Annotated in this window: 96 protein-coding genes and 2 pseudogenes (1 of these 98 running past the window's edge); 48 read left to right on the top strand and 50 right to left on the bottom strand. The window is 73.0% G+C overall.

Annotated elements, in window-relative coordinates; genetic code table 11:
* From ACZ516_RS33080 to ACZ516_RS33025, 12 genes are all read right to left on the bottom strand, one after another.
* A protein-coding gene (locus tag ACZ516_RS33080) for a glycosyltransferase family 9 protein (RefSeq protein ID WP_469013368.1) crosses the window boundary here: on the bottom strand, positions 1–464 show its start. Its footprint begins 562 nt before the window's first position; the window shows 464 of its 1,026 coding nt (coding positions 1–464); its start codon is at positions 462–464; the stop codon falls past the left edge of the window.
* The gene (gene rfaE2 / locus ACZ516_RS33075) at positions 461–1,846 is read right to left on the bottom strand and encodes a D-glycero-beta-D-manno-heptose 1-phosphate adenylyltransferase (RefSeq protein ID WP_469013365.1); all 1,386 of its coding nucleotides are present in this window, start codon (positions 1,844–1,846) and stop codon (positions 461–463) included. The genes ACZ516_RS33080 and rfaE2 overlap by 4 nt, the downstream gene beginning before the upstream one ends.
* Positions 1,843–2,493, bottom strand: a complete 651-nt coding sequence (locus tag ACZ516_RS33070; RefSeq protein WP_469013363.1) for a D-sedoheptulose-7-phosphate isomerase — start codon at positions 2,491–2,493, stop codon at positions 1,843–1,845. Before ACZ516_RS33070 ends, rfaE2 begins: the two co-directional genes overlap by 4 nt.
* A gap of 82 nt (positions 2,494–2,575) precedes the next feature.
* Positions 2,576–3,859: a glycosyltransferase gene (locus ACZ516_RS33065; RefSeq protein WP_469013360.1), complete on the bottom strand. Its 1,284-nt coding sequence runs from the start codon at positions 3,857–3,859 to the stop codon at positions 2,576–2,578.
* Positions 3,856–4,821 (bottom strand): glycosyltransferase, encoded by a 966-nt coding sequence (locus ACZ516_RS33060; RefSeq protein WP_469013358.1) that lies wholly within the window; start codon positions 4,819–4,821, stop codon positions 3,856–3,858. The genes ACZ516_RS33065 and ACZ516_RS33060 overlap by 4 nt, the downstream gene beginning before the upstream one ends.
* Positions 4,818–5,930, bottom strand: a complete 1,113-nt coding sequence (locus ACZ516_RS33055) for a glycosyltransferase family 9 protein (RefSeq protein WP_469013356.1) — start codon at positions 5,928–5,930, stop codon at positions 4,818–4,820. The genes ACZ516_RS33060 and ACZ516_RS33055 overlap by 4 nt, the downstream gene beginning before the upstream one ends.
* A complete protein-coding gene (locus ACZ516_RS33050; protein ID WP_469013354.1) occupies positions 5,927–6,607 on the bottom strand; it encodes an HAD-IIIA family hydrolase in 681 nt (226 codons plus the stop codon). Before ACZ516_RS33050 ends, ACZ516_RS33055 begins: the two co-directional genes overlap by 4 nt.
* Positions 6,604–7,704 carry a glycosyltransferase family 2 protein gene (locus tag ACZ516_RS33045; RefSeq protein ID WP_469013351.1) on the bottom strand — a complete coding sequence of 367 codons (1,101 nt, stop codon included), beginning with the start codon at positions 7,702–7,704 and terminating at the stop codon, positions 6,604–6,606. The genes ACZ516_RS33050 and ACZ516_RS33045 overlap by 4 nt, the downstream gene beginning before the upstream one ends.
* Positions 7,701–9,371, bottom strand: coding sequence for a carbamoyltransferase family protein (locus tag ACZ516_RS33040; RefSeq protein WP_469013348.1), 1,671 nt, complete (start codon positions 9,369–9,371; stop codon positions 7,701–7,703). The genes ACZ516_RS33045 and ACZ516_RS33040 overlap by 4 nt, the downstream gene beginning before the upstream one ends.
* Before the next feature lie 104 nt (positions 9,372–9,475).
* Positions 9,476–10,438, bottom strand: coding sequence for an NAD-dependent epimerase/dehydratase family protein (locus tag ACZ516_RS33035; RefSeq protein ID WP_358586633.1), 963 nt, complete (start codon positions 10,436–10,438; stop codon positions 9,476–9,478).
* 267 nt (positions 10,439–10,705) lie between these two features.
* The gene (locus tag ACZ516_RS33030; RefSeq protein ID WP_358586635.1) at positions 10,706–11,122 is read right to left on the bottom strand and encodes a CBS domain-containing protein; all 417 of its coding nucleotides are present in this window, start codon (positions 11,120–11,122) and stop codon (positions 10,706–10,708) included.
* Positions 11,123–11,203: 81 nt separating this feature from the next.
* The gene (locus ACZ516_RS33025) at positions 11,204–11,566 is read right to left on the bottom strand and encodes a DUF6479 family protein (RefSeq protein WP_361087657.1); all 363 of its coding nucleotides are present in this window, start codon (positions 11,564–11,566) and stop codon (positions 11,204–11,206) included.
* Positions 11,567–11,886: 320 nt separating this feature from the next.
* Between ACZ516_RS33025 and ACZ516_RS33020 the strand changes: the two genes are divergently transcribed.
* On the top strand, positions 11,887–12,669 hold the full coding sequence (locus ACZ516_RS33020) for a polysaccharide deacetylase family protein (RefSeq protein ID WP_469013404.1): 783 nt from the start codon (positions 11,887–11,889) through the stop codon (positions 12,667–12,669).
* A 14-nt stretch (positions 12,670–12,683) separates the two neighbouring features.
* On the opposite strand, the gene ACZ516_RS33015 is transcribed toward ACZ516_RS33020, so the two are convergent.
* A complete protein-coding gene (locus ACZ516_RS33015; RefSeq protein ID WP_469013345.1) occupies positions 12,684–13,241 on the bottom strand; it encodes a helix-turn-helix domain-containing protein in 558 nt (185 codons plus the stop codon).
* Between the two features lie 97 nt (positions 13,242–13,338).
* On the opposite strand from ACZ516_RS33015, the gene ACZ516_RS33010 reads away from it, so the two are divergent.
* Positions 13,339–14,745, top strand: a complete 1,407-nt coding sequence (locus ACZ516_RS33010) for an MFS transporter (protein WP_469013344.1) — start codon at positions 13,339–13,341, stop codon at positions 14,743–14,745.
* Positions 14,746–14,777: 32 nt separating this feature from the next.
* Entirely contained in the window at positions 14,778–15,224 is a 447-nt protein-coding gene (locus tag ACZ516_RS33005; RefSeq protein WP_469013342.1) for an SRPBCC family protein, read from the top strand.
* Here the strand turns inward: ACZ516_RS33005 and ACZ516_RS33000 are convergent.
* From ACZ516_RS33000 to ACZ516_RS32990, 3 genes and pseudogenes are all read right to left on the bottom strand, one after another.
* A complete protein-coding gene (locus ACZ516_RS33000) occupies positions 15,221–16,372 on the bottom strand; it encodes an XdhC family protein (protein ID WP_469013339.1) in 1,152 nt (383 codons plus the stop codon). The genes ACZ516_RS33005 and ACZ516_RS33000 overlap by 4 nt on opposite strands.
* Before the next feature lie 35 nt (positions 16,373–16,407).
* The gene (locus tag ACZ516_RS32995) at positions 16,408–17,865 is read right to left on the bottom strand and encodes an NCS2 family permease (protein WP_358911101.1); all 1,458 of its coding nucleotides are present in this window, start codon (positions 17,863–17,865) and stop codon (positions 16,408–16,410) included.
* Positions 17,866–18,030: 165 nt separating this feature from the next.
* Positions 18,031–18,243: pseudogene (locus ACZ516_RS32990) on the bottom strand (hypothetical protein); the annotation flags it as partial.
* A gap of 504 nt (positions 18,244–18,747) precedes the next feature.
* On the opposite strand from ACZ516_RS32990, the gene ACZ516_RS32985 reads away from it, so the two are divergent.
* Both ACZ516_RS32985 and ACZ516_RS32980 read left to right on the top strand, forming a co-directional pair.
* Positions 18,748–20,463 (top strand): PucR family transcriptional regulator, encoded by a 1,716-nt coding sequence (locus ACZ516_RS32985; RefSeq protein ID WP_361077273.1) that lies wholly within the window; start codon positions 18,748–18,750, stop codon positions 20,461–20,463.
* Positions 20,464–20,638: 175 nt separating this feature from the next.
* Entirely contained in the window at positions 20,639–21,400 is a 762-nt protein-coding gene (locus tag ACZ516_RS32980; RefSeq protein ID WP_358701381.1) for a hypothetical protein, read from the top strand.
* 600 nt (positions 21,401–22,000) lie between these two features.
* Here the strand turns inward: ACZ516_RS32980 and ACZ516_RS32975 are convergent.
* A complete protein-coding gene (locus tag ACZ516_RS32975) occupies positions 22,001–22,741 on the bottom strand; it encodes a GntR family transcriptional regulator (RefSeq protein ID WP_361077267.1) in 741 nt (246 codons plus the stop codon).
* Positions 22,742–22,827: 86 nt separating this feature from the next.
* Between ACZ516_RS32975 and ACZ516_RS32970 the strand changes: the two genes are divergently transcribed.
* Both ACZ516_RS32970 and ACZ516_RS32965 read left to right on the top strand, forming a co-directional pair.
* Positions 22,828–23,700 (top strand): (2Fe-2S)-binding protein, encoded by an 873-nt coding sequence (locus ACZ516_RS32970; RefSeq protein WP_469013336.1) that lies wholly within the window; start codon positions 22,828–22,830, stop codon positions 23,698–23,700.
* A gap of 188 nt (positions 23,701–23,888) precedes the next feature.
* Positions 23,889–24,953 carry a DUF2637 domain-containing protein gene (locus ACZ516_RS32965; protein WP_361077262.1) on the top strand — a complete coding sequence of 355 codons (1,065 nt, stop codon included), beginning with the start codon at positions 23,889–23,891 and terminating at the stop codon, positions 24,951–24,953.
* Between the two features lie 45 nt (positions 24,954–24,998).
* On the opposite strand, the gene ACZ516_RS32960 is transcribed toward ACZ516_RS32965, so the two are convergent.
* Positions 24,999–25,484: an ATP-binding protein gene (locus ACZ516_RS32960; protein ID WP_467466931.1), complete on the bottom strand. Its 486-nt coding sequence runs from the start codon at positions 25,482–25,484 to the stop codon at positions 24,999–25,001.
* A gap of 176 nt (positions 25,485–25,660) precedes the next feature.
* Here ACZ516_RS32960 and ACZ516_RS32955 point away from each other — a divergent pair, with 176 nt between their 5' ends.
* Positions 25,661–28,744 carry an alpha-mannosidase gene (locus ACZ516_RS32955; RefSeq protein WP_469013335.1) on the top strand — a complete coding sequence of 1,028 codons (3,084 nt, stop codon included), beginning with the start codon at positions 25,661–25,663 and terminating at the stop codon, positions 28,742–28,744.
* A gap of 33 nt (positions 28,745–28,777) precedes the next feature.
* Here ACZ516_RS32955 and ACZ516_RS32950 read toward each other — a convergent pair whose 3' ends face one another.
* Both ACZ516_RS32950 and ACZ516_RS32945 read right to left on the bottom strand, forming a co-directional pair.
* Positions 28,778–30,520 (bottom strand): pyruvate dehydrogenase, encoded by a 1,743-nt coding sequence (locus ACZ516_RS32950; protein WP_469013333.1) that lies wholly within the window; start codon positions 30,518–30,520, stop codon positions 28,778–28,780.
* Positions 30,521–30,659: 139 nt separating this feature from the next.
* Positions 30,660–32,093 carry a protein phosphatase 2C domain-containing protein gene (locus tag ACZ516_RS32945; protein ID WP_469013331.1) on the bottom strand — a complete coding sequence of 478 codons (1,434 nt, stop codon included), beginning with the start codon at positions 32,091–32,093 and terminating at the stop codon, positions 30,660–30,662.
* A 370-nt stretch (positions 32,094–32,463) separates the two neighbouring features.
* On the opposite strand from ACZ516_RS32945, the gene ACZ516_RS32940 reads away from it, so the two are divergent.
* A complete protein-coding gene (locus ACZ516_RS32940; RefSeq protein ID WP_361077253.1) occupies positions 32,464–33,468 on the top strand; it encodes a winged helix-turn-helix transcriptional regulator in 1,005 nt (334 codons plus the stop codon).
* Between the two features lie 41 nt (positions 33,469–33,509).
* A complete protein-coding gene (locus ACZ516_RS32935; RefSeq protein ID WP_358590227.1) occupies positions 33,510–33,992 on the top strand; it encodes a DUF456 domain-containing protein in 483 nt (160 codons plus the stop codon).
* A 125-nt stretch (positions 33,993–34,117) separates the two neighbouring features.
* Here ACZ516_RS32935 and ACZ516_RS32930 read toward each other — a convergent pair whose 3' ends face one another.
* From ACZ516_RS32930 to ACZ516_RS32915, 4 genes are all read right to left on the bottom strand, one after another.
* Positions 34,118–35,461: a glycoside hydrolase family 43 protein gene (locus tag ACZ516_RS32930; protein WP_469013403.1), complete on the bottom strand. Its 1,344-nt coding sequence runs from the start codon at positions 35,459–35,461 to the stop codon at positions 34,118–34,120.
* Positions 35,462–35,876: 415 nt separating this feature from the next.
* The gene (locus ACZ516_RS32925) at positions 35,877–37,307 is read right to left on the bottom strand and encodes a DNA-3-methyladenine glycosylase 2 family protein (protein WP_469013401.1); all 1,431 of its coding nucleotides are present in this window, start codon (positions 37,305–37,307) and stop codon (positions 35,877–35,879) included.
* 590 nt (positions 37,308–37,897) lie between these two features.
* Positions 37,898–39,034, bottom strand: a complete 1,137-nt coding sequence (rsgA, locus tag ACZ516_RS32920; protein WP_469013398.1) for a ribosome small subunit-dependent GTPase A — start codon at positions 39,032–39,034, stop codon at positions 37,898–37,900.
* A 277-nt stretch (positions 39,035–39,311) separates the two neighbouring features.
* A complete protein-coding gene (locus ACZ516_RS32915) occupies positions 39,312–39,512 on the bottom strand; it encodes a hypothetical protein (protein WP_467466934.1) in 201 nt (66 codons plus the stop codon).
* A 43-nt stretch (positions 39,513–39,555) separates the two neighbouring features.
* Between ACZ516_RS32915 and ACZ516_RS32910 the strand changes: the two genes are divergently transcribed.
* A complete protein-coding gene (locus ACZ516_RS32910) occupies positions 39,556–40,782 on the top strand; it encodes a cytochrome P450 (protein WP_469013329.1) in 1,227 nt (408 codons plus the stop codon).
* 11 nt (positions 40,783–40,793) lie between these two features.
* The gene (locus ACZ516_RS32905; protein ID WP_361077247.1) at positions 40,794–41,018 is read left to right on the top strand and encodes a ferredoxin; all 225 of its coding nucleotides are present in this window, start codon (positions 40,794–40,796) and stop codon (positions 41,016–41,018) included.
* A 33-nt stretch (positions 41,019–41,051) separates the two neighbouring features.
* Here ACZ516_RS32905 and ACZ516_RS32900 read toward each other — a convergent pair whose 3' ends face one another.
* Together ACZ516_RS32900 and ACZ516_RS32895 are read right to left on the bottom strand one after the other, a co-directional pair.
* On the bottom strand, positions 41,052–43,619 hold the full coding sequence (locus tag ACZ516_RS32900; RefSeq protein WP_469013326.1) for a polysaccharide lyase family 8 super-sandwich domain-containing protein: 2,568 nt from the start codon (positions 43,617–43,619) through the stop codon (positions 41,052–41,054).
* Between the two features lie 244 nt (positions 43,620–43,863).
* Entirely contained in the window at positions 43,864–44,556 is a 693-nt protein-coding gene (locus ACZ516_RS32895; RefSeq protein WP_469013325.1) for a pyridoxamine 5'-phosphate oxidase family protein, read from the bottom strand.
* A gap of 185 nt (positions 44,557–44,741) precedes the next feature.
* On the opposite strand from ACZ516_RS32895, the gene ACZ516_RS32890 reads away from it, so the two are divergent.
* The 3 genes from ACZ516_RS32890 to ACZ516_RS32880 all read left to right on the top strand — a co-directional run bounded on the left by ACZ516_RS32890 (position 44,742) and on the right by ACZ516_RS32880 (position 49,144).
* A complete protein-coding gene (locus ACZ516_RS32890; protein ID WP_469013323.1) occupies positions 44,742–47,633 on the top strand; it encodes a glycoside hydrolase family 2 TIM barrel-domain containing protein in 2,892 nt (963 codons plus the stop codon).
* 258 nt (positions 47,634–47,891) lie between these two features.
* Positions 47,892–48,629, top strand: a complete 738-nt coding sequence (locus tag ACZ516_RS32885; RefSeq protein WP_467466937.1) for a hypothetical protein — start codon at positions 47,892–47,894, stop codon at positions 48,627–48,629.
* An 83-nt stretch (positions 48,630–48,712) separates the two neighbouring features.
* Positions 48,713–49,144, top strand: a complete 432-nt coding sequence (locus tag ACZ516_RS32880) for a VOC family protein (RefSeq protein ID WP_361077235.1) — start codon at positions 48,713–48,715, stop codon at positions 49,142–49,144.
* Here ACZ516_RS32880 and ACZ516_RS32875 read toward each other — a convergent pair.
* The gene (locus tag ACZ516_RS32875; RefSeq protein ID WP_469013321.1) at positions 49,127–49,852 is read right to left on the bottom strand and encodes a DUF6597 domain-containing transcriptional factor; all 726 of its coding nucleotides are present in this window, start codon (positions 49,850–49,852) and stop codon (positions 49,127–49,129) included. The two genes, ACZ516_RS32880 and ACZ516_RS32875, sit on opposite strands and share 18 nt — an antisense overlap.
* Before the next feature lie 9 nt (positions 49,853–49,861).
* On the bottom strand, positions 49,862–50,800 hold the full coding sequence (locus tag ACZ516_RS32870) for an AraC family transcriptional regulator (RefSeq protein ID WP_361077229.1): 939 nt from the start codon (positions 50,798–50,800) through the stop codon (positions 49,862–49,864).
* An 80-nt stretch (positions 50,801–50,880) separates the two neighbouring features.
* On the opposite strand from ACZ516_RS32870, the gene ACZ516_RS32865 reads away from it, so the two are divergent.
* Positions 50,881–51,720, top strand: coding sequence for an NmrA family NAD(P)-binding protein (locus tag ACZ516_RS32865; protein ID WP_469013318.1), 840 nt, complete (start codon positions 50,881–50,883; stop codon positions 51,718–51,720).
* 83 nt (positions 51,721–51,803) lie between these two features.
* Here the strand turns inward: ACZ516_RS32865 and ACZ516_RS32860 are convergent, their stop codons facing one another.
* A complete protein-coding gene (locus ACZ516_RS32860; RefSeq protein ID WP_358583522.1) occupies positions 51,804–52,940 on the bottom strand; it encodes a YihY/virulence factor BrkB family protein in 1,137 nt (378 codons plus the stop codon).
* A 17-nt stretch (positions 52,941–52,957) separates the two neighbouring features.
* On the opposite strand from ACZ516_RS32860, the gene ACZ516_RS32855 reads away from it, so the two are divergent.
* From ACZ516_RS32855 to ACZ516_RS32785, 15 genes are all read left to right on the top strand, one after another.
* On the top strand, positions 52,958–54,592 hold the full coding sequence (locus ACZ516_RS32855; protein WP_358911073.1) for an acyl-CoA dehydrogenase family protein: 1,635 nt from the start codon (positions 52,958–52,960) through the stop codon (positions 54,590–54,592).
* Between the two features lie 313 nt (positions 54,593–54,905).
* Complete coding sequence (locus ACZ516_RS32850; RefSeq protein ID WP_358911071.1) at positions 54,906–55,493, top strand: GNAT family N-acetyltransferase; 588 nt, start codon at positions 54,906–54,908, stop codon at positions 55,491–55,493.
* Positions 55,494–55,605: 112 nt separating this feature from the next.
* Positions 55,606–55,689 (top strand): putative leader peptide, encoded by an 84-nt coding sequence (locus ACZ516_RS32845; protein ID WP_355806261.1) that lies wholly within the window; start codon positions 55,606–55,608, stop codon positions 55,687–55,689.
* Positions 55,690–55,829: 140 nt separating this feature from the next.
* On the top strand, positions 55,830–57,527 hold the full coding sequence (locus ACZ516_RS32840; RefSeq protein WP_469013315.1) for a nitrite/sulfite reductase: 1,698 nt from the start codon (positions 55,830–55,832) through the stop codon (positions 57,525–57,527).
* Positions 57,524–57,703 (top strand): hypothetical protein, encoded by a 180-nt coding sequence (locus ACZ516_RS32835; protein WP_358583515.1) that lies wholly within the window; start codon positions 57,524–57,526, stop codon positions 57,701–57,703. Before ACZ516_RS32840 ends, ACZ516_RS32835 begins: the two co-directional genes overlap by 4 nt.
* Positions 57,700–58,410, top strand: a complete 711-nt coding sequence (locus tag ACZ516_RS32830) for a phosphoadenylyl-sulfate reductase (protein ID WP_469013312.1) — start codon at positions 57,700–57,702, stop codon at positions 58,408–58,410. Before ACZ516_RS32835 ends, ACZ516_RS32830 begins: the two co-directional genes overlap by 4 nt.
* Positions 58,407–58,976 (top strand): adenylyl-sulfate kinase, encoded by a 570-nt coding sequence (cysC, locus tag ACZ516_RS32825; protein WP_361077217.1) that lies wholly within the window; start codon positions 58,407–58,409, stop codon positions 58,974–58,976. The genes ACZ516_RS32830 and cysC overlap by 4 nt, the downstream gene beginning before the upstream one ends.
* A complete protein-coding gene (gene cysD, locus ACZ516_RS32820; protein ID WP_358583510.1) occupies positions 58,973–59,911 on the top strand; it encodes a sulfate adenylyltransferase subunit CysD in 939 nt (312 codons plus the stop codon). Before cysC ends, cysD begins: the two co-directional genes overlap by 4 nt.
* A 2-nt stretch (positions 59,912–59,913) precedes the next feature.
* On the top strand, positions 59,914–61,266 hold the full coding sequence (locus ACZ516_RS32815) for a sulfate adenylyltransferase subunit 1 (RefSeq protein ID WP_469013309.1): 1,353 nt from the start codon (positions 59,914–59,916) through the stop codon (positions 61,264–61,266).
* A gap of 237 nt (positions 61,267–61,503) precedes the next feature.
* Positions 61,504–62,610: an ABC transporter substrate-binding protein gene (locus tag ACZ516_RS32810; RefSeq protein WP_361077210.1), complete on the top strand. Its 1,107-nt coding sequence runs from the start codon at positions 61,504–61,506 to the stop codon at positions 62,608–62,610.
* Between the two features lie 36 nt (positions 62,611–62,646).
* On the top strand, positions 62,647–63,438 hold the full coding sequence (locus ACZ516_RS32805; RefSeq protein ID WP_358583507.1) for an ABC transporter ATP-binding protein: 792 nt from the start codon (positions 62,647–62,649) through the stop codon (positions 63,436–63,438).
* Positions 63,425–64,384, top strand: a complete 960-nt coding sequence (locus tag ACZ516_RS32800) for an ABC transporter permease (RefSeq protein ID WP_358583506.1) — start codon at positions 63,425–63,427, stop codon at positions 64,382–64,384. Before ACZ516_RS32805 ends, ACZ516_RS32800 begins: the two co-directional genes overlap by 14 nt.
* Before the next feature lie 6 nt (positions 64,385–64,390).
* Complete coding sequence (locus ACZ516_RS32795) at positions 64,391–65,182, top strand: sirohydrochlorin chelatase (RefSeq protein ID WP_361077201.1); 792 nt, start codon at positions 64,391–64,393, stop codon at positions 65,180–65,182.
* 11 nt (positions 65,183–65,193) lie between these two features.
* Positions 65,194–66,051 (top strand): SCO6745 family protein, encoded by an 858-nt coding sequence (locus ACZ516_RS32790; protein ID WP_469013304.1) that lies wholly within the window; start codon positions 65,194–65,196, stop codon positions 66,049–66,051.
* A 113-nt stretch (positions 66,052–66,164) separates the two neighbouring features.
* On the top strand, positions 66,165–66,686 hold the full coding sequence (locus ACZ516_RS32785; protein WP_358696672.1) for a GNAT family N-acetyltransferase: 522 nt from the start codon (positions 66,165–66,167) through the stop codon (positions 66,684–66,686).
* Here the strand turns inward: ACZ516_RS32785 and ACZ516_RS32780 are convergent.
* From ACZ516_RS32780 to ACZ516_RS32760, 5 genes are all read right to left on the bottom strand, one after another.
* Positions 66,655–67,011 carry a nuclear transport factor 2 family protein gene (locus ACZ516_RS32780; RefSeq protein WP_467465272.1) on the bottom strand — a complete coding sequence of 119 codons (357 nt, stop codon included), beginning with the start codon at positions 67,009–67,011 and terminating at the stop codon, positions 66,655–66,657. The genes ACZ516_RS32785 and ACZ516_RS32780 overlap by 32 nt on opposite strands.
* Before the next feature lie 25 nt (positions 67,012–67,036).
* Positions 67,037–67,588: a DUF1697 domain-containing protein gene (locus ACZ516_RS32775; RefSeq protein WP_469013302.1), complete on the bottom strand. Its 552-nt coding sequence runs from the start codon at positions 67,586–67,588 to the stop codon at positions 67,037–67,039.
* A gap of 85 nt (positions 67,589–67,673) precedes the next feature.
* Positions 67,674–68,882: a S8 family peptidase gene (locus tag ACZ516_RS32770; RefSeq protein WP_358583497.1), complete on the bottom strand. Its 1,209-nt coding sequence runs from the start codon at positions 68,880–68,882 to the stop codon at positions 67,674–67,676.
* A 350-nt stretch (positions 68,883–69,232) separates the two neighbouring features.
* Positions 69,233–70,225, bottom strand: coding sequence for a CDP-alcohol phosphatidyltransferase family protein (locus ACZ516_RS32765; protein WP_469013298.1), 993 nt, complete (start codon positions 70,223–70,225; stop codon positions 69,233–69,235).
* Positions 70,226–70,425: 200 nt separating this feature from the next.
* Positions 70,426–70,848 (bottom strand): MarR family winged helix-turn-helix transcriptional regulator, encoded by a 423-nt coding sequence (locus ACZ516_RS32760; protein ID WP_358583526.1) that lies wholly within the window; start codon positions 70,846–70,848, stop codon positions 70,426–70,428.
* Between the two features lie 143 nt (positions 70,849–70,991).
* On the opposite strand from ACZ516_RS32760, the gene ACZ516_RS32755 reads away from it, so the two are divergent.
* Positions 70,992–72,047, top strand: coding sequence for an ABC-2 transporter permease (locus ACZ516_RS32755; RefSeq protein ID WP_361077191.1), 1,056 nt, complete (start codon positions 70,992–70,994; stop codon positions 72,045–72,047).
* A 96-nt stretch (positions 72,048–72,143) separates the two neighbouring features.
* On the opposite strand, the gene ACZ516_RS32750 is transcribed toward ACZ516_RS32755, so the two are convergent.
* The 3 genes from ACZ516_RS32750 to ACZ516_RS32740 are packed head-to-tail and all read right to left on the bottom strand — an operon-like array spanning position 72,144 to position 75,195.
* Entirely contained in the window at positions 72,144–73,439 is a 1,296-nt protein-coding gene (locus ACZ516_RS32750; RefSeq protein WP_469013295.1) for an ABC transporter substrate-binding protein, read from the bottom strand.
* Positions 73,439–74,275: a carbohydrate ABC transporter permease gene (locus ACZ516_RS32745; protein ID WP_469013294.1), complete on the bottom strand. Its 837-nt coding sequence runs from the start codon at positions 74,273–74,275 to the stop codon at positions 73,439–73,441. The genes ACZ516_RS32750 and ACZ516_RS32745 overlap by 1 nt, the downstream gene beginning before the upstream one ends.
* Positions 74,272–75,195: a carbohydrate ABC transporter permease gene (locus tag ACZ516_RS32740; protein WP_469013292.1), complete on the bottom strand. Its 924-nt coding sequence runs from the start codon at positions 75,193–75,195 to the stop codon at positions 74,272–74,274. Before ACZ516_RS32740 ends, ACZ516_RS32745 begins: the two co-directional genes overlap by 4 nt.
* Positions 75,196–75,363: 168 nt before the next feature.
* Between ACZ516_RS32740 and ACZ516_RS32735 the strand changes: the two genes are divergently transcribed.
* On the top strand, positions 75,364–76,227 hold the full coding sequence (locus ACZ516_RS32735; RefSeq protein ID WP_469013290.1) for a phosphotransferase enzyme family protein: 864 nt from the start codon (positions 75,364–75,366) through the stop codon (positions 76,225–76,227).
* Between the two features lie 305 nt (positions 76,228–76,532).
* On the opposite strand, the gene ACZ516_RS32730 is transcribed toward ACZ516_RS32735, so the two are convergent.
* Positions 76,533–77,768 (bottom strand): hypothetical protein, encoded by a 1,236-nt coding sequence (locus tag ACZ516_RS32730; RefSeq protein ID WP_469013289.1) that lies wholly within the window; start codon positions 77,766–77,768, stop codon positions 76,533–76,535.
* A gap of 690 nt (positions 77,769–78,458) precedes the next feature.
* Here ACZ516_RS32730 and ACZ516_RS32725 point away from each other — a divergent pair.
* Positions 78,459–78,803 carry a hypothetical protein gene (locus ACZ516_RS32725; protein ID WP_469013286.1) on the top strand — a complete coding sequence of 115 codons (345 nt, stop codon included), beginning with the start codon at positions 78,459–78,461 and terminating at the stop codon, positions 78,801–78,803.
* A 206-nt stretch (positions 78,804–79,009) separates the two neighbouring features.
* Here ACZ516_RS32725 and ACZ516_RS32720 read toward each other — a convergent pair whose 3' ends face one another.
* The 4 genes from ACZ516_RS32720 to ACZ516_RS32705 form a co-directional block, all read right to left on the bottom strand.
* Positions 79,010–79,768 carry an exonuclease domain-containing protein gene (locus ACZ516_RS32720; protein WP_469013283.1) on the bottom strand — a complete coding sequence of 253 codons (759 nt, stop codon included), beginning with the start codon at positions 79,766–79,768 and terminating at the stop codon, positions 79,010–79,012.
* A 213-nt stretch (positions 79,769–79,981) separates the two neighbouring features.
* Complete coding sequence (locus ACZ516_RS32715; RefSeq protein WP_358697169.1) at positions 79,982–81,223, bottom strand: SAV2148 family HEPN domain-containing protein; 1,242 nt, start codon at positions 81,221–81,223, stop codon at positions 79,982–79,984.
* Between the two features lie 104 nt (positions 81,224–81,327).
* Positions 81,328–82,647, bottom strand: a complete 1,320-nt coding sequence (locus ACZ516_RS32710) for a copper amine oxidase (protein ID WP_358911053.1) — start codon at positions 82,645–82,647, stop codon at positions 81,328–81,330.
* A 97-nt stretch (positions 82,648–82,744) separates the two neighbouring features.
* A complete protein-coding gene (locus ACZ516_RS32705; RefSeq protein ID WP_358697172.1) occupies positions 82,745–83,530 on the bottom strand; it encodes a Tat pathway signal sequence domain protein in 786 nt (261 codons plus the stop codon).
* A gap of 158 nt (positions 83,531–83,688) precedes the next feature.
* On the opposite strand from ACZ516_RS32705, the gene glgX reads away from it, so the two are divergent.
* Both glgX and treY read left to right on the top strand, forming a co-directional pair.
* Positions 83,689–85,797, top strand: a complete 2,109-nt coding sequence (glgX, locus tag ACZ516_RS32700; RefSeq protein WP_469013280.1) for a glycogen debranching protein GlgX — start codon at positions 83,689–83,691, stop codon at positions 85,795–85,797.
* Between the two features lie 301 nt (positions 85,798–86,098).
* Positions 86,099–88,522, top strand: a complete 2,424-nt coding sequence (gene treY / locus ACZ516_RS32695) for a malto-oligosyltrehalose synthase (protein WP_469013278.1) — start codon at positions 86,099–86,101, stop codon at positions 88,520–88,522.
* Between the two features lie 264 nt (positions 88,523–88,786).
* On the opposite strand, the gene ACZ516_RS32690 is transcribed toward treY, so the two are convergent.
* Complete coding sequence (locus tag ACZ516_RS32690; protein ID WP_361077167.1) at positions 88,787–89,338, bottom strand: DUF1707 and FHA domain-containing protein; 552 nt, start codon at positions 89,336–89,338, stop codon at positions 88,787–88,789.
* Positions 89,339–89,482: 144 nt separating this feature from the next.
* On the opposite strand from ACZ516_RS32690, the gene treZ reads away from it, so the two are divergent.
* Positions 89,483–91,228, top strand: a complete 1,746-nt coding sequence (gene treZ, locus ACZ516_RS32685; protein WP_469013276.1) for a malto-oligosyltrehalose trehalohydrolase — start codon at positions 89,483–89,485, stop codon at positions 91,226–91,228.
* 5 nt (positions 91,229–91,233) lie between these two features.
* On the opposite strand, the gene ACZ516_RS32680 is transcribed toward treZ, so the two are convergent.
* The 3 genes from ACZ516_RS32680 to cyc2 all read right to left on the bottom strand — a co-directional run bounded on the left by ACZ516_RS32680 (position 91,234) and on the right by cyc2 (position 95,546).
* Positions 91,234–92,412: a serine hydrolase domain-containing protein gene (locus ACZ516_RS32680; protein WP_469013274.1), complete on the bottom strand. Its 1,179-nt coding sequence runs from the start codon at positions 92,410–92,412 to the stop codon at positions 91,234–91,236.
* Positions 92,413–92,611: 199 nt separating this feature from the next.
* On the bottom strand, positions 92,612–93,280 hold the full coding sequence (locus ACZ516_RS32675; protein WP_469013271.1) for a PDZ domain-containing protein: 669 nt from the start codon (positions 93,278–93,280) through the stop codon (positions 92,612–92,614).
* 100 nt (positions 93,281–93,380) lie between these two features.
* Positions 93,381–95,546 (bottom strand): germacradienol/geosmin synthase Cyc2, encoded by a 2,166-nt coding sequence (gene cyc2, locus ACZ516_RS32670; RefSeq protein ID WP_469013269.1) that lies wholly within the window; start codon positions 95,544–95,546, stop codon positions 93,381–93,383.
* Positions 95,547–95,907: 361 nt separating this feature from the next.
* Here cyc2 and ACZ516_RS32665 point away from each other — a divergent pair.
* The 9 genes and pseudogenes from ACZ516_RS32665 to ACZ516_RS32625 all read left to right on the top strand — a co-directional run.
* Positions 95,908–96,675, top strand: a pseudogene (locus tag ACZ516_RS32665) (alpha/beta fold hydrolase); the annotation flags it as partial.
* A 386-nt stretch (positions 96,676–97,061) separates the two neighbouring features.
* On the top strand, positions 97,062–98,333 hold the full coding sequence (locus ACZ516_RS32660; protein ID WP_469013268.1) for a cytochrome P450: 1,272 nt from the start codon (positions 97,062–97,064) through the stop codon (positions 98,331–98,333).
* Positions 98,334–98,411: 78 nt separating this feature from the next.
* Complete coding sequence (locus ACZ516_RS32655; RefSeq protein ID WP_361077149.1) at positions 98,412–99,704, top strand: DUF1266 domain-containing protein; 1,293 nt, start codon at positions 98,412–98,414, stop codon at positions 99,702–99,704.
* Between the two features lie 197 nt (positions 99,705–99,901).
* Positions 99,902–100,942 (top strand): LacI family DNA-binding transcriptional regulator, encoded by a 1,041-nt coding sequence (locus ACZ516_RS32650; protein WP_358587195.1) that lies wholly within the window; start codon positions 99,902–99,904, stop codon positions 100,940–100,942.
* Positions 100,939–102,522 carry a sugar ABC transporter ATP-binding protein gene (locus tag ACZ516_RS32645; RefSeq protein WP_469013265.1) on the top strand — a complete coding sequence of 528 codons (1,584 nt, stop codon included), beginning with the start codon at positions 100,939–100,941 and terminating at the stop codon, positions 102,520–102,522. The genes ACZ516_RS32650 and ACZ516_RS32645 overlap by 4 nt, the downstream gene beginning before the upstream one ends.
* Entirely contained in the window at positions 102,512–104,458 is a 1,947-nt protein-coding gene (locus ACZ516_RS32640) for an ABC transporter permease/substrate-binding protein (protein ID WP_469013262.1), read from the top strand. Before ACZ516_RS32645 ends, ACZ516_RS32640 begins: the two co-directional genes overlap by 11 nt.
* Positions 104,459–104,511: 53 nt before the next feature.
* Complete coding sequence (locus tag ACZ516_RS32635) at positions 104,512–105,471, top strand: ribokinase (protein WP_358587203.1); 960 nt, start codon at positions 104,512–104,514, stop codon at positions 105,469–105,471.
* On the top strand, positions 105,468–105,857 hold the full coding sequence (gene rbsD, locus ACZ516_RS32630; protein WP_358587205.1) for a D-ribose pyranase: 390 nt from the start codon (positions 105,468–105,470) through the stop codon (positions 105,855–105,857). Before ACZ516_RS32635 ends, rbsD begins: the two co-directional genes overlap by 4 nt.
* A 210-nt stretch (positions 105,858–106,067) precedes the next feature.
* On the top strand, positions 106,068–107,372 hold the full coding sequence (locus tag ACZ516_RS32625; RefSeq protein WP_469013260.1) for a M28 family peptidase: 1,305 nt from the start codon (positions 106,068–106,070) through the stop codon (positions 107,370–107,372).
* Positions 107,373–107,427: 55 nt separating this feature from the next.
* On the opposite strand, the gene msrB is transcribed toward ACZ516_RS32625, so the two are convergent.
* From msrB to ACZ516_RS32605, 4 genes are all read right to left on the bottom strand, one after another.
* A complete protein-coding gene (gene msrB / locus ACZ516_RS32620) occupies positions 107,428–107,835 on the bottom strand; it encodes a peptide-methionine (R)-S-oxide reductase MsrB (RefSeq protein WP_358587209.1) in 408 nt (135 codons plus the stop codon).
* 21 nt (positions 107,836–107,856) lie between these two features.
* Positions 107,857–109,260, bottom strand: a complete 1,404-nt coding sequence (gene murC, locus ACZ516_RS32615) for a UDP-N-acetylmuramate--L-alanine ligase (protein WP_361077127.1) — start codon at positions 109,258–109,260, stop codon at positions 107,857–107,859.
* Positions 109,261–109,412: 152 nt separating this feature from the next.
* On the bottom strand, positions 109,413–109,886 hold the full coding sequence (locus tag ACZ516_RS32610; RefSeq protein WP_361077124.1) for an indole-3-glycerol phosphate synthase: 474 nt from the start codon (positions 109,884–109,886) through the stop codon (positions 109,413–109,415).
* 132 nt (positions 109,887–110,018) lie between these two features.
* Positions 110,019–110,828 carry a pyrimidine reductase family protein gene (locus tag ACZ516_RS32605; protein WP_469013257.1) on the bottom strand — a complete coding sequence of 270 codons (810 nt, stop codon included), beginning with the start codon at positions 110,826–110,828 and terminating at the stop codon, positions 110,019–110,021.
* 36 nt (positions 110,829–110,864) lie between these two features.
* Here ACZ516_RS32605 and zapE point away from each other — a divergent pair, with 36 nt between their 5' ends.
* Positions 110,865–111,953 carry a cell division protein ZapE gene (gene zapE, locus ACZ516_RS32600; RefSeq protein WP_358587217.1) on the top strand — a complete coding sequence of 363 codons (1,089 nt, stop codon included), beginning with the start codon at positions 110,865–110,867 and terminating at the stop codon, positions 111,951–111,953.
* Between the two features lie 61 nt (positions 111,954–112,014).
* A complete protein-coding gene (locus ACZ516_RS32595) occupies positions 112,015–113,376 on the top strand; it encodes an alkaline phosphatase PhoX (RefSeq protein WP_469013255.1) in 1,362 nt (453 codons plus the stop codon).
* Positions 113,377–113,489: the final 113 nt, after the last annotated feature.

Below are 113,489 nucleotides of genomic sequence, written 5' to 3'. Positions count from 1 at the left end.
ATGCGCAGGTCGTCCGGATCGGCGTGGACGCCGTACCAGGTCAGGAGCCGGCACCACCGCTCCCGTTCGTGCTCGGCGTCGCGCCAGGCGGGACCCTCGATGTCGGGGGTCCCGGGATGCGCGTACGCCAGGAGCCGCCGGGGTCGCAGCCGTTGGAGCAGGAGATGGCTCGGCGGGCCGTTGCCGTGCAGGTCCACGGCGAGGTCGGGCGGCGGCCCCGTCCAGGGGAGCACGGCGGGCACCCGGCGGCCGGGCGCCGAGGCGGGCAGCAACCGGTCCACCAGGCCGGTCGCGGCCGCGGCGGGGGCCAGGCGTTCGGGCGCGGCCAGCACGATCTCGTGGTCCGGCAGCCACCGCCGCAGGGCGCGCAGCGCGGGTACGGCGGTCAGCAGGTCGCCGAGCCCGAGCGCCCGCAGCACCAGCGCGCGCGGCCGGTGCGGGGTGCCGTCCGGCGGCCCGCTCACGTCGGTGTCCCGGCGGCCGCGGCCCGCCGGGTCAGCAGCGTGGTGGAGCGGCCGTCGAGGTAGGGCAGGACGACGGCCTGCCCGCCCCAGGCCCGCAGCGCCCGCGCCTCGGGCAGGTCCTGGACGGAGTAGTCGCCGCCCTTGACCCAGACGTCGGGCCGCAGCCTGTTCAGGAGTTCCTGCGGGGTGTCCTCCTCGAAGACGGCGACGGCGTCGACGCTGGCGAGCGCCCGCAGGACGCGGACGCGGTCCGCCTCCTGGTTGAGGGGGCGGCCGGGGCCCTTGCGGCGGGCCAGTGACGCGTCGGAGTTGAGGCACACGATCAGGCAGTCGCCGATGGCCCGGGCGCTGTCGAGGAGGCCGACGTGCCCGGCGTGCAGCAGGTCGAAGCAGCCACCGGTCGCGACCACCGTGCCGCCGCGCGCGCGGACCCGCTCGGCGAGCTCGAACGCGTCGGTGGCCGGTGTCTCCTCGGCGCCGGCGGCGGGCGTGACGCGCCACAGGCCGGGGTTGGTGGCGCCGCCCGCCGAGACGAACGCGGCGGCTTCGGCCACCGCCCGCTGGAGGGCCTCCTCGGGGAGCGCGCCGTCCGCGAGCGCCGCGGCCGTGGTGGCGGCGAAGCAGTCCCCCGCGCCGCAGGGGTCACCGCCCGCGCGGAACGGCGGGGGGACGAGCATCGGCGTGCCGGAGCCGGGCCTGGTCAGCAGGACACCGCGCTCGCCGAGGGTCACGGCGACGCCGCTCACCCGCCAGCGGTCGGCGAGTTCGGTGCCCCGTTCCGCATACGCGCGCAGGCTCTCGCCGCCGTCGGGGCACAGGGCGCGGGTCTCGGCCGCGTTCGGGGTGACCAGCCGGGCGCCCGGCACGGGGGTGTCGCCCTTGGGGTGCGGGTCCCACACGAGCGGGGTGCGCGGGGTGACGGCCGCGAGGTGGTCGCGTACGGCGCTGGCGGTGTGCCGTCCGTAGTCGGCGACGAGGACGGCGTGGGCCTGGGCCAGCGCGTCGCGCACCGCCGCGTCGGGTTCGCCCGGTGTGCCGCCGCCCCGGTCGATGCGCACGAGGGGGCGGCCGGCGGCCAGGACGCGGGTCTTGACCGGCAGGGTGCCGTTCAGCGGCAGCTCCACCAGCCGTACGCGGCCCGTCAGTTCGCGGCGGACGGCTTCGCTCGCGGGGTCGTCGCCGAGCGCGGTCACGAGGATCACTTCGCGGCCGCCGCGGGCCGCGAGCGCCGCGGCGAGGCCGGCGCCGCCGGGGTGGCGCCGGTCGACGGTGACGTCGACGACCGGGGCGGGCGCGTCGGGGGCGAGCCGGGTGGCGACTCCTTCGATGTCCTCGTCGAGCAGCACGTCCCCGACGACGACGAGCGGCTTCGGCCCGCTCACGGCGTGCTCCCGTGGACGGGGACCGCGGCGGGCGCGGCCCGGCCGACGGCGGCGGCGACGGGTGGTGCGGCGAGGGCCGCGTCGAAGGCCTCGCAGAGCAGGTGGACGGCGACCAGGTGGGCCTCCTGGACGGTGGCCGTGGTGTCGCCGTCGATGTACAGCGGCTCGTCGGCGGCCTCGCCGAGCGGGTTGGGGCCCGGCCCGGTGAGGGACCAGACGCGCAGGCCCGCGGCGCGGCCCGCGACCGCCGCGGTGATCAGGTTGGCGCTGCGGCCGGAGGTGGACAGCAGGAGGAGGATGTCGCCGGGCCTGCCGTGGGCGGTGACCTGGCGGGCGTACACGTGGTCGAAGCCGTAGTCGTTGCCGATGGCGGTCATGCTGGAGGTCTCCGCGTGCAGGGAGATCGCCGAGTACGCCGGCCGCTCGTGCCGGTAGCGGCCCACCAGTTCGGCGGTCAGGTGCTGCGCCTGGGCGGCGCTGCCGCCGTTGCCGGCGGCGAGGAGCCGGTTTCCGGAGGGCAGCGCGGCGGCGAGCCGCCCGCCCCACTCCGTGAGCCGGCCGAGGCTGTCCCGGCGCAACCGCCGAAGCGCCTGCTCCAGCGACCGGCAGTGCAGATGCGCGGCGTCGAGTGCGGGGGTTTCGTTCATGCTGCTCGGGCGCGCCGCGCCGAGGGGCGGCGGGCCCTGCCTCCTTCGGATGTCGGTGCTCCGCGGTGGGTCGGGGCGGGGCTCACACCACGCCGGCGCCGGTCGTGACGGGCTGGGGGTCCAGGACCTCGCAGTACGCCGCCTCGGTGGCCGCGGCGACCCGGTCCCAGCCGAACCGGCGCAGGGTGCGGCGGCGTCCCGCCTCGCCGCAGGCCTCCCGGGCGGCGGGGTCGGCGAGGAGGTCGGCGACGGCGCGGGCGAGGGCCTCGGGGTCGCGGGGCGGCACCAGGCGGCCGGTGGCCGGGTCGGCGACCGTGTCGAGCTGGCCGCCGACGGCGCTGGCGACGACGGGCCTGCCGCACGCCATGGCCTCCAGGGGGACGATGCCGAACGGCTCGTAGTCCGCCGGGCACACCACGATGTCGGCCGCGCGCAGCAGCGCCGGCACATCCGCGCTCGGCACACCGCCGGTGAAGCGGACCCGGTCGGCGACGCCCGCCTCCCGGGCGAGTGCGCGCAGCCGCCGGACCTCGGGGTCCTCGTCGAGGCGGTCGGCGGGGGGACCGCCGACGACGACCAGCTCCGTCTCGGGCAGTCGGGCGAGCGCGGCGATGGACACGGCCGCGCCCTTGCGCGGCACGAGGCGGCCGAGCTGGAGCAGTTGGTGCCGTTCGGTGCCGCGTTCGGCGACCGGGCCGCGCGGGGCGAACAGCTCGGTGTCGACACCGCAGGGCACGACGGTGGTCTTGGCGGCGGGGACGCCCATCCTGCCCAGTTCCACGACCTCGTCGCGGCAGGTGGCGATGATCCGGTCGCAGCCGGAGCCCACCTCGGTCTCCAGGGCGATCCGCCTCGGCGGGCTGGGGTCGGCGAGCTGCTGGTGGCGCCGCTTGACGGTGCCGAGCGCGTGGTACGTGTGCAGCAGCGGCAGGCCCAGCTCGCGGGTCGCCCACAGGGAGGCGAGCCCGGACATCCAGAAGTGCGAGTGCACCAGGTCGGGCGGCCGGTGGCGCCAGGTGCGGGCCAGATAGCGGCCGAAGTCGCCCATGTGGGGCAGCAGTTCGTCCTTGGGGATCTGCTCGGGCGGCCCGGCGGGTACGTGGTGCACGTGCACGCCCTCGCGCAGGGGCACCGTCTCGGGCAGTTCGCGGTCGTCGCGCCGGGTGTAGACGGTGACGTGGTGGCCGCGGTCTGCGAGGGCGCCCGCGAGCGCGGCGACGTGCACGTTCTGGCCGCCGGCGTCCACGCCGCCCAGGGTGGCGAGCGGGCTGGCGTGTTCGGAGACGAGGGCGACGGACAGCTTGTCGGGGCCGCTGGGCGCCGCGCCGAAGGCGGCGGGGTCGAAGGGGCCGAGGGACGAGGTCATGAGCACGCCTCCGTCATCACGCGCTCCCAGTCGGCCAGGAAGCGCTTCAGTCCGTACCGTTCGAGAGCGGCCTGGCGCGCGCGGGCGCCGTCCTCGGCCGCGGCCCGCGGGTCCTCCAGGTAGCGCCGCGCGGCCCGGGCCAGGACCTCGGGGCGGGTGGACAGGACGCCCGCGCCGGGCGGCACCGCCTCGATCGCCTCGGTGGTGGCGAGCGCCACGACGGGCATGCCCAGCTGCATGGCTTCGAGCAGGGACAGGCCGAGGGAGGTCCAGCGCACGGGGTGCAGGTACAGGCGGCGCTGCGCCAGCGCGCCGTGCAGTTCGCTCTGCGGCAGGTCGGCGGCACGGCACCGGTCCTCTGGGAGGCCGAGATGCGCGGCGAGCCCTTCGGTGCGCATGCCGAAGACGTCGAGCGGGGCCGCCTCGCTGAGGGCGGGGAGCAGGTCCGTGCCGGTGTACCGGCCGCGGCGCACCGGGTCGTTGACGACGACGGCGGCTCTGGCGAGGCGCCCGGTGTACTGGTGGCCGGGGTCGACGATGCCGTGTTCGATGACCTCGGTGCGGGTGTTGCCGCAGTCCCAGAACAGCCGGTTGAAGTGCGTGACGTGGACCAGCGTCAGGTCATCGCGGTCCGCGCAGGGGTGCCGGGTGTCGGGGACGTCGCCGTCCGGCGCGTTGTGCTCCAGGTAGACGGCGGGTACGTCCCGTCCGGGGCGCCGGCCGCCGAGCCAGCGTTCGGCCAGCTCCTGTTCGTGCGGGCGCTGGAGGACGACGAGGTCCACCTCCGCCTCCCGCAGCTCCTCGGGCGTCACTTCCCGTACGGAGGCGGGCCAGGAGAAGGTCCGGGCCCGGCCGAGCCCGTCGGGGCCGCGGTCCGGTGTCACGGGAACGAGGTAGGTGTGGGGGCCCTGGACGAACGCGGTCGTCCAGGAGCCGTGCACGTGCCACAGCAGGATGTTCATACGCTTGCTCCTCGTTCCGTTTCGGGCGTGCCGTCCGGTGCGGTGACCCGGGCGGGCGCCGCCCGCGCGCGGCGTGTCCGGTCGGCCGCGCCCTCGGCGAAGGACGCCACCGCGGCGAGCACCTCGCCGTCGTCGACCCGGTCGAGGCAGGGGTGGCCCGGCACCGGGCACTGCCGGGCCCGGCTGTCCGCGCACGCGGCGTGCTGGTCGCCGAGCACGACGTGGGGGACGCCGTACGGGCGCCAGCGCTCGGCCGGCACGACCGGCGCGAAGAGGCAGACCACGGGGGTGCCGACGGCGGCGGCGAGGTGCATGGGCCCGGTGTTGCCGGACACCACCGCCCTGGCCCTGGCCAGGACGCCCGCCAGGCGCCGCAGATCGGTGGCTCCGCCGAGGTCGAGGGCGTGCCGCCCGGCGACCCTGGCGGTCAGTTCGCGTTCGTCGGGGCCGCCGGTGACCACGACGCGGTGGCCTGCGGCGCTGAGGACCGCCGCGGCGCGCTCGGCGCGTTCGGGGCTCCAGGCGCGGGCGGGCACGGCGGCGCCGGGGTGGAGCACGACGTAGGGTTCGCCGCCGGTGAGGGGGGTGGTGTCCGGCGTCGCCTCCACGCGCAGGGCGCCGTCGTCGCCGGGCGGCAGGGCGAAGCCGCAGGCCTCGGCGAGGTCGAGGGCGGCCCGCGCCTCGTGGCGGTGGGGCAGCCGCTGGTGGCGCAGGTCGAGCAGGGAGCCGGGGTAGTCCTCGCTGTCGGCGGCGGTCCAGCCGACGCCGGCCAGCTTCAGCAGCAGCGCGGCGGGCAGCGGGCTCTGGTGGTAGGAGACCAGCACGAGGGCCCGGTCGAAGCGGCCCTGCGTCACCTCGTTGAGGAGCTGCCGCGTGGCCGTGTGCGACACGGGCGCCGCTTCGAGCCCCACCCACGGGGCGTCGTACACCAGCACGTCGTCCACGTCGGGCAGCAGCCTGCCCGCCTCGACGCCCTGGGGTCCGCACAGCAGCGCGGTGTACGACGAGCCGGCCGCGACGGCGCGCACGGCGGGGCCGGCGAGCAGGACGTCGCCCGCGCTGTCCAGACGTACGACGAGTGTGCGCGGCAGGGTTCGGAAACCGGTCATCGCTCCTCCACCTCCATGGGGCGGTGGCCGCCCTCGGGGTCGGGGCTCAGCAGCAGGCGTACGGCGGTGAGCAGGTCGGGGGCCACGGCGGGGGCGGCCTCGATCTCCTCGGCGCGCGTCACCGGGGTGGGCACGAGGATGCCGCGGGCCCCGGCGGCGCGGGCGGCGCCCATGTCGGCCCCGATGTCACCGATGACGGCGGCGCGGGCGGCGGGGACGCCGAGGCGCCCGCAGGCGGCGAGGACGAGGCCGGGCGCCGGTTTGCGGCAGCCGCAGCCGTCGCCGGGGCCGTGCGGGCAGATCGCCCACACGTGCAGCGGGCCGAGGAGTTCGTCCACGCGCCGCCGCACCGCCTCGACCTGGTCGCGGGTCAGCAGACCGCGGGCGACGCCCGACTGGTTGCTGACGACGCCGAGGGGGATGCCCGCGGCCCGTACGGCGGCGACGGCGTCCCGCGCGGTCGGCATGAGCCGTACGCGCGCGGGGTCGCCGTTGTAGGGCACGTCCTCGACGAGGGTGCCGTCGCGGTCGAAGAGGACCAGCGCGGGCAGGGCGCGGGCGGCGCCGCGTCGGGCCGGGCCCCGGGCGGGCGGGCCGTCGACGAGCCAGGGGCCGCGGCCGTCGTCGCGCCGGGCGGGGGCGGTCGGGGGCGGGGGTGCCACGAGGCGCCGGTTCATCGCCGGACCCGCTCTTCGTCGGTGGGCCGGGCGGGCGCGCGTGAGGGGCCGCCGGTGGTGCCCGTACGCGGGTCGAGGGGCGCGGCGTTCCGGTGCGCGGCCTGGCCGCGCAGCCAGTGCCAGACGGCGGCGGGCGGGATGAACGCGCTGGTCAGCGCCATGGTGAGGATCTCGTCCCGGGTGCGGGGGCCCGGCAGGATCCGCGCCAGGGCGAATTCGGCGGTGCCGGCCAGCCAGGCCGCCGCGCAGGCGCCGGCGGCCGCCGGTCTGCGCAGCGCGGCGCAGGCCAGGGCCCCGGCGGCCGCCGCGGTGACCGCGAGGTGGCCGGGCAGCCGCCCCCGTGGTGCGGCCGCCCTGGTCCACCAGTAGCGGCCGTGCAGCCGCGTCATGAGGACGTCGTCGGCGTTGCCGGCCTGGAGGCGCACGGAGGTCCAGCGGCCGGCCGGGCGCACCGGATGGGTCGTGGCGCGGGTGCCCTCGGCGATCGACCAGCCGGCGGCGAGGACCCGCAGGGCGAGGTCCGCGTCCTCCCGGAAGGCACGGCGGAAGCGCTCGTCGAAGCCGCCGACGGATTCCAGTGCCGCCCGGCGGTAGGCCATGTCAGCGGTGATCCAGCGGGCGGTGGCCAGTCCGGCGGTGTTGCGTTCCCAGTCCGTCGGCCTGCGGTCGGCGGGGAGCGGGACGTCGATGCGGGCGGTGACCGCGCCTTCCTCGGGGGTGGTGGCGGCCAGGTCGAGGGCGAGGTCGTCGCACCAGGTGGGGCCGGGCACCACGTCGTCGTCGAGGAAGACGATCCACGGCGCGCGGCCGGCGGCGCGCCAGCCGGTGTTGCGCGCGGCGGCGGGGCCGCGGGCCCCGCCGTCGACGACGAGGGTGACGGGGCGCAGGGCCGCCGGTATCCGGACGGGCAGCGGGGTCGTGCCGTCGGCGCCCGGGCGGTCGTCGACGAGGACCACGCGCAGCGGCCCGGGCCCCTCGGCTCCGGCCAGGGCGCGCAGGGTGGCGCCGAGGCTGGGCCTGCCGAGCGTCGGGATCACCACGGCGTACGCGCCCTCGGTGGCGACGACGTCACCGGTGTCCGTCGCGTGCCCGGTCATCGGCTCTCCCCTCCCTCGGGTGCCGGGGCGTCGAAGAGGTCGCGGCGCCGGATGGCGTAGGGGCCGATGGCGAGGAGGTCGACGGGCGAGGAGCCGAAGCACTCCAGGGCGTCGCGGGGGTCGTCCACCATGGGGCGGCCGGCCGTGTTGAGGCTGGTGTTGACCACGACGGGCAGGCCGGTGAGCTTCTCGAACTCGCCGAGCATGCGGGCCACGAGGGGTTCGCGCGCCGGGTCCACGGTCTGGATGCGGGCTGTCCCGTCGACGTGGACGACGGCCGGGATCCGCTCCCGCCAGGGCTCGGCCACGTCGTGCACGAAGAGCATGTACGGGCTGGGCAGCGGCCCGTCGAAGATCTCGCGGGCGCGGTCGGCGAGCACCATGGGGGCGACGGGCCGGAACTGTTCGCGGCCCTTGACGTCGTTGAGCCGTTCGAGGTTGCCGGCGTGGCCGGGGTGGGCCAGCAGCGAGCGGTGGCCGAGGGCCCGCGGCCCGTACTCGGAGCGGCCCTGGAACCAGGCGACGATCCGGTTCTCCGCCAGTGCCCGCGCGACGGTGGCGGCGATGTCCGGCGGGCGTTCGAAGGCCACGGCGGCGGTCTTGAGCCAGGCGCCGAGTTCGGCGTCGGACCAGTCGCGGCCCAGGTCGGCGCCGGTCATGGGGGCGATCTCGTCGCCCTGTCCGGCGGACAGCAGGAGCGCGCCGCCGAGGGCGGTGCCCGCGTCACCGGCCGCGGGCTGCACCCAGACGCGGGAGAAGGGGCCCTCGCGGGCTATTCGGGAGTTGGCGACGCAGTTCAGGGCGACCCCGCCGGCGAGGGTGAGGACGCTGTGGTGCGTCTTGCCGTGCAGCCAGCGCGCGAGGTCGAGCAGCGTCTCCTCCAGGACGGCCTGGGCGCTGGCCGCGACGTCGGCGTGGTCCTGGGTCCAGGGTTCGTCGGCGTGGCGCGGGGCGCACAGCTCGTGCCAGGGCACGGCGGTGGCGCGGAACCCGCCGTCGCCGGTCGGGTGCACGTGGCGGCGCAGTTCGGGCAGCATGCGCGGGGTGCCGTGGGAGGCGAGGGCCATCACCTTGAACTCGTCGCAGGAGCGGAGGAATCCGAGGTGCCCGGTCAGCTCCTCGTAGACCAGGCCGAGGGAGTGCGGCAGGTCCTGGGCGTACAGCGGTTCCAGCGTGTCGCGCACGCGCCGGGCGGCGAGGTGCGAGGCGCGCTCGCCGCGGCCGTCCAGGACCAGGACGGAGGAGTCCTCGGCGCCGGGCGCGGCGAAGGCGCTCGACGCGGCGTGCGCCATGTGGTGCGGCACGAAGCGGACGATGCCCGGGTCGAGGCCGGGCAGCGCGGCCTTGAGGAAGCCGGGCGCCTCACGGGCGTAGGTCTGCCGCAGGTGGTCCCAGGGGTCGTCGAGCCCCATGTCGGCCGCGGGCCGGGCGAGCGCGGGGTCGTAGGAGTAGGCGACGGCGTCGAGGTCCTGGGGCCGCAGGCCGGCCCTGCGCAGGCACCAGGCGGCGGCCTGCTCGGGCAGTTCCCAGGCGGAGAACGGCACGGGGCGTTTGCCGTGCTTGCGCCGCGAGAACCGCTCCTCCTCCGCGGCGGCGACGGTCCTGCCGTCGATCACGAGGGCGGCGGCGGGGTCATGGAAGAGTGCGTTGATTCCGAGGATGCGCATGAGGGATCCGAGGTTCTGTCGGCGGTACGGGGCACGGGGCCGGGGCGCTGGGTCCGGAGCTGTGCTCCGGTGGGTGCCCGGCGTTGGGCTCTCGCCGGTCCGGGTCAGGGGCGGGCCGTGGCGCGGAACCAGTCGATCGTGCGCCGCAGGCCTTCCTCGGCGTCCACGCGCGGTTCCCAGCCGAGCTTGTCGCGTGCCAGCGTGATGTCCGGGCAGCGCACGGCGGGGTCGTCCGTGGGCCGGTCGATGAAGCGGATCTGCGCGTCGGATCCGGTGAGGTCGATGATCAGGCGGGCCAGGTCGAGCATGGTGATCTCGCCGGGGTTGCCGATGTTGACCGGGCCGCGCATGCCGTGGGCGGCGGCGGCGAGGATGCCGCGCACGGTGTCGTCGACGTAGCACAGCGAGCGGGTCTGGTGGCCGTCACCGGTGACGGTCAGGGATTCGCCGTCCAGTGCCTGGCGGACGAAGGTCGGCACGGCCCGGCCGTCGTGGCCGCGCATGCGGGGGCCGTAGGTGTTGAACAGCCGCACGATGGCCGTGTCGGTGCCCTCCGCGTCTGCGTGAGCCGTGGTCAGGGCCTCGCCGAAGCGTTTCGCCTCGTCGTAGACGCTGCGCGGGCCCACCGGGTTCACATGGCCCCAGTACCGCTCGTCCTGCGGGTTCTGCTGCGGGTCGCCGTAGACCTCGGAGGTGGAGGCGAGCAGGAAGCGGGCGCCGTGGCGGTGGGCGAGCCGCAGCGCGTTGCGGGTGCCGAGGCTGCCCGTCTCCAGGGTGTGCAGGGGCAGCCGCAGATAGTCGGCCGGGGAGGCGGGGGACGCGAAGTGCAACACGAGGTCGGGCGGCCGGTCGACGTCCAGCCCCTCGGCGACGTTCGCGCGTATCAGCGTGAAGCCGGGGTGGTCGAGCAGCGGGGACACGTTCTCCGGGCGCCCGGTGCTGAAGTCGTCGACGCAGGTCACCGCCGTGCCCGCGGCCAGCAGGGCGGTGCACAGATGCGATCCGACGAAGCCGCCGCCGCCGGTGACGACGGCGTGCTCCCAGGTCCGTGCCGGCGCTGTGGTCATGCGGATCTCCTCCATACGCGGTGCCTTCGTACGCGGTGCCGCCGTACGGCGGCGGGCCCCGTCCAGTCTTCGAACAGCCTCTGTCAGATGGGCGGGGACGGCCCGGCGGTGTACGGCAGACGGGTGAGTACGCGCGGTGAGGAGGCCAAGGGCGCGGGCGCACGAGTGCGGGACCCGGCGGAAGTGTCCTCGCCAGGTCCCGGGGGGCCGCGTCCAGCGCGTCCGGCGTGCCGGCGGGCGGGGCGTGGCCCGCGTCGAAGGAGCCGGTCAGTCGGTGGAGAGCGCTTCGAGCAGGTCGCCCACCTGGGGGTCGGGGAGGCTGCGGGCGACGTCCGCCTGGGCGACGACGCCGACGAGGTCGTGGCCGTCGATGACGGGCAGCCTGCGGACCTTGTGCGCGGTCATCGTGCGCATGATCTCCCCGGCGTCGTCGTCCGCGCCGATGGTGACGGCTTCGCCCTGGGCCAGCTCGCCCGCCGTGGTCCGCTCGGGGTCCTTGCCCTTGCCGAGGACTTTGACGACGATGTCGCGGTCGGTGAGCATGCCCTTGAGCCTGTTGTCCGTGCCGCAGATCGGCAGGGCGCCCACGTCGAGTTCGGTCATCTTGCGGGCGGCCTGCAGGACGCTTTCGTCGGCGCCGACGCACTCCGCGCCCGCGGTCATGATGTCTCTGGCAGTAGTCATGTCACTCCATTCGTGTGGTGCGGCCGAATGCGGCCTGTCACGTTTGCGCGCGGAGGGTGAAGGGGCCCGGAATTACGGCGTTCAGCTGCCCAGGCCGCCGCTGCCGAAGCTGCCGCCGTCGCCTTTCCGGTGGTCCTTGGGGTCCTGCGAGGCACAGCGGTGCGTGCTCGACTGGCCGTACCCGCCTTTCAGCTCGTGCGGGTTGAGCCGGTGGCCGTCCTCGGACACCTCGTCCGGCTCCCGGTACTCCCGCTCTTCCCTGACGGGACCCCCATATGGCCGCTTCGGCTGCTCTTCCGGGCTCGGGGGCCTGGACTCGCGCCCGCGGACGCGCTGCCCCCAGAAAAAGGCGCCGAGAAGGACCGCGACCACGACGACACCGGCGATCCACATGAAGAGGTCGGCTGTGTGCGAAATGGCAAGTTCCCACTCCATGGATTCCATATGAGTGTTGTACCCGCCCGGCCGGAAAATTAGCGGAACGTTACGCCTGCCGATTCACTCGCGATTCACCCGAAAGGAAAACGGGACGGCGCCGCGGCGGCTTATGGAATACGCGCATCGGGACCCCGCACGCCCGCAACCGGGGGCGGGATCTTGTCGGCCCACACCGTCCTGGCCGCCACTATGAACACCCTGTATACATGTCACGTATACACACTCTGTATAGTCATCGCATGCCCGTCGAGAACACGCCCGTCGAGAACGCCCCCGCGACCCCGTCCACCCAGGACACGCGCGCGGTCGCCGCACCCCCCGCCGCCATGAAGATGGCCCGCGCGCCGAAAAGGTTGCCCCGCATCGCCGTCGCCCTCGCGGCGGGAGCGGCCCTCGTCCTCGCGGTGAGCGGATGCACCAAGCTCGACACCACCGCGCCGAGCGCCGTACGCAAGGAGGGCGCCGCCGCCAAGAAGGCGGACCAGGGCGCGTTCGGCGCGGTCGACTGCCGCAGGGCCAAGTGCGTGGCGCTGACCTTCGACGCGGGCCCCAGCGAGAACACCCCGCGGCTGCTGAAGATCCTCAAGGACGAGAAGGTCCCCGCCACCTTCTTCACGCTCGGCAAGAACCACATCGAGAAGTACCCCGAGCTGGTGAAGCGGATGGACGCGGAGGGCCACGAGGTCGCCAGCCACACCTGGTCGCACAAGATCCTCACGAAGATCGGGCCGGCCGAGGCGCGCCGCGAGCTGGAGCGCCCCAACAAGGCCATCGAGAGGCTCATAGGCAAGAAGCCGACGCTGATGCGCCCGCCGCAGGGCCGCACCAACGACGACATCACCGAGCTCTCCGAGGAGCTGGGCCTCGCGCAGGTCCTGTGGACCGTCACGGCCAAGGACTACACGACCGATGACTCCGCGCTGATACGCAAGCGGGTCATCGACCAGACCAAGCGGGACGGCATCATCCTGCTGCACGACATCTACCGGGGCACGGTGCCCGCCGTACCCGGCGTCATAGCGGAGCTGAAGAAGCGGGGCTACGTCTTCGTGACGGTCTCCCAGCTGCTCGCGCCGGGCAAGGCGGAGCCGGGCAAGATCTACCGGTAGAGCCTCTCCCGCTCCTACGTGCGGGCTCTGGCCTGTTGCCCCTGCGGCCCGAACAGGTGCAGGACCTCCACCGCGGCGTCCCCGGCGGGTCCGAACCAGTGGGGTTCGGTCGTGTCGAACTCGGCGACCTCGCCGGGGCCGAGTTCCAGGTCCCGCTCGCCGATGATCAGGCGGAGCCGGCCGGACAGGACGTACAGCCACTCGTAGCCGCCGTGGGTGACCAGCCTCGGTTCGCGCGGGGCCAGGATCTGCTTGAACACCTGGAGGCGGCCGGGGTACTCCGTCAGCGGCACGATCACCCCGCCGCCCTTGCGGCGTCGGGGGGTCAGGTGCACCCGCGGATCGCCGGTGGCGGGAGCCGCGATGAGCTGGTCGATGGCGACCCGGTGGGCCCGGGCCAGCGGGATCAGGAGATCGAGCGTGGGCCGGCGGATGCCGGACTCCAGCCGGGACAGCGTGCTGACCGAGATCCCGGTGGTCCCGGCCAGGGACTCCAGGGTGAGACCCCGGTCGCGGCGCAGGGCGCGTAGCCGCGGCCCGATGCCGTCGAGGATGGCGGGGATGTCGTCCATCGCCCCCATTTTGCGGCCTCCGCAAAAAGCGTCGGGGATCGGGGGGCGTCCGGCGGAGTGTGGGGGCACCGACCGCCCTCGACCGAAGGTGCCGCACATGACCCTGACCACACCCCCTGTCGACGCCGGGGCCGCCCCCGTTCTCGGGGTCCGCCGGCGCCGCGCCGTGCTGGCGATCTGCGCCCTGAGCATGTTCCTTGTCGGCCTGGACACGACCATCGTCAACGTGGGACTGCCCGCGATCGGCGCGGGTCTGGGAGCGGGCACCCGCCACCTGGAGTGGATCGTCGACGCCTACACCGTCGTCCTGGCCGGCCTGCTGATCACCTCCGGGGCGTTGGCCGACCGCTTCGGACGGCGCCGGGTGTTCCGGCTCGGCCTGACCGTCTTCGGCGCGGCCTCCCTGGCGTGCGCGCTCGCCCCGTCCGCCGGTGTCCTGATCGCGGCCCGCGCCGTCCAGGGCGTCGGGGCCTCGATGCTGAGCCCCGTGGCCCTGGCCATCGTGGTCAACACCATGACGGACGCGCGGGAACGCGCCCGTGCCATCGGCGTGTGGGCGTCGGTCTTCGGCCTGAGCATGGCCGCCGGGCCGGTCACCGGCGGCGCCCTCCTCACGGCCTTCGGCTGGCAGTCCCTGTTCTGGATCAACGTCCCGGTGATCGCCGCCGCGCTCGTCCTGAGCAAGGTGTTCGTCCCCGAGTCGCGGGCCCCGCGGCACCGCGTGCTCGACCTGCCCGGTCAGATCCTGCTCATGCTCGTCGTCGGCCTCACCGTCGCGCTCCTCATAGAGGGCCCGCACCTGGGCTGGGCCTCCCCGTCGGCCGGGGCCGGCTACCTGGTCGTCACCGTGGCGGCCCTCGCCTTCGTGGCCGTCGAACGCCGGCGCCGCGCACCGCTGATGGACCTCGCGCTGTTCCGCGCGCCCGCCTTCGGCGCGGCCGTCCTCGGCGCCGTGGCCGTCTTCACCGCGCTGAACGTCACCTTGCTGCTGAACACCTACTACTTGCAGCACACCCGGGGGCTCTCCGCGCTCCTGGCAGGCACCGCCACCCTCCCCATGGCGCTGGCGGCCACCGTGTGCGCGCCCGTGGCCGGAGCCATGGTCGCCCGCCGGGGAGCCCGCCGCCCGCTCGTGATCGCCGCCACGGCCCTGACCGCGGGCGCGGCGCCGCTCACCGGCCTCGGCGCCCACACGCCGTACCCCCTTCTGCTCGGCGCCTACCTGCTCATCGGCGTCGGTGTGGGGTTCGCCAACGCGCCGATCACCAACACGGCGGTGAGCGGTCTGCCGCGCGAGCGCGCCGGTGTCGCGGGCGCCATCACCTCCACGGCCCGCCAGCTCGGCGCGGCGATCGGCGTCGCGGTGGCCGGGGGCCTCGTCACCGGGCAGGGCCCCGGACAGCTCGCCCGGGCGTCCCACCCCGGCTGGCTCCTCGTCGCGCTCTGCGGGGCGGCGCTGTTCCTCGTGGCGTACACCGCCCGCCGAACCGGCGCGGACCGCTGAGGTGGGGGGCGGGTGGCTCTAGGCTCGACGGCGTGGCCCTCTTCCAGTTCGCCCGACGTACGCCGCTGTCTCCCGCCGATGCCTGGCACCGCCTGACCTCGTGGGAGCGGCACGGCGAGGTCGTCCCGCTCACCCGCGTGACGGTGCGCACGCCCCCGCCCACCGGCGTGGGCACCGTCTTCGTGGCCCGCAGCGCGCTCGGCCCCGTCGGCTTCGACGATCCGATGGAGGTGGTCGAGTGGCGTCCGCCCCGGGGCACCTCGCCGGGCCGGTGCCGGCTGGCGAAGCGGGGGACGTTCGTGACGGGCTGGGCGGAGTTCGAGGTGCGCGCCACGCCCACCGGCTCCACCGTGCTGTGGCGCGAGGAGCTGGCCGTACGGTGGCTGCCCGCGCTGTTCGACGGGGTGCTCGCCGCGACGGCCCGGCGGATGTTCGGCCGGGTGGTCGACCGGCTCACGGACCCCGGCGAGGCCGGTTAGCCGGGGCTTCGGCGCGTCTCCTCCTGCTCGTGGTGGATGGGGGTGTGCGCCCCGGTGAGCGGGGCCCCGCCGCCGCCCCGCCGGTGGGCGACGATCTCCGCGGCGATGGACAGGGCGGTCTCCTCGGGCGTACGGGCGCCGAGGTCGAGGCCGATGGGCGAGCGCAGCCTAGCCAGTTCCGGCTCGGTGACGCCGGTGGCGCGCAGGCGGGCGGCGCGGTCCTCGTGGGTGCGGCGGGAGCCCATCGCGCCGACGTAGGCGACGGGCAGCCGCAGCGCGAGGCGCAGCAGCGGCACGTCGAACTTGGGGTCGTGGGTGAGCACGCACAGCACGGTGCGGCTGTCGACGTCGGTCTTCTCCAGGTAGCGGTGCGGCCAGTCGACCACGATCTCGTCGGCGTCCGGGAAGCGCTCGGGCGTCGCGAAGACGGGCCGTGCGTCGCACAGGGTGACGTGGTGGCCGAGGAAGGCGCCGACCCGTGTCAGCGCGGCGGCGAAGTCGATCGCGCCGAACACGATCATGCGGGGTGGCGGTACGCCGGACTCCACGAGGACCGTCACCGGCCGGCCGCACCGCGATCCGTCCGCGCCGATCTCGACGGTCCCGGTGCGTCCGGCGTCGAGCAGGGCGCGGGCCTGCCCCGCCACCGCGCGGTCCAGCCGCGCCGATCCGCCGAGCCCGCCCTCGTACGCGTCCGGCGACGCGCTCGAAGGACGTACGAGCAGGGCGCGGCCCATCAGTTCGGCGGGCCCGGACACGACGCGGGCGACCGCCGCCGCCTCCCCCGAGGAGAAGGCGGCCAGGGCCGCCGCGATGACCGGCCGGCACGCGGAGTGCGCGCGGACCGGGGTGATGAGGATGTCGATGACGCCGCCGCAGGTCAGACCGGCGGCGAAGGCGTCCTGGTCGCTGTGGCCGAAGCGTTCGAGGACGCTTTCGCCGTCCTGGAGCGCCTGGACGCACAGCTCGTAGACGGCGCCCTCCACGCAGCCGCCGGAGACCGAGCCGATGACCGTGCCGGCCGCGTCGACCGCGAGGGCGGCGCCGGTCCGGCGGGGCGCGCTCCCGTCGACCGCCACCACGGTGGCGACGGCGAAGTCACGCCCCTGCTCGACCCACCGGTGCAGCTCGTCGGCGATGTCCAGCATGTCGGCCTCCTCGGGGGTGCGGGGAGGCGTCGGCGTCAGTGGACGCCCAGCCACCCTTCGATGGGGTTGAGGGCGAAGTACACCAGGAAGATCACCGTCAGACCCCACATGAAGGCGCCGATCTCGCGCGCCTTCCCCTGGGCGATCTTGATGGCCACCCAGGCGATGACGCCCGCCGCGACACCGGTGGTGATGGTGTACGTGAAGGGCATCAGGACGACGGTCAGGAAGACCGGGATGGCGGTCGCGCGGTCGGCCCAGTCGACGTGCCGCGCGTTCATCATCATCATCGCTCCGATGACGACGAGCGCGGCGGAGGCCACCTCCTGGGGCACGATCGCGGTCAGCGGGGTGAAGAAGAGACAGGCCGCGAAGAACAGTCCGGTGACGACGGAGGCGAGGCCGGTGCGGGCGCCCTCGCCGACGCCGGTCGCGGACTCGACGAAGACGGTCTGGCCGGAGCCGCCCGCCACGCCGCCGATGGCACCGCCGGCGCCGTCGATGAACAGCGCCTTGGACAGGCCGGGCATGCGGCCCTTCTCGTCGGCGAGGTTGGCCTCGGTGCCGACGCCGATGATGGTGGCCATCGCGTCGAAGAAGCCGGCGAGCACCAGCGTGAAGACGATCATGCCGACCGTCATCGCGCCGACCTGGCCCCAGCCGCCGAACTCGACCTCGCCGAAGAGGGAGAAGTCGGGGGTGGAGATCGCGCCGCCGTGCAGTTCGGGGGTTCCGTTCGCCCACTGGTCGGGGGCGATGACGTCGGCGGCGTTGAGGATGACGGCGACGACGGTGCCGGTGATGATGCCGATCAGGATCGCGCCGGGGATGTTGCGCGCCTGGAGCATGAAGATGAGCAGGAGGGTGCCCGCGAAGAGCAGGACGGGCCAGCCCGAGAGTTCGCCGGCCGGGCCGAGGGAGAGCGGGGTCGCCTTGCCCGGGTGGACGAAACCGCCCTTGACCAGGCCGATGATCGCGATGAACAGGCCGATGCCCATGGTGATGCCGTGCTTGAGGGCGAGCGGGATCGCGTTCATGATCATCTCGCGGAGCCCGGTGACCACCAGGAGCATGATCACCACGCCGTACATCACGCACATGCCCATGGCCTGCGGCCAGGTCATCTCGGGGGCGACCTGCGAGGAGATCACGCCGGACACGGAGAGCCCGGCGGCGAGGGCCAGCGGCACCTTGCCGACGAAGCCCATGAGGAGGGTGGTGAGGGCCGCCGCGAAGGCGGTGGCGGTGATCACGGCCTTGGTGGCCATGGTGTCCCCCGCCGCGTCCTTGCCGGACAGGATCACGGGGTTCAGCAGCAGGATGTACGCCATCGCCATGAAGGTGGTGACGCCGCCGCGCACTTCGCGCGCGACCGTGGATCCTCTCCGGGATATGTGGAAATACCGATCGAGCCAAGACCGGCCGGCCGGGACGCGAGAGCCGTTGCCCGCGTCCTCCGCGGTGGTCTTGGGCTCCACTGATGACTGGGTCATGGTGCCTAACTCCCAAGGTTCACAGGGGCACCCGCATGTTTGCGGGATTTGGGATGATGCGTTGGCTGCACGACCCGGGGGACGGCCCGAGACGAACGAAACGTGGTACCGGACCTCTGCCGACCCGAGTGAACGGGTCCGTCGCGGTCCGGTGCCGGGGGCGAGCTACACCGTGCCCGTGAGGTGCTCCGGGCGGACCGGTGTTCCGGTCGGCTCACGACCCGTCGCGTCCCGGACGGCCGCGCGGGCCGCCGGGGTGGACGACAGGGTCGGGGCCTCGCCGGCGCCGCGCGGCCCGTAGGGGGCGTGCGGGTCGGCGAGTTCGAGCACGTCGACCGGGATGGCCGGCGTGTCGAGGATCGTGGGGACGAGGTGGTCCCGCTCGCGCGGGTCGGCGAGGCGGCCGAAGGCCGGCGGGAACTCGGGGCGACGGTGGTCGGAGGCGGTCTCGACCAGCATGTCCGTGCCCCCCGCGGTCGGCACAGAGGTCAGGTGCGCTGCCTCGGCGGCGAGCGCCTCCTCCCCACTGGCGGGGCGAAGGAAGTCCATGAGGTCTCTTCTTCGGTCGGGGGTGGTGCACTGCGAGGGAGGCATTCCGTATCGGCCACTCGGGCCCTTCGCCCCCTCGACTGCTTGTTCATCTGCTGTTAACCGGAGTGGAGCCAGTACACCGCCCGCTCCTCCGGTCGGGTCAGTCACCGAAACCATGAAGGAGTTGGCTGGCCAACCCGCGCGTCTTGTAGATTCGTATGAAGAACGGGCCCCAGAAGCCTCTCGGGTTCCCCCGGAAAACCGCTGACGCCCGGCGCCACAGCGCCCCGGCCTCACCGGAGCCCACTTGCTTGTACACCACATTCGAGACAGATCGGCGGCGACGACACCATGCGGCTGCGCGCACTCCTTGACACCGACGCGCTGGGCCTGCGGCTGCTCGGCGGCGAGGACGAGCTGGACCGCACCGTGCGCGGTGTGATGACCACGGACCTGCGGGACCCCAGCCGCTACCTGGCGGGCGGCGAGCTGGTCCTCACCGGCCTCGCCTGGCGCCGCGACGCCGCGGACACCGAGCCCTTCGTCCGCGTCCTCGCGGGCGCCGGGGTGGCCGCGCTGGCCGCCGGCGAGGCCGAGCTGGGCGACATCCCCGCCGACCTCGTCGAGGCCTGCGCCCGCCACCGGCTGCCGCTCTTCGCGGTCAACGAGTCCGTGGCCTTCGCGACGATCACCGAACACGTCGTACGGCAGGTCTCCGGCGAGCGCGCCGGTGACCTGGCGGCCGTCGTGGACCGGCACCGGCGCCTGATGACGTCGGGCCCGGCCGGCGGCGGCCCCGACGTCGTCCTCGACCTGCTCGGCACCGACCTGGACCTGCGCGCCTGGGTGCTCTCCCCCGCGGGGCGCGCCATCGCCGGGTCGAGCACGGGCGGCACGGCGCTGCCGCCGGCCGTGTGCGCGCGCCTGGCGGGGGAGCACCTGGCCGCCACGCGCACCGGGCGGCGCGGGCCGCACCGCGTGTCCGTCGACGGGGTGACGTACTCCCTGTTCCCCGTGCGGGCCAGCGGCCGGGGAGCCGGCGGCGTGGCGCGCGACGTGCGCGAGACGGTGCTGTCCGACTGGGTGCTCGCCGTGGAGGCCGACGCCGGCGACTGGCCCGAGGAGCGGCTTGACCTGCTCCAGGGCGTCACGCAGCTGATCGCCGTGGAGCGGGACCGGCGCGACGCCGCCCGCACGGTGCGCCGCCGCCTCGCCCAGGAGGTCCTGGAACTGGTGCAGACCGGCGCGGCCCCCGCGGAGATCGCCGCGCGCCTGCGGGTCGCGGCGCCCGTACTGCTGCCGGGACTCGGCACGGCCCCGCACTGGCAGGTCGTGGTGGCCCGCGTGGAGTGGGAGGGCGGGGACATCGACGGCGGCCGGGTCGCCCAGTCGCTCCTGGAGGAGATCCTCGTCGACCCCGCCCCCGGTTCCCGGACCGACGCGAACAGGGGCGGCGCGTCCTCCTCGGCGCCGGAGCCGTTCGACCGGATCGCGGTCGCGCACACCGGGGACGAGGCCATCGCCCTGGTGCCGCTGCCGGCGGTCTCGACGGAGCACGACGGCACGGAGGCGGGCCTGCTCGCCGACGCCCTCCTGGAGTCGGTCCGCGCCCCGCTGTCGGCGGGCCTGGACGGCGACGGCCGCCTGACGCTCGGCGTCAGCGCGTCCGTGCACTCGGCGGAGGGACTGCGCGGCGCCCTGGAGGAGGCGCGGCACGCCCGCCGCGTCGCCGCCGCCCGCCCCGGCCGGGTCTGCGCGGCCGGTCACCAGGAGCTGGCCTCCCACGTCCTGCTGCTGCCCTTCGTGCCGGACGACGTGCGCCGGGCGTTCACCGCGCGGCTCCTGGACCCGCTGCGGGAGTACGACCAGCGGCACCGGGCGGAGCTGATCCCCACCCTGGAGGCCTTCCTCGACTGCGACGGCTCGTGGACGCGCTGCGCCGCGCGGCTGCACCTGCACGTCAACACGTTGCGCTACCGGGTGGGCCGGATCGAGCAGTTGACGAGCCGTGACCTGTCGCGGCTTGAGGACAAGCTCGATTTCTTCCTCGCGCTGCGGATGAGCTGAGAAAAGGGTGACCGGCCGCCCGCGGGCCGACGAGCGGCCGGTCCCTCGCCCGCCTCCCCCTTTGTGAATTCTTTCACCCGGCCCCTTGGCCGGACGCCGCCATCCATGCTGAGATTCGCCCACGACTCAACAGCTCAATGGTGTGCTCGGGGAGGGCAACGTGGCGCATACCGCCATGTCTGGTACCGGAACGATTGCAGGGGACGATCCACTCCAGACCGCGGTATGGCGGCTGCGCTCGCGCGGCTGCTGGACCGACGCGGCCGCGCTGCTGGCCTCGCGGGCCGGGGCGGCGCCGGCGCTCCAGCGGGCGGCGCTCCTCGTCGAGCGCTGCCTGTTCACGGGGGACGGCTGGGCCGAGGCCGAGGACGCCCTGCGGACCGCGGAGGCGCTGGCCGAGGACGACGACGACCGCGGGGGCGCGGCCTGCGAGCGGGGCCATCTCGCGTACGCGGCCACGGTGTTGGGCGTACGGGACCGGGCCGACGAGGCGCGTACGGCGCTCGGCAGGGCGGCGGCGCTGCTCGCCCCGGACGCGGCGGGGCGGCCGCTCCTCGACTACCGGCGGGGCCTGATCGCCGAGCACATCGCCGACTCGCCGCAGGCCGCGAGGGCGGCCTACCAGCGGGCGCACGCGGGGGCCACCGCGCGCGCCGACCCGCTCCTGCTCTCCTTCACCTGGCGGCACTTGGCCGGACTCGCCCTGCGGGACGGGGAGTTGGCGCAGGCGCGGCAGGGTTTCGCGGAGTCGCTGCGGTTGCGGGAGGAACTGGGGTACCTGGTCGGCACCGCTCCCGCGTTGGCGGCGCTGGCGGACGCGGAGCCGGAGCCGGAGGCCTCGCGGTTACGGGCGGAGGCCAAACGCCTCTTCCACCTCCTGGGGGGAGTCCCCACCTGGCTCTCCCCCCACCTGACCTCTCCACCCCCGACGCCCTGAGCCCGGGGGGCCCGGGGGGTCTCCCACCCACCCACCCGTCACCCGGCACCCCACCGCGAGGTACCCCCGGGAAGCGACGGCGCGCCCACCCACCTGCCCCCCGGCACCTCTCCCCGAGGCAATACGCCCCCCGGCGGCCCGCCACGGACAAACGGCCGGGTACGCCCACTCACTACGGCCCAACGGGCGTCTCCCACCCACCCACCCGTTGCTCGGGGTCCGGCTACCGGGTTGGAGACGCCCCGGGCAGGGGCACACCCCGGCACGGAACCGGGAGCAGAGGGGCAAGCACAGCCACCCCAGCAGCCCGACGCAGGGCAACGGGCGGGTGGGTGGGAAACGCCCCTGCGGAGGGGCACACGCCGGCACGGAACCGGAAGCAGAGGGGCAAACGCAGCCACCCCAGCAGCCCGACGCAGGGCAACGGGTGGGTGGGTGGGAGACCCCCGGCGAGGGGGCACACCGCAGTACGGAACCAGCGGCCGAAGGGCCAGCGCGGCCCCCGCAACCCGACCCCGAGCAACGGGCGGGTGGGTGGGAGACCCCCCGGCGAGGGGGCAACCGCGGCACGGCCTCAGAGACGGACCGGCAAGGAAACCGCTAGGCCCCCGAGCCAGACCCCGCGAAGTGCTCCGCCACCAACCCCGGAACCACCCCCAGCTCCCCCGCCACCAACGCCTCCAGCAAAGCCATGTGCTCCGCCGCGTCCGCCACCAACTCGGCCCGCCGGCCCAAGGACCGGCCACCGGCCACCGGCCACTGCGCCCGCCGGTGAAGGCCGTCCGCGACAAGGACCAGCTGCCGGTTGCCCGACAGGGACAGCATCGCGCCGTGAAAGGCCCGATCGGCCTCGGCGTAGCGCGCGACGTCGCCCTCGGCGGCCGCCGCGACGGTCGCCTCGGCCAGCGGCACCAGCTCGCCCCACCGTTCCGCCGGCACCGTCCGGGCCAGCCGCAGCACGACCGGCACCTCGATCAGCGCCCGCACCTCGGCCAGCTCCGCCCGCTCGCGGGCCCCTCGCTCCAGCACCCGGAAGCCCCGGTTGGGGACGACCTCGACGGCCCCTTCGGCCGCCAGCTGCTGCATCGCCTCGCGCACCGGCGTCGCGGAGACGCCGAAGCGTTCGCCGAGCACCGGCGCGGAGTACACCTCGCCGGGTGCCAGCTCACCGCCCACGAGCGCGGCCCGCAGCGCGTCGAGGATCTGTCCGCGTACGGACGTGCGCCCCACCGCCCGGCGCGCCGCCTGCTCCGGCACCCGCCCCCCGGCCTGCCCCACGACGTCCACCCGCGTCCGCCCCGCCCCGTCTCCGTGTGCTGTGAAAGGTACGAGAGGCACCATAGGCGGACACGCCCGCGGTTGAAACCTCGATCATGTTGGGTAAGGTAAGGCTTACCTGCAATCGATCGCGATTCGGTGGTCCCCGCATGTCCGTGCCCACTTTGGCCGCGCCCGCCCAGAGCGCCTTCGGCGCCGTCGCGGACTCCTACGCCCGCCTCGCCGAGGTGTTCCCCGGACTCCGCGTGACCGAGCTGGGCCCCGAGGAGCGGGCCCCGCACGGTGGCGGCTGGGTGAACGCCGCCCGGCTCGCCCAGGGCGGAGCCGACCTGGACGCGTTCGTCGCGTGGGACAACGCGCAGGTACTGAAGGACTACGGCACCCAGGCCCGCCCCGACGTGGTGGCCAGCTTCGGCCTGCACCGCTACGCCTGGCCGGCCACCCTGCTGTTCACCGTCCCGTGGTTCCTGCACCGCCGCGTCCCCCGCTTCCCGGTGGTGGACGTCTCCTTCCAGCGGAGCCTCGGCCGCCTGGCCGTGCGCACCGAGTCCTTCGCCTGCCTGCCGGACGACCCGGCCGCCGTACTGCCTGGCGCCCATGTCGTACCGGACGAGGAGGCGCTGCGCGCGCAGGTGCGGGCGTCGGTCGCCGAGCACCTGGGTCCGCTCCTGGAGGGCTTCGGCCCCCGGATGCGTCGCCGCTCCCGCGCCCTGTGGAGCCTCGCCACCGACGAGGTCGTCGAGGGGCTGTGGTACATCGCGCACCTCCTCGGCGAGGAGGGCCGCGCGATGACGGAGTTGGAACGGCTGCTGCCCGGCGCCACGAAGCCGTACGTCGGCACGGCCGGCTTCCGGGAGCTGACGGGGCCGAACGGGGAGAAGCTGCCCACCCGCGACCGCGCGAGCTGCTGCATGTTCTACACGCTGCGCCCCGACGACACCTGCGTCACCTGCCCGCGTACGTGCGACGCGGAGCGCATCGCACGGCTGAGCACCGACGCCGGCCCGGCCGCCTCCGCTTGAACCACCCTTTCGGACCCGTTTAATCGAACTCAACACCCATTCGTACGAAGTGAGTTCGAGTAAATCTGGGTTCTGCGTGCTCTCTGGCACCCCCTTGGCGTTCTCTTGCCCCGAAACCCCGGTGAGGGCCGTCCCCATCGGGTCACTATGGCGCCCGAAACGCCCTACCGCGACGCAAGGGACCCCAGATGAGACTGACCGCTATATCGCTGGATTGGCTGCTCCCCGGCGCCGTCCTGCTCCTGGGCATGCTGGTGGCGGTGGCGGTGCTCGCGCGCGGCAAGCGAGGCCACGACAAGGCGGCGAAGGCAGGCACGGGCGACGAATCGTGGGAACGCAGCGAGGAGCGCCGGCGGCGCAAGGAAGCGGTCTACGGCACCGCCTCCTACGTCCTGTTGTTCTGCTGTGCGGCGGTCGCCGCCGCACTCTCCTTCCACGGCCTGGTCGGCTTCGGGCGGCAGAACCTCAGCCTCTCCGGCGGCTGGGAGTACCTCGTGCCGTTCGGCCTGGACGGCGCGGCCATGTTCTGCTCCGTGCTCGCCGTGCGCGAGGCGAGCCACGGTGACGCGGCGCTCGGCTCGCGTCTGCTCGTGTGGACGTTCGCCGGGGCGGCGGCCTGGTTCAACTGGGTCCACGCGCCCCGGGGTCTCGGCCACGCCGGTGCCCCGCAGTTCTTCTCCGGCATGTCGCTCTCGGCGGCGGTCCTCTTCGACCGCGCGCTCAAGCAGACCCGCCGGGCGGCGCTGCGGGAGCAGGGCCTCGTACCGCGTCCGCTGCCGCAGATCCGCATCGTGCGGTGGCTGCGCGCGCCCCGGGAGACCTTCGGCGCCTGGTCGCTGATGCTCCTGGAAGGCGTCCGCACACTGGACGAGGCCGTCGAGGAGGTCCGGGAGGACCGTCGGGAGAAGGAGCAGACCCGGCTGCGCAGGCGCGACCAGGAGAAGCTGGAGCGGGCTCGGCTCAAGGCCATCAGCCGCGGCCACCGGGGTTACGGCCGGGGTGGCGGCCGGCAGGTCGACGTGCAGGCCGTGCCGGCGGCCCCGGGCTCCGCGCAGGTCGGCGCGGACCCTGCCATAGCAACGCAGGAGCAGCTGCCGCTACGCGCCCGCCCCTCCCTCCAGGCCGTCAGGAGCGACTCTGACCAGGCCGCTCCCGTCACCGTCGACCTCACCGCGGAGGACGACACGCAGACCCTGCCCCGGCTCGACTCGCTGGAGCAGAAGTTGAAGGACCTGGAGCAGCAGTTCGGCTGATCGCGCCGGGAGCCCCGGCTCGGGCCGGGCGGTGGCGGCAGGGTGTCACACCATGCCGCCGCCGTTCAGCTCGAACCACACCACCTTGCCGACGCCGTGCGCGCGCACGCCCCACGCGTCGGCCAGGGACTGCACCAGCACCAGGCCCCTGCCGCTCGTACCGTCGTCGGCGTCCGGTACGCGGGGCTCGGGGCGGCGCGCCACGAAGTCCCGCACCTCGACGCGCAGTCCGCGCGGCCCCAGGGTGGCGGTGACGATCGCGTCATGGTCGGTGTGCACCAGTGCGTTGGTGACGAGTTCGCTGGTGAGCAGCTCGGCGGTGTCGGCCCGCGCCGGCTGGCCCCAGCGCCGCAGGAACTCCCTCAGGGCGCCCCGGACCTCGGGCACCGCGGACAGATCCGCCCTCCCCAGTCTCCGTCTGAGCTGGGCGTGGTCCGGTCCGACCGGTGCCTCCTCGATCCTCTCGTCGCGTACGTTCGGCGAAGAGGCCCCGAATCCCCCGGGGCCGCCCCCACGTGACTGCCTCGTCATGACCCCCGCCCACCAAGCGATGACCTTGCCTCCCTGCTCGAACAACCTCACGGAATGCATTCCCCGCGCTACAGACGGCACTCCTGTCGAATCGTCAACCAACGGCGTGGGTGTGCCGGGGCGGGGAGGGGAAATGAAGCGGTGGACCCCGCCACCGAGCGTTCGGAGGAGCCCTGGTGCACGACGACAGACTGCTGGTGGAGGGCCGCCTGGAGCGGGCCCTGCGCCAGTTCATCCGCCCCGCCCAGTACACGCACAGGGTGCCGCTGACCCTCTCCGTCTGGCATGCGCCGGCCGTGCCCGGCTCCCCCGTTCATGGGGAGCCCGGAGACTGGGGCACGGTGCCCGTGTCGGCCGCGCTGGAAGCGTCGTACGCACCCTTCGCGACCGGCGCGGAATGGGGAAGTCCCTGGTCGACGAGTTGGTTCCGGCTTCAGGGTCGAGTGCCGCGGGAATGGCGCGGGCGCCGCGTCGAAGCGGTCGTGGACCCCGGATTCACCGGGGACGGCCCGGGATTCCAGGCCGAGGGCCTGGTGTACGACGCGACGGGTGTGCCGCTCAAGGGGGTCCACCCCCGCAATCGGCATATTCCGGTGGCCTCTCCCGCACAGGGCGGTGAGGCGGTGCATTTCCTGCTGGAAGCGGCGGCCAATCCGGCGGTCCTGCACGACTTTCTGCCGACACCCCTGGGCGACGTACTGACCGCGGGCTCTACCCCCATCTACCGATTCGCGTCTGCCGATCTCGCCGTACTGAACGAGGACGTATGGCAGTTGACGCTGGACATCGAGGTCCTGTCCGAGCTGATGGCCGAACTGGACGCCGGCCGTCCGCGTCGGCACGAGATCCTGCGGGCTCTGGAGGACATGCTCGACGCGCTCGATCTGCACGACGTGCCGGGCACGGCCGCGGCGGGGCGTGCGGCCCTCGCCGACGCCCTGGCCCGGCCCGCCCACGCGAGCGCGCACCGCGTGTCGGCGGCCGGGCACGCGCACATCGACTCGGCCTGGCTGTGGCCCCTGCGCGAGACGGTGCGCAAGGCCTCGCGCACCTTCGCCAACGTGACGGCGCTGGCGCGGGAGTACCCGGAGCTGGTCTTCGCCTGTTCGCAGGCGCAGCAGTACGCGTGGGTGAAGGAGCACCAGCCGCACATCTGGGAGCGGATCAAGAAGGCGGTGGCGGACGGCAACTGGGCGCCGGTGGGCTCGATGTGGGTGGAGTCGGACGCCAACATGCCGGGCGGCGAGGCGCTGGCGCGCCAGATCACGCACGGCATGCGTTTCTTCCGCGAGGAGCTGGGCGTTCGGACCCAGGAGATCTGGCTGCCCGACTCCTTCGGATACACCGCGGCCTTCCCGCAGTTGGCGAAGCTCGCGGGCGTCCGCTGGTTCCTGACGCAGAAGCTGAGCTGGAACCAGTCCAACAAGATGCCGCACCACACCTTCTGGTGGGAGGGCATCGACGGCACCCGCGTCTTCACCCACTTCCCGCCCGTGGACACCTACAACTCGCAGTTCCACGGCGCCGAACTCGCCCACGCCGAGCGGAACTTCGCCGACAAGGGCCGGGCGAGCCGCTCGCTGGTGCCGTTCGGCTGGGGTGACGGCGGGGGCGGGCCCACCCGCGAGATGATGGAGCGGGCCCGGCGCCTGAGGTCCCTGGAGGGTTCGCCCCGCGTCGAGATCGAGAAGCCGTCGGCGTTCTTCACGGCGGCCGAGGAGGAGTACGGCGCGCGGGCCCCGGTCTGGTCGGGCGAGCTGTACCTGGAACTGCACCGCGCGACGTACACCACGCAGGCGGCGACCAAGCGCGGCAACCGCCGCAGCGAACACGCGCTGCGCGAGGCGGAGTTGTGGTGCACAGCGGCCGCGGTGCGCGAGCCCTCCTACGCCTATCCGTACGACGCGCTGGACCGGCTGTGGAAGACGGTCCTGCTGCACCAGTTCCACGACATCCTGCCGGGTTCGTCGATCGCCTGGGTGCACCGCGAGGCGCGGGAGACCTACGCGCGGGTGCTGGCGGAGCTGGAGGCGATCACCGCGTCGGCCGTACGTCACCTCGGCGCGGGCGGCCGCGCGGTCCTGAACGCCTCGCCCTACCCCCGTAGCGAGGTCGTGGACGGCGGGGACGGCGCGCTGGTGCGGGTCGACGTCCCGGCGCTCGGCACCCGGAGCCTGGACACCGCACCGGTATCGGGCCCGGTCGCGGTCGCGCACACCAGCGGCGACGCCATCCTGCTGACCAACGAGCACCTGAGCGTGCGCGTCGACGCCGCCGGACTGCTGACCTCCGTACGGGACCTGGACGCGGCCCGCGAGGTGCTCGCGGCACCCGGCAATCTTTTGCAGCTGCACCCCGACCATCCCACGCACTATGACGCGTGGGACCTCGACCGGCACTACCGGCACCGGCACACCGATCTCACGGACGCCGAGTCCGTCGAGCTGGTCGAGGACGGGCCGCTGCGGGTCGCGGTGCGGGTGGTGCGCGCGTTCGGCCGCTCGCGGATCACGCAGGAGATCCGACTAGCGGCGGGCAGCAGGCGCGTGGACATCGTCACGGACGTCGACTGGCGGGAGTCGGAGAAGGTGCTCAAGGCGGCCTTCCCGCTGGACGTGCACGCCGAACGGTCCGCCGCCGAGATCCAGTTCGGCCATGTGCACCGGCCGACGCACGCCAACACCGCCTGGGACGCGGCGCGTTACGAGATCTGCGCGCACCGCTGGCTGCGGGTCGCCGAGGAGGGGTACGGGGTCGCGCTGCTCAACGACGCGACGTACGGCCATGACGTGACGCGCGCCGAGCACGGCGGCACGCTCGGCACCACCGTACGGCTGACCCTGCTGCGGGCCCCGCACAGCCCGGACCCGCTGACCGATCAGGGCGCGCACCGCTTCACGTACGCGCTGCTGCCCGGCGCGGGCACGGGGGACGCGGTGGCGGAGGGCCTCGCGCTCAACCTGCCGCTGCGGGTGGCCGACGCGCCCGCCCTGGCGCCGCTGGTGAGCGTGGACAACCCGGCGATCACGGTGGAGTCGGTGAAGCTCGCCGACGACCGGGGCGGCGATGTGATCGTTCGGCTCTACGAGTCGCGCGGCGGGCGGGCCGCGGGCACGCTCGGCACGTCGTTCCCGGTGGCGCGGGCCGAGGTGACCGACCTGCTGGAGCGGCCGCTGCACGAGGCCGACACGGGCGCAAGCGGCCTGGCCCTCGCGCTGCGGCCCTTCCAGATCGTCACCCTGCGGCTGCGGCCCGCCTGACCGGGGCGGCCGGCGGAGGTGCCGGGACCGGTGTCAGGGCCTCGGCACGTTCCGCAGGTTCGAGCGGGCCATCTGGAGCATCCGGCCCACCCCGCCGTCCAGCACGATCTTGCTCGCGGAGAGCGCGAAGCCGGTGACCATGTCCGAGCTGATCTTGGGCGGCATGGAGAGGGCGTTGGGGTCGGTGACGATGTCGACGAGCGCCGGGCCCTTGTGCGCGAAGGCCTCCTTGAGGGCGCCCGCGAGCTGCTTGGGCTTCTCCACGCGGATGCCGTGGGCCCCGGCGGCGCGGGCCACGGCGGCGAAGTCCGGGTTGTGGTTCGCCGTGCCGTAGTTCGGCAGTCCCGCGACCATCATCTCCAGCTCCACCATGCCCAGGGAGGAGTTGTTGAACAGGACGACCTTCACCGGCAGATCGTGCTGGACGAGGGTGAGGAAGTCGCCCATCAGCATGGAGAAGCCGCCGTCGCCGGACATCGAGACGACCTGCCGCTTGCGGTCCACGAACTGGGCGCCGATCGCCTGCGGCAGGGCGTTGGCCATCGAGCCGTGGCTGAAGGAGCCGATGATGCGGCGCCTGCCGTTGGGGGTGAGGTAGCGGGCAGCCCAGACGTTGCACATGCCGGTGTCGACGGTGAACACCGCGTCGTCGGCGGCCACTTCGTCCAGGACGGAGGCGACGTACTCGGGGTGGATCGGGACGTGCTTGTCGACCTTGCGGGTGTACGCCTTGACGACGCCTTCAAGGGCGTCGGCGTGCTTCTTCAGCATCTTGTCGAGGAACTTGCGGTTCGACTTGGCCGCGACGCGCGGGATGAGGCAGCGCAGGGTCTCGCGTACGTCGCCCCAGACCGCGAGATCCAGCTTCGAGCGGCGGCCGAGGTTCTCGGGGCGCACGTCGACCTGGGCGATCTGGACGTCGTCAGGCAGGAAGGCGTTGTACGGGAAGTCCGTGCCGAGCAGGATCAGCAGATCGCATTCATGGGTGGCCTCGTAGGCCGCGCCGTAGCCGAGCAGGCCGCTCATGCCGACGTCGAACGGATTGTCGTACTGGATCCACTCCTTGCCCCGCAGCGCGTGGCCCACCGGCGACTTGATCTTCTCGGCGAACTCCATCACCTCGGCGTGGGCGCCGGCCGTGCCGCTGCCGCAGAAGAGGGTGACCTTGCGCGCCTTGTCGATCATCTTGGCGAGCTTGTCGATCTCCTCGTCGCCGGGGCGCACCGTGGGCCGCGAGGTCACCAGGGCCGTCTCGGCGGCCTTCTCCGGCGCGGGCTCGGAGGCGATGTCGCCCGGCAGCGACACGACGCTGACCCCGGAGCGGCCCACCGCGTTCTGGATGGCGGTCTGCAGCAGCCGGGGCATCTGCTTCGGGCTGGAGATCAGCTCGCTGTAGTGACTGCACTCCTGGAACAGCCGGTCGGGGTGCGTCTCCTGGAAGAAGCCGAGGCCGATCTCGCTGGAGGGGATGTGCGAGGCGAGGGCGAGGACCGGGGCCATGGAGCGGTGGGCGTCGTACAGGCCGTTGATGAGGTGGAGGTTGCCCGGGCCGCAGGAGCCGGCGCAGGCGGCGAGCCGGCCGGTGATCTGGGCCTCCGCGCCGGCCGCGAAGGCGGCGGTCTCCTCGTGCCGGACCTGGACCCAGTCGATCTCCTTGGTACGGCGGATGGCGTCCACGACCGGGTTGAGACTGTCGCCGACGACGCCGTACAGGCGCTGGACACCCGCCCGGACGAGGATGTCGACGAACTGCTCGGCGACGTTCTGCTTGGCCATGCGGTACGCACCTCTTCACCCTTGGAACCTGTGGGCCCCTCGGAGCCCTTTGGGCCCCTTGTAACCCCTCGGTCCCCCCTTGAACCCTTTGGTCCGGGATCGGGGAACCCTTCGCTCCATGAATGCACGGGTACGGCGGTCATGCCTCCCAGAGCGCGGCGGCCGTCCGGTCGTCGGCGTACCCCTTGACCCTGACCTGTACGTCGGCCAGGAAGGCGGCGAGCCCCGGCGGGTCGCTCTTCTCCCAGCGGCGGGTGAGGTGTTCGGCCAGAGCGGGCTCGCCGCGCAGCGGTTCGGCGAGGCCCGCGCTGCACAGCAGGAGCGTGTCACCCGGCCGGGCGACCGAGGCCCGGAAGCGGAACGGTTCGTGGGGCCGCTCGGGCGCCGGTTCGTAGGGGCTGGGAGGTGTGGTGATGCCCAGGTCCATGGTGAGCCGGTCGCCCTCGGGGGTGTGCGGCGGCGGTGAACCGAAGCCGACCACGGCGTCCCCGACGGCTTCGGCGCCACGCGGCTCGATGTCCTGCCACTCGCCCTCGCGCAGCCGGAACAGGCCGCCCGCGCCGACGCCGAAGAAGACGCGCGTGCGGCACCGGGGGTCGGCCGGCAGCAGCAGGCAGCGCAGGGATGCGGCGTACTCGTCCGGCTGGAGGCCGAGGTCGGCGGCGCGGGCGCGGAGTCTGCCGAGGCTGCGGTCGGTCAGGCGGTGCAGGCCCGATTTCAGGTCGCCGCGCCGGGCGGCCCTGATGTCCTCGGCGAGCCGCTGGTGGCTGCGTCCGACGGCCCGGCCGATCCACGCGCAGGCCTCGGCGGCCGCGCGGTGCGCCCCCGGGGTCGCGCGGGCGCCGGTGGCCATCGCGACCAGCACCAGGGCGCTGTCGCCGGAGCCGAATCGGGCGGTCAGCAGGGAGTCGCGGCGGGGGTCGCCGCGGTAGCGGGCGGAGTCGCCGCGCACGGAGGCGGCGCGCAGGGTGACGGAGCCGTGGCGCGCGCCGTCGAGCACGGTGTCCGCGACGAGGCCGGCGAGGTCGTCGGGGTCGGCCATCGGCAGGGCGGTGGGCTCGGGCTCGTAGGTGGGGGGCCCGTCGCCGACGTGCGCCGGGCCGGCGGGGTCGGGGCGCTCGGCCTGATCCCGCAGAGTGCCCGGCCCGTCCGCGCCTCGGGCGCGCCCACCGGGCGGTGCGGGCTCCTCGGGGCCGTGCGAGCCGCCCGCACCGGGCGCGGGCCCCGCCACCGGCCCCGACCCGGACCCGAAGGTCACCGGCCCGCTGGGGCCGACGGGGGGCTCCCAGGGGGCGGGGGCGACGGGGGTGCGGGGGGTGTCGGGGGCGGGGGCGACGGGGGCGCGGGGCGTTTCGGGGGCGACCGGGGTGGGCGGCGTGTCAGAGGCCGGCCGGGTGTCGTCGCGGCCCCGTGGCGAGGGGAATCTCTCCTGCACGGTGTCCGCCGCCGAGGCGAACCTGTCGTCGAGGGTGTCCGGTGCGGGCGTCGGGCCCGTGTCCTGGGTGGTGTCGTCGTACAACTGCCCCCACCAGTCGTCGTCGCGACCGGTGCGCCTCTCCCCCTGCTGGCTCATGCCCCTATTTTCCACCGCGGAGGCCGCCCGAAAACGGTGCATCCGGAAATTCCGGCCAACCTGGCCACGGCGGGGCGGTGGAGGGGCCGCCGGGCGGTCCCACCCCCCACAGGGGGACCGCCCGGCGGCGTCTGTGTGGCGCGCGCGCCTCATGGGTGCGGGCCACGGCCTGGGTGACGGGGGTGGGTGCTGCCGGCCTGTAGGCCCGCGTGCCCAGTGACGTCGAGTTCAATCCGCGTACCGTCCCCTTCCCCGGGCCCTTGTCACCGGGCGGGGAGGTACGGGGATGATGTCCTCCGGCGGAATCGCGCCGTGGCTGTTTTCCGCCACGGCGCGATCGGAACGGAGCCTCGGGGAGGGATGTCGCCGCATGCTGGCAGCGATAGGGCTGGACGAGACGCACGAGTCGGCGTACCGGGCGCTGGTGTCGGTGGGCGCCGCCGATGTGCCGGGCCTCGCGCGCAGACTCGCCCTCGGCGAACCGGAGACGGAGCGGGCGCTGCGCCGCCTGGAGCGCCACGGTTTGGCCGCGCAGGCCTCCGGCAGGGCGGGCCGCTGGGTGGCCGCGCCGCCGGGTGCGGCGCTCGGCGCCCTGCTCACGCAGCAGCGGCAGGAGTTGGACAGGGCGGAGCTGGCGGCGAAGGTGCTCGCGGAGGAGTACCGCGCGCGGGCCGTCGAGCCCAGCGTCCACGATCTGCTCGAGGTGGTCACCGGCGCGGCCGCCGTCTCGCAGCGCTTCCTTCAGGTGCGGCTGGGGGCGAGCCGGGAGGTGTGCGCGCTGGTCAGCGGCGGTTCCGACGGAGCCGGCGGCATCGGGGGCGGCGCCGGGGAGCAGGCCGGGGGCCGGGGTGTCGCCCACCGTGTGGTGGTGGAGCGGGCCGTCCTGGACACGCCGCTGGGGCTCGGCGGGCTGTCGGCGGCGCTCGGCCGCGAGGAGCGGGTGCGGGTCGTGGACCGGGTCCCGACGAAGCTGCTGATCGCCGACGGTGCGCTGGCGATCGTGCCGTTGACCTCGCGGACCGCGGAGCCCGCCGCGCTGGTCGTGCACGCCAGTGGGCTGCTCGCCTCGCTGACGGGGCTCTTCGAGGCGGTCTGGCGGGAGGCGCTGCCGCTGCGTCTGGGCGAGGGCGCGGACACGGTCCGCGAGGACGCCCCTCAGGGGCCGGACGCCACGGACCTGGAGATCCTCTCGCTGCTCCTCGCGGGCCTGACGGACGCGAGCGTCGCCAAACAGCTCGACCTCGGGCTGCGCACGGTGCAGCGCCGGGTGAAGCGGCTGATGGAGCTGACCGGTGTGACGACGCGGCTCCAGCTGGGCTGGCACGCGTACGAGCGGGAGTGGGTCGCGCGGCGCGTCCGCGTCCCGCAGGTCTGATCTGACCTGCGGTTTCGCCGGATCTGCGGCACGCTGGACAGATGGGAGCGTGGGAACTCCTGCTGGTCGGTGTGGTGCTGCTGCTCGGCCTGTGCGGAGTGCTGGTGCCCGGGGTGCCGGGGCCGTGGCTGGTGTGGGCCGCGGTCCTGTGGTGGGCGCTGCAGGAGCCCAACGGCCTCGCCTGGGGCGTGCTCGTCGGCGCGTCCGTCGTCCTGCTCGCCGCGCAGGCCGTGCGCTGGCAACTGCCGCCCCGCCGGCTGCGCCAGGGCGGCGCCACGCGCCGGATGGCCGTCTTCGCCGGGGCGGGCGCGCTGCTCGGCTTCTGCGTGGTGCCGGTGCTCGGCGCCATCCCGGGCTTCGTCGGCGGGATCTACGCCGGGGAGCGGCTGCGGCTCGGCGGCCACGGCGAGGCGGCCGCGGCCACCCGCACGGCGATGCGGCTGGGCGGCACGAGCATCCTGACCGAACTCTTCGCCTGCCTGCTGATCTTCGGTGCGTGGCTGGGGGCGGTCTTCTGGGGTTAGGGCGACGGGGGTCGAACTGCTTACAGTTTCGCTTGAGTTGGAGCCTTGAGTTGGAACGGGCCCGGCGGCGGCTCGGAGAGGGCGGTACGTCACCGGATGTCCGGTCCGCCATCGACGCGTTGCGGTTACGCGGCGCGGGTGAACCGCCACCAGTTGACATTGAACAAGTAGCCGCTGCCGCCGCTGAACGTCAGGTAGAGGTCATGGGTTCCCGTCACGCCGCTGACTGGGCAGGTCACCGTGGTCCAGGACTGCCAGCCACCGGTGTTCGGCACACCGCACCGGCCCACGATCGACCCGCTCGGACTGTCCAGGCGCACTTCGAGGGTGCCGCCACTGGTGGCCGAGGCGACGCGTGCGGCGAAGGAGGAGGCGCCCGCCCCGAAGGCCGCTCCCTTGACCTTGGTGTAGTCGCCGTTCTCGATCCAGCCGACGTTCATTCCGCCGTCACTGGTCCATTCGGTCTCGATCCCGGAACCCCAGGCGATCGTCTCGGCCTCCTGGCGGACGTACGGATCGAGTGGACCGGCTTGCGGGGCACCCCTGCTCGTCATGTTGATCGTCGGAATGGTGCCGTCGGCGTTGTAGGAGAACTTCTCCACGGCCACCGAGCGGGTGAAACCGCCTCCGCCCGGGAGGGCGCCGTTGTGGTAGAAGAAGTACGAACTGCCCTTGAAGTCCACGATGCCCGGGTGGTTGGTGAAGCTGTTGCCCTGGGCGGGCATGACGGTGCCACGGTAGGTCCAGGGTCCGGTCGGGCCGGGTGCCGTGGAGTAGGCGATGAATTCCTGGCAGCACTTGGCCGCGTACACCAGGTAGTACAGACCGTTCCGCTTGTAGACCCACGGCCCTTCTTCGTACAGCGTGGGACGGTCGGGGTTGTCGGTGCGGGTGCCGAACCCTGAGGTGGTGAGCGGGATCTTGGTGGGGCTGCCCGAGTAGGAAATCATGTCGGCGTTCAGCTTGACGTACCACAGGTTGGGGTTGCCCCAGTAGAGGTAGGCCTGACCGTCGTCGTCGATGAAGACGGTCGGGTCGAACTCGGTGTTCTCCAGCAGCGGGTGGCCGAGGGCGTCCCGGAACGGTCCGGTGGGGCTGTCCGCCACCGCCACGCCGATGGCGAACGCGCCGGTCGCCCGGACCGTCACCGGCACGTACCAGTAGAACTTGCCGCCCCGTTCGACGGCCTGGCCCGCCCACGCGTTGGCGCCCGCCCAGCTGAAGGTGTTCAGGCCGAGCGGTGTGCCGTGGTCGGTCCAGTTGACCATGTCGGCGGAGGACCACACCCGCCAGTCCTTCATCACGAAGGAGTTGGCGGAGCCGTCCTCGTCGTGCCCGGTGTAGAGGTAGACCCGTCCGTTGTGCACCAGCGGGGACGGGTCGGCGGTGTAGACGTGCTGCACGATCGGGTTGTCGGCCCTGGCCGCCGTGGGATGCACCGCGGCAGGAAGGACGGCGAACGCCACCATGAGGATCAGCACCCAGGTTGCCCGGGCGAGTCTCGTACCGGTGGCGGGTGGTCTCACTGCGGTCGGGGGAGCCGTTGGCCTGTGGACGTCGGCACTGGACATGGTGCGGTCCTTCCTGGTGCTGCGGCCCGGGCCTGAGCAGCCGGTCGGATGCGGGGGCCCTTCCAAGTCGGGCATTCGGCGTGTGGGGAGCGTCTTACGGGGACGGATCATGCGGGTGCTGTCATGCCCCGCACGTACACCATGCGAAAACCGCTTCGTCCGGCTCGTGTTCGATACTTCGAACGGAAACCGAACCTTCGAACGCCATGGATGCTAGGAGTTACGAGCGGACAGCACAAGATCCCCGGAAGCCGCATCCCAACGTCACCGGACCACTTCCTCGGCGCCGTCGATCGTGTCTCCGGCGGGGCGTTCATCGGCTGGTGCGGCCTGAAAAGGTGGAATCCCCCGCATCCCGCCCTCCGAGGTGGTGCGTGGCGTAGGAGCGCCAGGGGCGCCAGTCATCGAGGGACGGTTCCGGCTCGCCGGGCAGGGGTACGTCGGGGTCGCCCAGCGCCCGCATTCTGATGAGGGCGGCGGTGCGCGCGTCGATGCCGGGCAGGGCGAGCAGCGCCGCCTCGGCGTCGTCCCGGTCGGCTCCCGCGTCCAGGCGCAGCGTGCCGTCCGCGAGCGCCGTCGCCAGCGCGCCGAGCGGGCCGGGTTCGGCGGCCAGGTCGGCGGGGGCGGGGAAGACGTGGGTGAGGCGTCCGCACGCGGCGTCCAGCGTCTTGCCGTACCGCTCCACGAGCCGCTCGGCGCCGGCCCGTCCCACGAGCGCGCGCACCGCGAACTCCTCCGGGTCGGCCGCGCCCGGCGAGCGCAGCCCGGGCCGGGCGGCGACGAGCGGGGCGAGGCGGGGGTCGCGGGCCAACCGGTCGTCCACGGCGTACGGGTCGGCGTCCAGGTCGAACAGGCGGCGCAGCCGCTGTACGGCGGTGGTGAGGTCGCGCAGGTCGGTGAGGTGCAGGCGGGCGTCGAGCCAGCCGCCGCGGTGTACGGCCCCCGCGCTCGCGCCACCCGTGCCGGCGGCCCGGGAGAAGGCCTCCTCGACGGCCACGACGGCCGTCCCGTGGGGCAGGCGGAGCGTACGCCGGTAGGTGCGGGTGCCGCGCTCGCCGGTGACCTCCTCGACGCCGGGGACCGCCTGGTCCGCGAGCAGGTCGAAGACCGGCGCCGCCTGGTAGGGGCCGCGGTGGGCGAGGCGCAGGGGGATGCCGGCGGCGGGGGTGGCCCGCGCCGTGCCGCGCTGCGGGGCGGCGGCCCGCAGGGCGGTCGGGGTGAGCGCGTACACGGCCTTGACGGTGTCGTTGAACTGCCGGACGCTCGCGAACCCGGCGGCGAACGCGATCTCCGTGACGGGCAGATCCGTGGTCTGCAGCAGGACGCGGGCGGTGTGCGCCCGCTGCGCGCGGGCCAGTGCGACGGGGCCCGCGCCCAGCTCGGCGGTGAGCTGGCGCTGCACCTGCCGGGCGCTGTAGCCGAGGCGCCCGGCGAGCCCGGGCACGCCCTCACGGTCGACGACGCCGTCACCGATCATGCGCATGGCGCGGCCCACGACGTCGGCGCGGACGTTCCACTCGGCCGAGCCCGGGGCGGCGTCCGGCCGGCAGCGGCGGCAGGCGCGGAAGCCGGAGGTCTGGGCGGCGGCGGCCGTCGGGTAGAAGCGGACGTTGCGCCGTTTGGGGGTGACGGCGGGGCAGCTGGGGCGGCAGTAGATGCCGGTCGTCTCGACGGCGAAGAAGAACGCGCCGTCGAAGCGGGCGTCCCTGCTGCGCACGGCCTCGTATCCCGTCTCCTCATCGATCACGCCTCCCAGTGTGGGACCTGGCGGCGCGGCAGGCTGGCGGGATTCGGACACGGAACTTCCGGGGGCCGGTTCCGGGTCGTATGCCCCTGGTCCGGGGGCCCGTACGCCCCCGGCGCGGACCTGGCGGGCTCCTGGCGAAGCGCGCCGGGCTGTGCGGACCGGACAGGCCCAAGGTGGGCCCCGGGCGACCCCGCCAGGCTGTGCGGACCCGACAGGCCAAGGCGGGGCCCCGGGCAACCCCACCAGGCCGTACGGACCCGACAGGCTCAAGGCAGGCCTGGAGCGACCCCGCCAGGCTGTACGGACCCCACAGCCCAAGGCGGGCCCCGGGCAACCCCGCCAGGCTGCACGGACCCGACAGCCCAAGGCAGGCCCCGGGCAACCCCGCCAGGCTGTGCGAACCCGACAGCCCAAGGCAGGCCCGGGCGAGCCCGCCGGGCCGTGCGGACCGGACAGGCCCGGGGCGGCCCCCCGAACCTGCCCCAGGCATCCCCCGCTAGGCCCCCCCGGCGCGAGCGCTCACGGCACCCACGCCGCGGCTCCCCGCGCCCCGACGGAGCCCGAACGGCACCGCCCCGGCGCGGCCGCTACCGGAGGCGCCCCCGCTTCACGTCCAGGGCCGCGCGGCCCTCCGCGTGCCGCAGCCGCCACACGCGGCGCAGCTCCGCGCGGGCCCGGACGTCCGTCTTGGCGACGATGCGCTGGTTCTCGCGGATCAGCTTGCGGTAGCTGTCGAGACGGCGTTCGGGAAGCGCGCCGTCCGCGACGGCGGCGAGCACCGCGCAGCCGGGCTCCGCGCCGTGGGCGCAGTCGTGGAACCGGCAGTTCTCCGCCAGCTCCTCGATCTCGGAGAAGACCTGCCCGACGCCCGTCTCGGCGTCCCACAGGCCGACGCCGCGCAGCCCCGGCGTGTCGATGAGGACCCCGCCGCCGGGCAGCGGCAGGAGGTTGCGGGTCGTCGTGGTGTGGCGGCCCTTCCCGTCGACGTCACGGATCGCCCGGACCGCCATGAGGTCGGCCCCGGCGAGCGCGTTGGCCAGCGTGGACTTGCCCGCGCCGGACTGGCCGAGCAGCACCGAGGTGCCCCCGGAGACGACCGCGGCGAGGATGTCGACGCCGACGCCGGTCGTGGCGCTGACCGTCAGCACCTGTACGCCGGGGGCGGCGGTCTCCACGTCCTCGACCAGGTGGGCGAGCGTGGCGTCGTCCGGCACGAGGTCCGTCTTGGTGAGCACGACGACCGGCTGCCCGCCCGACTCCCAGCCGAGGGCGAGGAACCGCTCGATGCGGCCGAGGTCCAGCTCGACGGAGAGCGGGACCGCGATGATCGAGTGGTCGACGTTGGCGGCGAGGATCTGTCCCTCGGACCGCTTGGACGAGGTGGAGCGCACGAAGGACGTACGCCGCGGCAGGTACGCGCGTACGTAGCGGGGGTCGCCGCCGTCCGGGTCGACGGCGGCCCAGTCACCGGTGCAGATGACCTTCAGCGGGTCGCGGGGCGTGACGAACTCGGTGTCGGCGCGCACGGTCCCGTCGGCGGTGACGATGTCGCACTGCCCGCGGTCCACGCGCACGACCCGGCCGGGCAGCAGCCCCTGGGCCGCGTAGGGCGCGAACTCGGCCTCCCAGCCCGCGTCCCAGCCGTAGGGGGCCAGGGGGTGGGCGGCGGAGGGCGGACCCGCGGGAGAGGGGGACGAACCCGTGGAGGACGGGGAGGAACCCAGCGCGGAGGAGAACGGCAGAGAGGAGAAAGACAAGGGGTGACCCTTCACAGGGGTGGCCCCGGCGCGCGCGGCAAGAGACGCGCGGCGAAATGACGGTCGGTCAGCCGGTGGCCACGGAGGTGGAGTTGACGTACTTCCTGATGTGGGCAACGCCCGTCTCGACGACAGCCATCGGTCACACCTCCTGGTTCTGTTGGGCCGATACCGGCGGCCGGAACTCCGGCCGCCGAGGAACGAGACGCAGCTTAGATCCCCCGCCTCTCGGGGCGCCAATTATTTAATGGCCGGGGCCAAACCCGTCGCCCCGGTCCTGCCGCGCGGCCCGCCACTCGGGGGCGAGCACCGCCCAGATCTCGGTGTCCTGCCTGACGCCCCGGTAGAGGTCGTCCTCCCGGAAGGGCTCGATTCCGGACAGATCAAGGGCCCCGGCGATCTGGCCGGTTGTGTGGTGTACGAAATAGATGCCCCAGGCATCCACTGGGGGCAGGTAACGGGAACATCCGCGCTTGCGAGGTATATCCATGACGAAACCGGCCGAACCGATGCGGCGGACCGCGCCCATCGACTTCCCCCAGGACCGCACCTGCCCCTACCACCCGCCCACCGCCTACGCGCCCCTGCGCGAGGCCCGGCCGCTCGCCCGCGTCGCCCTCTTCGACGGCCGTGAGGTGTGGGTGGTGACCGGGCACGCGGTGGCCCGCGAACTGCTCGCCGACCCGCGGCTGTCCGCCGACCGCACCCACCCCGGCTTCCCCGCGCCCACCGAACGCTTCGCCCGCGTCCGCAACCGCAGCGTCGCCCTGCTCGGCGTGGACGACCCGCGGCACAACACCCAGCGCCGGATGCTGATCCCGAGCTTCTCGGTCAAGCGTGTCGCCGCCCTGCGTCCGGCGATCCAGGAGACCGTCGACCGGCTCCTGGACGCCATGGAGGCGCAGGGGCCGCCCGCCGAGCTGGTGGAGGCGTTCGCGCTGCCGCTGCCGTCCATCGTGATCTGCGCCCTGCTCGGGGTGCCCTACGCCGACCACGACTTCTTCGAGGAGAGGTCACGGCGGCTGCTGCGCGGCCCGCGGGCCGAGGACACCGAGGCGGCGCGGGACGAACTCGACGCCTACTTCCACCGGTTGATCGACCGCAAGCGCGCGAACCCGGGCGACGGCCTCCTGGACGAGCTGATCCACCGACAGCTCGCGAAGGGCGCGGTGACCCCCGAGGAGCTGGTCAGCTTCGCCACGATCCTGCTGGTCGCGGGGCACGAGACCACGGCGAACATGCTCTCCCTCGGTACGTTCACCCTGCTCCGGCATCCCGAGCGGCTCACCGAGCTGAAGGCGGGGATCGGCCGCGAGGAGCGGCTGCCGCCCGCCTTCGTCGAGGAGCTGCTGCGCTATCTGTCCATCGCGGACGGGCTGCTGCGGGTGGTGAAGGAGGACATCGAGATCGCGGGCAACACTCTGCGCGCCGGTGACGGCGTCGTCTTCTCCACCTCCCTCATCAACCGCGACGACGCGGCCTTCGAGGCGCCGGAGGAGCTGGACTGGCGCCGCGCCACCCCGCACCACCTGGCCTTCGGGTTCGGCGTCCACCAGTGCCTGGGCCAGAACCTCGCCCGTGCGGAGATCGAGATCGCCCTGTCCTCCCTCTTCGGGCGGCTGCCGGGCCTGCGTCTCGCCGCGCCCGCCGAGGACATCCCCTTCAAACCGGGTGACACGATCCAGGGCATGCTCGAACTGCCCGTCACATGGTAGGAGTTGGCCGCATGACACAGGGCGCGGCGGACAGGGCGATACGGATCGACACGGACCGGTGCGTGGGCGCGGGCATGTGCGCGCTCACCGCGCCGGGCGTCTTCACGCAGGACGACGACGGCTTCAGCCAGGTGCTCCCGGGCCGCGAGGACGGCGGCGGCGACCCGATGGTGCGCGAGGCCGTTCGGGCGTGCCCGGTGCAGGCGATCACCGCACCGGGAGTCGCCGGGGACTGAGCGAGCGTCACACACCGCCAGTGCAACGGGAGTTCAGGCACGCAGGGTGGCCGTGAAGCTCCTGCCGTACGCGTGGTGCGTGTCGACGTCGATCCGTGTGCCGCCGGGGGCCCGGCTCACCCGTACGCCCGGGTCCGCGGCGACCTTGCGCAGGCCGCGCCCCCGGAGGAGGACGGTGATGGTGTCCCGGCCCGTCGTCGGGTCGGACACCGCGACGGTGACGCCCCGCCCGGGGCGTGCCTCGCGGCGCACGATGACCGAGGCGGGGCCGTCGACACGCACGCGCGCGGCCTCGTGCCGTCCGGGCGTGAAGGTGTTGACGGCGGTCAGGCCGAGGCCGGTGTGGGAGAGGGCCTGCAGCCGGGTCGAGTTGGCGAGGACCCTGAGCGGGCCGCGCCGGGTGTGGGCGCGCAGCCGGTCCTCGGTGGCGTTCGGCACGAGGGCGTACGCCAGGCGGGCCGGCCCGGCCCCGGCCGGAGTGTCGAGGCGCACGCCGAGGACGGAACGGGTCACCTGCGTATCGGCGTTGGCGGTGCGCACGAGGCGGCGGCTGCGGGTGACCCGGTCCAGGCTCACCCGCACCGGCGGGGTGTCGAGGAAGACATAGCCGACGGCGGTGCCCCGGGTGGCATTGGCGTACCGCAGCCACCCCAGGTCGGCGGTGCCGGGGCCGGACCAGGCGCGGCCGTCACGGCGCGCGCCGGTGAGGGAGGTCAGGTCGTCGGGGGCGGCGGTGCGGGCGTCGACGGTCGTGGTCACGGCCCGTCCCCCGTCGTCGCCGACCCCGGCGGCGAGCACCACGATCTCGTCGTCCAGCAGGAACCACGACTTGGTCGCCGTCGCGCCCCGGTACACCACGAAGTCGTCCGGGAGCAGGGCGCGGTCGCGGTAGGCCGCGTCACTGGACTGCACCATGCTCGCGGTGCCGTACGCCCCGAGGACGGCGCCGCCGGAGTGGGCGTTCGTGCCGCGCGGGAAGTAGACGTACTTGTTCTGCGACTCGGAGGACGCGGTGAAGTGCAGCGGGTGCCCGGGGTTGTCGTAGAAGGCCTTGCCGTACGACTCCGGTACGGTGCGCCGCTGTTCCACGGGGGCGGTGACGCCCGCGAGGCCGTAGGGCGGGACGGTGGTGTAGTAGTCGACGCCGTACGCCTGGGTCTGGTCCTGGCCGGAGAGGTAGAGGTGGTGCGCGCCGTCGCCCTGGAACCACGGCATGAGGTTCTCGCCGTTCATGTACTCGTACTTGCTGATCCGCTCGGAGCTGCGCGCGAGGGCGAAGGCGTAGCCGGGCCTGCGGTGCACCGTGCGGTCCATGGCGTTGAAGGCGACGCTGCGTTCGGCGGGGTTGAGGTCGGCGGGGCGCACGGCGGGGTCGGCGATGATGTCGGCGTGGCGCACGATGCTGACCGGGGAGACGAACCGGGCCGGGTCGAGGGGCGCGCGCGAGGTGACCGCGATGTGCTTGACGTAGCTCTTCAGCGCGTCGGCCGCCCGCTCCTGGGCGCTGGTCCCGGCGCGGGCCGCCAGGGAGGCGAGGTCGACGACGGCCTCCACGACCACCGCCACGTCGGCGTATCCGGTGTCGGTGCGTGCCACGGCCCGGCCCTTGACGATCTCCATCATCCAGCCCTCGAAGATCAGCGGGGCGAAGCCGTCCTTCACCCAGCCGTGGACGGTCGGCAGCAGTTCCCCGCCGTGCGCGAAGCCGGTGCCGTCGAGGATCTTGAGGGTCTGCACGACGCGGATGAGTAGGCCTTTGCCGTACGAGCCGGTGTAGGCGACGGAGGCGTGCTGGAGGAACGAGCCGTCCGCGTAGTGGCCGTCCGTCACCCCGTGGCGCGGCCGGTAGGGGTCGACGGTGAGGAACACCGTCAGCTGGTCGGTGAGCGCCTTGTGGACGCGGGCCTCGCCGCCTTCGTCGAGGAGGGCGCCCTGGAGGACGCGGTTGGTGGTGATGTCGGCGAGGTTGGCGCCGGTGTGGAAGCGGGAGTCGAGGTTCACGTCGCCGTCGGTGCCGTTGCGCAGGTAGGCGTCCATCGAGGCGACGTAGGTGGGCACGAGGGAGGGGCGGTGGGCGCGCACTTCGTCGGCGAGCAGCACCAGGGTCCTGCTGACGTGCTGGGAGATACCGATCTCCCAGTGGAACCAGTTGCCGTAGTAGCCCTTGGTCTGGTCGCCGTAGTGGTGCTCGTGCAGCCAGGCCAGGCCGTCGATCACCCGGCGCTGCACGGCGCTGTCGCCGTACAGCGCGGACGGGCCGGGCGCGCGGGTGGCGAGGGCGATCTCGTACAGCCGGCGGTAGGCCGTGTCGAGGTTGGCTTCGTCGGTGCCGAGCGGCAGGCCGGCGAACAGCTCGCCCTCGCCGGCGCCGTCCATCGCCGCGAGGTTCGCCCGCGCCGTCCGGTCGACGGCGGCGAGCTTCGCCGCCGTCTCCGGCCGGGCGTTGGAGGCGGCGGTCCCCGCGAGGACGGCCACCGTGTTGGCGATCAGCAGGGCGCGTCCCTCCGCCACCGCGGCGGCGTCCGCGCGGCCCGCGGGGACCACCGCCAGGAGTCCGGCGGCCGACAGGGCGGACAGCAGGTGTCTGCGGGTGATCTCCATGGCGGCCTCCGCCGGGGGTGTGAGGGGGCGTTCAGGCGGGCGGAGTCAAGCAGATGCCCCCACCGGCGACAAGGGTCCGCGCGCCGACGCGCCGGACGGCGTCCACAGCGTCCTTGTGATCTTGACGCGGTGCGGTTCGGGCGTGGCGCTCCCCTCTCCCCCGCGTTTCCCTCTGCGCGCACGCCGCTCGGCACGCGCACACGGCTGTGCGACGCCGAAACCGCCGTAGGGCGAACGCTCGCTCTCACCCCTGCCGGGTGCCGGCGCGCGTGGCGATGTGGGGCGGGGGCGTGATCCCGGTGGGCAGCAGGGGGTCGGCGACGGGCTCGCCCCAGGTGGCCGTCAGGGGGAGGTTGCCCGCCCAGACGCCGAGCGCGGCGTCCGGTCCCTGCCCGTCCTCCGGCGGTCCGACGGCCGTCTTGACGGAGGCCTCGACCAGGGAGAGCGCGAGCAGCGTGGTCGCGGCCAGCTCCTTGCGGCTGGGGCGGCGGGCGTAGTCCCACTGGCCGGGCGTGGCGTGTTCGGTGAGCAGGCGCAGGCCGCGCAGTTTCTCCTCGGGGTCGGTCACCTTGCGCGGGACGCCGTGAATCATCGCGCTGCGGTAGTTGACGCCGTGCTCGAACACCGACCGGGCGAGGACCAGCCCGTCGATGTGGGTGACGGTGACGCAGACCGGCGCCCCGGGGTCGGCGGCCAGGCTGCGGCTGGCGACGGAGCCGTGCAGGAAGAGGTGCGTGTCGTCGCGGCCGTAGACCGTGGGCACGACCATCGGGTGGCCGTCGACGACGACGCCGAGGTGGCAGACGAAACCGGCGTCCAGGATCGCCTCGAGGTCGGCGCGCGCCAGGCTGCCCTGTTCGCGCAGGCGGCGGTGGCGGGTGCGGTCGGTCACGGGCAGTTCCGGGGGCAGCGCGGACGGCTGGGATGGTCTGTTCACACGGCGACAAGTTACCGATATCGCGACGCAGTTGCCATACGTCGACGGATTCAGTTCCCGCGTAGGCGTACTTCCGCGATATCCGTACTCCGTGACCCTTCCGTCCAAGTGATGCCCGCAAAGTCCATCGACTCCCGCTCCGAAACGATGGTCGGCCCCGGCCCCGGCGCGGTCTGATGGAAGACATGGTTCGCATCGCTCTCCCCCACGACGACGTGTCCCCCGGCACGGGCTGCCTCCCGCCCCGCGCGTGGTACGCCACGTCGGACGCCCGCGCCCTCTGCCTCAACGGCAGCTGGCGCTTCCGCCTCTCCCCCACCGCCGACGCCGAGGACGACGCCTTCGCCGCCGACGGCTACGACGCCGACACCGACGGCAGGGGCGCCTGGGGCGAGATCGCGGTCCCCGGCCACTGGGTGCTCCAGGGGCACGGCACGCCGCACTACACCAATCAGCTCTACCCCTTCCCGGTGGACCCGCCGCGGGTGCCGACGGACAACCCCACCGGCGACCACCTGCGCGTCTTCGACCTGCCCGGCGACTGGCCCGCGGCGGGCACGACGGTGCTCCGCTTCGACGGCGTGGAGTCCTGCGCCCGCGTCTGGCTCAACGGCACGGGGCTGGGCGACTTCAAGGGCTCGCGGCTGCCCCATGAGTTCGACGTGGGCCCGCTGCTGCGTCCCGGCCGCAACGTCCTCGCGGTCCGCGTCCACCAGTGGTCCGCCGGCTCGTACCTGGAGGACCAGGACCAGTGGTGGCTGCCGGGCATCTTCCGCGACGTGACGCTGCTGCACCGCCCCGAGGGCAGCGCGGGCGACCACTTCGTCCACGCGGCCTACGACCACCGCGCGGGGACGGGCACCCTGCGGGTCGACGCGGACGTCCGAGGCCGCGTCACCGTCCCCGAGCTGGGTGTCGACATGGCGGCCGGCGAGAGCGCCACCGTGCCCGTCGAGCCGTGGACCGCCGAGACACCGAGGCTCTACGACGGGGTCCTCGCCACGGCGGGCGAGCGCGTCCCGCTGCGGATCGGCTTCCGTACGGTCGCCGTCGAGGACGGGCTCATCAAGGTCAACGGCCGCCCGATCCTCTTCCGCGGCGTGAACCGCCACGAGTTCCACCCGGAGACGGGCCGCGCCCTCGACGCCGACACGATGCGCGCGGACGTCCTGCTGATGAAGCGGCACAACATCAACGCCGTCCGCACCAGCCACTACCCGCCCCACCCCGCCTTCCTGGACCTCTGCGACGAGCTGGGCCTGTGGGTCGTCGACGAGTGCGACCTGGAGACCCACGGCTTCCAGGCGGTGGGCTGGCGCGGCAACCCCGTCGACGACGACCGCTGGACGCCCGCGCTCCTGGACCGCGCGGCCCGCATGGTCGAGCGGGACAAGAACCACCCCTCGGTCATCGTCTGGTCGCTGGGCAACGAATGCGGCACCGGGCGGGGCCTGACCGCCATGGCCGAGTGGATCCGCGGCCGGGACGACAGCCGTCTCCTGCACTACGAGGGCGACCGTTCCTGCGCGGACACCGACCTGTACTCCCGGATGTACGCCGACCACGCCGAGGTCGAACTCATCGGCCGCGGCGAGGACGAGGGACCCGAGGCCCGGCGCCGGCTCCCCTTCGTCCTGTGCGAGTACGCGCACGCGATGGGCAACGGCCCCGGCGGACTCGGCGAGTACCAGCGGCTGTTCGAGAGGTACGAGCGGCTCCAGGGCGGCTTCGTCTGGGAGTGGATCGACCACGGCATCGCGCACCCCGCGTACGAGTACGCCTACGGCGGCGACTTCGGCGAGGAGCCGCACGACGGCAACTTCGTCTGCGACGGGCTCGTCCTGCCCGACCGCACGCCGTCCCCGGGCCTCGTCGAGTACAAGAAGGTGATCGAACCGGTCCGCGTCGACGGCGACGGCCGCGCGGGAGTCGTCCGCATCACCAACCTGCACGACTTCGCGACGCTCGGCCACCTCTCCTTCACCTGGTCCTACGAGGCGGACGGCGTCCGCGTCGCCGACGGCCCGCTCGCCGTGCCCGCGCTCGGACCCGGCGAGCACGCCGAGGCGCAGCTGCCCCCGGCCCCGCCGCACGCCCCGGAGGCCGAGACGGGCTGGACGGTGCGGGCGGTGCTCGCCGCCGACACGGCGTGGGCGGAGCGCGGCCATGTGGTCGCCTGGGCCCAACTGCCCCACGAGGCCGGCGCCGTCCGCCCGGCGGCGCGCGGCGCGAGCCCGGTGCGCGAGGGCCGGCGGACCACCCTCGGCCCCGCCGTCTTCGACGACCGGGGGGCACTGCTGACCCTCGGTGATCTGCGGATCGCGGACCTGCGTCTGGACGTGTGGCGGGCGCCCACCGACAACGACAACGGCATGCCCTGGCGCCCCGAACCCTCCCTGGCCACGCGGTGGCGACAGCTCGGCCTCCACCGGATGCAGCACCGTTTGGACGCCGTCGAGCCGAGCGAGGACGCCCTGACCGTACGGACCAGGGTGGCGCCCGCCGCGAGCGACCTGGGCCTGCGGGCGGTGTACCGCTGGCAGTCGGACGGGGCCCGGCTGCTGCTCGCCCTCGAAGTGGAACCGGAGGGCGAGTGGACGGTGCCGCTGCCGCGGCTCGGCATCCGTTTCGGGCTGCCCGGCGCGCGCGGCCCCGTCCGCTGGTTCGGCGGCGGGCCCGGTGAGGCCTACCCCGACACCCGGGCCGCCTCGATGACGGGCCTGTGGGAGGCCGACGTCGACGCGCTGCAGACCCCGTACGTGCGGCCCCAGGAGAACGGCGCCCGCCCGGACGTCCGCTGGGCGCGGATCGGCGGTCTGCGGATCGACTCCGGTCACCGGCCGTGGCTCACCGCGCGCCGCTGGACCACCGAGGAACTCGACGCCGCCCGGCACCGCGCGGACCTCGTCCCGGGCCGGACCGTGTGGGTCAATCTCGACATCGGCCAGCACGGCATCGGCACGGGGTCCTGCGGCCCCGGCCCCCTGCCCCCCTACCAACTGCACGCCCGGCCCACGCGGTTGGACGTCACCTTCTCCACCGCCGTGACCCGGGGAAACGGGGCCGCCCGGCGCTAGACGGCGGCCCGCGAGGACGGCGTGCGCCGGCTGCTCTCCTGCCCGCGGCCGCTGCACGAGGCGTGCGTGGACCTGACCAACACCCAGGAAGAGGTGCGCCGCCCGCACCCCGTGGGCTCCTGGCGCCGAGAGGTCCTGCCTCTGTGGAGGACCTTTCAGCGCCTTTCGGCGCTGCGGGCCCATGCCGTATGGATGTATCAGCCGGGTACCTGAACCCCGGGACCGGCGCGGACGCGCCCGGACGAGGGAGAGGGTGCTGTGGGAGTTCGGCACGTGCACAAGGCCAAGAGGCTGCTGGAGGAGGCCCTGGCCGGTTCCGGGGAGGGGGAGGCGGAGGGCGACCTGGTGCGGGCCGCCCGCGCGGTCGTGGCCGAACTGGGCGCGCCGGAGCGGCTGCTGCCGCTGGTGACGGAGCTGGCGGCGGGCGTCGGCGACCCCGCGGGGTGTGCGCTCCTGTCGTACCGCCACGTCCTCGGCTTCGACAAGCTGCTGCTGATCGACGGCGGGCCCCGGCACCGGTTGCGCGTCCATGTGTGGCATCCGGGGGCGAGCGCCCGGGAGGACGTGCACAACCACCGCTCCCCGCTCGCCTCGCACGTGGTGCGGGGCGCGCTCGGCATGGAGGTCTACGAGCCGGTCGGGGACGGCGAGGGCGGGCGGTCCGCCGAGCGGTACCGGGAGGCCCTCGCGGACAAGGGGGGCGACTGGCTGCTCGAACCCGTCGGGCGGGGGCGGCTGCGGCTGACGCAGAGCGCGCTGTACGCGGCGGGGAGCGGGTACGCCCTGCCGTCGTACACCCTGCACCGGGCGTGGTGCGCGTCGGCGGCGACGGCGGTGACGCTGTTCCTGGAGACGGGCGCGGGGCGGCGGCGCTACACGGACGTGTTCACCGACCCCGACACGGCGGACGCGCCGGCGCGGGCGGTGGCGAAGAAGCCCCTGGACGTACGGGACTACCTGGCGGAGCTGAAGGTCCTGACCGGGCTCATCGACTGAAGGCCTGGCGGGTCCGGACTGCGGGACGGACCTGTCCGATTCCTTCAAGACCGGTCGTCCGGATGGCACATACGCTCGCGGGCATGAACAGCACACCCGTTCCACGATTCGATCTGATCGGCCTCGTCGTCTCCGACATGGCCGCCTCGCTCGCCTTCTACCGCCGGCTCGGCCTCTCGTTCGCGGAGGGTGCACAGAGCGCGCCGCACGTCGAGGCGGAGCTTCCGGGAGGCCTGCGCCTCGCCTTCGACACGGAGGAGACCATCCGCTCCTTCCACCCCGGGTGGCGCCCGCCCACCGGCGGGGGGCGGGTCGGGCTCGCCTTCCACTGCGGGAGTCCCGAGGGTGTCGACGCCTCGTACGCGGAGCTGACGGGCTGCGGGTACCGGAGCGAGCTGGCGCCGTTCGACGCTCCCTGGGGGCAGCGCTACGCGGTGGTGCTCGACCCGGACGGCAACGGCGTGGACCTCTTCGCCCCCGCGGCGGCCGCCGGGCGCTCAGGGAGCACCGAGTAGCGCGGTCAGTGAACGTCCCGTCAACTCCTTCACATCGCGGGCGAGATGGGCCTGGTCGGCGAAGCCGGCGGCGGTGGCGGTGGCCGCGTACGGCAGTCCGGCGCGGACCAGCGCGAGGGCCCGCTGGAGCCGCAGCACCCGGGCCAGCGTCTTGGGGCCGTAGCCGAACGCGGGCAGTGCACGGCGGTGCAGCCGGCGGGCGTCGACCCCGAGGGCCGCCGCCGTCGCGGCGACCGATCGGCCCGCGCCCAAGAGGCGGACGACCTCGGCGAGGAAGGGGTCGGGCGGTCCGGTGTCGGCGGCGCGGTCCAGGGCGAGGTCCTCCAGGGCGGCCACCGGATCGCGCGCGCTGTCCACCCGCGCCGTCAGGCGGCGCACCCGTGTCGCGGTCCACAGGTCCGCCAAGTCCACCCGTCTGTCCCGCAGTTCGTGGGCGGGGACGCCCAGGAGGGCGGGGGCGGTGCCGGGGTGGAAGCGGATGCCCACGTGGCGTCCCGCGGTCCCGGCGGCGCCCGGGAGGTGCGCGCGGGTGTCGGGGCCCGCGACGAACAGCCTGCCCTCGGTCCACATCAGGTCCATGCAGCCGTCGGGCAGTACGGGGCGGGTGGCGCCGGGGCCCGGCGCGGGCGTACGGGTCCACATGGCCGCGCCGGGCAGCCGGGAGGGTCGTTCGCGGTACTCCCCCTGAGCGCCGGTGCCGTGCGTCATTCCAGCAGGCTACGCCGTACGGACGCGGTGCTCCTGTGGGCTGATCCCGTACACCCGTTTGAAGGCGCCGGACAGGGCGAAGGCGCTGCCGTATCCGACCTTGCGGGCTATCGAGGCGATCGTCCGCTCACTGTCGCGCAGCAGGTCGGCGGCGAGCGCGAGCCGCCAGTTCGTCAGGTACGTCATCGGGGGCTCGCCCACGAGGTCGGTGAACCGGCGGGCGAGCGCGGCCCGGGAGACGCCCGCCTTCGCGGCGAGGTCCGCGATCGTCCAGGGGTGCGCCGGGTCGTCCTGGAGCAGCCGCAGGGCGCGGCCCACGACGGGGTCGCCCATCGCCACGTACCAGGCGGGGGCCGCCGCCTCGGGCCGGGAGAACCAGGCGCGCAGCGCGGCGATCAGGAGGAGGTCCAGGAGCCGGTCGAGGACGACGTCCTGGCCCGGCTCGTCCTTGCCGAGCTCCTCGGCGACCAGCGGGGTGAGCGGGCAGTCCCACACCTCGCCGGGCAGCACCAGCAGCGGCGGCAGCGCGTCCAGGAGCCGTCCGGTGAGTTCGCCCCGCAGCTGGTAGGTGCCGATCAGCATCTCGACGGAGCTGTCGCGGGACTCGCCCCAGGCGCGCGGGCCGAGGTCGGTGTACTTGTCGGGCGGGGCGCCGCCCAGCGGGACGCAGCGCTGGCCCGGCCGGATCTCGGCGAACGGCGCGGTGGCGGGGTCGCCGGCGCAGGTGTAGTGGTCGGGGCCGCGGGCGATGGCGAGGTCGCCGGGGCGGATGCGCTGGGCGGGCGTGCCGTCCTCGGGGACGATCCACGCGGTGCCGCGCACCATGACCATGACGGACAGGGGCGCCTCGTCCGCGATGCGCACGGACCAGGGCGGGTCGAACAGCGCGCGGATCATGAAGGCACCCCGGGCGCGCGGGCCTTCCAGCAATCCTGCGAGTACGTCCATGGCGGCAGCGTAGACGCAGGCGTATGGGCGTGAGCGCCTGGGCGATGGTTGCGGCGCGGGCCGGGCAGTTGACTGAAGCCATGACGACGAACACGGCGGAAATGACGGTTTTGGTGACGGGCGCGACCGGGCGGGTGGGACGCAGGGTGGTGGAGTCCGCGGCGGCGGCAGGCCACACGGTGCGGGCGGCCTCGCGGTCCGGGGCGGTCCCGTTCGACTGGACGGACGGCTCGACCTGGGCGGACGCCCTGCGGGGCGCCGACGCGGCGCACCTCGCGTATCTGCCGGACGTCGGCGCGCCCGGCGCGGCCGAGGCGGTCGGCGCGTTCACGCGGCTCGCGGTGGACCTCGGCGTGCGGCGCATGACGCTGCTCTCGGCGCGCGGCGAGCACCAGGCGCACGCCACCGAGCAGGCGGTACGGGACTGCGGCGCCGAGTGGACCGTCGTACGGGCGGCGTGGTTCGCGCAGAACTTCAGCGAGGGGCCGCTGCTGGACGGCATGCGGGACGGGGAGCTGGTCTTCCCGGCCGGTGAAGTGCTCGAACCGTTCATCGACGCACGGGACGTCGCGGACGTGGTGGTGGCCGCGCTGGGCGGCGGCGACCGGTGGACGGGCCGGACCCTGGACCTGACCGGGCCCCGCCTGCTGTCGTTCCGGCAGGCGGTGGCGGAGCTCGCGGGGGCGGCGGGGCGGGAGATGACCTACGTACCCGTGCCCGCGAGGGACTACGGGGCGGCCCTCGGGGAGTTCGGGGTGCCGGCCGGGGAGGCGGAGTTCCTGGTAGAGCTGTTCGAGACGACGCTCGACGGCCGCAACGCGGCGGTCTCCGAGGGGGTGCGGGAAGTGCTGGGCCGCGAGCCCAGGGACTTCGCGGAGTTCGCCGAGGAGTGCGCGGCGGCGGGGGTCTGGTCGGCGTGACGCCGTGGCGCCCCGGTCGCCGAAGGGGCCGCGATGTGCGGCCCCTTCGGCGACCGGGTGCGGATACGGCGGAGCCGGTGGCCCTACTCCGGCGGGTGGTCGTCCGTCCCATGGCGCTTCACGTGCGCCCGCAGACGCGACGTCACGTCGTCCGGGGGCAGGAAGCGGGACCACCGCTCGGGGAACTCGGACGGCATCTCCGGGTCGTCCGGGTCGAGCCCCTCGCGCGCGGCGGCCGCGCGGGCGACGACCTCGGCGGCCTGGGCCTCCCTTATGCGGTCGTTGGCGGCGCGCGCGGCGGCCGTGGCGACGGACGGCCAGACACGGTCGATCGCCGCGTTGACCGCGGCGCCCACCAGGACCGCGAAGGCCGACACGCCGATCCACAGGAGCACGGCGACCGGGGCCGCGAGCGAGCCGTAGATCGTGGGGCCCTCCACGGTGCTGGTGAGGTAGATGCGCAGCAGGAAGCTGCCGAGGACCCACATCGCGAGGGCGATCAGCGCGCCCGGCATGTCCTCGACCCACGGCGAGCGCACCGGCACCGACACGTGGTACAGCGTCGTCAGGAAGACGATGGAGAGGATGACGACGACCGGCCAGTAAAGGATCTGGACGACCGTCGTCGAGCCGGGCAGGAGATTCACCACGGCGTCGGGCCCCGCCACCATCAGCGGCAGCGCGACCGAGCCGATGAGCAGCGCCACGATGAAGAGACCGAAGGCGAGGAGCCGCGTCTTGACGATGCCGCGGACGCCGTCGAGGCCGTACATGACGGTGATCGTGTCGATGAAGACGTTCACGGCGCGCGAGCCGGACCACAGGGCGAACAGGAAGCCGATGGAGATGATGTCCGGCCGGCTCACCTTCATGACGTCTTCCAGTATCGGCTGCGCGATCTGGCTCACCCCCCGGTCGGACAGGACCGTGCGGGACGCCTCCAGGATGTTGTTCTCGACGCTGGCGATGGTGTTCGCGCCGGTCCACCGGTCGACGTAGGCGAGCAGCCCGATGAGGCTCAGCAGCAGGGGCGGCACGGAGAGCAGCGTGAAGAACGCCGCCTCGGCCGCGAGCCCCAGGATGCGGTACTCGACGCACGAGTTGACGGTGTCCTTGAGCAGCAGCCAGGCGGTCCTGCGCTTGGAAACGTTGCGGTAGAGAGCGCGGGCCCGTTTCCAGCGCCCCGAGGGCCGCCCGGGTGTTTCATTTGCCTGGTGCACCTCCTTACCGTAGCGGCATGGCAGCCAGCACCCACACAGTGACCAACCAGGCTCCGCCCCTGGTGGGATATGACGTCTTCGCGTCCGACCGGGCCCTCGTGGAGGGCGTCGAGCGGCATCTGGATCCGGCGCTCCTCGATTCCGCCCGCGAGGAGCTCTCGCTGCTCGGCCGCAGTGCCGGCTCCGCCCAGGCACAGGAGTGGGGGGCACTGGCCAACGACCACCCGCCGGTGCTGCGCACCCACGACCGGTACGGGCACCGGATCGACGAGGTCGACTTCCATCCGTCCTGGCACCGGCTGCTGGGCAAGGCGGTCGGCGCGGGCCTGACGGCGGCCTGGTCGCGGCCCGGCGGGCACCTGCGGCGGGCCGCGGGGTTCCTGGTGTGGACGCAGACCGAGGGCGGCCACGGCTGCCCGGTGTCGATGACGCACGCCGCGGTGCCCGCGCTGCGCGCCGATCCGGCGCTCGCCGCCGAGTGGGAGCCGCGCCTGACCTCGACCGTCTACGACCAGGGGCTGCGCCCGGCGTCGCGGAAGGCGGGCGTCCTGTTCGGGATGGGCATGACGGAGAAGCAGGGCGGCAGCGACGTGCGGGCCAACACGACGCGCGCGCGGGCCCTGTCCGAGGAGGGCGCCTACGAGCTGACGGGCCACAAGTGGTTCTGCTCCGCCCCGATGTCCGACGGCTTCCTGGTGCTCGCGCAGGCCGAGCAGGGGTTGACCTGTTTCCTCGTGCCGCGCGTGCTGGAGGACGGCACCCGCAACCCGTTCGCCGTCCAGCGGCTCAAGAACAAGCTGGGCAACCGCTCCAACGCCTCCGGCGAGGTCGAGTTCGACGGGACGTGGGCGCGGCGGGTCGGCGACGAGGGGCGCGGGGTGCGCACCATCATCGGGATGGTCGCGGCGACCCGGCTCGACTGCGTGATCGGTTCGGCCGCGCTGATGCGGCAGGCCGTCGCGCAGGCGGTGCACCACGCCACGTACCGGGAGGCGTTCGGCGGCAAGCTGATCGACAAGCCGCTGATGCGCAACGTCCTCGCGGACCTCGCGCTCGAATCGGAGGCGGCCACGACGCTGGCGCTGCGGCTCGCGGCGGCGTACGACGACGGGGGCGAGCAGGAGCGGGCGTTCCTGCGGCTCGCGGTGCCGGCGGCCAAGTACTGGGTGACCAAGCGGTGCACGCCGATGGTCGGGGAGGCCCTGGAGTGCCTGGGCGGCAACGGCTACGTCGAGGAGTCGGGCATGCCGAGGCTGCTGCGCGAGGCGCCGCTGAACTCCATCTGGGAGGGCTCGGGGAACGTCCAGGCGCTGGACGTCCTGCGGGCGTTGCAGCGGGAGCCGCTGGCCCTGAACGCGTTCCTCCAGGAGGTCGGCGAGGCCCGGGGCGCCGACCACCGGCTGGACGGGGCGATCAAGGGCCTGCTGACGGAGCTGGCCGATCTGGACGGCATCGAGGCGCGGGCCCGGCGGCTCGTGGAGCGGATGGCGCTGGTGCTCCAGGGCTCCCTGCTCGTGCGGTACGCGCCCCCGGAGGTGGCCGACGCGTTCTGCGCCTCGCGGCTCGGCGGCGACTGGGGCGCGGCGTTCGGCACGCTCCCACACAGCCTGGACCTGGCCTCGGTGGTGGAACGGGCGGCGCCGCGTTCCTAGGCGGCGCGGGCATGACACGGGGGCGGTGCCGCGCGACACGGGGCCGCCCCTGTCCTTTGCCGGGTACCGCTGCGCACCGGGGCGATCCGAGGCCCGCAGTGACGGTGTGCACGACGGGGGTGCCGCGCCAGCACGGGGCCGCCCCTGCCCTTTGCCGGGTACCTGCGCACTGGGGCGACCCGGGGCGCGCGGTGGACGGTGAGCACGGCGTGCGGCCGGACGGGCACGCGGGGCCGGCGCCGGGGGGCCCGCGGAGCTTCCCCGTCCGGACCCGGCAGCCGGAGGCGGCCCGGCGCGTGGTTCGCTGAGTCCCATGAGTCTCACCGTCACCACATGGTCGCTGGAGCAGACCTCCCCCCGCGATCTGCTGCCCGCCGCCGCGCCCGAGGGCGACGTGCGGATCGTGCGCGCCGAAGTGCCCTCGCCCGAGTTCAGCCGGTTCCTGTACGCCTCCGTCGGCGGGGACATCCGCTGGACCGACCGGCTCTCCCTCACCCATGCCGAGTGGCGCAAGCTGCTGGAGCGGCCGGGCGTGGAGACGTGGGTCGCGTACGACAGGGGGACGCCCGCGGGCTACGTGGAGCTGGCGGCGCAGGGCGAGCGTGGGGACGCGGCGCCGGGCGTCGTGGAGATCGTCTACTTCGGGCTGCTCCCCTCCTTCCGGGGCCGGCGCATCGGCGGGCACCTCCTCTCGTACGGGGTCGCGCGCGCCTGGGACCTGGCCGAGCGGTGGCCCGGCCTCGCGCCGACCGAGCGGGTCTGGCTGCACACCTGCTCCAAGGACGGCGAGCACGCCATGGACAATTACCTGCGGCGCGGCTTCCGGCTCTTCGACACCAAGGTCGAACAGGAACCGGAGGTCGCCGCTCCGGGCCCGTGGCCGGGGGCCCACCGCGACTGACGCGGCGACCTGCGCTGTGACCGACGACACCTCTGTCCACGATACGGGACAGAGGTGTCCACATTTTGGATAATGCTGGACTGGGCCGAAAGTCCCATGACACGCTTCCGTCATGGATCGCACTGGAACCGCCTTGGTGAGTCGGCGTCACGTCGACCTCGGCCGCATGTCCAGCGCCATGTGTCCGGCCCGCTGACCGCCTCAGCGCCGCCGCACCTCCACCCCCTCGCTCGTCCCTGATCCCCTCCCTGCGCAGCGCCGCGCGCACATTTCCGCATGTGCCCATACCCGCAGGTCAGAGAGACGTTTCTCCGCTGCCCCGAAGGACGTACACCCATGCCCGCCACGCCAGAGAAGCCCGCCCCAGCCACGCCCCGCCGCAAGGCGAGCCGTCACCGCGGCGAGGGCCAGTGGGCCGTGGGCCACTTCACGCCCCTCAACGGCAACGAGCAGTTCAAGAAGGACGACGACGGTCTCAATGTGCGGACACGTATTGAGACGATCTACTCCAAGCGGGGCTTCGACTCCATCGACCCCAACGACCTGCGCGGGCGCATGCGCTGGTGGGGCCTCTACACCCAGCGCAAGCCCGGGATCGACGGCGGCAAGACCGCGGTCCTGGCGCCGGAGGAGCTGGACGACGAGTACTTCATGCTGCGCGTGCGCATCGACGGCGGCCGGCTGACCACCGAGCAGCTGCGCGTCATCGGGGAGATCTCCGAGGAGTTCGCGCGCGGGACCGCCGACCTCACCGACCGGCAGAACATCCAGTACCACTGGATCCGCATCGAGGACGTCCCCGAGATCTGGCGGCGGCTCGAAGCCGTCGGCCTGTCCACCACCGAGGCCTGCGGCGACACGCCCCGCGTCATCCTCGGCTCGCCGGTGGCCGGTGTCGCCGAGAACGAGATCATCGACGGCTCCCCCGCCATCGACGAGATCCAGCGCCGCTTCATCGGCAACCCCGAGTTCTCCAACCTGCCGCGCAAGTTCAAGACGGCGATCTCCGGCTCCCCGCAGCTGGACGTCGCCCACGAGATCAACGACGTCGCCTTCGTCGGCGTGCACCACCCCGAGCACGGCCCCGGCTTCGACCTGTGGGTCGGCGGCGGCCTGTCCACCAACCCCAAGCTGGGCGTGCGCCTCGGCGCCTGGGTGGCGCTGGCGGACGTGCCCGACGTGTACGGCGGCGTCATCGGCATCTTCCGCGACTACGGCTACCGCCGGCTGCGCAACCGCGCCCGCCTGAAGTTCCTCGTCGCCGACTGGGGCCCGGAGAAGTTCCGCCAGGTCCTGGAGGACGAGTACCTGGGGCGCAGGCTCACCGACGGGCCCGCGCCCGAGCAGCCCGCCGGCACCTGGCGCGACCACCTCGGCGTACACCGGCAGAAGGACGGCCGCTTCTACGTCGGCTTCGCGCCGCGCGTCGGCCGCGTGGACGGCGCCACCCTCACCAAGATCGCCGAGGTCGCCGAGGCCCACGGCTCGGGGCGCCTGCGCACCACCGCCGAGCAGAAGATGATCGTGCTGGACGTGGCGCGCGAGGACGTCGACTCGCTCGTCTCCGCCCTGGAGGCGCTCGACCTCAAGGTCAACGCCTCGCCGTTCCGGCGCGGCACGATGGCCTGCACCGGCATCGAGTTCTGCAAGCTCGCCATCGTCGAGACCAAGGCCCGCGGCGCCTCGCTCATCGACGAACTGGAGCGCCGCATCCCGCGGTTCGACGAGCCGATCACCATCAACATCAACGGCTGCCCGAACGCCTGCGCCCGCATCCAGGTCGCCGACATCGGCCTCAAGGGCCAGCTCGTCCTCGACGACGCCGGCAACCAGGTCGAGGGCTACCAGGTGCACCTCGGCGGCGCGCTCGGCCTCGATGCCGGCTTCGGCCGCAAGGTGCGCGGCCTGAAGGTCTCCGCCGACGAACTGCCCGACTACATCGAGCGGGTCCTCAAGCGCTTCCAGGAGGAGCGCGCCGAGGGCGAGCGGTTCGCCACCTGGACCGCCCGCGCCTCAGAGGAGGCCCTGCAGTGAGCGAGCGAGCCGCCCCCTTCCACTGCCCCTACTGCGGCGACGAGGACCTGCGACCGAACGAGACCGGGCACGGCGCCTGGGAATGCGCCGCGTGCAACCGGGCCTTCCAGCTGAAGTTCCTCGGGCTGCTCGCCCGGGGGGTCCGGCACACCGACGGCGGAGGGGATCAGATATGACGTCCACTCAAGCAGTGCGTACGAACGACGAGTTGAGGGCGCTGGCCGAGCGGGCCGGGCGCGACCTGGAGGACGCGTCCGCCCTGGAGATCCTGCGCTGGGCCGCCGACACGTTCGCCGGCGCGTTCTGCGTGACGTCCTCCATGGAGGACGCGGTCGTCGCCCACCTCGCCTCGCGGGCCATGCCCGGCGTGGACGTCGTCTTCCTCGACACCGGCTACCACTTCCCGGAGACCATCGGCACCCGCGACGCCGTCGAGGCCGTGATGGACGTCAACGTCATCACCCTCACGCCCCGCCGAACCGTGGCCGAGCAGGACGCCGAGTACGGCCCCAGGCTGCACGACCGCGACCCCGACCTGTGCTGCAAGCTGCGCAAGGTGCAGCCCCTGGAGGACGGCCTCAAGGGGTACGCCGCATGGGCCACGGGCCTGCGCCGCGACGAGTCGCCGACCCGGGCGAACACCCCGGTGGTCGGCTGGGACGAGAAGCGGCGGAAGGTCAAGGTCTCGCCGATCGCCCGCTGGACGCAGGACGACGTCGACGCCTACGTGGCCGAGCACGGCGTCCTCACCAACCCGCTCCTGATGGACGGCTACGGCTCCGTGGGCTGCGCGCCCTGCACCCGCCGCCTCCTGGAGGGCGAGGACGCGCGCGCCGGCCGCTGGTCCGGCAACACCAAGACCGAGTGCGGGATCCACGGATGACCGCGGCACGACGAGCAGTTCAGGAGTCCCACGTGAGCGGAGCCACTGTCTGGCTCACCGGCCTGCCCAGTGCGGGCAAGACCACCATCGCGCATGAACTGGCGGGCCTGCTGCGCGCGGAGGGCCGGCGGGTGGAGGTGCTCGACGGGGACGAGATCCGCGAGTTCCTCTCGGCGGGCCTCGGTTTCAGCCGCGAGGACCGGCACACCAATGTGCAGCGCATCGGCTTCGTCGCCGAACTCCTCGCGCGCAACGGCGTGCTGGTGCTGGTCCCGGTGATCGCGCCGTTCGCGGACAGCCGTGCGGCGGTCCGTAAGCGTCACGAGGTGGCGGGCACCGCGTATCTGGAGGTGCATGTCGCCACGCCGGTGGAGGTGTGCTCCGTACGCGACGTGAAGGGCCTGTACGCCCGGCAGGCGGCGGGCGAGATCTCGGGCCTGACGGGGGTCGACGACCCCTACGAGGCACCCGAGTCGCCGGATCTGCGGATCGAGTCGCAGGACCAGACGGTGCGGGAGTCGGCCACGGCCCTGTACACGCTGCTCACCGAAAGGGGTCTGGCATGACCACTGTTGCCACTGTGACCGGCGAGGGCACCCGCAGCCCCTACGCCCTGAGCCACCTGGACGCGCTGGAGTCCGAGGCGGTGCACATCTTCCGCGAGGTGGCGGGCGAGTTCGAGCGGCCGGTGATCCTCTTCTCCGGCGGCAAGGACTCCATCGTCATGCTGCACCTGGCGCTGAAGGCGTTCGCCCCCGCCCCCGTGCCCTTCTCGCTGCTGCACGTGGACACGGGCCACAATTTCCCCGAGGTCCTCGACTACCGCGACCGCGCGGTGGCCCGGCACGGGCTGCGGCTGCACGTGGCGTCCGTGCAGGAGTACATCGACGCCGGAAAGCTGCGCGAGCGCCCCGACGGCACGCGCAACCCGCTGCAGACGGTGCCGCTCACCGAGAAGATCCAGAGCGAGAGGTTCGACGCGGTCTTCGGCGGCGGCCGCCGCGACGAGGAGAAGGCGCGCGCCAAGGAGCGGGTGTTCTCGCTGCGCGACGAGTTCTCGCAGTGGGATCCGCGCCGGCAGCGCCCCGAGCTGTGGCAGCTCTACAACGGCCGCCACGCGCCCGGCGAACACGTGCGCGTCTTCCCGCTGTCCAACTGGACCGAGCTGGACGTGTGGCAGTACATCGCGCGGGAGGGCATCGAGCTGCCGCAGATCTACTTCGCCCACGAGCGGGAGGTCTTCCAGCGGGCGGGGATGTGGCTGACCGCCGGCGAGTGGGGCGGCCCCAAGGGCGAGGAGCGGGTGGAGAAGCGGCTCATCCGCTACCGCACGGTGGGCGACATGTCCTGCACCGGCGCCGTCGACTCCGACGCCACGACGCTGGACGCCGTCATCGCCGAGATCGCCGCCTCCCGGCTGACCGAGCGCGGGGCCACCCGGGCCGACGACAAGATGTCCGAGGCCGCGATGGAAGACCGCAAGCGCGAGGGGTACTTCTAACCATGAGCAACACCACCACCGCGAGCGCCCGGCTGGGTGACCCGACGGCCACCACGCTGCTGCGGTTCGCCACCGCCGGGTCCGTCGACGACGGCAAGTCCACCCTGGTGGGCCGGCTCCTGCACGACTCCAAGTCGGTCCTGACCGACCAACTGGAGGCCGTCGAGCGCGTCTCGGCCGACCGCGGCGCCGACGCGCCCGACCTGGCACTGCTCACCGACGGGCTGCGCGCCGAGCGCGAGCAGGGCATCACCATCGACGTGGCCTACCGCTACTTCGCCACCGCCCGGCGCCGGTTCATCCTGGCCGACACCCCCGGCCACGTGCAGTACACGCGGAACATGGTCACCGGCGCCTCCACCGCCGACCTCGCCGTCGTGCTGGTCGACGCCCGCAACGGCGTCATCGAGCAGACCCGCCGCCACGCCGCGGTCGCCGCGCTGCTGCGCGTCCCGCACGTCGTCCTGGCCGTGAACAAGATGGACCTGGTCGCCTACGACGAGACGGTCTTCGCGAAGATCGCCGAGGAGTTCACCGCCTACGCGGGCGAGCTGGGGGTGCCGGAGATCACCGCGATCCCGATCTCCGCCCTCGCCGGGGACAACGTCGTCGAGCCGTCCTCCCACATGGACTGGTACGGCGGCCCCACCGTCCTGGAACACCTGGAGACGGTCCCGGTCAGCCACGACCTCACCTCGTGCCACGCACGGCTTCCCGTGCAGTACGTGATCCGCCCGCAGAGCGCCGAGCACCCCGACTACCGCGGCTACGCGGGCCAGATCGCGGCCGGCACCTTCCGCGTCGGCGAGTCCGTCACCGTCCTCCCCTCGGGCCGCACCTCGAAGATCGCCGGGATCGACCTCCTGGGCAAGGCGGTGGACGTGGCGTGGACGCCGCAGTCCATCACCCTGCTCCTGGCGGACGACATCGACATCTCGCGCGGCGACCTGATCGTGCCCAGCGGCGACACCCCGCCGACCTCGCAGGACATCGAGGCGACGGTCTGCCACGTCGCCGACACACCGCTGGCCGTCGGCCAGCGGGTGCTGCTCAAGCACACCACCCGCACGGTCAAGGCGATCGTCAAGGAGATCCCCTCGCGGCTGACCCTGGACGACCTGTCCCAGCACCCCGAGCCCGGACAGCTCGTCGCCAACGACATCGGGCGCGTGAAGGTGCGCACCGCCGAGCCGCTGGCGCTCGACGCGTACGCGGACTCGCGGCGCACCGGATCGTTCCTGCTCATCGACCCGGCCGACGGCACGACGCTCGCGGCGGGCATGGCGGGCCAGGCGTTCGCCACGCCGGCGGACGACGGCGCCGCCCCGGCCGACGACGAGGGCTGGGACTTCTGACATGCCCCCACTCGACGTGTTCTCCACCTTCGCGAAGGAGGGCGGCCGCATCGGCAGCGGCGCCCTCGGCAGCGGGCAGGGCGGGGTGGCGCGATGTGCGCGATGACGTACGCGCACCGCTCGCGCGCCCACGGCCGCCCCGTCCCCCGGGGCGCCTCTGTACGACGACGAAGACCTGCCGACCTCCCGGCCACGACCTGACGGCGTGCGCCCGGGCCGACGAGAGGAACACCTCCCGTGCCTGCTGCACCACGTACCACCCTCACCGCCCTGCTGGCGCTCCCCCTGCTGGCCCTGTCCCTCGGCGCCTGCGGCTACGGCTCCGGGGCGAGTGAGGACGACGGCAAGACGAAGATCGCCGCGGGCGCGAAGAAGATCGACGGCCTGGACAGCGTCAAGATCGGCTACTTCCCGAACCTCACGCACGCCACCGCCCTGGTCGGCAACCGCGAGGGCCTGTTCCAGAAGGAGCTGGGCGGCACGGAGGCGAAGTACTCGCAGTTCAACGCCGGTCCCTCGGAGATCGAGGCGCTGAACGCGGGCTCCATCGACATCGGCTGGATCGGCCCCTCCCCCGCCATCAACGGCTACACCAAGTCCGCCGGCAAGAACCTGCGCATCATCGGCGGTTCGGCCTCGGGCGGCGTGAAGCTCGTGGTGGACCCCAAGAAGATCAAGTCCCTGGCCGACGTCAAGGGCAAGAAGATCGCGACACCGCAGCTCGGCAACACCCAGGACGTGGCCTTCCTCAACTGGATCGCGGAGCGGGGCTGGAAGGTCGACGCGCAGAGCGGCAAGGGTGACGTGTCGGTGATCCGCACCGACAACAAGATCACCCCGGATGCCTACAAGTCCGGTTCCATCGATGGCGCGTGGGTGCCCGAGCCGACCGCGTCCAAGCTGGTCGCCGAGGGCGGCAAGGTCCTCCTCGACGAGGCCGACCTGTGGCCGGACAAGAAGTTCGTGATCACGAACATCATCGTGAAGCAGAGCTTCCTGAAGGAGCACCCGAAGGTCGTCGAGGCCGTCCTGCGCGGTTCCGTGAAGACCAACGCCTGGATCGGCGAGAACCCGGCCAAGGCCAAGGCCGCGGCCAACGCCCAGCTCAAGGCGGACTCCGGGAAGGCGCTGCCCGCCGAGGTGCTCGACCCCGCGTGGAAGTCCATCAGCACGACCGACGACCCGCTGGCCGCCACCCTGGACGCCGAGGCCGAGCACGCGGTCAGGGCCGGTCTCCTGGAGAAGCCCGACCTCAAGGGCATCTACGACCTCCGGCCGCTGAACAAGGTCCTCCGGGCCGCGGGCCGGTCCCCGGTCGACGACGCCGGTCTCGGCGTCAAGTAGCCCCGGAAATATCCCCGTTCCCAGGAGGTGACGACCATGGCGACCACCCTCGCCGAGGCCGCGCAGGACATCCGCACCGAGACCACGCACGCCGCCCGGATCGCGCACGTATCGAAGTCCTTCGCCGGCCCCGCCGGGACCCAGCTCGTCCTCGACGACATCACGCTCGATGTCGCGCCCGGCGAGTTCGTCACCCTCCTGGGCGCCTCCGGCTGCGGCAAGTCGACGCTGCTGAACCTGGTCGCCGGGCTCGACAAGCCGTCGGCCGGGGCCATCACGACCGACGGCCGGCCCGCCCTGATGTTCCAGGAGCACGCGCTGTTCCCGTGGCTGACGGCGGGCAAGAACATCGAACTGGCCCTGAAGCTGCGCGGCGTGGCGAAGGCCGAGCGCCGCCCGAGGGCCGAGGAACTGCTCGAACTGGTGCGGCTGCACGGCGCGTACGGCAAGCGGGTGCACGAGCTGTCCGGCGGCATGCGCCAGCGGGTGGCGCTGGCCCGCGCGCTCGCCCAGGACAGCAGGCTGCTTTTGATGGACGAGCCGTTCGCGGCGCTGGACGCGATCACCCGGGACGTGCTGCACGACGAGCTGACCCGCGTCTGGCGCGAGACGAACGTCTCCGTCCTGTTCGTCACGCACAACGTCCGCGAGGCCGTGCGCCTCGCCCAGCGCGTGGTGCTCCTCTCGTCGCGTCCGGGCCGGGTGGCGCACGAGTGGCGGGTCGACATCCCGCACCCGCGCCGCATCGAGGACTCCGCCGTGGCGGAGCTGTCCGTCGAGATCACGGAGAAACTGCGTGGGGAGATCCGCCGCCATGGCCAGCACTGAGACGACCGGTCCGGTCACCGGGACGACCGGCACGGGCTCCGGGACGACCGGCCTCCGCAAGGAGTCCGAGGGGCCCGGTGACGGCCAGGACCTCGCCGGCCTGGAGGCGGGCCTCGACGCGCTGGAGACCAGCGCGGGGCCCGGCCGCACGCCGCTGCGCCAGGTCCTGACGCAGAAGGTGCTGCCGCCGCTCACCGCGGTGCTGCTCGTCCTGCTGGTCTGGCAGGCGCTGGTGTCCTTCGAGGTCGTCGACGACCCGAGCAAGCTGCCCTCGCCGTCCGCGGTCTGGGACGAGGTGCGCGCGGCCTGGGTGCAGGGCACGCTGCTCGACTACATCTGGACGTCCGTCTCACGCGGCCTGCTCGGCTTCCTGCTCGCCCTCGCGATCGGCACGCCGCTCGGTCTGGTCGTCGCCCGGGTGCGGTTCATCAGGGCCGCGATCGGCCCCATCCTCTCCGGGCTCCAGTCGCTGCCGTCGGTGGCGTGGGTGCCGCCCGCGGTGCTGTGGCTGGGCCTGGAGAACAAGATGATGTACGCGGTGATCCTGCTCGGCGCCGTGCCGTCCATCGCCAACGGCCTGGTGTCGGGTGTCGACCAGGTGCCGCCGCTGTTCCTGCGCGCGGGTCGCACGCTCGGCGCGAGCGGCCTGCGCCACACCTGGCACATCGTGCTCCCGGCGGCGCTGCCCGGCTATCTGGCGGGGCTCAAGCAGGGCTGGGCGTTCTCCTGGCGCTCCCTGATGGCCGCCGAGATCATCGCGTCCTCGCCCGAGCTGGGCGTGGGCCTCGGCCAGCTCCTGGAGAACGGCCGCAACGCCAGCTCCATGCCCATGATCTTCCTGGCGATCTTCCTCATCCTGATCGTCGGCATCGCCATCGACCTGCTCATCTTCAGCCCGCTGGAGCGGCGCGTGCTGCGCGGCCGCGGCCTCCTCGTGAGGAGCTGACCCGCCGTGCGCCGACCCGTCCCGCCCCCGCGCCGTCCCGTGCTCCTCGTCATCGCCCACGGCAGCCGCGACCCGCGGCACGCCGCGAGCGTGCGCGCGCTGGTGCGGCAGGTGCGCTCGCTGCGCCCGGGGCTGCGCGTGGAAACCGCCTTCCTGGACTTCAACGCCCCCTCCGTCTCGGGGACGTTGGAGCAGCTCGCGGCCGAGGGGGTACGGGACGTGGTGGCGCTGCCGCTGCTCCTGACGCGGGCGTTCCACGCGAAGGCGGACATCCCCGCGGTGCTGCGCGAGGCCCCCGCGGGCCTGCGCGTGCGCCGGGCGCCGGTCCTCGGCCCTTCCCCGCTCCTCCTGCACACCTTGGAGCAGCGGCTGCACGAGGCGGGGCTCGACCCCGCCGACAGGTCCTCGACCGGGGTCGTCCTGGCCTCGGCGGGGTCATCGGATCCGGAGGCGATCGCAGTGATCGCTGAAATCGCGCGGGAGTGGCGGCTCACCGGTTGGTGTGCCGTGCGGCCTGCGTTCGCCTCCGCTTCCTCGCCGCGCACCCGGGACGCCGTACGCGCACTGCGTGCCGTGCCCGGCGTACGTCAGGTGGCGGTCGCCCCCTACGTCCTCGCGCCCGGTTTCCTGCCGGATCGCATCGCGCGGGACGCCGTCGAGGCCGGCGCCGACATCCTGGCGGACGTCCTCGGGCCCGCGCCGTCGGTGGCGCGGCTGCTGCTGCGGCGCCACGACGAGACGTACGCGCCGGACACCTGCCCTGTTGCTCCTCTGGCGCGGACCCCCGCTCTGGCCTAGCTTGTGGGTTCATGACCCCGAGCCGTTCCCGCACGCTGTGGCTGCGGACCGAACCCCTGCACGCGGTGATCTACTTCGAGGAGCGCTGCCGAGGCCTCGGCCGTGCGGTGGGCCTCAAGGGCTTCTGGATGGGGTATTTCGCCGCCCGCACCGCGCCGATGGGGCGCGTGGGCCCCGGCGTCGCCTCGGCGGCACTCGGTGTCTTCGCGCCGGGCATGGTGGCCCGCGCCCTGCCGTCGGCCTGGGAGTACGCCTCGCCGGACCGGGTCGTCGAGGAGCGGGCCCGCCTCGCGGCCCGCGCCCTGCGGCAACTGGTCCCGGACATCGCCATCTTGACGACGTCGTCCAACCCGCCGCTGACCGCCGTGGTGGAGGACGCCCCTCCCCTGGCCCGTCCGCTGTTCGCCGCCAACCGCGACCTGGTGGGCCGCACCGACCCGGTCGAGCGCCTGTGGCAACTGACCACCTGCGTACGTGAGTTCCGGGGAGACGCCCATGTCTCGGTGCTCGCCGACCACGGCCTGGACGCCCGCGAGGCCCTCGCCCTGGCCGCCGTGACCGGCAGGGTGGACGCGGCCCGCATCCGGCAGGACCGGGGCTGGAGCGAGGAGGAGTGGGAGACGGCCATGGACCGGCTGCGCTGCCGGGGCCTGATCGACGCGGCGGGCCGGGTCACCGAACGGGGGCTCACGGAACGCGAGTTGATCGAGGACGACACGGACCGCCTCGCGGACCGCCTGCTGCGCCCGCTGTCCGCCCCGGCCGCGGACGCCCTCCTCGCCGCCCTGCATCCGGCGGCCCGCGCCATCCAGAACTCGGGCCTGCTGCCCTACCCGAACCCGATCGGGCTGCCGCGTACGGTCGGGTGAGCGGCGTATCGCCGGGCGCGGAGGCCCGGGGCCGCCGGGGGGGCGCACAGCCGGTCGAAGAGAGGGCGCAAACTGCTTGCTCCACCCGCCCCCGCCCCCTTACCGTCTCGCGGATGACACCCGAGCTGCGGTCCGAACGACTCTCCCTGACGCCCTACGTCGCCTCCGACGAGGCGCACTTCGTGGCGCTGTTCCAGGACGAGGCCGTGGGGCGGTGGTTCGGCGAGGGGGTGCAGAGCGCGGCGGAGGACCGGGCCCTGTTCGGCCGGATATTCAGCCTCGTCTACGCGGAGGAACGCTTCCCCGTGTGGGCGGTCCGGCACGAGGGCCGCTATGTCGGGCACGCCGAGGTCAAGCCGTCGCCGGAGACCTGGCTGGACGGCCACGAGATCGTCTACGGCCTGACCAGGGAGAGCTGGGGCCTCGGGCTCGGCACGGAGCTGGCGCGGCTGCTGACCTCGTACGGGCACGAGACCCTGGGGCTCGCCGAGGTGCACGCCACGGTGGACTCGGAGAACACCGCCTCCCTCGCCGTCCTGAAGCGTCTCGGCTACACCCAGGGACGCGAGGTCCCGGAGGAGGACGGCAGGACCACCCTGCTGCTCACCTCCCGGATTCCGGACCCGGGTCGGTGAACGGTGTGCCCTGATGGAACCAGAGCCGCCAGCGGCCGTCCGTGCGGCGCCACAGTGAACTGCGGTGCGCGCGGCGGCCGTTGTCGTCCGTGTCGTAGGTGAGGTGCACCAGGTCGTCGGCGAGCTGGACGCCGCGCATGCGGGAGACGGTGGTGGCGGCGCGGCCGGCGGGTGCGGACCCGTCCATGAGGACCTCCCCGATGGTCTCCCGGTCCCAGCGCGTGCCGGAGGCCCCGACCTCGGTGAACTCCGGGTGCAGCAGCGCCCCGAACAGCTCCGGTGACGCCCGCACCTCGGGGTCGAGGAGGCGCAGCTCGCCCTCCATGGCGGCCTCGACGGCGGGGGTCGGCTCAGGCACGGGTCAGCTCCACCAGTCGGGTGACGGTGTTCCAGTTGCGGGTGGTGGCGATCAGGCCCTTGGTCAGGGCGGGCCGCGACAGTTGCTCGCCGAGTTTGGAGCGGCCGAGGCCGTCGGGCGCGTACAGGTACAGGGCGCGGTCGCCGAGCCTGAATTCCTCGGGCAGGTGGGCGGCCTGGTCGATGGCGGCGAAGCGCGCCGGGTCGACCGGCGCGGAGAAGTAGGTGACGTGGAGCTGCTTGGCCTCCAGCTCGGCCGCGGGGAAGGGGCAGGCGTCCGCCACCGCCCGCAGATACGCCCCGTCGCGGACCAGGACGTCGACGGCGAAGCCGAAGTGCTCCTCGATGGCCGCCCGCAGCTCGGCTCCGAGCGACTCCTCGTCGCCCCGGAGCGCGGTGAAGACGGCGTTGCCGCTCTGCAGGTACGTCTGCACGTCGCTGTGCCCGAGCTCTTCGAGGAGCGTGCGCAGCCCGGCCATCGGCACCTTCTTGTGGCCGCCGACGTTGATGCCGCGCAGCAGCGCCGCGTATGTCCTGGTCACCATGCGCACACGATAGGGCACATGACGAGGCGGCCGCCGTGCCCCGTGGGGGCGGGCACGGCGGCCGCGGTTCAGTGGACGGCGAGGATCACTCGACGATCTTCAGGAGCTTGTTGGGCGTGCCCTCGCTCGGGTTGGAGATCTTGTCCGGCGTGGCGCCGTCGGTCAGGGCCTTGGCGACGTCCGCGGGCTTGGCGTCCGGGTGGGCGGCGAGGTAGACGGCGGCGGCGCCCACGACGTGCGGGGTCGCCATCGACGTGCCGGAGATGGTGTTCGTGGCGTCGTCGCCGGTGTTCCAGGCGGAGGTGATGTCCGAGCCCGGGGCGTAGAGGTCCACGGCAGGGCCGAAGTTGGAGAAGTCCGACTGCTTGTCGTCCTTGGTGGAGGAGGCGACCGTGATGGCCTCCCGCACGCGGGACGGGGAGCCCTGGGAGGCGTCGGTCGACTCGTTGCCGGCGGCCACCGCGAAGGTGACGCCCGAGGCGATCGCCTTGCGCACGGCCGCGTCGAGCGCCTCGTCCGCGCCGCCGCCGAGGCTCATGTTGGCGACGGAGGGGCCCTGGTGGTTCTTGGTGACCCAGTCGATGCCCGCGACGACCTGCTCGGTGGTACCGGAGCCCTGGTCGTCCAGGACGCGGACGGCGACGATCTTGGCCTTCTTGGCGACGCCGTGCGACTGGCCGGCGATGGTGCCGGCGACGTGCGTGCCGTGGCCGTTGCCGTCGTCGGCGTTGTCGTCGTTGTCGACGGCGTCGAAGCCGGAGGTCGCGCGGCCGCCGAAGTCCTTGTGGCTGACGCGGACGCCGGTGTCGATGACGTACGCGGTGGCGCCCTCGCCGGCCGCGTCCGGGTAGGTGTACTTGTCGTCGGCCGCGGTGTCCGTCTGGTCGATGCGGTCCAGGCCCCAGGACGGCGGGTTGTCCTGGGTGGCGTCGATGGTGAACTTCTTCGACTGGACGACCTTGCCGACGGCCGGGTCGGCGGCCAGGCGCTTGGCCTCGGTCTCGCTCAGGCCCTTGGCGGAGAAGCCGTTGATGGCGGAGGAGTAGGTGCGCTTCAGTTCGCCGCCGTACTCCTCGGCGAGCTTCGACTTGGCCGCCTTGTCGGCCTTCTCGTCGAGCATCACGATGTAGCTGCCGGCCACGGCGCCCTTGGCGTCCAGGCCGTACACCCTGCCCTCGGCGGGGGTGGCGGCGCCGGCGAAGGAGGTGGCGAATACGGTGACTCCGACCGCGGTGGCGGCGGTGGTGATCGCGGCGGTGAGCTTCATCGTGCGGGCACGCCTGTGAGTTGCCATGAAGAGGGGTCTCCTCAGTGCTGTGTGGGGGGAATGTGGGGGGTATTCAGCTGTCTGCCCAGGGGTGCGCCGCGGCGGGAAGTTCCTCGGCACGTCCCCTGAGGCCCGGAAGATCTCCGGGTGTTGGGACGAAACCCTGACCGATTGACGCGCGCAGATCAATACCTACATGCAGCTGTGACTTGTTCAACAAGGTTCCGTAATGACAAACCGGCTCTCTTACGGTGGAACCTGACATCTCGCGGGCCGGCAACGGCAACTTCCAGCCACAGCAGGCACTTTGCGCCCCAGACGCACCACCGGGCGGGCTGGAGTGACCAGCCCGCCCGGCGCGAGACGTGCGGTAGTCCCTAGACCGCGGTGGCGACCTTCTGCTCCTCGAAGGAGTCGATCGTCCGCGTGAAGTCCCGTGTGGAGAGCAGCAGTTTGTAGATGATGGCCAGTTCGAAGACCAGCAGCAGGGCGCCGGAGACGATCGTCGCCGGCATCACCACGTCGAAGAGCGGGCCGATGATGAAGACGCCCATCTGGAACTCGATGCCGCTCACCAGGTGCGCGCGGATGCGGTGGCGCAGCAGGAAGGAGCGGGCCCGCAGATAGGCGGGGAACTTCCGCCGGAACTCCTGGTGCAGGTCGATCACCTGGGGCTTCGGCGCCACCGGCGCCGCCTCCCCGTCGACATCCGCGCCCCGCGCCTCGGGAAGGTCGTACGCGGCCTCCCCTGCGGCCCGCTGGAGGTCCTGCTCGATGTCCGCCGAGGGGTTGTCGCGGAGCAGGTCCTCCATGAAGGCCACCTCCGCCTCGTTCTGCGCGCGCCGCGCGGCCCGCATGCGGGCCTTGATCTGCTTGCGCATGGTGTGGCGGATCTTGAAGATCTCCAGGGAGTTGATGTAGCGCAGGGTGTCGAGCGCCACGACGGCGAGCGCCAGCCAGATGTAGCGGGTGTCGCCGGTGCGCTCGTACTGGCCGCCCATGAGGGCGACGCCGCACACCATGACGCGGATCCGGTCGAAGACGAAGTCGAGCCAGGCACCGAAGACGGAGCCCTGCCCGGTGAGGCGGGCGATCTTGCCGTCCATGCAGTCGAGGATGAAGCTGAAGTGGTAGACGACGGCGCCGAGGGCGAGCCACTTCCAGTCGCCGAACGCGAAGCATGCGGCCGAGCCGAGACCGAGGAGGAAGGCGCCCCAGGTGATCTGGTTGGGCGTGATCCTCGTGCGCATCGCGGTGAATCGCACGAGCGGGGTGGCGACCGGGTCGACAAGCAACACGGTCCACCACGCGTCGCGCTTCTTCTGGGTGATGCGACGCACCTCGGCGAGGGGCGGTATGTCTCGACGCATGGGGGTCAACTTCCTGGCGTTCGACGAAAGTTCATCTCACGCTAGGGAGTGATTCACCCCAGGAACAAGATCTACGGAGTGCAACCTTTCACCGGGGGTAACGGTCAACCTTTCGCGCTGAGTCCATGGCCATTCCAGGACATTGGGCGTGTTACCAGAGTGTTATCGAATGGAGGGAACGGCCGACCCTTCACGGAGCGTCACTTCAGGGCCCCTCCGTCCGCGCCGCCGTCCCCGGCCCCTTCGGCCGCCTCGTTGTACCGCAGCAGATACTCCGCGAACCGCGCCAGGTCCGGCCCGCTCCACTCGGCGAGCCGCTCCTGGAACGCGACCCGGCGCGCGGCGCCGACCTGCGCCAGCACCTCGTGACCGCGCGCGGTGAGGTGCAGGACGTGGACCCGGTGATCGGCCGGGTCGAGCCGCCGCTCGACGAGTCCCGCCTTCTCCAGGGTCCCGACCTGCCGGCTGATCGTCGATTTGTCGAGGGTGTAGTGCGCGGCCAGGTCCGTGGCCCGGCAGCCGCCCTGGTGCTCCAGATGGCCGAGCAGCGTGAACGAGACGAGCGACAGCTCGGGGTGCATGCGCGCGGCGGTGGCGCGCGCCCGCCGGGCGAACGCCGTCATCTCGCGCTGGATGACCTCGATGGACTCATCCCGCGCCCCCGGCTCGGACCTGTCTCGATCGGTCACAGTTTTTCCCTCTCCGCGAATGGTTGTAGAGTACAACATTAGAGAGAGTTGCATATACCAACCATCGGAGTCCCCCCATGTCCGTCACCGCGGCAGCCGCCCCTCGAACACGTGACGCCCTGCGCCATGTCCTCCTCCACCTGGTGACCCCCCTGCTGATGTGTCTCGGCATGGGCCTCGCCTACATGGGCGCGTTCGTCACGCCCGAGCCGCACGACATGCCGATCGCCGTCGTCGGCTCGGGCCCGCGGGCCGAGGCCCTCGCCCGCACCGTCCAGGACAAGGCGGGCGACGCGCTCGACGTACGCACCCTCGCCGATCGCGAGCAGGCCGTCGACGCGCTCAAGTCCCTGGACATAGCCGGGGCCTACCTCCCGGACGCGAAGGCGCCCGAGCTGATCGTGGCCTCCGCCGGGTCCGACATGAGCGCGCTGGCCGTGCAGAAGATCTTCACGCCGGTCGCGGCGGAGCAGGGCCTCCCGCTGAAGGTCACCGATGTGGCGAAGCCGGTCTCCGACGACCCCACCGGGCAGGGCCTGTTCTTCCTGCTCGTCGCCGTCAGCATCGGCTCCTACGCCTCGGTGGCGGTACTCGGCGCGGCAGGCGCGGCGCTGCGGATGCGGGTCCGCGCCGCTCTCGTGGTGGGCGTCTCCTTCGCGGTCAGCCTGATCGGCGCGGCGCTCGCGGGGCCGGTCTTCCACCTGGCGCACCAGGGCCTGTGGGGCGTGTGGGCGATGTCGTGGCTGTACTCGGCCGGGGTCCTGTTCATCGGCGTGGGCCTGCACACCTTCCTGAAGCGCTGGACGACGCTGACGATGATGGTGCTGTTCGTGATGCTGAACTTCACGACGTCCGGCGGGCTCTTCCGGCCCGAGCTGCAGAACGGCTTCTTCGGCTCGCTGCACGCGTTCTGGAACGGCGCCGGCTTCGTCGAGGGAATCCGCGGCCACCTGTACTTCGGCGGTCACGACCTCGGCCGGCACGTCATGACGCTGGCCGCCTGGCTGGTCCTCGGCCTGCTGATGACCGCCGTCGCGGGACTGTGGGAGCGGCGCCGGCGCCCGGCCCCCGTCGCCACCGCCACCCGCGAGGCGGACCAGGAGGAGGAGATGGAGGAGTCGGTCGCGGTGTGAGCTGCGGCTCCCCCCACAGCCCGCTGGTCCGGCGACCCCGGCGGCCCGCTACGAGGCTTCGCCCCGCCCCCCCCCCGGCGCCGGGCCGGACGCGGCTCAGCGCTGGTACCGGGCGAGGACCAGGTTGCCGTCCTCGACCAGCCGCTCGCGCAGCTCGGGGAGGTCGATCGCGCCGCTGTAGTACTCCTGGAGCGCCGGGGTGGCGACCTTGTCCTTCCACTCCGGATAGCCCCGCACGGACTGGGCGGGGGCCGAGCGCAGGTGTGCGGCGAGGGCGGTGCCCACCGCCCAGTCGTGCTCCGTCGTGTGCAGCGCGCGGTCCTTCAGCGCCTCCTGGCCGGTCGGCAGCATCCAGTCGCCGCGCGCCAGCCGGACCATGTTCCGCGGCTGGAGGAAGAAGTCGAGGAACGCGGCCGCCTCCTTCTTGTGCGGGCTGTCCTCGGCGACGGACAGGGTCTGCGGACTGACCCCCTGGGCGAGCCCCTCAGGCCCGGCGGGCGCGGGCAGCACCTGCCAGTCGAAGCCCTCGGGGGCCTGCTGGGCGAGCTGCTGGCGGTAGGAGAACCCGAGCGGGACCATCGCGTACTTCCCGCCGAAGAAGCCGGGCAGGGTGTCGGAGCCGCCCATGCCGAGGGTGGTGGCGGAGGCGCTCTTGTCGCTGTTCACCTGGTCGTGGACCGTGCGCGGCACGGTCTCGTCGCCCTGGTCGAAGCGGACCTCGACCTTGCCCTCCGCACCCCGGTGGAACATCTTGCCGCCGGTCGACAGGGAGAGGTTGAGGGTCGCCGAGACCGGTTCCTTCAACGGCCAGGCGACGCCGTACTTCCCCTCGTCCGCGTCGCCCAGTTCCCTGGTGACGTCCCGGAACTCGGCCCAGCTCCAGGGCTTGTCGGGGGTGGGGACGCGTACGCCCGACTTCTTCAGCCACCTGGCGTTGGCGACCAGGACGCGCGGCTCCTGGAGGAACGGCACGCCGTAGACCTTGCCGCCGAACGTCGTCGTCCGCCAGCTGCGCCGGGGGATGTCGGACTTCAGGCGGTCGGGCAGCAGCTCGCCGAGATCCGCGAGATAGCCGCCGTACGCGAAGTCGGCGAGGTCGTCGGAGGCGTCGTGGATGATGTCCGGCGCCTCGCCGCCCTCGAAGGAGGTGAGCAGCTGGTCGTGGACGCTGTCCCAACTGCCCTGGACGTACTCGACCCGCACGTCGGGATGCGTGGCGTTCCACTGGGCGACGAGGGCCTTGTTGGCGTCGACGGACTCCTTCTGCCAGGCCAGGGACTGGAACCGGAGGGTGATCTTCCCGTCGTCGTCGCCGGAGTCGCCGCCGCACCCGGTGAGCAGCAGGGCGAGGGCCGTGGCGGCCGCGGTCAGCATGCGGGGTGCCGTGCGCATCAGGCCTTCACCGCCCCGGCCAGCACGCCGCTCGTGAGCCGCTTCTGGATGATCGCGAACAGGACGAGCGAGGGCAGGGTCGCGAGGAACGCCGCGGCGGCGAGCGGCCCGAGGTCGGCGACGCCCTCCGCGCCGATGAAGCGGTTGAGGACGACCGGCAGCGTCTGCTTCTCGGGGGTTTTCAGCAGGACGAGCGCGAAGAAGAACTCGTTCCAGGCGGTGATGAAGGCGAACATCGCCGTGGCCACGATGCCGGGGGCGAGCAGCGGCGCGACGACGGAGACGAACGTCCGCACCTTGCTCGCGCCGTCCACCGCCGCCGCCTCCTCCAGCTCGGCGGGCACCGCGCGGACGTATCCGACGAGCATCCACAGGGCGAAGGGCAGCGACCACACCACGTACACCATGACCAGGCCGGTCAGTGAGTTGATCAGGTGGAGGTTCTTCAGGATCAGGAAGAGCGGGATGATGATCAGTACGAACGGGAACGCCTGGCTGATCACCACCCAGCCGGTCGCCGCCTTCGCCAGGCGGGTGCGGTGCCTGGCCATGACGTACGCCATCGGTGTGGCGACGACGACCGCGATCAGGGCCGCGCAGAGCGCCGCGAGCAGGGAGTTGCCGGCGGCCCGCAGGAGCGGCTGCTCGTCGAAGGCCTGCCGGAAGTTGTCCAGCGTGGGGTCCTTCGGGATCCAGGTGGGGTGCAGGCTGCCCAGTTCACGGGCGGGTTTGAAGGCCGTGGAGAGCAGCCAGAGGAACGGGAAGGCGAGGAAGACCAGATAGGCGGCGAGCGCCAAGTACTGCGCGGCGCGCGCGGACTTGTTGGTGCGCGTCACGTCTCGTCGCCTCCTTTCAGCCGGCCCACGAGGTAGCAGGCGAGGATCACGGAGATGACGGCGACCATCACGCAGCCCATGGCGGCGGCGTAGCCGAACTGGCCGTAGCCGAAGGCCTCTTCGTAGGCGAAGAGCATGGGCAGGCGCGTGCGGCCGCCGGGGCCGCCCTGGGTCAGGACGTAGACCAGGGCGAAGGAGTTGAAGTTCCAGATGAAGTTGAGCGCGGTGATGGCGAGGGCGACCGGCTTGAGGGCGGGCCAGGTGACGGTGCGAAAGCGCCGCCAGGCGCCCGCGCCGTCCATCGCGGCGGCCTCGTGCAGCTCGCGCGGCGTGTTCTGGAGCCCGGCGAGCAGGGCGACGGTGGTCTGCGGCATGCCCGCCCAGACGCCGACGACGATCACGGCGAACAGGGCGGTGGCCGTGCCGGTCAGCCAGTCCTCGCCGTCGCCGAGGCCGAGGTCGGCGAGCGTTTCGTTGAGGATGCCCGCGTCGGGGTGGTAGACGAGGCGCCACATGATGCCGACGACCACCTCGGGCATCGCCCAGGGGATGATCGCGAGGGCCCGCGCCAGCCAGCGGAAGCGCAGATTCTGGTTGAGCAGCAGGGCGAGGCCGAGCGCGAGCAGGAACTGCGGCACGGTGACACCGGCCGCCCACAGCAGGCCGATCCGGAACGAGTCCCAGAACAGCGTGTCGTGCAGCAGGTCCTGGAAGTTGAGGGCGCCGATCCACCGGGCGGGCTCGGTGCGGCCCGACTGGGAGTCGGTGAAGGCCAACGCGATGCCGTACAGGAGCGGGCCGACGCTCAGGACGAGGATCGGGATCAGCGCGGGCAGCACCAGGAACCACGCGCCGTGGTCCGCGACGGCACGGTGCGGCGCGCGTGGCGCTGACCGCTTCGTCGCGGTCGCCAAGGTCACGGATTCGGCTCCTTCGGGCGGCTCGTACGGTCCGGCCGCCCCGGCGGCCCCCGTCATCGTGCTGACGCGGTTCTGATACGTCAAGGAGGTGCGCGTCCCCCGTACGCCTGGTGGCCTGTGCGAATGCGAGACTGTCGGCAAACGGGGCACCGGGTGCGGGAGGCACGGATGGACGAGGCACGGGCGCGGCGCGTACTGGAGGCGGCCGATCTGCCGGTTCCGGTGGGCGGGGCCGAGCTGCTGGCGCTCGGCGAGAACGCGGTGTTCGGCGTCGACGGCCTCGTCGTCAAGGTCGGCCGCGCCGCCCCCGGGCTCCTCGACCGGGCCCGGCGCGAGCTGGGCGTCGCGGCCTGGCTGGAGCGGGCCGGCGTCCCCGCCGTACGGGCCGCCGAGGCGGAGCCCCGGGTCGTGGGCGGGCACCCGGTGACACTCTGGCACCGGCTCCCGGCTGCCGTGCGGCCCGCCGAGCCGCGTGACCTCGCCGCGCTCCTGCGGGCCGTCCACGAACTGGCCCCGCCCTCCTTCGCCCTGCCGCGCCGTGAACTGCTCGGCGGGGTGGAGCGCTGGCTGCGCCTGGCGGGCGACGCGATCGACCCCGCCGACGCGGACTATCTGCGCGCGCGCAGGGACGGCTTCGCCTCCGCCGCCGCCGCGCTGACCCCGCACCTGGCGCCGGGTCCGATCCACGGCGACGCGCTGCCCCGCAATGTCCTGGTCGGCCCGGACGGGCCGGTCCTGGTGGACCTGGAGACCTTCTCCTTCGACCTGCGCGAGCACGACCTGGTCGTCATGGCGCTCTCCCGCGACCGGTACGGCCTGGCGCCCGAGGCGTACGACGGCTTCGTGCGCGCCTACGGGTGGGACGTACGGGAGTGGGAGGGCTGCGCGGTGCTGCGCGGGGCCCGGGAGACGGCCAGCTGCGCATGGGTCGCCCAGCACGCGCCCGCCAACCCCAAGGCGCTGACGGAGTTCCGCCGCCGGGTGGCATCCCTGCGGGACGGCGACACGGCGGTGCGGTGGTACCCCTTCTGAGCCCGGGCGGTGTGACACCGGACCGGTGACGAGCCGCCCTGGGGATATCCCCCCTTCCGGGCGTGGGGTGTGCCGGATGGCCTCTCGTCGGGGGCGAATCCAGCGTTCAGCCATGACTTGGACTCCGCGAAAGCGCCTCGCCGTGTCACTCGGTGTCGCTGCGCTGCTCGCCGCGGAGGTGGCCACCGGCGTCGCCCGGCCCGCCCGCGTCGCCTGCCTGGCCGGGCGTGGTGACGAAAGCGAGCGGCCAGGCAGCGGCCGTCGGCTGGCATCCGACCGGAGCGACGGGTGCCGGCAGCGGCCACTCATGGGGCAGAGGGGCCGGCCTCCTCGCCCGGATCCCTGTCCTGCTCCGTGGAAGCTGGTGGGGTGCCAGGGCTCTCCGGCCCACCCTTTGCCTCGGCGCGGCTCGGGGCCGGAGCACCATAAGCGGTGCGGTCGTCGAGGGTGATGGTGACCGGCTGACCGCTGGGGGTGAGGTCCGTCAGGCTCTCCTCGATCCGCTCGTACAACGTAGCGGCGAGCTCCTGGTCGCCATCGCCGTCGCTAGCGGCGTGCTTAATGGAGTGCAGGCTGATGAGCAGGGCGATCAGGGAGCGGCCGGACAGAGCGGCTCGGATCCGTTCGTCTCCCTCGTCGGCGACCTGTGGCGGTACTCGAAAGTGCGGGTGGCGCCCCGCGTGGGCGGTGATGAACTCCCAGATGTCGCGGTGGGACAACAGGCTCGCCGAGGAGACGCGGGCCGCGGTCTTCAGCAGGGTGCTGTGTTCCTGGCTCACTTCGACGACTGCAGTTTCGGCAGCCGTGTCCGGCTGCGGTCGCAACTCCTCCACGGCGGCGTGCAGGTCGGTGATCTCCTGCCGCAGTGAGGCGAGTACGGAGCAGGCTTCGGCCAGGGCGGTGCCGACCTCCTGTTTGATCTCACCCATCGCATCGCGTACGCAGTCCGAGGCATCCTGATGATTACTGGCCGGGCCATCGTCGGTGCTGACCGGGGTGGTGAGTGCGGTGAGCACGGGGGCGAGTTCGTCGGTGAGGACGTCACGGAGGGCCTGGCGGACTACGTCGATCGGCAGTTCTGGGCTGGGCGGGGAGTCCGGCTCCGGTTCGGCGGAGCGCTGCTCGGGAATCGCGGGCCGGAGAGCACTGTCTTCCGGGTGGCCGTCCGACTCGGTGAGGGTGGTGACGGGTGCGGCGGCGGAGTCACGGCGGTCACCCTCGACGCCGGGTGCCTCCTGCTCGGCTGACGCGGGCGAGGGCGGGGTGGTGAGTGGGGCCGGTGCGGGCACAGCGAGATCCGCGAGCGCGACGCGGACCTCGCGCAGTTCGGCGCGCAGCTGGGCGACGACGTCGTGGACGGTGCTGTTGAGCGATTCACCGTTGGAGTTCAGCTTGTTGTACACGTCGCGGAAGTTCGAGCGCATCCTGCCGAGCTCGTCGACGACCTCCTTGGTCGTCTTCTCGTGCGCGGCCCGGCCGGCCGTCTCCAGCTTCTCGACGCTCCTGTCGAAGGCGTCCCGGATGTTCTTGTCTGTGTGCATGACGGCGGTGTGGAGCATCGTCAGGGTGTTGGTGAGATCCGGGTTTGGCTGGCGGGCCATCATCCCCCACTTCGTTGCGTTAAGTAGTCACACCGGTTCGCTGTGTATGCTGCCTCGGACCGCTCAAGCCGCGCGGGAAGATCGGATCAACTGACCTAAGAGCATCGGTTGTTCAGACTGAAACCGATCGGAGCGGCCGGTTGGGGGGTTGTCCTGTCTGGGGCCCTCCCGACCTGGTTGCCCGGCCCGTGGCTCAGTCGCGCGCGGGACGAGCGGGACTCCCGGCTCACCCGTCGCCAATGTCCGCACTCCCGAGGAGGCCCGGGACCGGCTCGCGGCCCTACCAGCGGCGGAGGGCATGTCGCCGCACGCCTACCTGGCCCGACTCGCTGAGACCTCCTTACTCCGGACGAGCGTGCCGCGCGGGCCGAGCAGGCACGGACCGCATGAAGGAGTGGAACGGGGCTACCCGCCCACCTGCACGGAACAACCCATCCCCGTTACGGCGGGGATGAATCACTCTGCCTTGCCAGAGATGGGGCCAAGCCGACGGGGCTGGGCAACAAAGTCGACCAGAACCAGGCCAGGTCATCGAGCTGCTGACCCGCCCGTGGGCCAGCACCCCGACGCCGACTCGGTCAGCTCGGCGGGGTTAACTCAGGGTTCCCGAAGACGAGGTGAGAGGTGCGTATGGCGACTCGCACGCCGGCCGAACTCGCTCTGGCTCGCTCATACACGTCCGATGATGGTGCGATCAGGTTCAACGTCATCGACCTGACCGTAGAACACCAGCCAGACCGTAGCGTCATCTTGTCCTACCGGCTCGTCATCGAACGGAAGGGTCTCGCCGACGAGTGCTGGGTGGTCACACTGTCATGGAACGACAAGTCCTTTGTGGACGTGTTCACCTCGTCTGCCCCTGACCCTGAGCGTCTTCGCCAACTGGTGGAGCTGGTGCAGGACCTTTTGCAAGAGTGGTGGGATACCAAGGGGTACAACCGCCAGTTCGCGAAGATGGGACGCCGGTGCTCCTGAGCTGCCGCTGTGGGCAGCAGGGACCGGGTGGTACCGAACACTCCATCGCTGCATGTGGAGGCGATCACCACAGATGGGTTCTGAGGATGAGCCCTTCTCGTTCTACTCGACTTGGTGACTCTTGTGCACGACCCCGCGCTCCCAGACCCCGATCAGCTCGGCGCGGTGCTCGCCGGCGCCGCCGATCAGTGCCGCGCACCTCCCCCTCACCCTCCCAGGGCCCCCTGCGGGCTCACCTCCGCGATACCTCCCGCGTACGGCACCACCGGCCAGGCCGGCTCGATCGTCGCCTCGGGGTTCGACGTCCGGCGCAGGTACCTCTGCAAGGAAGCCGCCTGCTCGGCCGCCGCACGTACCTGTAGATCGTGCAGTTCCGCCGGCCCCAGCGTGCCTATGGCCGCATGGGCGAGGCCCATGGATCGCGCGGCGCGCGCCGCGGCCACCGCGTCCGCGACCGCGTTGTGCGCGTCGTCGAGCGGTACTCCGTAGTGCTCGCAGAGCGCCTGGAGGTTTCTCGACCCCTTCCGGTACCGGTCCACGTGCTTGTCCAGGACCAGCGGGTCGACGACGGGCGAGGGCGGGGACCCTTCGCCCAACCGCTCGGCCAACGGCGCTATCCCGTGCCGTCGGCACTCGCGGTCCAGGAGCGAGAGGTCGTATCGCGCGTTCATCACCACCAGCGGAGTCCCCGAGTTCAGCACGTCGGCCACGGCCGAGGTGATCTCCTCGATCGCGGGAGGTGCCGCGACCCCGTGCCTGCGGGCGTGTTCCGTGGAGATGCCGTGGATGGCCGAGGCCTGTCGCGGGATGCTCACCCCCGGGTCGAGCAGCCAGGTCCGGGCCTTCGGCGGTCGGCCGTCCGCCTCCACGGCGACGACCGCCGCGGTGACGATCCGGTCGGTCTCGATGTCGGTCCCGGTGGTCTCCAGGTCGAAGGCCATCAACGGCCCGCTGGTCCAGCTCATCACAGGGCCCCGGCCTCGATCACCGCGCCGGTGACGACGCGTGCCTCGGCCGGATCCGTCCCCTTCGTCCCCAGGTCGAAACCGATCAGCAGCTCCCGGTGCCGGCCCATGCCCGCCCCCTTCTTTCGTGGTGCTTTCCCCCAGTGACCACCACGATCGCATGGGCCACTGACAATCCGAGGGGCACCTTCCGCTTCCGGCGGCCGGGGGCCGTCAGGACACCGGCCGCGAGTCCGCCCACGCCACCTCGAACTCCTCGCGATACGTGGCGAAAAGGCCGCCCTCGCCCGGATCGCCCGATTTCACCACGCGGCCGCCACCGCGCAGCACGAGCACCGGCGCCTCCATCCCCCGCGTCCTGCGCAGGTAGGACTGGACGACGGCGATGCCGTCCGCCCCGTCCCCGTCGACCAGATACGCGGTGAACCTCGGTGTCTCGTCGAAGACCTGGATCTCGAAGGCGCCCGGATCGCGCAGCCGCGCCCGCACCCGCCGCATGTGCAGGATGTTCATCTCGACCGAGCGGCTCAACTCGCCCTTCTTGATGCCCAGTTCCCGCTCCCTGCGCTTGACCGCGCTGCTCGCCGGGTTGAGGAACAGCAGCCGCACCCGGCACCCCGACTCGGCCAGCCGGACCAGGCGGCGCCCGGAGAAGTTCTGCGCCAGCAGGTTGAGCCCGATGCCGATCGCGTCCAGGCGCCGGGCGCCGCCGAAGATGTCCTCGGCGGGAAACTGCCGCAGCAGGCGCACGCGGTCCGGGTGCACCGCCACCACGTCGGCGTACCGGTCGCCGACCAGGTCCTCGACGGCGTCGACGGGAAGGCGGCGCGCGGAGGGCGTGTCGGTGCCCGCGCCGAGGATGTCCAGGAGCCTGGCCGAGGCCCGCTCCGCCTGCGCGAGGACGGCCTGCGAGAGGGCGCGGTTGCGCGAGACGACGTTCCGCGTGACCTCCAGCTCGTCCAGCGCCAGCTCGACGTCCCGCCGGTCGTCCAGGTACGGCTCGAAGCACGGCCAGTGCTGTACCATCAGCTCGCGCAGCTGCGGCAGCGTCAGGAAGCTGAGGACGTTGTCGTCGGCGGGGTCGAGCAAATACCCCTTGCGGCGGCTGACTTCGCGTACGGCGACGGCCCGCTGCACCCATTCCTGCCCCGCCGGGCCCGCCGCGGCGACCACCCAGTCCTCGGCATGGACGGGTTCGTAGACGGGACGCAGAACAGCGGCCACGACCGCGCGCAGCCGCTGCTCCACCAGGTTCAGCCAGATGTAGGCCCGCCCGGCGCGCTGGGCGCGCGTACGGACCTCGCGCCAGGCGTCGGTGTCCCAGTCCAGTTCCGGTCCGATCTGGGACCCCGTCTCGATCGGCCGCGCCAAGGACACCGCTGAGGCGGGTACGTCCACGGAGCCCCCCTCGCGACCCTCGTCACCGGGGGCCGGCTCCCGCCCACCCGAGCTCACCCGCGCACCGCCTTTCGCTCCCCCGAGCCACTCCCCCGGTCAACGATCAAGGAAGGGTACTCCGGGAGCGGCGGGCGGTGCAGCCGGATGCGCCGGGTGGTTCCTCAACCGCCCATCGGAGGACGACCGTTCTGGTTCGACAGCTCCTGCGGAGTGAGCGGGCTCATAGCGGTGACATCGCGGGCGGCCAGCGAGAAGCCCTGCCAGTGGACCGGCATCGGCTGCTGGTCCTCGTCGCGGGCGATGTGGTGGAAACCGATGTGCACCCAGGTGATGGGGTGCGTCAGGGTCTCGCCGTTCGCCCACTTGTCGACGCTGTTCGGCGTGCCGTTCGGGCAGCCGATGTTGTTGCTCGCGTACTGCTCGCACTTCTTGTACTGCGTGAAGTACACGTCGTGCTTGGTGAAGGGCCGGCCCGCGTGCTTGTTGCTGGCCCCGGGGACGATCTCGTACGACCTGGGGTGGCCGTCCTTGTTCTTGCCCGTCCCGCTGACCACGCGCCACCAGCGCATGTCCTTGCGGTCGCCGGTCAGTTCCTTGGTGACCTTCGTGCGGGTCGTCCTCGTGGTCGGGCTGCCCTGGCCGGTGGGCGGGGTGACCTTGGAGTCGTACTGCTCCACCTTGGCCTTCGGGGAGCCGTCCAGGCCGAAGTTGAGCCGCCAGAAGACGTTGTGGGCGTGGCTCTCGGCCTTGGCCTGGTCGCCCTTGCCGATGGGCCAGCCCCGGTCGTCACCGCCGTCGTAGTCGTAGGGCGAGAGGCTGCCCGTCGCGCCCACGTTGGAGGTGATGGTGCCGTCGGAGGAGAAGCGCCACTCGGTGATGTACTCGTACCAGGAGGCCTTGTTCACCGTGTACACGAGCAGGTCCTTGCCCTGACCCGTGAAGACCTTGCCGGAGCCGCCGGTGCTCTGGTCGTCGTTGAGGCGGTACGCGTGCCCCCGCGCGCGCGTGGTGGCGCACAGGCCCTTCACGTCGCCGCGGCCGGGGACCTTGACGGTCTTGATGGTGCCGCCGGGGCACTCGCCGGGCTGGAGGTTCTGCAGCGCCTGGCCGAAGTCGGTGCCGGTGACGTCGTCGTACTCGGCCTGGCCGTCGTCGTAGGGCACGTGCACCTGGGCGAGCCGGGCGCTGGTCAGGACGGGTATCGGCTTGGCCTCGCCCTTCGGCTGGTAGCTGATCTTGTCGAGGATCAGCCCGGAGAGCGTGTTGTAGTGCCAGCACATGCGCCAGGTGGTGCCGCCGTCGAGGGTCTGCTCGATCTGGTAGGCGGCGCTGCAGTCGGCCGCCGGGGCGGGGGCCTTGCCGGGCGGCCTGGGGGCGGCGGAGGCGGGAGCGGTGGCGCTCAGTGCGCCGCCGAGGAGCGCGGACACCGCGACGGCCAGTGCGGCCCCCTTGCGGGTGCGCGAGACTCTTGTGACGTGCATTGCTGAATGGACTCCCTCGTACGAGGAGAAGTTGGTGAGTGGTGTCCGGTGCGGACGGCCCGCGTCAGCGGGTGGACGGGCGCGGCCGACGGCCGCGTCAGCCGAGGCGGCCGACGGTGCGGGTGCTCAGGTCGACGACGAGGGCCCTGGTGTCGATCCACGGCCCGTTCTTGACCTTCGTGACGACCTGGAGGCACCGGTGCTCGCCGCACTCGGTGAGGTCGGAGGGCACCTGCTTCACGGTCTCCTTGCGGAAGACCATGCCGCTCAGCTGGAGCTGCTCCGGGCTCTTCAGCGCCTTGCCCGTGGCGTGCTCGAAGTCCTTCTTCAGGCCCTTGCCGAGCCGGTCGGCGATCAGGAGTCTGGCGCCCTCGGCCAGCTCTTCCTGGCTGGGCGGCGGCTGGACGTTCCGCGCGGTGGTCGTGTCGTCCACCTTGCCCGTCTCCAGGTTCACCGTCTTGGTGATGACGGCGTCCTTCTTGTAGTCGTAGTAGACGACCTCGGCCCTGCGCGGGGCCGCCGCCCCGGTGTCGGCCGGATCCGGCTCGCTGAGGTTCGTGGACAGCAGCTGCGGCCCGCGGTCGCCCTCCACGTCCCGGGCGCGGGCGCGCAGCTGCCCGGTGACCGACGCCTTCTCGGCCCGCTCGATCTCCTGATCGGTCAGCGGGTCGCTGCCGATGCCCTTGGCGCCCTCCCGGGGCGCGGCCTCCACGACGCCGTCCTTGGCGATGGCGTCCTGCTTTCCCGCCGCCGCGTTGGCGGGGCGGTCCCCCGACCCGCCCGAGCCCGACAGACCGGCGCCCACCAGCACGGCGGCCGCGGTCACCGCGACCGCCGAGCCCGCCACCACCTTCCCCAGGTGGCGTCCGACTATTTCACGCACTTACTCCCCCTACTCCCCTGGCGCCCCATTCGTGGGCATGCCAAGTATGTGGTCAGCCGGATAGACGGGTACAACTCCTGGGTGGTTGCCCCACTTTCGGGCAGACTCCGGCCAAAGTGGCCGGGGCCCTTGCGGGCGTGAGGGAAAGAGTCGTATTCATGCAGGTCTGGCCTGGGCAGGCATACCCCTTAGGCGCCACGTACGACGGTGCCGGCACGAATTTCGCGGTCTTCTCCGAGACCGCCGAGCGCATGGAGCTGTGCCTCCTGCACGACGACGGCTCGGAGACGGCCGTCGAGCTGCGCGAGTCCGACGCGTTCGTGCGGCACGCGTACCTCCCCGGCATCATGCCGGGACAGCGGTACGGCCTACGGGTGCACGGGCCCTACGCACCCGAGCGCGGACACCGCTGCAACTCCGCGAAACTGCTGCTCGACCCGTACGCGCGCGCGGTGAGCGGGCGCGTCCACTGGGGCGAGGAGGTGTACGGCTACCACTTCGAGGACCCCGGCCGGCGCAACGACCTGGACTCGGCCCCGCACATGATGACGTCGGTGGTGGTCAACCCCTACTTCGACTGGGGCGACGACCGGCCGCCCCGCACGCCGTACCACGAGACCGTGCTCTACGAGGCCCATGTGAAGGGCCTGACCATGCTGCACCCCGACCTTCCGGACGAGCTGCGCGGCTCGTACGCGGCGCTCGGCCACCCGGCGATCATCGAGCACCTCACGCGGCTCGGGGTGACCGCGCTGGAGCTGATGCCGGTCCACCAGTTCGTGAACGACCACCGCCTGGTGGACATGGGCCTGAACAACTACTGGGGCTACAACACGATCGGCTTCTTCGCCCCGCACAACGCCTACGCCTCCTGGGGCGACCGGGGCGAGCAGGTCCTGGAGTTCAAGCAGGCCGTCAAGGCGCTGCACGAGGCGAACATCGAGGTGATCCTGGACGTCGTCTACAACCACACCGCCGAGGGCAACCACCTGGGCCCCACTTTGTCCTACAAGGGCCTGGACAACGCCTCGTACTACCGCCTGACGGACGATCCCCGCTACTACATGGACACCACGGGGACGGGCAACTCCCTCCTGATGCGCTCGCCGCACGTCCTCCAGATGATCATGGACTCGCTGCGGTACTGGGTCACGGAGATGCGCGTGGACGGCTTCCGCTTCGATCTGGCGGCGACGCTCGCGCGGCAGTTCCACGAGGTGGACCGGCTGTCGTCGTTCTTCGACCTCGTGCAGCAGGACCCGGTGGTCAGCCAGGTCAAGCTGATCGCCGAGCCCTGGGACGTGGGCGAGGGCGGCTACCAGGTGGGGAACTTCCCGCCCCTGTGGACCGAGTGGAACGGCATGTACCGCGACACGGTGCGCGACCTGTGGCGGGGCGAACCGCGCACCCTCGCGGAGTTCGCGTCCCGGCTGACCGGCTCCTCCGACCTGTACCAGGACGACGGGCGCCGCCCCCTCGCCTCGATCAACTTCACCACCTGCCACGACGGCTTCACGCTGCACGACCTCGTCTCGTACAACGAGAAGCACAACCACGCGAACGGCGAGGACAACCAGGACGGCGAGAGCCACAACCGCTCCTGGAACTGCGGTGTCGAGGGCCCCACGGACGACCCGGACGTGCTGGCGCTGCGCGCCCGGCAGATGCGCAACCTCATCGCCACGCTCATGCTCTCCCAGGGCGTGCCCATGCTCAGCCACGGCGACGAGTTCGCGCGCACGCAGGGCGGCAACAACAACGCGTACTGCCAGGACAACGAGGTCGCGTGGGTGCGCTGGCCGGACGGCGACAGTCCGGTCCTGGACTTCACGCGCGCGATGGCGATGCTGCGGCGGGACCACCCGGTGTTCCGTAGGCGCCGGTTCTTCCACGGCCGCCCGGTGCAGGGCACCCGCGACGAGCTGTCCGACATCGCCTGGTTCACCCCGGAGGGGCGGGAGATGGAGCAGCACGACTGGGACGCCGCGCACGCGCGCGCCCTGACGGTGTTCCTGAACGGCAACGCGATCTCCGAGCCGGGCCCGCGCGGCGAGCGGATCAGCGACGACTCGTTCCTGCTGATGTTCAACGCCTCGCCCGAGCCGTTGGAGTTCGTGGTGCCGGTCGACCACGGCCGGCAGTGGCAGGTGGTGGTCGACACGGCCCGCCCGGAGGGGGTGCCGGTGGAGGCGGGCCCGAAGGTGGGGGCGGGCGACCGCCTGGCCCTGACGGACCGCAGCCTGACGGTGCTCCAGCGACCGGCCTGAGCGCGCGACGGCGCCCTCGCGCGGGCCCGCGCGTGGAGGGCGAGCGGACACGCGCGTGCGGCGGCTGAGTGGGCACGCGCGTGGGACGGCCGAGCGAGCACGCGCGTGCGACGGCCGAGCGGACATGCGCGTGCGACGGCCGAGCGAGCACGCGCGCGCGACGGCCGAGCGGACACGCGCGCGCGACGGCCGAGCGAGCACGCGCGTGCGACGGCCGAGCGGACACGCGCGTGGGACGGCCGAGGGGACGCGCGTGTGAACGGATGACAGGAAAGCCGCCGGGACGGGTACGTACCTTCGCATGACGCCACAGCGCTCCCGTCCCGCGGTGCCGCCCACGCCGACCGCCACCTACCGGCTCCAGCTCCAGCCGGAGTTCCCCTTCGCCGCCGCCGAGGCGGCCGTGCCGCACCTCGCCGCGCTCGGCGTCTCGCACCTGCACCTGTCGCCGGTCCTGGAGGCGGTCCCCGGGTCGACCCACGGCTACGACGTGGTGGACCACGCGCGGGTGCGGGCCGAGCTGGGCGGCGAGGAGGGGCTGCGCTCCCTGGCGCGTACCGCCCGCGCGGCGGGGCTCGGCCTGGTGGTGGACATCGTGCCCAACCACATGGCGGCGGCCCCCCGGCACAATCACGCGCTCTGGGAGGTGCTGCGCGAGGGCCCCGGCTCTCCGTGCGCGCGCTGGTTCGACATCGACTGGGAGGCCGGGGGCGGGCGCGTCCTGCTGCCGTTCCTCGGCGACAGGCTCGGCGAGGAGCTGGCCTCGCTGCGGGTGGACGGCGACGTGCTGCGCTACCACGAACACGCGTTCCCGCTCCGGGAGGGCACCGAAGGGCTGCCGCTGCCCGAGCTGCTCGACGCCCAGTTCTACCGCCTGTCATGGTGGAGGCTGGCCCGCACGGAGCTGAACTACCGGCGGTTCTTCACCATCTCGGACCTGATCGGGGTGCGCGTCGAGGACCCCGAGGTGTTCGACGCGACCCACGGCAAGATCCTCGAACTGCTGCACGAGGGAGTCGTCGACGGGCTGCGGATCGATCACCCGGACGGGCTGGCCGATCCCGGGGCCTACCTCCGCACGCTGCACGAGGCGAGTGGCGGCCGCTGGACCGTGGTGGAGAAGATCCTCGCCGACGGCGAGCGGCTGCCGGCGGCCTGGCCGGTGGCCGGCACCACCGGCTACGATGCGCTGCGGCACCTCGACGGGGTGCTGGCCGACCCGGCGGGCGCGCGGGAACTGCTCGGCCACTACCGGCGCTTCGCCGCGCCGCCGGACGACCGGGGCGGCGACTGGGAGGCGACGGTGCGCCGCGCCGCGTACCGGGTGGTCACGCGGGAGCTGGCCGCCGAGGTGGACCGGCTCACGCGCGAGGCCGCCGCGATCTGCGCGGCCGACCCCGGGCTGCGGGACCACGCGCCGTGGGCGCTGCGCACGGCCCTGCGGGAGCTGCTCGTACGGCTGCCCGTGTACCGGCCGTACGTGTCCGGGGGCGCCGCTCCCGAGACGGTGCTGACCCCGGAGGCGGCCGAGGAGGCCAAGGCGGCGTTCACCGTGCCCGAGGAGGCGGCGACGGTCGACGTCGTACGGGATCTGGCGCTGGGCCGGGCCGGGGCGGCGGAGGACCGGTCCCGGGAGGCGGTGGCCGGGTTCCGCGCGCGGTTCGCCCAGACCGCCTCGGCGTTGCGCGCCAAGGCGGTCGAGGACAGCGCCTTCTACCGGCACGCCCCGCTCCTGTCCGCCGCCGAGGTGGGGGGCGCGCCCGAGCGCCCCGCGGTCCCGGTGGCGGAGTTCCACGCGTACTGCGCGCGGGTGCAGCGGGACTGGCCCGCCACGGGGACGGTGCTGACGACGCACGACACCAAGCGCAGCGCCGACGTGCGGGCGGGCATCTCGGTCCTCACGCAGTGCCCGGGGCGCTGGGCGGACCTGCTGGCCGACCTGACGGAGCGGACGGCGCGCGAGAGCGGGGTGCGCGCGCCCGACCCCCAGGTGGCATGGGCCGTCTGGCAGACCGCGCTGGGCTTCGGCCCCCCAGATGCCGCCCGGCTGCGGGACGCGCTGGTCAAACACGTGCGCGAGGCGGGTCTGCACACGAGCTGGACGGAGCCGGACGAGGCCTACGAGCGGGCGGTGACCGCCTTCGTGGAGGCGGGCCCGTGCGGAGCGCCGCGACACGCGGTGGCGTCCTTCGCGCGGGACCTCGCGCCCCATGTCCGGGCGAACGTCCTCGGGGCGGCGCTCCTGCATCTGACGATGCCCGGGGTGCCGGACCTCTACCAGGGGACGGAGGGCGAGTACCGGGCCCTGGTCGACCCGGACAACCGGCACCCCGCTCGCTTCGGCGCGGACGTCCTGGAGCGCCTGGAGGCGAAACCGGACGGCCGGGACCTATCGGACGAGAAGCTGGCGCTCACCGCGGCGGCGCTGCGGCTGCGCGGGCGGCGCCCTGAGCTGTTCGGGGAGGCGGGGACGTACGAGCCGTTGGCGGCCGAGGGCCCGGGCGCCGCGCACTGTGTGGCGTTCGCGCGCTCCGGGGAGGTGGTGGTGGCGGTGACGCGCCTGTCGCTGCGCCTCGCGGAGGCGGGCGGCTGGCGCGACACACGGCTGGCGCTTCCGGCGGGCCGGTGGACGGACCTGCTCGCCCCGGACCGGGAGTTCACGGGGGACGCCCCGGCCCGGACCCTCTTCGCGGAGTCCCCCGTGGCCCTGCTGCAACGGTCGTAGGCGATGGCGCCGGGACCGGTGCCGGGGCTCGCGGACGACTGGGGGCGGCTGCCGCGCGTCCGGGAAGGGGCGAGCGGTCGAGCACCGGTCACGGACCACGGTGGCGGCGACGCGGCACGGCACGCGCGCGTGGGCGGGTGAGGGCCGCGTCGGCGTGAGCGGGTGAAGGCCGCGCATGCGTGAGCCGCGCGGGCGTGAGCGGCCGAAACGATTCAGCCCGTACGTCCGCACAGCGCCGGTCTGGCGGCGCCGGGGCTCACCGGTTCAGTTCGTGGCGAGCCGGAAGGCCATCCGGCCGAAGCTCACCAGGTCGCCGTCCTGGACGAGGGCGGCGCCGACGACCCTGCGGCCGTTGACCGACGTACCGTTGGTGGAGCCGAGGTCGCGCAGCACCCACATGCCGCCCTGGCGGCGCAGCTCGGCATGGACGCGGGAGACCGTGTCGTGGCTGAGCCGCAGGCCGTTGGCCGGGTCGCGGCCGATCCGCAGCGGATAGGGACTGTCCGGCGAGGGCAGCAGCAGCTTCGGCAGCCGCTCGGCCTGCCAGGCCCTGCGCAGCTTCACCGTGAACCCGGACACCGCCTCCACGCCGCCGAGGACCCGGCGCGCCCAGCGTCCCTCGGTGCGCAGGTCGGCGGTGAGGGCGGCCAGTTCGTCGGGCCTGCGGGCGGCGAGCACCAGCTCCATGCGCCGCACGAAGGTGTCGTGCGAGAGCCTGCCGACGGCCGCGCCCTCCTTGAGTGCGTCCAGCGCCCGGTCGCGCTCGGCGTCCGTCACCCGCGCGGGGTAGGTGGAGAACTCGAAAGAGGATGTCACCAGCTGATTGTCGGGCAACGCCACCCCGGGTGTCCAGAATGGGCCGGGCGGCGGCCGATCGATCTCTTCCGCCCACGGACAGGGCACTTCTGACGCACCATGGGACGCAGGTGTGACGACGGACAGCGGACGAGGGGAACGTCGGTGAGGTTCGAGGTGTGGGCACCCGAGGCGGAGCAGGTCACGCTGGAGTGCGCGGGCGCCCCGCGCGCCATGGAGCGCGACGAGGAGCGCGCGGGCTGGTGGACGGCGGAGGCGGCCGCCGAGGACGGGACGCGCTACGGCTTCTCGCTGGACGGCGGCCCGCTCCTGCCCGACCCGCGCTCGCGGCGCCAGCCCGACGGCCCCGACGGCCTGAGCGCGGTGGTCGACCAGGGCCGCCACATGTGGCGGGTTCCCTGGGCCGGGCGCGGGGTGCGGGAGGCGGTCCTGTACGAGCTGCACGTGGGGACGTACACCCGTGAGGGCACGCTCGACGCGGCGGCGGGCCGGCTCGGGCACCTCGCCGAGCTGGGGATCACCCATGTGGAGCTGATGCCGCTGTGCCCCTTCCCGGGGCGGCACGGGTGGGGGTACGAGGGGGTGTCGCTGTGGGCCGTGCACGAGCCGTACGGCGGCCCCGAGGCGCTGAAGCGCTTTGTCGACGCGGCGCACGGACACGGCCTCGGCGTCGTCCTGGACGTCGTCCACAACCACCTGGGCCCGTCGGGCAATTACCTGCCGGCGTTCGGCCCGTACTTCACCGAGACGCACCAGACACCGTGGGGCGCCGCGGTCAACCTGGACGCGCCGGGGTCGGACGAGGTGCGCGCCTTTCTGGTGGGCAGCGCGCTGGCGTGGCTGCGGGACTACCGCCTGGACGGGCTGCGGCTCGACGCGGTGCACGCGCTGCGGGACACGCGCGCGTGCCACTTCCTGGAGGAACTCTCCGCCGCCGTCGACTCCTTGGCGAAGGAGCTGGGCAGGCCGCTGTCGCTGATCGGCGAGTCGGACCAGGGCGACCCCCGGCTCGTCACCCCGCGCGCGAGCGGCGGCCTGGGCCTGCACGCGCAGTGGAACGACGACTTCCATCACTCGCTGCACACCGCGCTGACGGGTGAGGCGCAGGGTTACTACGCGGATTTCGCGCGCGCCCCGCTGGCCGCGCTGGCCAAGACGATGACGCGCGGCTTCTTCCACGACGGGACGTACTCCTCGTTCCGGGGCCGCGCCCACGGCCGGCCGGTGGACCGTGCCCGCACGCCCGCCCACCGCTTCCTCGGCTACGCGCAGACCCACGACCAGATCGGCAACCGCGCGCAGGGCGACCGGCTCGCCGCCACGCTGTCCCCCGGGCTGCTGGCGTGCGCCGCCGCGCTGACGCTCACGGGCCCCTTCACGCCGATGCTGTTCATGGGCGAGGAGTGGGGGGCCACGACGCCCTGGCAGTTCTTCACCGACCACACCGATCCCGAGCTGGCCGAGGCGGTGCGCCGGGGCCGGCGCCGGGAGTTCGCGGCGCACGGCTGGGCGGAGGAGGACATCCCCGACCCGCAGGACCCGGCCACCCGTGAGCGGTCCTGCCTCAACTGGTCGCAGCCGGAATCCGGCGACCACGCGCGTCTGCTGGCCTGGCACCGCGAGCTGATCTCCCTGCGGCGGGCCCGAGCCGACCTGATGGACGCCGACCTGGCGGCGGTACGGGTCGCCTACGACGAGCAGGCACGCTGGTTCGCCTTCCGGCGCGGGGACCTGAAGATCGCCGTCAACCTCGGCGACGAGCCCGCCGCCGTCCCCCTCGGGCACAACCACGCGCGCGTGCTCGCCGCCTGGGACCCGGTCGAACCGCCCGGCGCGGACGGCACACTGCGGCTGCCCGCCGCGTCGTGCGCCGTCCTGGGCGTCGCCTGAGTCGCCTACGGGGTGTGGCAGAACTCCGCCTCGATCACCGCGTGGCTGTCCCCGGACCAGTCCCCGTTGAAGTTGAAGGCCAGCGAGTGGCGGCCGTCGGCCGTCGTGACCGCCTCCGAGGTCCAGCCGGTGATGCCGCCGTGGTGCCCCCAGACCGTGACGCCGCAGCTCAGCTCGCGCTCGGCCAGACCCAAGCCGTAGCGGACTTTGGGGAGCCCCTTGGCCTCGACGGTCGTCTTCATCTCGGCCAGCTGCTTCTTGGGCAGCAGCTCGCCGCGCAGCAGGGCCGAGTAGAAGCGGTTCAGATCGGCGGCCCCGGAGATGATGTCGCCCCCGCCCCCGGCGCGTGTCGGGTTCAGTTCCGTGACGTCGTGGCTCGGGCCGTCGGTGGACTCGGCGAGCTTCGCATAGGCCCGGCTGCTCGGCCGGGGCACCCGGGGGTTCGTACCGGGGACGGAGGTGGCGCGCAGGCGGAGCGGTGTGATGATGCGGCGGCGGATCTCCTCTCCGTACGGGTTGCCGGTGGCCTTCTCGATCACCATCGCGGCCAGGGAGTAGTTGGTGTTCGAGTACTGCCAGGAACTGCCCGGCGTGAAGTAGGGCTTGTTCGCCATGGCGTACTTCACGTGCCGGTCGAGGGCGACCGTGTCGTAGCGGGTTTTGTAGAAGGCGTCCTTGAGGATGTACGTCCGCACGAACTCCTCGTCGTCGCGGTAGTTGAAGATGCCGCTGGTGTGGTTGAGGAGCTGGCGGAGGGTGATCCGACGGCCGTCGTGGAGGTTGCCCCGGACCACTCCGGGCAGCCATCTGTCGACCTTGTCGTCCAGGGACAGCCGGCCCTCCGCCTCCAGCTGGAGCAGCACGGTGGCGACGAAGGTCTTGGTGATGCTGCCGACCCGGTAGTGCTCGCCGGCCGAGCGCGGCCGCCCCGTCCTGAGGTCGCCGACACCCGACGTGCCCTTCCAGGTGCCGTATGTGTCATTCACCTGCCCGACGACGCCGGGAACGCCGTCCTTCACAGCAGCGTCCATCGCTTCCCGTGTCGCACTGTGGTCGCCGGTGGCCGACCCGGAGACGGGGGTGGGGGCGGGGGCGGGGGCGGCCAGTGCGTCGGCCGCGAGCGATGTCGCGGTGAGAGCGACAGCTCCCACCAGTCCGAGGCGCAGGCTGCGGAGTGCTCTCATGAGTCGGTACGTCCTTCGGTCGAGGATCGTTGATCTCCGAGGGAAGGGACACGGCGGCCGACGAGCGGGTTGCCTGTCACTGAGCGGGTTGAGCGCTTTTGAGCCTTGTCGGGGACCAGGACGACATCCTCGGCGGATCGGCGGCCGCGTCCGTCCCCGGGCGGCCGGCGGCCGCCCCCGCCCGTGCCGGGCCCGGCGTTCAGGTCACGACGCCCGGTCTGGCGCCGAGGTACTGGCGCCGCCCGTCCTGGTGGCGGACCGTCAGTGTCAGGGGCCTGCCGGGGTGTGCGGCGGCGACCGCCGACGCGAGGCGGGCCGCCGAATCGACGCGGGCCCCGCCGACCGCGAGCAGCGTGTCGCCGCGCAGGAGCCCCGCCGTGTGGCCGGGGCCCGGGACGCGCACGCCGACGACCAGGGCGCCCGGGCCGGCGGGGGCGTCGACGGCCTCGATGCCGAGGGTGGCGGACCCGGCCGGCCTCGCGTGCCCGGCGCCGGGCTCGGGGGCGGCCCCCGGCTTCGGCGCTTCGGGAGCGGCAGCCCGCTGTGGCACGGGCGCGGCCTGCCGGGTCTCGGCGAGGTCGGCCATGCTGACGACGCCCACGCCGACCGCACCGGCACCGACCGCGCCGATGCCGATCCCCGCGAGCACCAGGAGCACCGCGAGGAGCAGGCCGGACAGCACGGCCGCCGGCCGCCTCCCGCGGCGCCCGACGGCATGCGGCCGGTGACCCGGTCCAAGGTGCTCGGCGGGGTCGGGCCACGGGCTGTGGCCGGGGTGGTCGCCGGGGGCCCGGCGGGGGTGGTCACCGCTGCTCGGGCCGGAACTGCGGCCCGGCATCGGCTTGGGACGCAACGCGGTCTGGTCCATGGCTCGCCTCCGGCTCCTGCCTACCCGGCGCGACCCGTCGGCGATGCCTCACGAACGGGTGACGTCACCCCCGCTCACGCCGGGCCGACCGGCCGGGCCGTCAGCGCGACCCGGCGATCGAGGGGACCCGGGGCGCGCGATCGGGCAGGAAGCCGTGCGCCCTGCGGGCCAGGTCCTGCGCACCGTAGCGACGGCAGCCGGCGTGCCAGTTGAGGATGCCCGCCAGCCAGTTCTGCAGCTCCGTGACATAGCCGTCCATGACGGCGCGCCCCTCCGCCGTGAGCCCGAAGTCCTCGTACAGGACGGGGAACTCGTGCGCGGCGACGTGCTGGAACTGGCGCATGCGCTGCCTCATCAGGTCGTGGATGACCTTCAGCCCGGTCGGGTAGTCGCAGCCGAAGAAGTTCTGCACGACCAGGATTCCGTTGTGCACCTCGCCCTCGTACTCGATCTCCTTCTGGTACGAGAAGACGTCGTTGAGGAGCATCGCGTAGTCCATGGCCGCGTTCTCCAACGACCGCACGGGGCCGCTGCGGTAGACCTCCGGCGGCACGGCGGGGCCGTGGCCCATCCGGCACAGGCTCATCGTCAGCTCGGAGCCGAAAGTGGCGCGGCGCATCTCCAGATAGTCGACCGGGTCGGGGATGCGGTTCTGCAGCTGGTTGGCCAGCTCCCACAGCCAGCTCTCCGTCATGACCACCACGGTCCGGCGCGTGGTGCGCCGCTGCTCCGGGGTCATGTCCTTGGTGGTGCGGGCCCACAGGTCGGCGAGGCCGCGCTCCATGGCGTTGACGGGGACAGTGGTCGGGCCACCCTCCACCGGCATGCACCCGGCGAGGCGCTCCGTGCAGATCTTGGCCGCGGCGAGGTCGCGGCGGTGGCCGAAGACCAGGGGGTAGTAGTCGTCGCCGTAGGTGCCCCAGGCCAGCCACTGCGAGCTGAGGTCGAGAGCCTCCGCGCTGCCGTCCGGACCGATTCCGGCCGCGCAGAGCGGGAGGTCGTACGCGTCGAGCTTGTCCTCGTCCCAGACGCCCTCCGCCAGGATGCCCATCGCGTGCGACCAGGCGGTGAGCCGGGGGCGCGCGCCGGCCAGGTGCGGGTTGAGCCGCAGCGGGAAGGGCATGTCGAAGTCGGGCAGGATCGAGGGGCCCACCTTCTGGAACGGGATGTGGGTGTAGGAGCGCAGCCGCTGCGCCCCGGCGGCCGCGAGCAGCGCGCCCATGTCGGCGGCGGAGGTGCCGAGGCCGGTGGGCCCGGCGAGCGGCGAGGTGCTCAGCGCGCCCTCGTTCATGTACCGGCTGGAGCGCAGGTGCCATTCGTGGCCGCCCGACTGCCAGTCCTGGAGCCCCCGGGTGTAGGCGGCGACCGCCGCGACCTCGGCGGGGGTGAGGCCCTTCTCCAGGGCGAGGGCGGGCACTTCGGTGAGCGCCGTGTGCTCGAACTGGTGCAGGCGCGAGGTCAGGACGTCGTTGACGATGTCGGCGGCCCGCTGGGTCGTGCAGTCGAAGAAGGTCTCCAGGACGAGCACGCCGTTGCTCAGCTCGCCCTCGTCCTGGACCTCGCGCTGGTACGAGAACAGGTCGTTGCGCAGGTGGACGGCGTCCGAGAAGGTCTCCATGAGCACGCGCAGCGGCCTGGAGCCGGCGACGGCGGCGGGGACCTCGGCCGTCGCGTACTCGACGAGGCCCGCCGACCAAGGAGCGCCGCCGACCTTGCGGCGCATCTCGATGTACTCGACGGGGTTGGCGATCCGCCCCTCGTTGATGTTGGACAGCTCCCACAGGGACTCGTTCAGAAGGTGCTCGGTGGACTCGGCGAAACGGCGGCGCCAGTCCGCGGACATCGCGGGCACGGTGCGCGCCCACAGGTCGGCGAGGCCCGCCTCGACCGGGTTCCGCGGCTCGGGCAGGGGTGTCGCGAGGTCCATCGGCATGAAGAGGGGGAGCCGGTCCAGGTGGGCCTTTCCTGCGGCGCGGTCCTGGCTGCGTTTGTACATGTCCAGGAAGTGGTCGTCGAAGAAGAAGACCCACACGTACCAGTCGGTGATCAGCGACAGCGCGGGGCCGTCGCAGTCGGGGTGGGTGTACGCGCACAACAGGCCGTAGTCGTGCGCGTCGAGGTCGCTCTGCTCCCAGATGCCGGAGCCCTCCAACATGCCCATGTCGCGCGCCCACTTCGCGGAGTGCGCGCGCGCCTCCTCCAGGTGGGGATTGAGCCGTGCGGGATACGGCATGTAGAAGTGCGGCAGTTCGAACGGCTGCGTCATGGCCCGGCCCTACCCCTGGTCCGGCTCCGCCATCCGGGTGGGGGCACATGATCGCACCATCGCGTGAATCGGAGGCGCGCCGGAGCGCGCAGGGGGCGCACGGGGCTGGAAGGCCCCGTGGAGGCGTACGAGGGGTACGAGGCGTAACGCCGCGGGGGTCGCGGGGGACGCGGACGCGCCGGTCACCCGCCCCGGTGTCTGATCTCGTGGCGCCAGGCGGTGCGCACCGGGTCACGTGGCCCCGGGCCCGGAACGCGCGCGGTCGCGTGGCGCCCTTGCGTGGGCCGGGAGTTGGGGTCACCGTGGTCGCGGGCCGACGCCGTCCGGCGCCGGCCGGCGCGTGCCGGCGATCGGAGTCGATGTGGCCTCCTTCCTGCTCCCCCACACCCTGCTCGGCGACGGGCCGCACAAGGTGATCGCGGTCCACGGCTGGTTCGCGGACCGGTCCGCGTACGACCCGGTGCTCGCGGATCTCGACGGCGGGGCGTTCCAGTACGCGCTGGTGGATCTGCGCGGGTACGGCGAGGCCCGGAGCGCGGTCGGCTCGTACACCACCGGTGAGGCCGCCGACGACGTGCTCGAACTGGCCGACCGGCTCGGGTGGGAGCGGTTCTCGCTGGTCGGCCACTCGATGGGCGGCAGCGTCGCCCAACGGGTCCTGGCCGCCGCCGGGCACCGGGTACGGCGCCTCGTCGGTGTGTCTCCCGTACCCGCGTCGGGTCTGCGGATGCCGCCGGAGCAGTGGGAGTTGTTCGCCTCCGCGGCGCACACGCCGCAGAGCCGGCGCGCCATCATGGACTTCACCACGGGCGGCGTACGCCCCGGCGCCTGGCTGGACCGCATGGTGGACCGCTCCCTCGCGGTCAGCGACGCCAAGGCGTTCCGGGCGTGGCTGGACTCCTGGGCGGGCGACGACTTCCACGCCGAGGTGGCGGGCTCGCCCGTGCCCGCGCTCGCCGTGACCGGCGCGCTCGACCCGGCGCTCTCGGCGGACCTCATGCGGGACACGTGGCTGCGGGCGTACCCCCGAGGAGAAGTGACCGAACTGCCGGGAGCCGGGCACTACGCGATGGACGAGGTGCCCCTGGAGCTGATCCGCACGGTGGAGGACTTCCTACGGGCGGACGCGGACACTGGCGCGGGCGCCGAGGGAGGTACGGACGTGGACGCGAGCGCCGGTGGAAGTACCGACGCGGGCGCAGGTGGAGGCACGGGCGCGGACGCCGGCGCCGATGGAAGTGCGGGCACGGTCGCAGGCGGAGGCACCTACGCGGACACGGACGCAGGCGGGGGCGTGGACGCGGGCGCGGGCGCGGGTGGAGGCACGGACGCGGACGCCGGTGGAAGTACGGACGCCGGCACCGATGGGAGTACGGACGCGAGCGCAGGTGGAGGCACGTACGCGGACGCCGGCACCCTGGGAGGTGCGGACCCGGGCGCCGGTAAGAGTACGGACGCCGGCGCCGATGGAGGTACGGGCGCGGGCCCGCGCCCGGAGCGCGGGGCTTCCGGCGTATGAGTGGGCGCAGCGCCCCCGCCCCGCCCGTCCCCGACGTCTTCGATCCCCGGCTGTACGCGGACGGGGTCCCCCATGACCGCTACCGCGTGCTGCGCGATCACCACCCCGTGGCCTGGCAGGAGGAGCCCGGGGTGCTGGGCTGGCCCGCGGGGCCCGGCTTCTGGGCGGTCACCCGGCACGCCGATGTCGTCCGCGTCCTGAAGGACCCGGCCACCTTCTCCTCGCACCTGGGCGCGACCCAGATCCGCGACCCCGCGCCCGACGACCTGCCGTTCATCCGCCGCATGATGCTCAATCAGGACCCGCCGGACCACGGCAGGCTGCGCCGGCTGGTCAGCCGGGCGTTCACGCCGAAGCGGGTGGCGCGCTTCGAGGCGGGGGCGCGCGAGCGGGCCCGTACGTCGCTCGCGGCCGCCCTGGACCGGGCCCGCGCGGGCGACGGCACCTTCGACGTCGTCACCGAGGTCACCGACGACTACGCCCTGCTCAACCTCGCCGACCTGCTGGGCGTCCCGCCCGAGGACCGCGGCCTCCTGCTGCACTGGACGCGGCGCGTCATCGGCTACCAGGATCCGGACGAGGCCGCCCCGACGGCGATTGGACCCGACGGCGCGCCCGTCGACCCGCGTTCGCCCGCGATGCTGGGCGACATGTTCGACTACGCGCGCACCCTCGCCGCGTACAAGCGCGAGCGCCCCGGCGACGACGTCCTCACCACCCTCGCCACCGACCCCGAACTCGACGGCCCCGAACTGGAGATGTTCTTCTTCCTGCTCACCGTCGCGGGCAACGACACCGTGCGCAGCGCCGCGCCGGGCGGGCTGCTCGCGCTGGCCGGCAGCCCCGGTGAGTGCGCGCGGCTGCGCGAGGGCACGGCCCCGATCGCCGCGGCCGTGGACGAACTGCTGCGCAGCCAACCGCCGGTGCTCAGCTTTCGGCGCACCGCCACCCGTGACACGGTGCTCGCGGGGACACCGCTCGCGGCCGGGGACAAAGTCGTCGTCTTCCACGCCTCCGCGCACCACGACGAGCGCGTCTTCACCGATCCGCACCGCCTGGACCTGTCCCGCGCGCCCAACCCCCATGTGGCGTTCGGCGAGGGACCGCACGTCTGCCTCGGCGCGCACTTCGCCCGCCTGCAACTACGCGTGTTCCACGAGGAGGTGGCCCGCGCCCTGCCCCGGCTGCGCCTCGCCGCGCCGCCGCGGCGGCTCGTCTCGCACTTCATCAACGGCCTGAAGTCGCTGCGCCTGGAGCTGCCCGCGTAGGGTGCAAGATCCATTCGCGTGTCCCACGACGGAACCGGGACGCGCACCCCCGACAGACCCGGAAGCGGAGAGCCAAGGATGCACGCGGCGGCCGAGGCCGAGGACGAGTTCCACGACGAGATCTTCCCCTTCGTGCCCGCGCCGGAGGACGGCAGCCGCTGGCAGGCCCCCGCCGACCTGGAAGAGCAGCTGTACGAACTGTGCGAGGCCGACGACGCGTACGCCTACCTGCGGGCCGTCGCGGTGGCGGGCCTGTACCGGCCGGTGGCGCTGCACGGGAAGGACGCCGGGGCGGACGCGAGCCCGCTGCTCACCGTCGACCTGCCGGACGGCCGCAAGGCGGCGCAGGTGTACACGTCGGGGCTGCTGCCGCGCCCGCACCCCGCGGTGGTCTACGAGTTCGTGACGCTCGGCGCGCTCGCCGAGGGCTGCCCCGACGACGTGGACATCCTGGTGGTCAACGCGGCGACGCCGTGCGAGCAGTACTACCTGACCACCGACGAGGAGCGGCAGGTCTGGACCGACCTGCACGAGCGCCACCACCGGGACGGCGGCCTCGGCGACCGCATCGAGACCCGCCGCACCGGGGCGCCCCCGCCCGGCCCGCTGCTGCACGGCCTCGCCTGCGGCGCGCACCTGTGCTTCGCCAACGGCGACCCCTGGAACACCCTCGACTGGCACGGCGCGGGCCACCACAACGAGGTGGGGCGCCTCGCGGAGTCCTGGGGCGTGCACGGCCGCGAGCAGTGGCTGGCCACCCAGGAGCGGCTGCTCACCCGCGAAGTCAGCCCCTGGTACTGGGACTTCGTCCTCGGCGCCCGTCTCGCGGTGCTGGCCGAGGTGGGGCCGCGGCTCGACCCCGAGCGGTGGCGGGAGTGCGTCGAGGTGACGCTGCGCAACCGCGTCGTGGAGACCGGCGGCCCCGACACCCCGCACCGGCCGGGCGACGACCCGGAGCTGGACGACTTCGTCACCGCCATGCGCGGCCTGGTCGGCAAGATCCTGCGCTACGAGGCGCGCTTCCGCGCCGACGGACTGCTGGCCCCCGACGGTTTCGTGCGTTCCGTGGCGGCCTGGGACCTCGGCCGCGCCTCCAAGATGGCCCGCTGGGGGCGGGGCGCCCGCTACGCGACCGAGGCGGAGCTGCGCGCCGCCGTCGAGCGGACCTCGCACGCCGCGCGGGCCGCGTACTCCTCGTGGGAGGAGTTCTCGGCGGGGTACGTCCTGGGCCGCTGCCTCCACTTCGACGAGGAGTCGTTCGGCTCCTGGTACACGGATGTGCTGCACGCCCACCGCGCCCTGACGACGGACCCGGACAGCCCGTGGCTGACGGTGCCGTTCGAGCCGGCCGAGGGGTCGAGCCGGATGTGAACCCGCCCTCGGCCCGCCCTGGCGACGGGCCGAGCACGCGGTTCTCCTGACGCGCGCCGGGCACCGGGACAGCCCCCCGAGCCCGCCTCGCGCCCTTGGTCACGATCAGGTCTCACTGCCCTGCGCCTCTTGCCACACCCCCGTGTAATCGATTCCAATCCTCCGTGTAATCGATTCCACAAGGAGGTGGACCGACGATGGCTTCCAGCTCGGTGAGCATCAAGGACGTCGCGGCCGAGGCCGGGGTGTCCGTCGCCACCGTGTCGCGGGTGCTCAACAGCCACCCCTCGGTCAGCCCCGGGTCCCGCGCCCGCGTGGTCGCCGCCGTGGAGGCGCTCGGCTACCGGCCCAACGCCGTCGCCCGGTCGCTGCGCACCGACCAGACCCGCACCCTCGGCCTGGTCATCAGCGACGTGCTGAACCCGTACTTCACCGAGCTGGCCCGCTCCGTGGAGGAGGCGGCCCGCGCGCTCGGCTACAGCGTGATCATCGGCAACGCCGACGAGCGGCCCGAGCTCCAGGACCACCACGTGCGGACCCTGGTGGACCGGCGGATCGACGGGCTCCTGGTCTCCCCCACCGACGGCGGCTCCCCGCTGATGCTGGACGCGGTGCGCGCCGGCACCCCGATGGTGTTCGTGGACCGCTGGATCCCCGGCGTGGACGTCCCCGTCGTCCGCTCCGACGGGCGGCAGGCCGTCCGGGACCTGGTCGCCCATCTGCACGGCCTCGGTCACCGCAGGCTCGCCATCATCGCGGGCCCGGCCGCCACCACCACCGGCAGCGAGCGCGTGGAGGCCTTCCGCGAGGCGCTGCGCGAGCACGGCATCGCCCTGCCCGAGACCTACATCGGCCAGGGCGACTTCCAGGCCGACAGCGGGCGCCGGGCCACCGAGCGCTTCCTGGCGCTGCCCGAGCCGCCCGAGGTCGTCTTCGCCGCCGACAACCTGATGGCGCTCGGCGCCCTCGACGCGATCCGCGCGCACGGCCTGCGCGTCCCGCACGACATCGGGCTCGCGGCCTTCGACGACATCCCCTGGTTCGTGCACACCGACCCGCCGGTCACCGCCATCGCCCAGCCGACCGCCGAGCTGGGCCGGGCCGCCGTGCACGCGCTGATCGACCGGATCGAGGGCAGGACCCCGAGGTCCGTGACCCTGCCCGCCCGCCTCGTCGTGCGCCGCTCCTGCGGTGCGGGCGCCGCCGAGGACACCTCCGTACGAAGGAGCAACCCGTGAGCGACCAGGACGAGTTGCTGCGCATCGAAGGCATCCGCAAGACGTTCCCCGGCGTCGTCGCGCTCGACCGCGTCGACTTCGATCTGCGGCGCGCGGAGGTGCACGTCCTGCTCGGCGAGAACGGCGCGGGCAAGAGCACGCTCATCAAGATGCTCTCCGGCGCCTACCGCCCCGACAGCGGCCGCATCGTCGTGGACGGCGAGGAGGTACGCATCCACGGCGCGCAGGACGCCGAACGGCTCGGCATCGCCACCATCCACCAGGAGTTCAACCTGGTCCCGGATCTCACCGTCGCCGAGAACATCTTCCTGGGCCGCCAGCCGCGCCGCTTCGGCATGATCGACCGCAAGAGGATGGAGGCCGACGCCGAGGAGCTGCTGCGGCGGGTCGGCGTGCGGGTCTCGCCCCGCGCCAAGGTGCGCGAACTGGGCATCGCCCGGCTCCAGATGGTCGAGATCGCCAAGGCGCTGAGCCTGGACGCGCGCGTGCTCATCATGGACGAGCCGACCGCCGTGCTCACCTCCGAGGAGGTCGACAAGCTCTTCTCCATCGTGCGCGCCCTGCGCGCGGACGGCGTCGGCATCGTCTTCATCACCCACCATCTGGAGGAGATCGCCGCGCTCGGCGACCGCGTCACCGTCCTGCGGGACGGCCGCAGCGTCGAGCAGGTGCCCGCCTCCACCCCGCAGGAGGAACTCGTCCGGCTCATGGTCGGGCGCAGCATCGAGCAGCAGTACCCGCGGCTACGGCCCGACGTCGGACCGCCGTTGCTGTCGGTGGCCGGGCTCACCCGGGACGGCGTCTTCCACGACGTCGGCTTCGAGGTGCGGGCCGGTGAGGTCGTCGGACTCGCGGGGCTCGTGGGCGCGGGGCGCACCGAGGTGGCGCGCGCCGTCTTCGGCGCCGACCCGTACGACGCGGGGCGCGTCGAGGTGGGCGGCGAGCGGCTGCCCCGCCATGACGTGAACGCCGCGATGGGCGCGGGCATCGGGCTCGTACCGGAGGACCGCAAGGGTCAGGGCCTGGTCCTGGACGCCTCCGTGCGGGAGAACCTCGGCCTGGTCACGCTGCGTTCGGCGACCCGGGCCGGGCTGGTGGACCTCAAGGGCCAGGCGCGGGACGCCGCCCGGATCGCCGAGCAGCTGAAGGTGCGCATGGCCGGGCTCGGCCAGCACGTGCGGACGCTGTCCGGCGGCAACCAGCAGAAAGTCGTCATCGGCAAGTGGCTGCTGGCGGACGTCAAGGTGCTGATCCTCGACGAGCCGACGCGCGGCATCGACGTCGGCGCGAAGGTGGAGATCTACCAGCTGATCAACGAGCTGACGGCCTCCGGGCACGCGGTCCTGATGATCTCCAGCGACCTGCCCGAGGTGCTCGGCATGAGCGACCGGGTCCTGGTCATGGCGCAGGGCCGGATCGCCGGCGAGCTGAGCGCCGCCGAGGCGACCCAGGACGCGGTGATGGCCCTCGCCGTCACCGCCGCGTCCCCCATGGACGTACAGAAGGAACCCGTGGACGTACGGAACGAATCCGTGGACGTACGGAACGAAGAAGAAGCGGAGGGCTCCCGTGGCCACTGAAACCCTGAAGCGCGACGCGGGTGGCGCACCGGCGCTCCGCCGGGTCCTGCTCGACAACGGCGCGCTGAGCGCCCTGATCGTGCTGGTCGTGGCGATGTCGCTGCTCTCCGGCGACTTCCTCACCACCCAGAACCTGCTCAATGTCGGTGTCCAGGCCGCCGTGACGGCCATCCTCGCGTTCGGCGTCACGTTCGTGATCGTCTCGGCGGGCATCGACCTGTCGGTCGGCTCGGTCGCCGCGCTGTCGGCCACCGTCCTCGCCTGGACGGCCTCCTCGCAGGGGCTGCCGGTCTGGCTCGCGGTCGTCCTCGCCGTCGCCACGGGCGTCGCGTGCGGCTTCGTCAACGGCGCGCTCGTCTCGTACGGGAAGCTGCCGCCGTTCATCGCGACGCTCGCGATGCTGTCGGTGGCCCGCGGCCTGTCCCTGGTGATCTCGCAGGGCAGCCCGATCCCGTTCCCCGAGTCGGTCTCGCACCTGGGTGACACGGTGGGCGGCCGGCTGCCGGTCCCCGTCGTCGTGATGGTCGTGATGGGCCTGCTGACGGCCCTGGTCCTCGGACGCACGTTCATCGGCCGCTCCATGTACGCGATCGGCGGCAACGAGGAGGCGGCGCGCCTGTCCGGGCTGCGCGTCAAGCGCCAGAAGCTCGTCATCTACGCCCTCTCCGGTCTCTTCGCGGCCGTCGCCGGCATCGTGCTCGCCTCCCGCCTCGTCTCCGCGCAGCCGCAGGCCGCGCAGGGCTACGAACTCGACGCCATCGCGGCGGTCGTCATCGGCGGCGCGAGCCTCGCGGGCGGTGTCGGCAAGGCGTCCGGCACGCTCATCGGCGCGCTGATCCTCGCGGTGCTGCGCAACGGCCTCAACCTCCTGTCGGTGTCGGCCTTCTGGCAGCAGGTCGTGATCGGCGTCGTCATCGCGCTGGCGGTCCTGCTCGACACGCTGCGCAGGCGGGCCGGGGCGACTCCGGGTGCCTCATCGGGCGCGGGCGGAGGGATACGGGGCAAGGGGCCGCAGGCGGCCAAGTACGCGGTGGCCGCCGTGGTCGTGGCGGCCGTGGTCGGCGCGGTGTCCTTCTTCAACTCCGGCTCCTCGGGCACGTCGACGAAGCTCGGCATGTCGCTGTCCACCCTCAACAACCCCTTCTTCGTGCAGATGAAGGAGGGCGCGCAGGCCGAGGCCGAGAAGGCGGGCGTCGACCTGACCGTCACCGACGCGCAGAACGACGCCTCCCAGCAGAGCAACCAGCTGCAGAACTTCACCGGCGAGGGCGTGAAGGCCGTCATCGTCAACCCGGTGGACTCCGACGCGGCGGGCCCCGCCGTGCGCGCCGCCAACAAGCAGGACATCCCGGTGGTCGCCGCCGACCGCGGCGTCAACAAGGCGACGACGGCCACGCTCGTGGCCTCCGACAACGTGGCGGGCGGCAGGCTCGCCGCGAAGACCCTCGCCGCGAAGCTCGGCGGCAAGGGCAAGGTCGTCGTCCTCCAGGGCACGCCGGGCACCTCCGCGAGCCGCGAGCGCGGCCAGGGCTTCGCCGAGGGCATCAAGGCGTACCCCGGCATCGACGTCGTCGCCAGGCAGCCCGCGGACTTCGACCGCACCAAGGGCCTGGACGTCATGACGAACCTCCTCCAGTCCCACAAGGGCGTGGCCGGCGTCTTCGCCGAGAACGACGAGATGGCGCTCGGCGCGGTCAAGGCGCTCGGCGACAAGGCGGGCCGGACGGTGCCGGTGGTCGGCTTCGACGGCACCCCCGACGGTCTGAAGGCGGTCGAGGCGGGCACGCTGTACGCGTCGGTCGCGCAGCAGCCCAGGGAGCTGGGCAGGATCGCCGTGGAGAACGCCGTCCGGGCGGCGCGCGGCAAGAAGGTCCGGGAGACGGTGAAGGTGCCGGTGAAGGTCGTCACGTCGAAGAACGTGCAGGATTTCTCCTGAGCGCTCCGCAACAGCGCCGCGCAGCATCACCGTACGAAAGCAGGAAGCAGCACATGAACGACGACAACGCCGGCCGCACGGGCGGCGCGGACCACGAACTGCTGGTCGTGGGCTCCGCCAACGCCGACCTGGTGGTCGGTGTGGAGCGCCGTCCGGCGCCCGGCGAGACGGTCCTCGGCTCGGACCTCGCCGTCCACCCGGGCGGCAAGGGCGGCAACCAGGCGGTGGCCGCCGCCCGGCTCGGCGCCCGTACGGCCCTGCTCGCCCGGGTCGGTGACGACGCCCACGGCAGGCTCCTGCTGGACGCGCAGCGCGCGGCCGGGGTGGACACCGCCGGGGTGCTGGTGGGCGGCGCGCCCACCGGTGTCGCGCTGATCACGGTCGACCCCTCGGGCGACAACAGCATCGTGGTCTCGCCCGGCGCCAACGCGCGTCTGACGCCCGAGGACATCCGCGCGGCGGGCGGCCTGCTCGCGGCGGCCCGGGTGGTCTCCACCCAGCTGGAGATCCCCCTGGAGACGGTCGCCGAGGTCGTCCGCACGCTGCGGCCCGGCGCCCGGTTCGTCCTGAACCCCTCGCCGCCGGCCCCGCTGCCCGCCGAAGTCCTCGCCGCCTGCGACCCGTTGGTGGTCAACGAGCACGAGGCGCGGGTGATCCTCGGCGAGGACGCCGGACAGACCCCGGAGGACTGGGCGCGCGGGCTGCTCGCGCTCGGACCCCGGTCGGTCGTGATCACGCTGGGTTCGGCGGGCGCGCTCACCGCGGACGGCTCGGACGTCGTACGCGTACCGAGCCCGAAGGTCGACGCGGTGGACACCACGGGGGCCGGTGACGCCTTCACCGCCGCGCTCGGCTGGCGTCTCGGCCTCGGCGAGGACCTGGCGACGGCGGCCGGCTACGCGGTACGGGTGGGCTCCGCGGCGGTCACCCGCAAGGGTGCGCAGGACTCCTACCCGACGGCCGCGGAGCTGGCGGAACGGGCGCCGGACACCTCGGAGGGCTCGTCGCGGTGAAGAAGTCCGGCATCCTCAACCGCGCCCTCTGCGGCGCCCTGGCCGAGCTGGGCCACGGCCACACGGTCCTGGTCTGCGACGCGGGCATGCCGATCCCGCGCGGGCCACGCGTGGTGGACCTGGCCTTCCGCGCCGGGGTGCCCGCCTTCGCGCAGGTCCTCGACGGTCTGCTCGCCGAGCTGGTGGTGGCGGGCGGGACGGCCGCGCGGGAGGTCCAGGAGGCGAATCCGGAGACGGCGCGGCTGCTGCGGGAGCGCGTCCCGGCGCTCGGTCTGGTGCCGCACGAGGAGCTGAAGCGGCTGTCGGCCGAGGCCCATCTGGTGGTCCGCACCGGGGAGGCCCGGCCGTACGCGAATGTGCTGCTGCGCTGCGGGGTCTTCTTCTGACGGCCTGACCTCCTTGCCCCCCTCGGCGGCCACTTGTCCGTTATCTGAACGTCGCTTCCCGATTTCTGACCGGTTTCCCCCCTTGACGGAAAGTCGACCCACCCGGAACATCAGGCAACGCACAGCTCCAAAGGCGCCCCGCGGCACCCGCGTCGCAGGGCGCCTCGTACGTTCCGTCCCCACTTCTGTTCGGAATCCGGAGCCCCACCCATGACATTCCTCAGACGGGCGGCCGCCTGCGCCGCCACCCTGGCCGTCGGCGGCCTGCTCGCCACCGCCGCGCCCACGGCCCTCGCGGCCCCCGCCCCGACGCTCGCGGCGCCCGACATACCGCTCGCCAACGTCAAGGCGCACCTCGCCCAGTTCCAGTCCATAGCCACGGCCAACGGCGGCAACCGCGCCCACGGCCGCCCCGGCTACAAGGCCTCCATCGACTACGTGAAGGGCAAGCTGGACGCGGCCGGATTCACCACCACCGTCCAGCAGTTCACGTCCAGCGGCACCACCGGGTACAACCTCGTCGCGGACTGGCCGGGCGGCGACCCCGACAAGGTCCTGATGGCGGGCGCGCACCTCGACAGCGTCTCCGCGGGCCCCGGCGTCAACGACAACGGCTCGGGCTCGGCCGGCATACTGGAGACGGCGCTCGCTGTCTCCCGCGCGCAGCTGAAGCCGACGAAACACCTGCGGTTCGCCTGGTGGGGCGCCGAGGAGCTGGGCATGGTCGGCTCCCGCTACTACGTGAACAACCTCCCGACGGCGGAGCGTTCCAAGGTCAGCGGCTATCTGAACTTCGACATGATCGCCTCGCCGAACCCCGGCTACTTCGTCTACGACGACGACCCGACCATCGAGAAGACCTTCAAGGACTACTACGCGGGTCTGAACATCTCCACCGAGATCGAGACCGAGGGCGACGGCCGCTCCGACCACGCCCCGTTCAAGAACGTCGGCATCCCGGTCGGCGGCCTGTTCAGCGGGGCCGAGCGCGCCAAGTCCAGCGCCCAGGCCCAGAAGTGGGGCGGCACGGCCGGCCAGGCCTTCGACCGCTGCTACCACTCGTCCTGCGACACGACGGCGAACATCAACGACACGGCCCTGGACCGCAACAGCGACGCCATCGCCCACGCCGTCTGGCAGCTCGGCACGGACACCCCCGTCCCGCCCGGTGACAGCTACGAGAACACCGCGGACGTCGCCATCCCGGACAACGGCGCGGCGGTGACCTCGACGGTGAACGTGGCCGGCCGCACCGGCAACGCCCCGGCCACCCTCAAGGTCGACGTCGACATCCGCCACACCTGGCGCGGTGACGTGGTCGTCGACCTGCTGGCCCCCGACGGCACGGCGTACCGCCTGAAGAACTCCAGCAGCAGCGACTCGGCGGACAACGTCATCGCGGCGTACACGGTCGACGCGTCCAGCGAGAGCGCCAACGGCGCCTGGAAGCTGCGGGTGCAGGACGTGGCGGCGCAGGACACGGGTTACATCAACAGCTGGAAGCTGACCTTCTGAGGTCGGTGCCCCGCGGGACGCGCCTCGCCCGCGGGGCCGCCCCCACCCCCGCCGATCAGCCCTCGTCCGGCGTGAGCCGCAGCGAGATGCTGTTGATGCAGTACCGCTGGTCAGTGGGCGTGGGATAGCCCTCGCCCTCGAAGACGTGCCCGAGGTGCGAGCCGCAGCGCGCGCACCGCACCTCGGTGCGCACCATGCCGTGCGAGGTGTCCTGGATCAGCTCGACCGCGTCGGTGTCCTTCGGGTCGAAGAAGCTCGGCCACCCGCAGTGCGACTCGAACTTCTCCGCCGAGGTGAACAGCTCCGCGCCGCACGCGCGGCAGGAGTAGACGCCCTTGGTCCTGGTGTCCGTGTACTCGCCGACGAAGGCGGGTTCCGTGCCGGCCTGGCGCAGCACCGCGTACTCCGAAGGGGTCAGCTCCGCGCGCCACTGCTCGTCCGGCTTCTCGACGTCGTACGACATGGGTGAGGTCCCCTTCGCTTCTTACTTGGACAGCTCGGCCAGGATGTGCGGGCCGAGGTCGGTGACATCGCCCGCGCCCATGGTGAGAACAAGATCGCCGGGCCTCGCCATTCCCGCGACCGCCGCGACCGCCGCCGCCTTGTCCGGGGCGGCCGTGACCTCGGCGCCCGCCGCGCGGGCCGCGTCGATGATCAGGGCGCTGGTGACGCCGGGGACCGGGTCCTCGCGGGCCGGGTAGATGTCCAGGACCACGGAGGAGTCGGCGAGGGCGAGGGCCTGGCCCATCTCGGTGCCCAGCTCCTGGGTGCGCGAGAAGAGGTGCGGCTGGAAGAGCACGAGGATGCGGGAGTCGCCGGCGGCGGAGCGCATGGCCTCCAGGTCGGCCGTCATCTCGGTGGGGTGGTGCGCGTAGGAGTCGATGACCTGGACGCCCGCGGCCTCGCCCTTGAGCTGGAGGCGGCGCTTGACGCCGGTGTAGGAGCCGAGCGCGGAGGCGAGGTTGTGCGCCGGGATGCCGAGGGCGATGCCCGCGGCGAGGGCGGCGACGGCGTTGTTCGCGTAGTGACGGCCGGGCACGGACACCTGGAAGGTCAGGAACTTGCCGTTCAGGACGACCGTGACCTCGCTGGCGAGCCCGCGCGCGGTGATCTTGTGGATGCGCAGGTCGGCGGTCTCGGACTCGCCGTACGTGACGATCTTCGGCCCGCCGAGGTCCCGCACGCGCTTCGTCAGCTCGACGGCGCCGTGCTGGTCCGCGGAGATGACGAGGGTGCCGCCGGGCACGACCTTGCCCGCGAAGATCTCGAACGACTCGTAGATCTCGTCCATCGAGGCGTAATTGGCGTGGTGGTCCAGCTCCACGTTGAGGACGATGGCGACCTCGGGCGCGTACTTGTGGAAGCTGCGGTCGCTCTCGTCGGCCTCGGCGACGAAGATGTCGCCCTCGCCGTGCAGCGCGTTCGATCCGGGCACGTCCAGGTCGCCGCCGATCGCGTACGACGGGTCGAGGCCGAGGGTGGCGAGCGTGACGGCGAGCATCGACGTCGTCGTGGTCTTGCCGTGCGTGCCCGCCACCGCGATCGGGCGCAGGCCGTTCATCAGGGAGGCGAGGGCGTCCGAGCGGTGCACGACGGGGATGCCCAGCTCGGCGGCGCGGGCCAGCTCGGGGTTGTCGGCGCGGATCGCGGAGGAGACGACGACGCAGCTCGCGTCGTCCGCGAGGTGCGCGGCGGCGTGCCCGATGTGGACCGTGGCGCCCAGCGCGCGCAGCGCCTCGGCCGTGGCGGACTCCCGGGCGTCACTGCCCGCGACCTTGGCGCCGCGCTGCGCGAGGATCTTGGCGATGCCCGACATGCCGGCGCCGCCGATGCCGATGAAGTGCGGTCGGTCCATGTCGGCCATGGACTGGGGCAGGCCGGGTGCCATGCGTGTGTCTCCCCTGGTGGTGCGACGAGAGTCGCGTTCGTACGACGGTGAACGGCCCCCAGCCTATTGCCTGCGTGGGCGGCCGCATCGCGCGCCGCCGGGGGCGGACCGATGACCCGCGGACCGGACGACCCGCCCGCCCGGCGGAGCGCTCAGGCCTCGCTGTGCGAGAACAGCTTCAGCACCGGCACGCCCACCTTGTGGCGCGCCCGCGAGGCCCAGTCCCGGTGGAAGAACTCCTCCACGTAGTGGGGGTCGGTCAGCACGATCACCTCGTCGGCCGCCACCTCGTCCACGAGGCCCTTCAGCGCGTCCAGCGGGTGATCCTCGATCAGCCGCCCCCCCGCCTCGCAGCCCGCGGCCCGCAGCGCCGTCAGGGAGACGTTCAATGCCTGCTCGCCGGGGCCGGCCGCGTCCGCGCCCTCGGGGGTCTCGCCCTCGCGCGCCGCCTCGTCGAGCTCGCCGAGGGCGACGTCGTCGATGGCCCGCAGCAGGCGGTCCGCCTGGTCGCCGCGGGGCTGGAGCAGCACATGGAAGGTGACCGGCTCGTCCCCGTGCAAGGTGGTGACGAACTCCACGTCGGCGGACGTCAGGGCCTTCTCGATCATCAATACGCTTGTGAACACGACAGGCGCCCTTCTCCTCCGTTGGCCGTCCTGAGGCCCGTGCGGAAACCATCCTGCCCCGTGGCCGCACGGGATCTGCGAGATCTAGTGTGCCCGGCGCGAGCCAAACGGAACGGCTGATTCCGCTGATTGTCAGCTACGACGGTATCGGGTGAAGAGGAACCCGTCCTCCTCCAGTACGGACGCCAGTACGAATTGATCGGGTTCGGCCAGTACGGGCCCGCCCGCGATCCGCTGCGCGTCCCCGGCCGTGAGCATCGGCGAGATGGTCAGGCACAGCTCGTCCAGCACCTCGGCCGCCACGAACTGCCCGAGCAGCCGCGGGCCACCCTCGGTGAGCAGCCGGGTGAGTCCCCGCTCGGCCAGGGCGGGCGCCACGCGCGCGGGGTCCACCGTCGCCCCCTCCCCCGCGACCAGCACGACGGCGCCCGCCCGCTCGGCGGCGGCGACCTTGTCGGCGGGCGCGGCCGCCCCCGTCAGCACGAGGGTCGGCGTCAGCGGCTCCGTGAAGAGCGGGAGCGAGAAATCCAGGTCGAGGCCGGCGCTGACGACCGCGACGGCGGGCGCCGCGGTCTGACCGGCGGCGGCCCGGCGGGCGGCGAAGGCCTCCCGCGCGCGGGCCGGGCGGTACCCCTCCAGGCGAACCGTTTCCGCACCGACGATCACGGCGTCGGCGAGAGCGCGCAGGGTGCCGAAGATCCGCATGTCGGTGGGGTTGGAGATCGGCCGGGAGCGGCCCTCGTGCTGGGCGGCGCCGTCGAGCGTGGAGACCATGTTGGCGCGCAGCCAGGTGGCCGCCCCGGTGGAGGCCCCGGCGGGGTAGGCGTAGGCGTCGGCCAGCTCGTCCAGGCTCCACTCCTGCGGGTCCGTGGTGTCCGGATCCGCCGACTGGTCGGCCGGGCGGTCGGCTGTCTGGTCGGTCACAGGGAACAGGCGTCGCATGTCCGCAGTCTCGCATGCCCCTTAAGCTGAGGAACCGTGCCCTCCTCCACCGCCGCCCACGGGCCCGATCCCCTGGCCGAAGTGACTCCGCTGTCCCTGTGCGCCCGCCGGCCCCACGTCCCCGCCGACCGGCTGGTCGCCGAGATGGTGCCGCCGCCGCGCTTCGACGCGGTCCGCTTCGACACCTACATCCCGGACCCGAACCAGCCCAGCCAGAGCGAGGCGGTCCGCGTCCTGAGCGGCTTCGCGGCCGGCCTCGGCGGCGCGCACGCCTCCGGCGCCGGCAAGAAGCGGTGGTTCCAGCGGAAGGCCGCGGCCCCCACCGGGCCCCGCGGTGTCTACCTCGACGGGGGCTACGGCGTCGGCAAGACGCACCTCCTGGCCTCCCTGTGGCACGCCACGCCCGCCGCGCCCGAGCAGAAGGCGTTCGGCACGTTCGTGGAGCTGACGAACCTGGTCGGCGCGCTCGGCTTCCAGCAGACGGTGCGCACCCTCAGCGAGCACCGGCTGCTCTGCATCGACGAGTTCGAGCTGGACGACCCGGGGGACACGGTGCTGGTGTCCTCGCTGCTCGCCAAGCTCGTCGAGCAGGGCGTGGCGCTGGCCGCGACGTCGAACACGCTGCCGGGCAAGCTCGGCGAGGGCCGGTTCGCCGCCACCGACTTCATGCGCGAGATCCAGGGCCTGTCCGCGCACTTCAAGGCGTTGCGCATCGACGGCGAGGACTACCGCCACCGGGGTCTGCCGCAGGCTCCCGCCCCGTACTCGCAGGAGCAGGTCACCAAGGCGGCGTACGCCACCGAGGGCGCCTCGCTCGACGACTTCCCGCACCTGCTCGCCCACCTGGCCGAGGTCCACCCGAGCCGGTACGGCGCGCTGACCGACCAGGTCAGCGCCGTGTGCCTGACGGACGTCACGCCGGTGCCCGACCAGTCGACCGCGCTGCGGCTCGTGGTGCTGGCCGACCGGCTGTACGACCGGGAGGTGCCGGTGCTCGCCTCCGGTGTGCCCTTCGACCGGCTCTTCAGCGAGGAGATGCTGAACGGCGGCTACCGGAAGAAGTACTTCCGGGCGATCTCGCGGCTCACGGCACTCGCCCGCGACGCCAAGGGTCTCGTGCACTAGTCGGAGCGCGTGGTACACACATCCGGTCACATTCCTGTCCGCCAGCAGGAGGTTGCCCGTCATGTCTGCCACTCGACGTCAGGTTCTCGCCCGTTCCGGGGCGGTGGGCGCCACCATCGCCTTCACCGGCGCTCTCTCGGAACTCTTCGCGGGCACCGCCGCCGCCCACGGGAAGGCCGGTTACGGCCCTCTCGTCCCCGACCCCAAGGGTCTGCTCGATCTGCCGAAAGGTTTCCGCTACCGGGTGCTCTCCCGCGAGGGCGACCGGCTCCGCTCCGGTGAGGGCACGGTGCCCGGCAACCACGACGGCATGGCCGCCTTCCGGGGCGAGCGCGGGGGCGTCCGCCTCGTGCGCAACCACGAGAACCGCGTCACGGCCAAGACCGCCGTGCCCACGGTCGAGGGGCTCACCTACGACCCGGCGGCCAAGGGCGGCTGTACGACGCTCTCCCTCGACGCCAGGAACGGCGTCCTGGACGAACGGGTGGGGATCGCCGGGACCGCCGTCAACTGCGCGGGCGGCCCGACCCCGTGGGGTACCTGGCTGACCTGCGAGGAGACCGAGGACAGGGCCGGCACGAACGGCTACACCAAGGACCACGGCTTCATCTTCGAGGTCGACCCGGTGGACCCGCGCCGCACCGGCGCGGTGCCGCTCACCGCGATGGGCCGCTTCCAGCACGAGGCGATCGCCGTGGACCCCGGGCGCGGCATCGTCTACGAGACCGAGGACGCCTTCCTCAAGCCCTTCGGCCTCTTCTACCGCTTCCTGCCGGACAGGCCCAAGGGCGGCCGGGGCTCGCTGCGCGCGGGCGGCCGGCTCCAGGCGATGCGGGTGCCGGGCGCGCCGGACCTGTCCTCGATCCAGGAAGCGGGCGCGAGCTTCGACGGCGTGGAGTGGGTGGACGTCCCCGACCCGCTGGCCGCGCAGACGCCCATCCGCCTCCAGGACTTCGGCCCGAAGGGCATCACGCACGCCCAGAAGCTGGAGGGCTGCTACTGGGGCGGCTCCTGCGTCTACTTCGTCTCGTCCTTCGCCCGCAGGACGGACGGCTCGGCGGGCGACCACTTCGGGCAGATCTGGCGCTACGACCCCGCCCGGCGCCGCCTCACCCTGGTGATCGTCTTCGGCCCGGGCACGGACGTCCAGCTGCCCGGCGACTCCCCCGACAACATCTGCCTCGCGCCGGCCGGCGGCCTGATGGTGTGCGAGGACGGCGACGGCGCCCAGTACGTCTACGGCGTCACCCGGCGCGGCGAGGTCTACGCGATGGCCCGCAACCGCCAGACCATCGGCGCCCCGGACAAGCCCGAGTGGGGGGAGTTCGCGGGCGTCACGTTCTCCCCCGACCACGACACGATGTACGTCAACTGCTACACGCCCGGCACGACGTTCGCCGTGACGGGCCCGTGGCACCGGTGAGTTGACGGTGCGTCAGGTCTAGGGCGTGTTTCGAAAGTAGCGTCGTCCGCCCGCAGGGCGGGCCTGGCGGCGTCTGGTGCGTGCGCTCGCAAGGCGGAGGGTCGCCCCGATAC

It is taken from the genome of Streptomyces sp. NPDC034037, from assembly GCF_055575715.1.
This window is presented reverse-complemented; position numbering and strand designations above follow the sequence as displayed.

What these genes read in the sequence shown, in the direction of transcription:
- ACZ516_RS33070 (WP_469013363.1), bottom strand. Translation starts at nt 2,493, where the DNA reads ATGAACGAAACCCCCGCACTCGACGCCGCGCATCTGCACTGCCGGTCG.
- ACZ516_RS33065 (WP_469013360.1), bottom strand. Translation starts at nt 3,859, where the DNA reads ATGACCTCGTCCCTCGGCCCCTTCGACCCCGCCGCCTTCGGCGCGGCG.
- ACZ516_RS33060 (WP_469013358.1), bottom strand. Translation starts at nt 4,821, where the DNA reads ATGAACATCCTGCTGTGGCACGTGCACGGCTCCTGGACGACCGCGTTC.
- ACZ516_RS33055 (WP_469013356.1), bottom strand. Translation starts at nt 5,930, where the DNA reads ATGACCGGTTTCCGAACCCTGCCGCGCACACTCGTCGTACGTCTGGAC.
- ACZ516_RS33050 (WP_469013354.1), bottom strand. Translation starts at nt 6,607, where the DNA reads ATGAACCGGCGCCTCGTGGCACCCCCGCCCCCGACCGCCCCCGCCCGG.
- ACZ516_RS33045 (WP_469013351.1), bottom strand. Translation starts at nt 7,704, where the DNA reads ATGACCGGGCACGCGACGGACACCGGTGACGTCGTCGCCACCGAGGGC.
- ACZ516_RS33040 (WP_469013348.1), bottom strand. Translation starts at nt 9,371, where the DNA reads ATGCGCATCCTCGGAATCAACGCACTCTTCCATGACCCCGCCGCCGCC.
- ACZ516_RS33035 (WP_358586633.1), bottom strand. Translation starts at nt 10,438, where the DNA reads ATGACCACAGCGCCGGCACGGACCTGGGAGCACGCCGTCGTCACCGGC.
- ACZ516_RS33030 (WP_358586635.1), bottom strand. Translation starts at nt 11,122, where the DNA reads ATGACTACTGCCAGAGACATCATGACCGCGGGCGCGGAGTGCGTCGGC.
- ACZ516_RS33025 (WP_361087657.1), bottom strand. Translation starts at nt 11,566, where the DNA reads ATGGAATCCATGGAGTGGGAACTTGCCATTTCGCACACAGCCGACCTC.
- ACZ516_RS33020 (WP_469013404.1), top strand. Translation starts at nt 11,887, where the DNA reads ATGAAGATGGCCCGCGCGCCGAAAAGGTTGCCCCGCATCGCCGTCGCC.
- ACZ516_RS33015 (WP_469013345.1), bottom strand. Translation starts at nt 13,241, where the DNA reads ATGGACGACATCCCCGCCATCCTCGACGGCATCGGGCCGCGGCTACGC.
- ACZ516_RS33010 (WP_469013344.1), top strand. Translation starts at nt 13,339, where the DNA reads ATGACCCTGACCACACCCCCTGTCGACGCCGGGGCCGCCCCCGTTCTC.
- ACZ516_RS33000 (WP_469013339.1), bottom strand. Translation starts at nt 16,372, where the DNA reads ATGCTGGACATCGCCGACGAGCTGCACCGGTGGGTCGAGCAGGGGCGT.
- ACZ516_RS32995 (WP_358911101.1), bottom strand. Translation starts at nt 17,865, where the DNA reads ATGACCCAGTCATCAGTGGAGCCCAAGACCACCGCGGAGGACGCGGGC.
- ACZ516_RS32985 (WP_361077273.1), top strand. Translation starts at nt 18,748, where the DNA reads ATGCGGCTGCGCGCACTCCTTGACACCGACGCGCTGGGCCTGCGGCTG.
- ACZ516_RS32980 (WP_358701381.1), top strand. Translation starts at nt 20,639, where the DNA reads ATGTCTGGTACCGGAACGATTGCAGGGGACGATCCACTCCAGACCGCG.
- ACZ516_RS32975 (WP_361077267.1), bottom strand. Translation starts at nt 22,741, where the DNA reads ATGGTGCCTCTCGTACCTTTCACAGCACACGGAGACGGGGCGGGGCGG.
- ACZ516_RS32970 (WP_469013336.1), top strand. Translation starts at nt 22,828, where the DNA reads ATGTCCGTGCCCACTTTGGCCGCGCCCGCCCAGAGCGCCTTCGGCGCC.
- ACZ516_RS32965 (WP_361077262.1), top strand. Translation starts at nt 23,889, where the DNA reads ATGAGACTGACCGCTATATCGCTGGATTGGCTGCTCCCCGGCGCCGTC.
- ACZ516_RS32960 (WP_467466931.1), bottom strand. Translation starts at nt 25,484, where the DNA reads ATGACGAGGCAGTCACGTGGGGGCGGCCCCGGGGGATTCGGGGCCTCT.
- ACZ516_RS32950 (WP_469013333.1), bottom strand. Translation starts at nt 30,520, where the DNA reads ATGGCCAAGCAGAACGTCGCCGAGCAGTTCGTCGACATCCTCGTCCGG.
- ACZ516_RS32945 (WP_469013331.1), bottom strand. Translation starts at nt 32,093, where the DNA reads ATGAGCCAGCAGGGGGAGAGGCGCACCGGTCGCGACGACGACTGGTGG.
- ACZ516_RS32940 (WP_361077253.1), top strand. Translation starts at nt 32,464, where the DNA reads ATGCTGGCAGCGATAGGGCTGGACGAGACGCACGAGTCGGCGTACCGG.
- ACZ516_RS32935 (WP_358590227.1), top strand. Translation starts at nt 33,510, where the DNA reads ATGGGAGCGTGGGAACTCCTGCTGGTCGGTGTGGTGCTGCTGCTCGGC.
- ACZ516_RS32930 (WP_469013403.1), bottom strand. Translation starts at nt 35,461, where the DNA reads ATGGTGGCGTTCGCCGTCCTTCCTGCCGCGGTGCATCCCACGGCGGCC.
- ACZ516_RS32910 (WP_469013329.1), top strand. Translation starts at nt 39,556, where the DNA reads ATGACGAAACCGGCCGAACCGATGCGGCGGACCGCGCCCATCGACTTC.
- ACZ516_RS32905 (WP_361077247.1), top strand. Translation starts at nt 40,794, where the DNA reads ATGACACAGGGCGCGGCGGACAGGGCGATACGGATCGACACGGACCGG.
- ACZ516_RS32900 (WP_469013326.1), bottom strand. Translation starts at nt 43,619, where the DNA reads ATGGAGATCACCCGCAGACACCTGCTGTCCGCCCTGTCGGCCGCCGGA.
- ACZ516_RS32890 (WP_469013323.1), top strand. Translation starts at nt 44,742, where the DNA reads ATGGTTCGCATCGCTCTCCCCCACGACGACGTGTCCCCCGGCACGGGC.
- ACZ516_RS32880 (WP_361077235.1), top strand. Translation starts at nt 48,713, where the DNA reads ATGAACAGCACACCCGTTCCACGATTCGATCTGATCGGCCTCGTCGTC.
- ACZ516_RS32875 (WP_469013321.1), bottom strand. Translation starts at nt 49,852, where the DNA reads ATGACGCACGGCACCGGCGCTCAGGGGGAGTACCGCGAACGACCCTCC.
- ACZ516_RS32870 (WP_361077229.1), bottom strand. Translation starts at nt 50,800, where the DNA reads ATGGACGTACTCGCAGGATTGCTGGAAGGCCCGCGCGCCCGGGGTGCC.
- ACZ516_RS32865 (WP_469013318.1), top strand. Translation starts at nt 50,881, where the DNA reads ATGACGACGAACACGGCGGAAATGACGGTTTTGGTGACGGGCGCGACC.
- ACZ516_RS32855 (WP_358911073.1), top strand. Translation starts at nt 52,958, where the DNA reads ATGGCAGCCAGCACCCACACAGTGACCAACCAGGCTCCGCCCCTGGTG.
- ACZ516_RS32850 (WP_358911071.1), top strand. Translation starts at nt 54,906, where the DNA reads ATGAGTCTCACCGTCACCACATGGTCGCTGGAGCAGACCTCCCCCCGC.
- ACZ516_RS32845 (WP_355806261.1), top strand. Translation starts at nt 55,606, where the DNA reads ATGGATCGCACTGGAACCGCCTTGGTGAGTCGGCGTCACGTCGACCTC.
- ACZ516_RS32840 (WP_469013315.1), top strand. Translation starts at nt 55,830, where the DNA reads ATGCCCGCCACGCCAGAGAAGCCCGCCCCAGCCACGCCCCGCCGCAAG.
- ACZ516_RS32830 (WP_469013312.1), top strand. Translation starts at nt 57,700, where the DNA reads ATGACGTCCACTCAAGCAGTGCGTACGAACGACGAGTTGAGGGCGCTG.
- cysC (WP_361077217.1), top strand. Translation starts at nt 58,407, where the DNA reads ATGACCGCGGCACGACGAGCAGTTCAGGAGTCCCACGTGAGCGGAGCC.
- cysD (WP_358583510.1), top strand. Translation starts at nt 58,973, where the DNA reads ATGACCACTGTTGCCACTGTGACCGGCGAGGGCACCCGCAGCCCCTAC.
- ACZ516_RS32815 (WP_469013309.1), top strand. Translation starts at nt 59,914, where the DNA reads ATGAGCAACACCACCACCGCGAGCGCCCGGCTGGGTGACCCGACGGCC.
- ACZ516_RS32805 (WP_358583507.1), top strand. Translation starts at nt 62,647, where the DNA reads ATGGCGACCACCCTCGCCGAGGCCGCGCAGGACATCCGCACCGAGACC.
- ACZ516_RS32800 (WP_358583506.1), top strand. Translation starts at nt 63,425, where the DNA reads ATGGCCAGCACTGAGACGACCGGTCCGGTCACCGGGACGACCGGCACG.
- ACZ516_RS32790 (WP_469013304.1), top strand. Translation starts at nt 65,194, where the DNA reads ATGACCCCGAGCCGTTCCCGCACGCTGTGGCTGCGGACCGAACCCCTG.
- ACZ516_RS32785 (WP_358696672.1), top strand. Translation starts at nt 66,165, where the DNA reads ATGACACCCGAGCTGCGGTCCGAACGACTCTCCCTGACGCCCTACGTC.
- ACZ516_RS32780 (WP_467465272.1), bottom strand. Translation starts at nt 67,011, where the DNA reads ATGGAGGGCGAGCTGCGCCTCCTCGACCCCGAGGTGCGGGCGTCACCG.
- ACZ516_RS32775 (WP_469013302.1), bottom strand. Translation starts at nt 67,588, where the DNA reads ATGGTGACCAGGACATACGCGGCGCTGCTGCGCGGCATCAACGTCGGC.
- ACZ516_RS32770 (WP_358583497.1), bottom strand. Translation starts at nt 68,882, where the DNA reads ATGGCAACTCACAGGCGTGCCCGCACGATGAAGCTCACCGCCGCGATC.
- ACZ516_RS32765 (WP_469013298.1), bottom strand. Translation starts at nt 70,225, where the DNA reads ATGCGTCGAGACATACCGCCCCTCGCCGAGGTGCGTCGCATCACCCAG.
- ACZ516_RS32760 (WP_358583526.1), bottom strand. Translation starts at nt 70,848, where the DNA reads ATGACGGCGTTCGCCCGGCGGGCGCGCGCCACCGCCGCGCGCATGCAC.
- ACZ516_RS32755 (WP_361077191.1), top strand. Translation starts at nt 70,992, where the DNA reads ATGTCCGTCACCGCGGCAGCCGCCCCTCGAACACGTGACGCCCTGCGC.
- ACZ516_RS32750 (WP_469013295.1), bottom strand. Translation starts at nt 73,439, where the DNA reads ATGCGCACGGCACCCCGCATGCTGACCGCGGCCGCCACGGCCCTCGCC.
- ACZ516_RS32735 (WP_469013290.1), top strand. Translation starts at nt 75,364, where the DNA reads ATGGACGAGGCACGGGCGCGGCGCGTACTGGAGGCGGCCGATCTGCCG.
- ACZ516_RS32730 (WP_469013289.1), bottom strand. Translation starts at nt 77,768, where the DNA reads ATGCACACAGACAAGAACATCCGGGACGCCTTCGACAGGAGCGTCGAG.
- ACZ516_RS32725 (WP_469013286.1), top strand. Translation starts at nt 78,459, where the DNA reads ATGGCGACTCGCACGCCGGCCGAACTCGCTCTGGCTCGCTCATACACG.
- ACZ516_RS32720 (WP_469013283.1), bottom strand. Translation starts at nt 79,768, where the DNA reads ATGAGCTGGACCAGCGGGCCGTTGATGGCCTTCGACCTGGAGACCACC.
- ACZ516_RS32710 (WP_358911053.1), bottom strand. Translation starts at nt 82,647, where the DNA reads ATGCACGTCACAAGAGTCTCGCGCACCCGCAAGGGGGCCGCACTGGCC.
- glgX (WP_469013280.1), top strand. Translation starts at nt 83,689, where the DNA reads ATGCAGGTCTGGCCTGGGCAGGCATACCCCTTAGGCGCCACGTACGAC.
- treY (WP_469013278.1), top strand. Translation starts at nt 86,099, where the DNA reads ATGACGCCACAGCGCTCCCGTCCCGCGGTGCCGCCCACGCCGACCGCC.
- ACZ516_RS32680 (WP_469013274.1), bottom strand. Translation starts at nt 92,412, where the DNA reads ATGAGAGCACTCCGCAGCCTGCGCCTCGGACTGGTGGGAGCTGTCGCT.
- ACZ516_RS32675 (WP_469013271.1), bottom strand. Translation starts at nt 93,280, where the DNA reads ATGGACCAGACCGCGTTGCGTCCCAAGCCGATGCCGGGCCGCAGTTCC.
- cyc2 (WP_469013269.1), bottom strand. Translation starts at nt 95,546, where the DNA reads ATGACGCAGCCGTTCGAACTGCCGCACTTCTACATGCCGTATCCCGCA.
- ACZ516_RS32660 (WP_469013268.1), top strand. Translation starts at nt 97,062, where the DNA reads ATGAGTGGGCGCAGCGCCCCCGCCCCGCCCGTCCCCGACGTCTTCGAT.
- ACZ516_RS32655 (WP_361077149.1), top strand. Translation starts at nt 98,412, where the DNA reads ATGCACGCGGCGGCCGAGGCCGAGGACGAGTTCCACGACGAGATCTTC.
- ACZ516_RS32650 (WP_358587195.1), top strand. Translation starts at nt 99,902, where the DNA reads ATGGCTTCCAGCTCGGTGAGCATCAAGGACGTCGCGGCCGAGGCCGGG.
- ACZ516_RS32635 (WP_358587203.1), top strand. Translation starts at nt 104,512, where the DNA reads ATGAACGACGACAACGCCGGCCGCACGGGCGGCGCGGACCACGAACTG.
- ACZ516_RS32625 (WP_469013260.1), top strand. Translation starts at nt 106,068, where the DNA reads ATGACATTCCTCAGACGGGCGGCCGCCTGCGCCGCCACCCTGGCCGTC.
- msrB (WP_358587209.1), bottom strand. Translation starts at nt 107,835, where the DNA reads ATGTCGTACGACGTCGAGAAGCCGGACGAGCAGTGGCGCGCGGAGCTG.
- murC (WP_361077127.1), bottom strand. Translation starts at nt 109,260, where the DNA reads ATGGCACCCGGCCTGCCCCAGTCCATGGCCGACATGGACCGACCGCAC.
- ACZ516_RS32605 (WP_469013257.1), bottom strand. Translation starts at nt 110,828, where the DNA reads ATGCGACGCCTGTTCCCTGTGACCGACCAGACAGCCGACCGCCCGGCC.
- ACZ516_RS32595 (WP_469013255.1), top strand. Translation starts at nt 112,015, where the DNA reads ATGTCTGCCACTCGACGTCAGGTTCTCGCCCGTTCCGGGGCGGTGGGC.